This is a genomic window from Psychrobacillus sp. FSL K6-2836 (genome assembly GCF_038003085.1).
In the GTDB taxonomy this organism is placed as follows: Bacteria; Bacillota; Bacilli; order Bacillales_A; family Planococcaceae; genus Psychrobacillus.
In genome coordinates this window covers 865,070-980,412 of the sequence record NZ_JBBOOM010000001.1, presented here as the reverse complement: position 1 = coordinate 980,412, position 115,343 = coordinate 865,070, and the positions used below count along the sequence as shown (strand labels likewise).

Sequence of the window (115,343 nt, the reverse complement as noted above, 5' to 3'; positions counted from 1 at the left end):
TTATCGGTTCCTGTACAAATGCACGTCTAAGTGATCTTCGCACAGCAGCAAACGTAATTGCAGGTCGCAAAGTACATCCAAACGTAACCGCAATTGTCGTTCCTGGATCACAAACGGTTAAAAAACAAGCAGAGCAAGAAGGTATCGACCAAGTATTCCTTGAAGCTGGATTTGAATGGCGCGAATCAGGCTGCAGTATGTGCCTAGCGATGAATGATGATATCGTTCCAGCAGGAGAGCACTGCGCATCTACTTCCAACAGAAACTTTGAAGGTCGTCAAGGAGCTGGTTCCAGAACGCATCTGATGAGCCCAGCAATGGCAGCAGCTGCCGCAATTGAAGGTCACATTGTAGATATTCGAAAATTTGGACTAGTAAATGCATAAGGAGGAAATCCAGTGGAGCCTATCAATGAAATCAAAAGTATCATAACCCCTTTAAATCAAAAAAATGTCGACACAGATCAAATTATCTCAAAAGAATTTTTAAAACGTATTGAACGCACTGGATTCGGTAAATACCTATTTTACCACTGGCGCTTCGATGCAAATGATGAGCCTATTAAAGACTTCGTATTAAACGATGAACGCTATAAAGATTCTACTATTTTAGTAGCACATGACAATTTTGGCTGTGGTTCCTCTCGTGAGCATGCACCTTGGTCCATTTTGGATTATGGCTTCCGAGTAGTCATTGCACCAAGCTTTGCGGATATCTTCTATAATAACTGCATGAAAAACGGTATTTTGCCGATTAAGCTATCGGTGGATGAAGTGGAAGCATTGCTAAGCAAAGAAGTATATAATGTGGCAGTTAATCTAGAAGCTCAAACGGTAACAGGTGCTGACGGTGTTGTATATTCATTTGACATCGATCCGTACCAAAAGAAAATGCTTTTAAATGGATGGGACGAAATTTCGTTAACCTTCCAATATGAGGATAAAATAAAAGCTTATGAAGACAAAGTAGCTCAAGCATAAACAATTGAGTTTTAAAAAAAATAGCTAATTAGGAGATGGTTTTGTTGGGAATTCATACGACACTGTAGGTTTATATCGTGCATCTGAAAAAGTAGCGGAGTTCGTGCATCGCACACCGTGTAAAAGATCGGCCACATTCAATAAAATGACCGAGAAAAATGTGTTTTTGAAATTAGAAAACCTGCAAAAAACTGGGTCATTTAAAATTAGAGGCGCTATGAATAAAGTATCTCAACTTAGCGAAGCAGAGTGTGCCAAAGGATTAATCGCAGCCTCTGCCGGTAATCATGCGCAAGGTGTTGCTTTTGCTGGAAAAGCACGAAATGTACCAGTCACGATTTTCATGCCGCTTGGAACACCCGTTTCAAAAGTAAATGCTACTAAAGGGTACGGCGCAACCGTCAAACTAGTCGGTCAAAATTTCGATGAAGCTTATATTGCTGCCCGTGAGGAACAACTCCGAACAGGAGCAACATTCATCCATCCTTTTGACGATATAGCGGTTATCGAAGGGCAAGCAACCGTCGCGATGGAAATGCTTCAGCAGCGACCGGAGCTAGATACGATTGTTGTGCCAGCAGGAGGGGGAGGCTTACTAGCTGGAACACTCCTTGCAGTCAAATCAATCCGTCCTGATATCCGCGTTATCGGCGTACAATCCAGCAATGCCTCGGCAATTGCCATAGCATATAAAGGAAAAGGAGACGGACTGCTACCTTTCCAAGGCAAAACAATCGCAGAAGGCATCAACGTGAAAACACCAGGAAATTTGACCATGAAAATTATTCAAGTATTTGTGGACGATGTAATTACTGTGAGCGAGCAAGAAATTGCATCTGCCATTCTCTTCACGCTCGAACGAGAAAAAACGCTTATCGAAGGTGCAGCAGCCGCAGCTGTAGCGGCAGTATTGAATCACCGCATTCCAGGTTCCTCCCAAAATGTCGGCATTATCGTAAGCGGAGGCAACTTCGATGTTAGTAAACTAGTCGAATGCCAACAATTATGTATGAATATGCCGCTAGCTAAATAACACGAAGGACACCACTAGCCATAATGAGCTAGTGGTGTTTTAATGTGTCAAGATAATGGTGGAGAAAGAGCTACAATGTTGCGAGAACAGAGGATAATGTTGCGCATACGGAATAGTAAGTTGCGCAAACCGAAAACGTTGCTTAAACGTGCGGAAATGTTGCGTAAACGCACTCGGATGTTGCGAGAACAGGGGATAATGTTGCGCATACGGAATAGTAAGTTGCGCAAACCGAAAATGTTGCTTAAACGTGCGGAAATGTTGCGTAAACGCACTCGGATGTTGTGAGATCAGGGGATAATGTTGCGCATACGGAATAGTAAGTTGCGCAAACCGAAAACATTGCTTAAACGTGCGGAACCGTTGCGTAAACGAACTCGGATGTTGCGAGATCAGGGGATAATGTTGCGCATACGGAATAGTAAGTCGCGCAAACCAAAAACGTTGCTTAAAAGTGCGGAAATGTTGCGTAAACGCATCCTGATGTTGCGAGAACAGAGGATAATGTTGCGCATACGGAATAGCAAGTTGCGCAAACCGAAAACGTTGCTTAAAAGTGCGAAAATGTTGCGTAAACGAACTCGGATGTTGCGAGAACAGAGGATAATGTTGCGCATACGGAATAGTAAGTTGTGCAAACCGAAAACGTTGCTTAAACGTGCTGAACCGTTGCGTAAACGCACTCGGATGTTGCGAGAACAGAGGATAATGTTGTGCATACGGAATAGCAAGTTGCGCAAATCGAAAATGTTGCTTAAACGTGCAGAAATGTTGAGTAAACGCACTCGGATGTTGCGAGAACAGGGGATAATGTTGCGTATACGGAATAGCAAGTTGCGCAAATCAAAAACGTTGCGCCAACACCCGGAAAGGTTGCGTAAAGGCACCCGGATGTTGCGAGAACAGAGGATAATGTTGCGCATACGGAATAGTAAGTTGCGCAAACCGAAAACGTTGCTTAAAAGTGCGGAAATGTTGCGTAAAGGCACCCGGATGTTGCGAGAACAGGGGATAATGTTGCGTATAAGCCCCAGTAAGTTGCGCAAAATTATATTGCTTCCTCAACGTCCAAAAATGTAGCGATTCTATCCCATCTATTTGCGATTCCACACGAAGACCTTGTGATTCACCATTCCCTCGACATACCTTAAACTCATCACTTGACTTTGTTAGGTAACTAAAATATAATTACTTACGAAAAGTAACCTATAAATCAAATGGAGGAATTCACATGAAATATCATAATAAACCAAACACATTTGTAGAATTAGTAGAGTTAAAAGTAGTAGATCTTAAGCGCTCACTAGAATTTTACGAAAATATCATAGGCTTCAAAATACTAGAGCAGCAAGCGGAAAAAATTTATCTTACTGCCGATGGTGAGACAGCACTTCTTTCTATTGAGCAACCGGCGAACATTTTGCCAACTCAGCAAAAGACAGCTGGCTTATACCATTACGCATTATTATTACCGACACGTGCTGATTTAGGTGCTATTTTAAGACACTTCGCAGAGATTAATATTCGTATTGGAGCAGGAGATCACTTAGTTAGTGAAGCACTATACTTAAATGATCCAGACGGAAATGGAATCGAAATATATAGTGACCGTCCAGATTCTGAGTGGAAATGGGAAAATGAATACGTTGAAATGGCCACGCTACAAATCGATGCGCAAAGTATTTTAGCGGAAGGTGCAAGTACTCCGTGGAATGGACTACCATCAGGGACTGTAATGGGACATATACATTTACATGTCGGAGAACTGGATGCAACGAAGAAATTTTACCAAGCATTAGGTTTTGATGTTATGACTCCTAATTATCCTGGCGCATTATTTATGGGGGCAGGTAAATACCATCACCATATTGGTTTAAATACATGGGCTGGAGTCGGCGCTCCTCCTACACCAGAAAATGTAGTTGGACTAAAGGCATTCACAGTAATTTATCCAACAAACGAAGAGCTACAAACTGCAATTACTAATGTCCAAGAAATCGGATCTGATGTATCAGAAGATAATGGAGTATTTATAGTACAAGATCCTTCACAAAATAAAATAAAATTAACTATAAAATAAAAAGAAGCTGGGACAGAAGTAGAAATTTTATTGGATAAGGAGAAACCTTTACTAAATAATGGATATTTAATAAAATTGATTGAAATGGAAGGGCGACTCCTACGGGAATAGCGTGACGCCTGAGACTACAGGCTCAGGCCACGCCCGTGGAAAGCGTCCCTGGAATGGAGATCAATTTTGTGCACAGCAAAAAAACAGCATTTTTCTCACAGAGAAAAATGCTGTTTTGGGGTTCTGTCCTAGCCTCTTTTTTGTCTTCTCCCTCTATTATAATGCCTTCAGCATACCGCCATCGACTACTAAACTTTGGCCAGTCATATACGTATTTGCTTCGGAACATAGAAATGCGATAATATTTGCAAATTCGGCTGGTTCCCCGTATCTTCCAATAGGAATTAATTGCTTGAATCCTTCTCTAACTTCCTCTATGGATACTTCTTTTCTATTAGCAGCTATTTGGTCTAACTCTGTGATACGATCTGTTTGGATTCGACCTGGACCTACTGTATTGATTAATATGTTGTTTTCTGCGTATTCTCTAGCAATACTTTTCGACAATCCGACCATCCCTAATCTGAATGTATTCGACAGTATTAGACCGTCAAGCACCTCTTTAGTAGATGATGAAGAGATATTGACGATTCTTCCGAAATTTTGTTGTTTCATATGTGGAAGTGCCAGTCGAATTGTGCGAATATAGCTAAGCAGATTTTTTTCAAATGCCACTCCCCAGTCTTCATCAGTCACCTGTGCAAATCCACCAGCTACTGGGCCACCAACATTATTTACTAAAATATCAACGCCACCAAGTTTTTCTATTGCCTCGCTAAATAGTTGTTCAATATCGCTATTTTTTGTCATATCACAAATTGTGTAATACACTTCTTGGTTTCCACTATTTGTTTTTATTTCCTCAAGAGTTGCCTGAAGTTCTTTTTCATTTCTACTAGATATCATTACTTTTGCGCCTTCTTTTGCAAATTGAAGGGCTGTTGCTTTCCCTAATCCTTTACTAGATGCAGTTACAATTACTCGTTTATTTTTTAATCCTAAGTCCATGGTCCGCTTCCTTTCTATATGTACTGCCCTTATCGTACATCGAATTTTCAGATTTGTCTTTGTAAATTTCATGTTAAGTTTCAGAAAACACACTCATTTCCTTTGAGGATTATGCTATATTTCAAAGTGGGAGGTCGGAATACCTATGAAAAAATGGTCTGCAATTCCACTGCGAATGAAGTATTTAATAGCAATTTTTAGTTCCTTTATCTTATTTGGTATGATGACTGTTTTATTGATCATCCAAGTAGTTCACAACCAAGAAATAGCTGATGATATGGAAATTTCATCACAAAATGTCGAAAGTGCAGATATTATGCGATCGGAAGTAGCGAGTTTATACATTGCCATTTCTCATTTCGCAGGAGACCCGTTAGAAGAATTCGACAAAGATTATGAAGCAAAAAAAGATAGTCTAGCAAATCTACTAAATTCGGCAAGTGCGCAAATGCCCTATGCAGATTGGAAAACTTTCTCAGAAACCTTACAATCAATTCAAATTACATACGAGAATAATCTAAAGGAATCGGTTATTAACAAAGAAAATGTCGCAAAACGAAGACAACTAAAGTCGATCAATGATAAATATACTAGCTTGACAATAATGCTAGAAGAAACTAGACAACATGAATCTGAGGAAAGACAGCTTTTAATAGAAGAAATGTCCGAGAGCCAGAAAAATACCATTGTTATTGTAGTTGCTGCTTTTCTAATAGCTGGCTTACTATCACTTGCTTTAGTGTTAATGACAAATCGACAAATTAAGACTCAGTTAGCACAAGTAGTTTTATCTGCAAGAGATATATCTGAAGGGAATTTGAATAGTCAACCTTTACAAATTTCGTCGAATGATGAAATTGGGGAAGTATCACGTGCGATGAATGAGATGCGAGGAAATCTAATAGCCATCGTAAAAACGATTAAACATGCTGCCGAGAACCTAAGTGGAAATAGTGCGGAGCTAAAAGAGTATTCCACTAATACAGTAGATAGCACAAATACTGTCAAACTAGCTATTCATGAAACGAGTGGAAGCATGCTAAAGCAAAAAGAAGCATCTATCGGTATCCGCTCCTTTTTAGATGAATTCTCCCGTACTTTCGGTGAAGTGACAGAAAAGGTAATTGAACTGAACGAGTATTCCACTATTGCTGTACAAATGGCTGATGAAAGTACATTGGCATTGAAAAATGCCGCTGGAGAATCAGCAAAATTACGGTCATTATTTAAAGAAGCGGATCAAGAAAGAAAATTACTCCAAGACCGGACGGAGGAAATTGCACGAATGACAACAATCGTTCAAACGATCTCAAAGCAAACAAACCTATTGGCATTGAATGCTGGTATTGAGGCGGCTAGATCAGGTGAACATGGAAAAGGATTTGCAGTTGTGGCAGAAGAAGTAAAAAAACTAGCAGATGAAGTGTCTCGAACAGCTAATACAATTCACCAAATATCAAATTCCATTACGCAACAAGGTACTCAGATGGCGAATGTATTTGCTGACGGTCTGTCTACATCCAAAAATAATGCAGCAACGTTTGAGATGCTGCATCATAAAATGGATAAAATAGTAACTTATATACGAGATTCCAAAAATCAAAATGATCATATGAAAGATTCCATTTTAACTATTGAAGAAGAAAAGAATACTTCTGAGAGACTCATATTTGCATTGATAGAATCAATTGAATCTAACACAGCGCAAATGGAATATACAGAAGACATGCTTTTATCGAATGTTCAAACAATCGAAATGCTTTCTAAATTGATAAATGATGTAAGTGAAGAAGCAATTATTTTGGAAAAATCAAGCACTAAATTTGTCATATAAACTATACCTAACAAGTAATTTTTTCTATACTTGTTAGGTTTTTTTATGTGTAAACCGTTGATAACATTAAGTTTCCTTTGTAACACAATTGTTACATAACTGTAAAATTAAAAAGGTTTAAAGAGTGGTAATATGGGTTTAGAGAAATATTCAGAAAACTTTAGACCTTGGGGGAACACGATGAATTTAAAATCTATGTCGCAAAAAGTCATGGCTATATTAGTATTATCAGTTCTCTTAGTAACAACATTCGCAGGAAATACGGAAGCAGCAAGCTCTGTAAACTCATCTGAATTAGTAGCAACTGCTAAAGATTTGATTGGAACAAAATATCGTGGTGGCGGGACAACAAAAGCAGGATTTGATTGTTCGGGATTTGTAAATTATGTGTACAATGATGCTGGAGTTAGTCTTCCAAGAACTTCTTCAGGATTGTATGCTTCAGGATCAAAAGTAGATAAAAGTGATTTAGCTTCTGGAGACTTAGTATTCTTCAATACATCTGGTAAAGGTGTATCACATGTTGGTATATACATAGGTGACGGAAAGTTTATCCATTCATCCACTTCAAAAGGTGTGAAAATCGATAAATTAAGTGACCCGTATTATTGGGGAGAGCGCTATGTAGGAGCAAAACGAATTGCTGATGTTACAGTAGCATTAAACAAATAAAACATATACATCTCGGTTCTATCGTATAATTTACGGTAGAACTTTTTTGTACTCAAAATATCTTTAATAGTTCTCATATCGTTTGATAATTGCTAGTTAATTCTGCATAATGAAAAAAGATAAAATAAGTAATCATCGAAAGGAGGAGGAATTTGAAATACAATCGTAATGAATATTTTCGTTATACATTTGAAGAGCCTTGTGATGCAACATTTCGGCTTATCAAACAAAGTGTTGGCAATGCTGAAGTGGAATTGTCTAAAAAAGGTGTATGTAAAATTATCGATATTAGCCCACATGGCTTGAAGATGTTTAGCGAATTATTTATATCCATAGATCAATTACATCATGTGGAATTGAATTTCACATTAGATACAAATCCTATTTCGATGGTTGGCGAATTTGTATGGTCTCACCGAAAAGCATTCGGTCATGAATATGGCGTAAAGCTAGTTGGGGACAGTGAAAGTGAAAGAATGATTATTGGAGAGCTGAAAAACCGTAGGCGTAAAGAGTTGGAGCTCAAAAGGTAAAGATTATTACAATATTCGACAAAAAATAAATAAAAACTTTAAAATAAGAAGGATATTTTAAAGGTGGTGTTGAAATATATATATAGAGTTAAATTAAAGGAGGAGTTTACATGCTAAACTTTAACATTCGTGGAGAAAATATTGAGGTGACTCCTGCAATACGTGAATACGTTGAAGGGAAGATTGAGAAAGTAGACCGTTACTTCAACGAAGAAATTCAAGCAACTGCAAACGTTAACTTAAAGGTGTATAACGACAAGCAAACAAAAGTAGAAGTAACAATTCCTATGAAAAATTTAACACTGAGAGCAGAAGAACGCAATGCAGATATGTATGCTGCAGTCGACTTAATCGTTGATAAACTAGAGCGTCAAATTAGAAAGTATAAAACTAAAGTAAATCGTAAGTTCCGTGAGCGTGAAGGTGTAGCAACATTTTTTGCAACAATCGATTCACCAGATGCTGGGTCTGATCATACGGAAGAAGATGAATATAATATCGTTCGTACAAAACAGTTCGACCTAAAACCGATGGACCAAGAAGAGGCAGTACTACAAATGAACATGCTTGGTCATAATTTCTTCATCTTCACAGATGCAGAATCTAATGGTACAAATATTGTCTACAAACGTAGAGACGGAAGATACGGCTTAATCGAAACAAACTAAGTCCGCAAAAAAATAAAATAACTCAAATAACCAACTCTCCTCGGAATTATGAGGAGAGTTTTTCTCAATTATTTGAGAAGAGTAATAGTAAGTTCAATGGTTGGTCTAAAGTAATTGGAACCATTCTCCTACTTAACAATCTGATTGAAGGTTTCCAAAAGCATTCAAAATATTAGTGTACCTTATTTGCGTGCCTTTAGAACGAATGGTAAAATGGAGAGTAAGACTAAATGGGAAGTGAAAATAGATGCTAGGTGTATTAAATAAAGTGTTCGATTTAAATAAACGTGATCTAAAACGCTTAGAAAAAATTGCGGATAAAGTAGAAGCATTAGAAAGTACTATGGATGCATTGTCTGATGGTGAGCTCCGCGCGAAAACAGATGAGTTCCGTGGTCGTTATACTAAAGGAGAAAACTTAGATAGCCTATTGCCAGAGGCATTTGCCGTAGCACGTGAAGGATCTAAACGTGTACTGGGAATGTTCCCTTTCCGTGTTCAAATCATGGGGGCAGCAGCTCTTCACGAAGGTAATATTGCGGAGATGAAAACAGGGGAAGGTAAAACGCTAACCTCTACCATGTCTATTTATTTAAATGCAATTACAGGTCTTGGTGCGCATGTCGTGACGGTTAACGAATACCTGTCTAGCCGTGATGCTGCTGAGATGGGACAATTATATAATTTCCTAGGTTTAAGTGTTGGATTGAATTTAAATTCATTATCTAAAGAAGAAAAACGTGAAGCTTATGCGGCGGATGTTACGTATTCGACGAACAATGAGCTTGGGTTCGATTATTTACGAGATAATATGGTGCTATACAAGGAAGATAAAGTTCAACGTCCGCTTCACTATGCAGTAATCGATGAAGTTGACTCCATCTTAATCGATGAAGCAAGAACGCCTTTAATCATTTCTGGACAAGCAAACAAAGCGGCTCTTCTTTATAAACAAGCAAATGCATTTGTGCGTACATTAACAAAAGAGGTAGATTATTCTTATGAAGAATCTACAAAAGGTGTAACTCTAACGGATACTGGTGTAGAAAAAGTAGAAAAAGCTTTCAATATCGATAATTTATTTGATTTGACTCATGTTCGTTTAAATCATGCAGTCAATCAATCATTAAAAGCCCATGCTTCTATGCATCTTGATATCGACTATGTCGTTCAAGAAGGTGATGTTGTAATCGTCGATTCGTTTACGGGTCGTCTGATGAAAGGTCGTCGTTACAGTGATGGTCTTCATCAAGCGATTGAAGCAAAAGAAGGCTTAGAAGTCCAAAATGAATCGATGACGATGGCTACGATTACGTTCCAAAACTTTTTCCGTATGTACGATAAGCTGTCTGGAATGACCGGTACAGCAAAAACGGAAGAAGAAGAATTCCGTAATATCTACAATATGAATGTTATTGCCATTCCAACTAACCGTCCAATTGCAAGGGATGACCGTGCAGATTTAATCTATGCTTCCATGAATGGTAAATATGAAGCGGCGGCAGCTGATATTGCTGAACGCAATAAAAATGGGCAACCAGTTCTAATTGGTACTGTTGCCATTGAAACCTCTGAAATTATTTCTAAACTGTTAACCAAACATGGCATTAAGCATAATGTATTAAATGCCAAAAACCATGAACATGAGGCAGAAATTATTGCAACAGCTGGACATTTAGGTTCTGTTACGATTGCAACAAATATGGCTGGTCGTGGAACAGATATTAAATTAGGCGATGGTGTCATTGAAGTCGGCGGTTTAGCAGTAATTGGGACGGAGAGACATGAATCTCGTCGTATCGATAACCAATTACGTGGACGTTCTGGTCGTCAAGGAGATCCAGGGGTCACACAGTTCTATTTATCGATGGAAGATGAATTGATGCGTCGTTTTGGCTCTGACAATATGCGTGCCATGATGTCCAAGCTCGGAATGGATGACTCCCAACCAATTCAATCGAAGATGGTATCTCGAGCAGTGGAATCGGCGCAAAAACGTGTAGAAGGAAATAACTTCGATTCACGTAAGCGTCTATTACAATATGATGATGTACTACGTCAGCAACGTGAAATCATTTACAAAGAACGTAACGAAGTATTAGAAACAGAGAATATGCGTGCACTTGTAGAGTCTATGCTATTCGGCGCAATTGAACGTTTAGTTTCTTCTCATACAAGCTCTGAGAATAAGGCTGATTGGAGTTTGAAAGGGATTGAAGATTACATTCAAGCGAATTTATTGCCTGAAGGGGTAATAACACAATCGGTACTAGAAAATTTATCTTCTGAAGAAATGATAGAAAAAATCAAAGAAGAAGTAATTCGATTCTACGATGCGAAAGAAGAAGAAATGACTGCAGAACGTATGCGTGAGTTTGAAAAAGTAGTATTACTTCGTTCTATTGACTCCAAATGGATCGACCATATCGATGCAATGGATCAACTTCGCCAAGGAATCCATTTGCGCGCATACGGACAAACAGATCCACTTCGTGAATACCAAAGTGAAGGATTTGCCATGTTCGAAGCAATGGTCGATTCCATCCAGGAAGACGTTGCGAAATATGCGATGAAAGCAGAAATTCGTAATAACCTTGAACGTGAAGAAGTAGCAAAAGGGCAAGCTGTAAATCCAAAAGAAGAAAGCGGTCCTGTGAAGAAAAAACCTGTGCGCAAAGAAGTTTCCGTCGGCCGTAACGATCCATGTCCATGCGGAAGCGGCGAAAAATTCAAAAACTGCCACGGTGCTGTGAATTAATAAAGAAAAGCGCAAGACGCCTGTAAGCCTCGACCAGCGCTGGAAAGATTAAGAGGAAAGACGTATTTTGCCTTTACCTTAATCTTGAAGCGACTCGAGAGGCTGGCGTCTGGAGCTGGCCATAAAAAAAAGCGCAGGACGCCTGTAAGCCTCGACCAGCGCTGGAAAGATAAAGAGGAAAGGCGTACTTTGCCTTTACCTTAATCTTGAAGCGACTCGAGAGGCTGGAGTCTGGAGCTGGACATAAAGAAAAGCACAAGGCACCACCCGGAATCTAGTCAAAAGAAAGTCGGAGGAATACAAATGATAGAAATTGCAACTGTACGAAATGAATTAGATAGAACTTCTGGAAAGTTAAAAGACTTTAGGGGGTCTCTTTGACTTAGAAAACAAAGAGGTTCGTATTCAAGAATTAGAAGAGCTGATGACATTTCCTGATTTTTGGGATGATGCACAGGGAGCTCAAAAAGTGATTAATGAAACCAATGCATTAAAAGCGATAGTAGAAGAATATCGTAATCTTGAGTCTACACAAGAAGACCTAGAGATGACTTTGGAATTGATCAAAGAAATGCCAGATGAAGAGCTACAGGAAGATCTTGGTAATGAATTAAAAGAGTTTACAAACAAGCTTAGTGATTTTGAATTGCAAATGCTACTTAGCGAGGAATACGATAAGCATAATGCAATTTTAGAATTACACCCTGGTGCTGGTGGTACCGAGTCCCAAGACTGGGGTTCCATTTTGTTACGTATGTACCAGCGATGGGCAGATAAGCGTGGCTTTAAAGTAGAAACGATTGATTATTTACCTGGAGATGAAGCTGGTATCAAGTCAGTAACTCTACTGATCAAAGGTCATAATGCATATGGCTATTTAAAGGCGGAAAAAGGCGTTCATCGTCTTGTTCGTATTTCACCTTTCGACTCATCAGGACGCCGTCATACTTCATTTGTTTCATGTGAAGTAATGCCTGAGTTTACGGATGAAATTGAAATCGATATTCGCACAGAAGATTTGAAAATTGATACTTACCGTGCAACAGGTGCTGGTGGTCAGCATATTAATACGACTGACTCAGCAGTTCGTATTACACATTTACCTACAAATACAGTTGTTACTTGTCAATCAGAGCGTTCACAGATTAAAAACCGGGAACATGCGATGAAATTATTAAAATCAAAACTTTATCAGCTGAAAATTGAAGAACAAGAAGCACAATTATTGGAAATCCGTGGAGAACAAAAAGAAATCGGATGGGGAAGTCAAATACGTTCTTATGTATTCCATCCATATTCCATGGTAAAAGACCATCGTACAAATGAAGAAAGTGGTAATGTTCATGCAGTTGTAGATGGTGAAATCGATCCGTTTATTCACGCTTACCTACGTTCAAAAATAAATTAATAGACGTTTTACACACCGATGTTATAATTATATAACATCGGTTTTTTTATTTTTCAGAATATAAGGAATAGGGGAAAGAGCAATGAATATCAATGAGTTGAAAAACGAAGATTTAAAAAGGAAAAACTTCATTTTATTTTTAGCTTATGGTTTAGCCGCAGGTCTTGGATTACTAGTACAAATTATTATTCAACAGGCAGCAGTTGTCATTATTTCTATTGGAATTCCTTTTGTTATATCGATTTTTATGTATTTTGTTGCAAGAAAATCAATACAAATCGCACGTATTTATCCTTATTTTGTAATACTAGCAGGAGCGATAACAGCCGTCAGCATGAGTTATTTCAATGAAGTAAGCATCGCTACAATCGTTTTAGCACTTTTCATTCTAATTCTAAGCAGTTTACATTCAAAGCAGAGTATTTTTGTATACGGTTACATTTTATGCCTGTTCGCAATGATATTAACTGTAATGTGGGATGATTCAGGTATATTTGAAGGACGAACTGTGAATATTTTCTTCATCCAGTTCATAATGGCACTAGGTATCTTCTTACAAGTAAGGCAAAGTAAGAATCTATTCACGAAAGTGGAAAAACTTTTAGAAGATGCAAAAGTTAAATCTGATGAAGAAACATTTCTACATCAAAAACTGGAAACTGCAGTGTCTGTCATTACATCCAATTTGGAGCAAATACGTACGAATACATTTAATACAAACAATGCACAGGCAGAAATGCTTGTTGCGGTAGGGGAAGTAAGTATTGGTTCTCAAAAACAAGCAGATCATGTAGTGGATATTGTAAAATCTACTGAGGCAACTTCTGATTCAGTAAAAGAAATGGCTGGACATTTACACGAAATTGTCAAACAAGCGGAATTTGCAGAACAGAATGCTTCGGACGGTTCTATAGTGATGGAAAAGATGAAAAATGAGATTGATGAATTCACCGTTTTTTTTGTGGAACTCAATAAAACATTTAACGGTCTTTCCGAAAAAATTAATGAAACAAATAATTTTGCGAGTGATATTCGCCAAATAACAGCACAAACTAATCTTTTAGCCTTGAATGCATCTATTGAAGCAGCAAGAGCTGGAGAACTCGGAAAAGGGTTTGCCGTTGTGGCAGAAGAAATCCGAAAACTTGCTGGTGTCACTGATCAGTCTCTAGAAAAAATAGATGATAATTTAAACCAATTAAACAAATACAATCAAGAAGCTCTAAAAAAGTTAGAAAATGGAGTAAATCAAATTTATGCGCAAGTTTCAACAGCCGATAAATCAAATAAATCATTTAATAACCTTCATGAAACAATGAAGAAACTGCAAAACGAGTTAGCTAAGTTCTTAAAGGATGTAGATATTATCTCCAATAATACAGAATCTATTAATATTAGTACGAGTGAATTTGCGGCTATTATTGAAGAAAGCACCGCGACTGTAGAAGAATTCAATGCAACACTTGTGCAAATAACAGAAGATCAGCAGGCAATTGCCAAATATATCGATGAAACATACAAAGAGGCTCAAAACATTAATAATAAATAATTGTTACTTGAAAGAGCGTGTCCTGGAGACATGCTCTTTTTCAAAAGATAAGAAACCAATAATACTGCTATAAAATAATCGGTAACAAGTCTGTTCAAAGTACTTCGGAAACGATAGGAACTGGTTTTGACCTTAATCGTACTTGCTTTTTTTCTTCGCTTTTATGTATAGCTTTCGAATGTTGAGAGATAACATTTATATAACTATCCACAACTCTCCAATTCCCTTCACTTTACCTCGTCAACACGCTATCTTGATGAAGTTCACAAATTACTTTTCACTTGTTATACTAGTGCAGGCAAACACAAGTATTTGAATGAAAGAGGAATGAAATGGAAACTAATATTAATCGTAGACAATATAAAGAACCACATCCCATTGTAAAAAACTCGAAGGATTATATTTATGTAATTATTGGCGCAGCCATTATTGCTATTGCATTTAACGTCTTTTTATTGCCAAACCAAATAGCTTCTGGTGGAGTTAGCGGAATTAGTACAATTTTAAAAGGAGTCTTTGGTTGGGAGCCGGGACTCGTGCAGTATGCTTTTAATATTCCATTGTTTATATCGGGACTTATCTTTTTAGGAGCGAAATTTGGTATTAAATCCTTAGTAGGAACATTAGTGCTTCCAGCGGTAGTGCTAGTGTCTGCTAACTGGGAACCGTGGACGATGAACCCATTGCTTGGGGCTTTATTTGGCGGAATTTCTGTTGGTTTAGGCTTAGGTCTCGTTTTTAGAGGTGGGGCGTCCACAGGTGGAACAGATTTAGCTGCACAAATTATTACGAAGTATACGGGATTTTCCCTTGGTACAAGCGTGCTCTTAATAGATGGATTGATAGTACTTAGCGCCGCGGTCGTTTTCGATATTGAGAAGGCTCTATATGCGCTAATCGGTTTATTTGTTACGACCAAAACAATTGATCTTGTTCAGTTAGGATTTAGCCAATCTAAAATGATTTACATTATTACGAATAAACAAGATGAAATTAGAGATGCTATATATACCGAGATAGATCGCGGTGTAACTAAACTTCCAGCATATGGTGGGTATACGAATGTAGAACGACCAATTTTGATGGTTGTGGCATATCAGACAGAGTTCACAAAGTTGAAACATATCATCAAAACTATTGACCCTGCTGCTTTTGTCATAGTTTCGGATGCCTATGAGGTACTGGGAGAAGGTTTCAAAAGATCTTAAGTTAGGTATAATAATTATGCAAACTAAATTCTATTTAGGGAGGTAGTAACGTGAACAAAAAACTATTAGCTTTAATATTTGGAGCAGGGTTAATGCTAGCTGCATGTGGTGGCGGTGATGATAATGCCGATAAAGATACGGATACATCAACTGACTCTGGTACTACCACTGAAACAGCCTCAGTGGATGCAGAAAAGATCGTTAGTGCAAAATGTATTAGCTGTCATGGACAAAATTTAGAAGGGCAAGGGAACTTCCCAGCTCTAAACGATGTAGGCTCACGCTTATCAGAAGATGAAATTCTAAATGTTATTGAAAACGGTAGAGGGGCAATGCCTCCAGGAATTATTTCTGGTGATGACGCTCAAGCTGTAGCAGAGTGGTTAGCTGCTAAGAAATAATTTTAGAAAAGTAAAAACCTTCATATTAAATCAGCTGCTCTATTTGAGTAGCTGATTTTTTTGTTGGAAAAAAGAAGGAATCTCCTCGTAAAATGTAGAATGTTTGGTGAATAGGTATAAGGTAGTTAAGTGAAATTGACTAGTTAGGATAAAACGTAGATTTGCTTTTAAAAAATCTACCCTTATTTACCTATAAATTGAAATCTAATTGTAACAAATAAAAGCGCTTCTAATGTTATAATAGGCGTGTTGCATTTTATGACGAATCTAATTAGGTGGTTTATAAATGATAGAAATGATAAATGTCTACAAAAAGTATCCAAACGGCATTGTTGCCGCAAACGGTATTGATGTAAAGATTGAACAAGGTGATTTTGTCTATGTAGTAGGACCAAGTGGAGCAGGGAAATCTACGTTCATCAAAATGATGTATCGAGAAGAACGTCCAACCACTGGAGATATTTTGATAAATGGTGTCAATTTAGCGACTCTCAAAAACAATAAAGTACCATATTTAAGACGCCAAATAGGTGTAGTATTCCAAGACTTTAAATTATTACCACGCTTAAATGTATATGAAAATGTGGCGTTTGCATTAGAAGTTATAGAAGAAACACCTAAAGTAATACGCAAGAAAGTTATGGATGTATTAGAGCTAGTTGGACTGAAACACAAAGCAAGAATGTTCCCAACAGAGCTTTCAGGGGGGGAACAGCAACGTGTGTCTATTGCTAGGTCTATCGTTAATACACCAAAGCTTGTTATAGCGGATGAGCCGACGGGAAACTTGGATCCAGAAACTTCATGGGAAATTATGAATATATTCGAAGAAATCAATGCTCGAGGAACAACGATTATTATGGCAACTCATAATAGAGAAATTGTTAATACTATTAGACACCGTGTTATAGCAGTTGAGGGTGGATTAATCACTCGAGACGAGTACGGAGGAGAATACGGTTATGAAGGGTAGAACATTAGGAAGACACTTCAGAGAAAGCATTAAGAGCATCAGTCGTAACGGGTGGATGACATTTGCTTCGGTAAGTGCAGTAACAGTTACATTGTTACTGGTCGGAGTGTTCGTTATGATCATGATGAACTTAAACAAGGTAGCAGATGACTTGGAGAAAGACGTAGAGATTAAAGTCTATGTCGAGTTAACATCAGATGAAGCGGCTATTACAAAACTAGAACAAGAGATTAAAGAGACAAAAGGTGTAGCAGAAGTTAAATATTCTCCAAAAGGAGAAGAATTAAATAAATTGGTAGTTGATTTTGGAGAGGATTTACGATTATTTGAACAACAAAATCCATTACATAATGTATTTTATGCTAAAGCTACCAATCCTCAAGAAACTGAAGCAGTGGCTGAGAAATTAGATCGTCTCGATAATACGTTTGAGGTAAAGTATGGAGAAGGTAAAATAGAAAAGCTATTCTCGGTCTTGAATACTGGTAGAAACGTTGGAGTAGTATTGATTTTGGCGTTATTATTTACGGCAATGTTCCTTATCTCTAACACGATTCGTATTACAATTGTTGCAAGAAGAAGAGATATTGAAATTATGAAGCTAGTCGGAGCAACGAATTGGTTTATTCGTATTCCATTCATCTTAGAAGGTATGTGGCTTGGAATTTTAGGCGCCATCGTTCCTATAACGTTAGTAACAGTACTCTACTATAATATTTATAATATGCTAGCTCCAAAGCTAGAACAAGGAAAATTATTTGAGCTACTTGAGTTCTCACCATTTATATATCAAGTAAACGGCTTGATCTTATTAATGGGCATACTTATAGGCGTTTGGGGAAGTTTCATGTCAGTTCGTAAATTTCTACGTGTGTAGTTGGTAAATTGAAGGGAGAAAGAAATTTTGAGAAAACAGTCTAAATGGATGCTACGAATTATGGCAATAGCAACTACAGGGGCACTTTTAATAACTACTCCAAGTGCTTTTGCGAATACCTTAGATGATTTAAAAAAAGAGCAAAAACAATTAGAGCAAAAGAAAAACACTATAGACTCAACCATTAAAGATACAGAAGGTAAGATTGATCAAAACGTATCAAAAATTGATCAAATTATGGCACAAATTAAAGAGTTAGATACTAAAATTATTAATACCGAAGCACAGATTTCTGAAGTGTTAAATCAAATAAAATTAACTACAACTGAAATTGAAAAGTTACGTGCTTCTATTAAAGAGCTTGAAAGAAAAATTGAAGAACGTGATGAACTATTAAAAGAACGTATCCGTGCGGTTCAAGTAAGTGGAGGTTCTGTTAATTACTTAGATGTAATATTAGGGGCAAATAGCTTTATCGATTTCATCGACCGCTTTTCTGCTGTCAATACATTGATGGAGGCAGACCGTACCATCTTAAAAGAACAAGCTGATGATAAAGAAAAATTAGAAGAGCAACAGGCGAGCCTAGAGAAAAAACTACAACAGCAAGAAGATAGTAAAGATGAGCTTGTCAGTTTAAAAACATCTTTAGATACTCAAAAGGCTTCAAAAGGTAATTTAGTAGATCAGTTAGAGGTAGAACAAGCAAAATTGATCAATCAAAAAGAAGTGTTAGAAACGGAATATGATGAGATTCTAAACTTAAGTCAAGAAACGCAAAATAAAATTGTCGCTGAACAAAAAAGATTAGCAGAGGTTGCAAGAAAAGCAGCAGAAGAGAAGAAACGTAAAGAAGAGGAAGAAAGAAAACGTCAGCAAGCAGCGAGTGGTGGTTCTTCTTCAGCCATTCCAAACGTCTCTGCTGGTTCTTGGACAAAGCCTGCATCTGGACGATTCACTTCTGGATACGGTAGTAGAACTCACCCGATTCATGGGGTAGTAAAAACACATTATGGTATTGATATAGCTAATAGTACTGGTACACCAGTTTTATCAGCTGCTGATGGAGTAATTTCTTATGCGGCTCCACTTAGCACATATGGAAATGTAATTATGGTGACACATTCTATTGATGGTAAAATCTTCACTTCTTTATATGCGCATTTAAGCAGTATTAAAGTAAGTGTTGGACAAGTTGTATCGAAAGGGCAGATAATCGGTGCAATTGGTACTACCGGTAATTCGACTGGACCTCATTTACATTTTGAGATACATGTTGGAAACTGGGAAGGTATGGCCAAAAACTCTGTTAACCCATTGAGATATATTTCCTTATAACTTTTATACAACGCTTTTCCATTCGTGGAGAAGCGTTGTTTTTTTGGGTATAAATAAAAATTTTCGAAAAGCAGCTAGATTTTGATACATATTAAAACCTAAATAACAGTAAATGGGTAATACTATGATTTCCGTTTCATGCGGACGCTTTTTTGCGGGCGGTCCGTGAGCCTCCTCTCTTTTCTTCGGGTCTCAACTTTCCTCTTCCCGTAGGAGTCGCCGCGTTACACTCCAATCAATGAGTGAGCAGATCTTAAGTTTATAATTGAACTGGTTTAGTATTTAAAAAAACGATGATTAAAAAGAGTTAATCAAAGTGAAAGGTAATTAAAGAGTGACAGTAATACTATGATTTCCGTTTCACGCCGACGCTTTCCGCGGGCGAGGCCGAGCCTCCTCGCTTTGCTGCGGGGTCTCGACTTTCTCGCTGCTCCCGCTGGAGTCGCCGCGTTACACTCTAATCAATGAGTAAGTAGATCTTAACTTTGTAATTGGACTGGTTTAGTATTTTAAAAACGATAATTAAAATAGAGTTAATAAAGATTGAAGCAACACACTCTATTAACTAATCTGTAGGGTGCAGCAAGGACATATTCGTATGATAGTACCTTCGGTGGAGAAATCTTTACCTTCATTACTAGTTTCTTGCTTTGATACGGACGATACTTGCGCTTGCTGGTCGTTTACTTTCGGAGCCAAAAAAATTGTCCATTAATTTTTGGCATCCTATCTACTACCTATGTAATGACACATAATTTTAAAAATTCAATTCTGTGTCATCGGTGGTAAATAGGATGTGCGCCTTCCAAGCCGCAGGAGCGCGAAGTATGAGACTTCATAAAGGATGAAGGAGCACCAGTGACCATCCTTGAAGACTCATGCGTGGCGTGCGGCAGTGCACATTCGTTTAGAGGGTTTCTATATGGAGGATGCAGATTAACTTGCACGAAAGAATCGGTAAAGTGATATCAACTTCGAAGTTGTTTCAAGTCACTACATAGTCACATTTCAGCTCATTTAATTCGTATTTAATACCGTAGATAACATATAATAAGGGCAGTGAAATATTATCGTATCAGTAGGAGGTATAATATGAAGAAAAAAATTATTGGGCTATTAGTTATAGCAGCATTGGTAGCAATTGCAACAATATCCTTTGTAAGAGATAATATTGATGAGCAGGAAGCATTTGCGGGTGAGCAGATGGGAACAGATTTGGCACAGAATGCCGCAAATGAGGGCTTAGGTCAAGGGAATACTGCACCTAATTTTACATTAACTACATTAGAGGGCGAGGAAGTCACGCTCGCAGATTATAAAGGAAAGAAAGTAGTGTTAAATTTGTGGGCAACCTGGTGTGGCCCTTGTAAAGCAGAGATGCCACATTTGCAAAATTATTACGAAGATATGGCAGAAAAAGAAAATGTAGAAATTTTAGCTGTCAATTTAACTAGTTCTGATGTTGGTCTGGACAAAGTGAAGGCGTTTCAAGAAGATTATGCACTTAGTTTTCCGATTCCTTTAGATGAAGATGGTGTTGTTGGGGATACCTATCAAGCAATTACGATACCTACAACTTATATGATAGATACGACAGGAACCATTCAAAATAAGATTGTTGGACCGATGGACGAGCAAATGTTAACAGACTATATAAGCAATTTAAAATAAGAATCGATTTTTGGGCAAGTATTAAACTCCTCTTTTCACACATATATTAGTGGAAAAGTAGGAGGTTGAACTTGCGCAAAAGTCGGTTTTTTCTTTATGGGTTGTTAGTTGTTATTGTTTTAGGCATCGGGTATATGTGGTTGATGAAGCCTTCAGCTACAGAACAAAAAAACGTAAGCAATAGTCAAGTAATTGATGAAGCGTTTCAATTGATCAAAAAAGAGGCGGTATTTACTAAAAATGAGAGTTTACTTGTTGAAGGTGCAATTCGTGGTATGGCAGAAGCATTAGAGGATCCTCATAGTACGTATTTGACAAAGGAAGAAGCTGCTAACCAGGAGGCATCTCTTGCCGAAGAACGAGTTGGAATTGGGGCGGAGATTATGCTCTCGGCAGGGAAATTTGTCGTGGTAGCACCTTTAAAGGATTCTCCTGCGTTTAAAGCGGGTTTAAAGTCTCAGGATGAAATTGTTCGAGTGAACGAAGAGAGAGTAGAAGGCAAGTCGATGACTGAGTTAATGCAGTTGTTAAGTGGTAAAAAAGGTACTAGTTTAAAAATGACTGTATATCGGTCTAGTGATAATCGCCATGTCGAATTACATATGAAACGTGACACGATTGCGATGCATACGGTTTCCAGTGATATTTATGAAGTAGATGACTATTCAATCGGAATTGTGAATATCACATTATTTGGTGAGAAGACTGGAGAAGAGTGGGAGAAACAAACGAAAGCTCTGGTGGAACGAGGGATAGATGGACTTTTAATTGATGTAAGAGGAAATCCAGGCGGGTATTTATATAGTGTTTCTACTATTATCGGTACTTTATTGCCGAATGGCTCTACTTTCGCTTATATGCAAGACGCAAAAGGTGTATTGGAAATGTTAAATACCGAAACAAAGGACAATCAGTATTTAAACAAGCTTCCTGTTGTGCTGTTACAAAATGGCGGTAGTGCTTCTGCAAGTGAAGTGCTAGCTGGGGCACTAAAGGACAATAAGCGTGCGATGATCGTCGGTGAAACTAGTTTTGGTAAGGGGACAGTTCAAGAAACACATCCACTGAAAAATGGAGGCAAGCTTAAAATCTCTACTCATAAATGGCTTACTCCTAAACAAGAGTGGATCCATCATAAAGGAATCCAAGCAGATTTACAGGTTGAACCTGATGAATTATATACGATGGATATAAAATATTATCAAGGTAATTTTCGTGTTGGCGACTTTGCGGAAGAGGTAAAGCATGTTCAGCAAGTATTAGGTGCACTTGGTTACAGTATAAGTCGTCAAGATGGGTACTTTGATGAAGACACGGAAGATGCTATTGAAAAATATCGACAAGAGAGAAGCTTAGATGAATTTAACGAGATCGATGATGTACTCTTTCAGTCATTAACAAAAACTATTCTCGATTATAAAGCTAGTAGAGAAAACGATAAACAGTTCCAAATGGGAATTAGTTTTCTACTTCATGATATGAAATAGCAAAGTAAATACGAAAATCCTATACGCAAAGGCCTCTCCGTTTGTTACAATAATAGGAAGTATAGTTGTAAGTGAGGGGGATGCGTATGGTGCAAGAAGTATTAATCGAATTGGTTAAAGGAATTGGACGTTTCTTCCTTCATCCAGCAGTATATATTACGCTTCTCTTCTCGATATTGATCGGATATTTTCGAGTGAAAAGAGAAAGAAGACAGTTTCGCACAAGACTACAATGGGGATGGACCGAAACTAAGCGATTCTTGTTGGATGGTTTAATTTGGGCACTTATTTTATCTGTTATAAGTGTAGCTATCGGATTAGTTATTCCTAATTCTTGGCTATGGATATATAGCGTGTGGATGATATTATTTATATTAGTATTTACGTACCAATTTGGTTCTGCGGTTTATGCAATTGCATTAGGTACTGCAACAGTATATGCCATGTATAAATTTAGTTGGTCATTTGATTTATTTTCATGGACTTTGTCTGGACTGGATATTCTGCAAAATGGAATTGTTCCTATAGCTATAATAGCAGGACTTTTACTTATCGTAGAAGGTGTTCTTATTCAAAAACATGGTGCTACGCAAGCGACTCCAAAACTTGTGACCACATCTAGAGGTATGGAAGCGATCGTTTATGATGTGAAAAGATTATGGCTATTGCCTTTATTACTTATAATTCCCGGGGATGTTATTCCGACCTATTTACCTTATTGGCCACAGTTTTCGCTTGGAGAAACTGCCTTTTCTTTGGTTTTATTTCCATTTGTAATTGGCTTCCAACAAAAATCTCAACATTCTCTACCTATTCATTTTTTCTCAGGATACGGAAAAATTGTTTGGCAACTTGGGATTGTAATTACGATAATTGCTGCTATCGGTTATTTTGAGCCACTTGTAAGTGCAATTGCTCTACTAGTTGTTGTAATAGCAAGGTTGCTTATTACGATCATAAAATATCAACAAGAGAAAACAGGGAATTATGCTGTCTCCCCACAATCGAATGGTGTGATGATTGCTGGTGTTCTGTCCGGTTCTCCAGCCGAGAAAATGGGTCTATTAATAGGAGAGCGTATTGTAAAAGTGAACGGACAGAAAGTTGAAAACGAACAGGAATTATATGAAGCAGTACAAATAAATGCCGCTCATTGTCGGCTAGAAGTGCTGGATTCAAATGGAGAATTACGTCTTCGTCAGCATATATTATTTAGACATGATCATTATCGACTAGGTTTAATCTTAGTTAGATAGGAGAAACTATGGAATCACTATCACTCACAACTCAAATAATATTGGCTATCTTTGCTCCTGCATTACTAGTCATATTATTTACACGTATCACATTCAATCATTATGTTGCGTTAATATTGACCGTCGCCTTATTTGCCGCATCGGTCTACGCAGGCTACACACATCGATGGTGGATTTATATGATCGACGCTGCATCACTTACATTTGGCTTCTGGTATAGTACCCATATGAAAACTAGTAATAATAAAAAAAATCCGCCTCTGTGAACTGAAGAGAGCGGATTTTTTGTTCTAAAAATTATGTGCGATTAAAATATTAAAATTAGTCAATTTCCAAATGGTAATTAATAGAAAAACCCAAACAAAGTTGATTTCCGCTCCAGGCGGACGCTTTCCGCGGGCACGGCTTCAATCTCCTCGTCACTGCGTTAATACGGGGCTTTCAGCTCTCGCTGATCCCGCTGGAGTCGCCGCCTTGCGCTCCAATCAATATAACGTGTAGTACTACACACTAAGATTTAGCATAGCCTATCACTTAGAAATTAAGATTGGTAAGTTTTAGTAAGTAATCGAATTATTTGAAATCGCTTTTTAGTTAAAAATGCTACTATCCATTGATAGTGGATGAAATCAGATTTCTTTATACCAGTGGAAATAAAGAGAAATAGTAAATGTTTACTAAATTAAGAAGCGAAATAGCGAACGAAATTGTATCTTCGTGAGCTTCCTCTATCAATAGGGTAGTATCTTTTCTCTAGTTATCCAAAACCGCACTTACCTGTTTCTGAGAGTTGTAGGAGGGCAGCGGACAGGCAAAAGCCATAAGATTACCGAAGAAAAAGTGATATTGGTTGTGACGGAGGTCACAACCAATATCACTAAAAATTTAGTCGGTAATAATATAGCAAAAGTCTGTCCTAAGCAATTCGAAAATGATAGAAACAGGTTTTGAACATAAATGCCAGGATCCCTTTATTGCCCAACTTTTCTTATTATGTATAAATAAACTACGATTAAAATATCAAACTATAAACAGCTAAAACTCCAATTGTACCAAGTACAACAACCATCACATTTGAAAATAGAAAAGCCAAACTAAACGCAACAACCGTTCCTATTAAACCGAATAGAAGATTATCTTGTTGTACATATAAAATTGCCGGGAAGATTAAAGCGCCCAAGACTGCGTAAGGAATATTGCGTAATACACCCGAGACAACTGGAGGCAGTTCTTTTCCCTCTAAAAAGGTGAGAGGAAATGCTCTTGGAATATATGTAACAAGAGCCATTCCAAGTAATGTCCACCAATACCACGAACCCATTTAGTTAGCCCCTTTCGGTAAATTTTTGCCGCGTTTTGCGTAAATTATTTCGATAAAAATAGAAGAAGCCAATGTAGCGACTAAAATAGACCATCCAGTTGATAATAGCTCGGTCCAATAAAAGAATCCGTTAATCATAGCTGCTATAAGAGCGAGCATTACTACCTTTCTATTACCACGCATAGATGGTACTAGCAGGCCAACAAACATCGCATATAAAGCAATAGACATCGCTGCTTGTAAAAATGCTGGAAGATTTGCGCCAATGACATGTCCAACCGCAGTAAAAACAACCCAGCTACTATACGCTATTAAGGCTACACCAAAAGCAAAAGGTGTAGCTATTTTTTTTTCTTTTTGGGTAGCTAGTACCGAAAAACTCTCATCTGTGATCCCAAAAGCATAGATTCCTTTGATCCATCTTTTTTCACTTTGCATCTTTTCATTCAGTGCAGCCGTCATTAAGAAGTGACGAATATTAACGACAAACGTATTTAAAACGATTAAAATAGGGTCAACACCCTTTGAAATAAGTGTAAGGGACATATATTGTGCTGCTCCCGCATAAACGAAAATACTCATAGCTGTTGCTTCCCAAATCGAGAGTCCAGTCGTTTTAGCAAGCAAGCCAAAAGTCAATGCAACTGGAAAGTAACCGATAGCAATACTGATCCCAGCTTTCAATCCTAAAAAAAATGAATTATTATTCACAAAACGTTCACCACCTAAATACATAATCAACAAATTATACTATAAGTAGAGCGTTTTATGTACAGTAATATTGGGAATAGTATAAATATACATATTTGGAGGAGAGCCAAATGCCTGAATGGTTTTCAATAGAAACATTAACAAATTTAACACATGATTATCGAGCACTTGGACCACTAATTGGAATCCTATTGCCCTTTATGGAGGCCTTTCTCCCATTTTTGCCATTAGTCGTTTTTATCGTAGCCAACGTCAATGCATATGGTCTACTGATTGGTTTTCTTATATCCTGGATAGGTTCGGTTGCCGGTTCCTACGCAGTGTTTTTAGTCATCCGAAAATATGGACGAGCACGAGCATTAGGATTTATTACGAGGCATGCCAAAATCCAAAAACTAATTACATGGGTAGAGCGAAATGGATTTGGACCACTCTTTTTACTCGTTTGTTTCCCTTTTACACCTTCTGCTTTAGTCAATATTGTTGCAGGTCTTTCAGATATGAAAAAAAATACATATTTCTGGACTCTAGCATTAGGAAAGCTCATTATGATTTTCGTTGTTAGTTTTATCGGATCTGACATTAAGGCATTGATCACTCAACCAATTAGAACCGCTATTGTCGTTTTACTTATTGCTATTCTATGGTTTGTTGGTAAAGCAATTGAAAAAAGGATAAATAAAAGAGTAGAAGCAGATTTTAGATTAATCAGCGGCGAAAGAAAAAACAAAAGAGGAGAAAGTATTGAATAATCTAAAAAAAGAAATGTTGGAATGGTTGACAGCATTAGTAATTGGTATTTTAATCGTGATGTTTGTAAGAATGTTTCTTGTGACAAATTATGAAGTAGTTGGACAGTCAATGACGCCTACATTGCATAACGAAGATAGAGTAATTGTTAATAAGCTTTCTAAAATTGATCGGATGGATATAGTGATTTTCCATGGTGATCAACGTGAAGATTATGTGAAGCGTGTAATTGGTCTACCAGGTGATATGATTAGCTATGAGAACGATGAGTTATTTATTAATAATAAAAAAGTAGAAGAGCCTTATCTAAAATCTTTTAGTGCATACGGAAATCCAAATGATAACTTCACTGGAGATTTTGAATTGGAAGAACTGACCGGAAGTAAACGGGTTCCACCAGATAAGTTGTTTGTTTTAGGAGATAATCGTATTTCCAGTATGGATAGTCGATATTTTCACTTTGTAGATATGAAAGAAATTGTTGGTGAGGTGCAGGTGCGCTACTGGCCCATCTCGAAGGCAACAATCCAATTCTATTCCGAATAATTTCCCTCTTTCGTAGTTTGTTTTGTACAATAGAGATAGGAGATTATTCGGTTTTTTTTATACTATTAAATTCTTATTACTAGTTGAATCAATTTCATAAAGCATATTAAATTGTGAAATCCGAACAATGTTGATTTCCGTTCCAGGCGGACGCTTTCCGCGGGCACGGCTTCAATCTCCTCGTCACTACGAAAACAATGCTCCTGCGGTTACTCGTCGCAAAGACATTGGTCAAAAAAAGTTGACCAATGTCTTTCCTGCGGGGCTTTCAGCTCGCGCTGTTCCCGCTGGAGTCGCCGCCTTCCACTTCAATCAACTAGATCGACTTTTAAAAAACGAATAAAAAATTGTGGTATCACGCAAATATTTGTAATTTTAATTGAAACAGTTAATTATGAAATTGACTTAGTTGGAGTTTAATTGAGCAATCATCCATAATAGATATCTAAAGGCTTTGTACGCATTACCGAAAGCATGCATGAGTTGATAATTATTAGATAAATTTTCCGTTTCGCAAGTAAATTAGCATCGAGAGCAAGTAAACGAACAGTAAGCGCAAATATCTTATAAAGCAGTGCAAGTAAATATCTTACGTACACAAGTAATTAACGTGCCTCCGCAAGTAACTGATGAAAATGTAGAGAATTTCTTCATTCAGGTACTTCTAAAAGTTATTTACTGCCGCTCTAAAGGTTAGGTTTTGATGTTTGTCAATTTATTTAATTTTTTTCAATCATCGTTTTTATAATACTAATTCTGCTCAATCTTATAGTTTAAACCTACCCACTTATTGATTGGAGTGTAGCGCAGCGACTCCAGCGGGAAAAGCGAGAAAGTCGAGACCCCACAGGGAGCTTAGCGACCGAGGAGGCTCGGCCTCGCCCGCGGAAAGCGTCTGCGCGAAACGGAAATCACAGTGTTAATTCTCTACTGTTATTTTTAGAACTTATATATAACAATTTCATCACCAGAAAGGAGACTAAAACCATTGTCGTTACGAATAATTAGTGGCCGATCAGGCTATGGAAAAACAACTTTTATCCACAAAGAAATTATTACAGAACTACAAAAAGCTCCTATAGGAGATCCAATATTCTACATAGTACCTGACCAAATGTCATTTTCCAGTGAGTATGACCTTGCAGCAGAATCGGGACTTCCTGGACTAATTCGAGCACAGGTAACGACGTTTAAACGATTAGCATGGCGTGTTCTTCAAGAAACTGGTGGAATTGCCAAAGAAGAAATAAGTGGGTTCGGCTACCGTATGCTCATTCGTAGTCTACTAGAAAACCACAAAGATGAATTTACGCTTTTTAAACGAGCAGCAACTAAAAGAGGATTTACCGATCAAATCGAAGTATTACTGAAAGAGTTTAGTAGATACTGTATGGATTACTCTACAATGGCAAATGCTCTTAGCAATTTAGAAAATGTGAATGCTCCAAAAACGCTTATTGATAAATCCTCTGATATAATGCTGATGCTTGAAAAGATGGAGCAAAAACTAGGGGTTAGTTACATTGATGGAGAAGGGTATTTAACGTTATTAGCAACTAAAATAAAAGACTCCACACTACTTGCAAAAACAAATTTATACATTGATGGTTTCACATCATTTACGACGAGAGAATTAGAGATTATCGAGGAACTAATGAAACAGGTGAAGCGTATTACAATTGCCCTTCCAATGGAAACATTGCAGGATGCTATAGATGAACAATCACTGTTTTATCAGCCTGCAAATACATGTGTAAGATTATTAGAAATAGCCCAAACCGAAAAAGTTGAGATAGAAGAAACGGTACATCAACATGAACAGAAGCGGTTTACGTCACAAGAAATCGCTCATATTGAGGCTAATATGGATCAGCTTCCTCCCCTGCAAACAAAGTCAGAGGGGAATATTCGCATAACAGAAGCTGCCAATCGTCGTGCGGAAATGCATGCAGTAGCAAGGCAAATACGAGAACTTGCGCAACAGAAAAATGTTCGTTATAACGAAATGGCTATTTTGCATAGAGATGCGGACGCATATGAAGGGCTAATCGAAACTATTTTTCCGCAATATGATATTCCCGTTTTCATTAGTAAAAAGAAACCGATGTTACACCATCCATTAATCGAACTTAGTCGAACCATTTTAGAAATAATTCGAACAGACTGGAAATACGAACCAGTTTTTCGTGCGGTGAAGACAGATCTATTTTTTCCGCTAGATGCCCCTAAAAAAACATGGAGAGAGCGTGCCGACCGTCTGGAGAATTTTGTGCTGGCATTCGGAATTTATGGGGATAGATGGCTAGATGAAAGACGCTGGGTTTATAAAAAATATCGTGGCTTAGAGTTTTATTCAAAAGTGCAAACTGATGAAGAGTTGAGTATTCAAGCAGATATTCATACAGTAAGAGATTTGATTGTCGAACCTATTAAAGTCCTTTCCGATCAGCTGAAACAAAGTAAAACAGGAAAGGATTATGCGATAGCTATTTATACATTTATTGAAGGGCTAAATATATATGAAAAACTGCAAAGCTTGAAACAAGCCGAAGAGGAAAACGGTCAATTACTTCTAGCTTCCGAGCATGAGCAAGTTTGGAACGAGTGGGTAAATGTAATCGACCAATTTGTCTTGATGTTTGGTGAGAAGGAAATGTCCTTAGAAGAAGTAGCAAAAATTTTAGAAGAAGGATACGATCAACTTGCTTTTTCAAGCATTCCGCCTACGATTGATCAAGTGATTGTTGGGAACGTTGATATCATTCGTTTAACGAATATAAAAGCAGCATTTGTGCTTGGCGTAAATGATGGAGCTTATCCAAAACGGATGGATCATGAGGGACTGCTAACGGATACAGAGCGTGAATGGTTTACTCAAATTGGATTTGAACTTGCGCCAACGTCGAAAATGCGTTTGATGGATGAAAATTATTTAATATATAAAGCACTCGTAACAGCATCTCATTTCTTATACGTATCTTATCCAATGGCAGATAATGAGGGGAAAGCATTGTTGCCTTCTATGTATATTAAAAAGCTTCATCAAATGGTAAGCGATATACCTGTTGAAGTAGCTGTAGTGGATCCAAGAGATATGTTAACGGAAGAATTTGATTTGACTTCCATAAGTCACCCGCGTCCTACATTGCCATATGTGATTATGCAGCTTCGAGGTGCGCTAGAAACAGGAGAACTATCGCAAGTTTGGCAGTCTGTCTATCAATATTATTTAGAGGATCCATATTGGTCCAAATTATTGAAGAGAATCACAAAGCCTTTAATTCATGGCAATCAAACCGAAAGATTAAATGAACAGATGACTGCTGCCCTATACGGGGAAACGATGCTATCCAGTGTGTCCCGTGTAGAGAAATATTATAGCTGCCCGTTTGCACATTACGCATCATACGGCCTAAAGCTAGAAGAACGTGCAGAGTATAAATTAGAAGCACCGCAAATGGGAGACTTATTTCATGCGGCGTTAAAATGGATTGCGGATGAAACGAAGCGGTTAGATTTACTTTGGTCTCAGTTAACTAGACAACAATGCTACCAGCTTGCTAGACAAGCAGTCGATTATATCGTGCCAGTCTTTGTACACCAATTATTATTAAGTACAAATCGCTATCGGTATATCCAACGAAAATTGGAGCAAATCGTTGCTAATACATTGATCGCCTTAAGTAGGCATTCTAAAGGCTCAGGCTTTGTTCCAATTGCTATAGAAGCAGGATTTGGTCCTGGAGAAGCGTTGCCAGCACTAGAAATTCCCCTAAAGCGTAATCGGAAAATGCAATTACGTGGTCGAATCGATAGAGTGGATGCAGCTAATATTAACGGCAATATGTTTGTTCGGATTGTCGATTATAAATCATCTAAAAAAGGGATTGATTTGAACGAGGTTTACCATGGTATTTCTCTTCAAATGTTAACTTATTTAGACGTTGCTGTAGAAAATGCCGATATATGGCTACACGAGGACGCTGATCCAGCAGGAGTTTTATATGTGCATATGCATAATCCGTTTATCCAATCTCAAAAAGAAATGGAAGATGCGGAACTTGAGGATGCCGTTTATAAATCATATAAAATGAATGGTCTACTCGTTGATGATTCAGAAGTTATTATGGAGATGGACGATCAGATTTCGGGATTTTCTAAAGTTATTCCGGTACGTATGAACAAAGACGGAAACTTGTCTAAATCATCCTCTAAGGTAGTAGAGCCAGAGCAAATGAGATTGCTGCAGTCCTTTGTTCGGAAAAAGCATGAACAAGCCGGAAACGGGATGAATGCTGGAGATACTCGCGTTTTACCTTATCGAATTAAAGATAAAATGCCATGTAATTACTGCTCGTATCGCAGTGTTTGCCAATTCGATCCTCAGGATCCTGCTCAACAAGTACGTGTATTGAAAGTGGAGCAGCCGGAAATAGTAGCAGAAAAAATTAGAGAGGAGATGAGTCCAAATGAACATTCCTAATATGCCAGCAGAGCTAACATGGACACCTGCACAATGGAAGGCAATCTGGGCTGCGGGTTCAGATGTACTTGTTTCCGCTGCTGCAGGCTCTGGGAAAACAGCTGTCCTCATCGACCGACTCATTCAAAAAGTCATAGCCAAAGAACAACCTATCAATGTCGATGAGCTATTAGTCGTTACCTTTACGAATGCATCTGCTGCAGAAATGCGTCATCGTATGGGAGAGGCGCTAGAGAAGGCTATAGCGAAAGATCCAACATCGAATCATTTACGAAAACAACTAAGTCTGTTAAACAAAGCTCAAATTTCTACACTACATTCTTTTTGCTTAAATATTGTTCGGCAATATGCGTATATGTTAACGATAGATCCAGGTTTCCGTATTGCAAATGAAACAGAAGCTGCAATCATGCGTGATGATATGTTAGCAGAAGTACTAGAAGAGGCTTATCATGTCGACAATCCAGAGGCGATGTACCGACTATCGGATAGTTTCACATCCGATCGTGACGACCAATCTATTGAAGTGATGATTGAAAAACTATATTCTTATTCGCGTGTACATCCAGAGCCGAGGAAGTGGTTGCTGGCAATTCCGGAAGCCTATAACCTGTCCGAAGAAGTGACCATAGATGAATTGTCATTTATTGGTCCATTGAAACTTGCCATTATTCATCATTTAGAAGAGGCGATCGCCGTAACAGAGGAGATTCGTAGACTCGCAAATGAACCAAATGGGCCAGCACCTCTTGCAGAAACTGCTATGATCGATCAGCAAATGATTCAAGAAGCAGTGGATTTGATGAAGAATAGCTCGTGGCAAAGCGTTTTTCATTACTTCCAGGGCATTAAATGGGGAAGAGCAGCAGCGATAAAAAAAGATTCCTGTGATGAAGGATTGAAAAATCAAGCAACAAATAAACGGACGAAAGTGAAGAAAATCGTTAATGACTTAAAGGATAATTATTTTACTCGAACACCAGAACGATTACTAGAGGAAATGCGATTAATGGCACCTCAGCTGCAAAAGCTAGTGGAGCTGACTCTAGCGTACGGAGAACGGTATACAGCAGCTAAAAATGAAAAGGGGCTCGTCGACTTTTCAGATTTGGAGCATCATGCATTGGACATTCTATCTGAACAGGATGAAAATGGATCACTTATCCCCTCAGATATAGCGAAGGAATACAAGGCTCGTTTTAAAGAAGTGCTTGTTGATGAATATCAGGATACCAATTTACTACAAGAGACTATTTTACAGTTTGTGAAAAGCGGCGATGAAAACAAAGGTAATATGTTCATGGTAGGAGATGTAAAACAATCTATCTATCGATTCCGTTTAGCGGAGCCAATGCTTTTCTTAGGAAAATATCTAGCATTCAATGATCTCCCAATTGATTCAGGCATCAAAATAGATTTGAATGCAAACTTCCGTAGCAGAAAAGAAGTATTACATGCAACGAACTATATTTTCAGTCAAATTATGGGCGAGCAGGTAGGAGAAATTGAATACGATGAAGCAGCTTCGTTAAAGCCCGGTGCACCTTATGAAGAAACCGAAACACCTGTCGAGATTGCGTTATTATATGAAGTAGAAGATGGCAGTGCAGAACCGGCAGAGGAAGAGGAAGAAACTGTAGAAGCTATGGCGGAAGAAGAGTTAAAGAAATCGCAGGCAGAAGCACGTTATATTATTTCGAAAATAAACGAGATGATTCAATCAGAAACGACTGTCTATGATCCATGGAAAAAAGCTCATCGTCCTGTTCGATATAGTGATATGGTTATATTAATGCGCTCGATGACTTGGTCCGGAGAGGTTACAGAGCAATTTAAAGTAGCTGGTATTCCTTTGTATGCGGAGCTTTCAAAGGGATATTTTGAAGCAATTGAAGTGCTAATCATGCTACATACACTTCGTACAATAGATAATCCTTATCAGGATATATCACTTGCTTCTGTTCTCCGATCACCTTTTGTAGGGTTAACCGAATCAGAGCTCGCGCTTATCCGTTTATCTGCTCCAAAAGATTCTTTCTATGATGCATTGAAGACATTTGTATCTAGTGGAGGAGCTGGGCTATCGCCAGACACTGCTGAGAAACTACAAAGGTTCCTACTTCAATATGAAGATTGGCGCGATTTAAGTAGAAGAGGCTCGCTCGCAGATTTAATATGGCAAATTTACTTAGATACCCATTACTACGAAATAGTAGGAGCAATGCCAAATGGTAAACAAAGACAAGCAAATCTTCGTATTCTTCATGACCGCGCTATCGATTATGAAAAGACTTCATTCCGAGGACTGTTCCGCTTCTTACGATTTATCGATCGGATGCGTAAAAGAGGCGATGATTTAGGAGCAGCACGCGCTATAGGGGAAAAGGAAAATGTCGTTCGTTTAATGACCATTCATTCATCCAAAGGACTCGAATTTCCAGTTGTATTCTTAGCTGGTATGGGTAGACCATTTAACCAAATGGATTTTAATGAGTCATACCTTTTTGACCAATCGTTTGGGCTTGCAGTAAAAGCAATTGATCCTGAAAAACGAATTTCATTTACTTCATTGCCATTTTTGTCTATGAAGGAAAAAAAACAAATGGAATTGAAGGCTGAGGAAATGCGTGTTTTGTATGTAGCAATGACGCGTGCCAAAGAGCATCTATTCCTCATTGGATCAATAAAAGATTTAGCAAAATCGTTAGAAAAATGGGAGGATGCCCAGAACGTTTTGAGTGATGAAATGTTGCCAGGCTATATACGTGCGAAAGCAAAAGGTTATTTAGACTGGATTGGACCAGCTTTAGCAAGGCATACAAATTTCCGTCAGTTATCGGATGTGAATGAAGCAAATATAGTAGATAGTGAATCCAAATGGAAGATTGTCGCTAAATGTGTAGATGACTTAAAACATATTGCACTAGAGGAAGAAAAAGAAGCTGTTGTATTGGACCAGCTAATAGATCCTGCAAAAAGTACTTATTTAAAGGAAGTTCAGTTGCGTTTCGATACACCCTATTCTTATGAAATAGCTACACATAAACGTTCAAAACAAACAGTCAGCGAGATGAAGAAAATTCAGCAGCTTATGGAGCGATCAGACGATGACTATTTTCAAATGTCTGGACCTACTAGCCTGAAAAAGATTGCGAAGCGTCCTTTTTTCCTTCAGCAGGAAACAATATTGACAGGTGCAGAAGCTGGTACTGCGGTCCATGCTTTTATGCAAAACGTCGATCTCCAGGAGGAAAAAGATGAAGAGCAGATTCTACTTTTTGCAGAAAGACTTGCAGAACGTGAAATTTTAACGAAAGCTGAACAGGCTGCTATAGATCCTAACAAAATGGTTCCTTTTTTCCGTTCAGATATTGCTATGCGATTGCGAAATGCAAAAGAAGTGATGAGAGAATTTCCCTTTACGTATGCCCTAGAGGATGATGATGGCGACAAACAAATTATCCAAGGGGTCGTCGATTGTTTATTTTTAGAGGATGATGGGCATTGGGTTTTATTGGATTATAAAACGGACAAAGTAAAACATCTAGTCAACAACGAATCGTTATTACAGCAAGAAATGCAAAAACGCTACGAACTTCAATTGTCACTTTATACACAGGCAATCGAGGCGATTTTACAAGTAGAGATAAAAGAAAAAGTACTATACTTATTTGACATTAATAGAACAGTGTCATTTTAGGGGGAGAAAGCTTGCAAATCAAACCAACGGGAGTAAGTGAACGCATTATTTCAATAGATGTTATGAGAGGGTTCGCCCTACTCGGGATATTTGTCGTGAATATGTTGTTTTTCCATACTCCATATATTTATATTAATCCATATACTTGGTATCAAAATCCAAGTGATTATGAGACGTTTAAAATGATTGACATTTTTGTACAAGGAAGTGTGTATCCGCTATTCTCTATGTTATTTGGATACGGTTTGGCTATGCAATTTATGAAATCTGAAGCAAATGGCGGTGCTTTTTCTAAATTTGCTGTTCGACGATTGTCCGTTTTACTATTAATCGGATGTATTCATGCTTTTCTTATTTGGGCAGGAGACATTTTGATAACGTATGCATTAGCAGGATTTGTTTTAATACTCATGATTAGATTGAAGCCAATTTGGTTACTTCTTATTAGTATTTTCTTATTTTTAGTACCAAATGGTTTACTTAATGGCTTAATTTACTTGGCCTACAAACTTAGCCCTGATGACATGATTATTTATACTGGAATTCAGGCAATTGAAGAATCTGTTCTTGCATATGGTCAAGGATCATGGTTGGATATTTTCTGGCAACGATTAGAAGATTGGCTTTATATGAATGGGAGTGGGGCAGTACTTTTAGTTATGTTCATTACAATTGTACCATTCCTATTATTAGGTGCAGCAGCAGCAAAATGGAAGCTTATCGAAAGAGCGAGAGAGTTAAAAGTCTTTTGGATTATTACGATCGTTGTTGCTTTTGCAATTGGTACAGTGATTAAGCTGATTCCATATCAAAATGAAGCAAATATGTTCACGATGAATGTTCAAGACACTTTTGGTGGCCCACTCCAAGCGATTGCTTATGCAGGTGTTATTGCGATGATTTGTTTGATTCCGATGGGTGCTAAAATACTTTCGCCAATCGGGAAGGTCGGTAGAATGTCCATGACAATATATTTAATGCAATCAATTATTGCAACCACTATTTTTTATGCTTACGGATTTGGGTTGTACGGAAAGATTGATATAAGCACAGGTACATGGATGGCTGTCGGTATTTACGTTTTGCAAATAGTATTTGCAGAGATTTGGTTTATGAAATTTAAGCAAGGTCCTGTAGAAATAGTGTGGAGAAAACTGACTTATTCGAATAGTTTATCGAAAAAGGATGAAAAGGAACTCAATTTGTAATAGACTAAGAGATAGATTAAAACAATTAAGGGAGTGTCCATTAGATGAAACTATTATCATACCGTTTAAATGACAAAAATTACTTCGGACCAAAAGTCAAAAAAGAAGAGGCAGTATGGGATATTTTACACATTCAGGAGACGCTCCAAGTATTACCCGACTTTCCAACTACCATTTTAGAAGGTGTGCGTTTAGGGATGGATTTTGTCGAACAAATTCGTAAATTAGTAGAAGCTGCTCTAAAGGCTGAAAATCCAAATAATTTTAAACGTTCTTTTACAGAAATCGAGTGGTTGTCACCAATTCCACGTACCCCAAAAAATATTATGGCAGTCGGTAAAAACTACGCTGACCATGCGAAAGAAATGGGTGGCATAGCAAGTGATTTTGTTGTATTTACGAAGTCTCCAACTTCTATTGCAGCAGATGAACAAACTCTTTCACTTCATGCAGATATAACAAACTCCTATGATTACGAAGGCGAGCTAGCGATCGTTATTGGTAAACAAGGGAAAAATATTCCGGCAAAGTTAGCATACGATTATATTTTTGGATATACAATTGCTAACGATTTAACGGCACGTGATTTACAAACGAAACATCAGCAATATTTCTTAGGGAAAAGTCTAGATGGATCTTGTCCAATGGGGCCATACTTAGTGACTAAAGATGAGTTGCCGAATCCACAGGAACTCGCAGTCGTGACAAAAGTGAATGATGAAATTCGTCAAAACGGAAAAACTTCCGATATGGTATTTTCAGTTGAACAAATTATTGCAGAAATTTCGAAATCGGTTACCCTAGAACCAGGTGATGTTATATTAACAGGGACCCCTGCAGGTGTAGGCAAAGGATTTAATCCGCCACGCTTCCTTAAATCAGGAGATATAGTCAAAATTTCGATTGAAGGAATAGGTACATTAGTGAACAAATTCGAGTAACATGGTACACTAAATAGGATAGTAGTAAACTACAAGTATAATTGAGGTGGAAAAATGGATTTCTTAGCATCAACACATTTACACATTACCACTTGGGTAGTCGCACTAATCCTATTTTTTGTAGCATTAGCGATTGCAAAACCGAAAGTAGTTCATATGATTTTACGTTTGTTCTACATCCTGATCATTATTACGGGAGTTGCTTTGTTCATCAAAGGTATGGACTTCGGTGAAGGAATGCTTTACGGATTAAAATTCCTAGCAGGTATATTAGTAATTGGTATGATGGAAATGACTTTAGTGAAAAAGGCAAAAGGAAAACCATACACAACTTTTTTAGTGTTAATGTTTGTTTTCTTCTTCATCGCCCTATTCCTAGGTTTCAAACTACCAATGGGCGAAAATTTCTTAGCATAAGTACGGGGAAGCTTTCACATAGTGGAAGCTTCTTTTCAATCTATTGATATTATGCTATTTGAAAGAGGTAAGAAGAGAGGGGGAGCAGGAAATGGGAATATCATTGCTAATATTAGTAATTGTCCTAATGATTGCATTTGTAGCCACATCATTTATCATTGCTAACCTACAAAAAAACAACACCGATTCTCCAGGTGAACTCCAATCACATATCCTTCAAGAATTCCATAAAACTGAGAAGCCACCAAAATGATTGGTGGTTTTTGTTTTTAAATAAGAAAGTTTTTAAAATGGTATCGGGAATAGTGGGATCATGATATTTTAAAGAATGAAAATTTCTGGTGATTTCCATTACAGGTGGTGACAAAGGAATGAAGGCTAAGTGCGCCACCTCGCGATCGCAACACCTTCGTGACCAACATCCTGTTGGCCTCCGCGGGGTGAGCGATGAACCATCACCGTCGCTAAAATACAACTAAAGTTTGTCATGAAATGGATAATTTTTCCCTAAAGCAAGTAAATACAAGATGAGAGCAAGTAAACAAAGTCAGAGGGCAAGTAAATCCTTAGGAGAGCGAGTAACCAACGACAAAGAGCAAGTACTCACTAAGGAAGAGCAAGTAACCACTTAAATAACACATTTATAACAACTTTGCGACCTGTCACAGTTTGGACGAATTATTATAGATATTTATTGCTTTAATTGCGAAACGATAGCGATTAAAACATAGCTTTGATAAAATGAAATGTATATGCGTCAAAGGAGGATTTACCTTGAAGTTAACAAAATGGATTATAACTGGATTGCTTATGAGTAGTCTTTGCCTATCGACAACTCTAGTGAGCAATGCAGAAACGAATAACTCTATACATAACGAAAGTATTTATGATCTATATGTAGATCGCTACTTTAATAAAATAGGAACGAACGATTATGATGTCAATCCAAAAGATCCTAATGCATTCTCAGGTGGAGATTTTCTCGGTGTTATGGAAAAAATGACACATATTAGCGATATGGGATTCACTACTATCTCGATAGGACCTGTTTTTGCAACAGAATCCTATGATGGTAAGCGAATTTTAGATTTCGAACAATTGGAAAGACACTTTGGGACAACTGAAGAATTTAACGAGTTATTAGACAAATCTCATGAAAAAGATTTAAAGATCATGGTTGAATTCCCTCTAAACAATTATAGTGAGAACCATATCTGGGCTGATGATAACGAAAAGAGTGATTGGATACTTTCAAAAGAAGATGGTCAAATGCATCTAGATTTGAATAATCCTGATGTACAACAAGCTCTAATTGATACACTTGTTAATTTTGCAGAAACGTACAAAATTGATGGTGTTAAATTGTCTGAGTTGGAGGGAGCACCAACTCCATTTATAAATGAGTTAATTTTGGCAGTAAAAGAAGTACGAGAACCGATGTATGTCATAGCCCTCGAAGAGTCAGAGGCTGATTTTGATCTGGACTATTCAGAACAGCTAATGTTAGATTTCCGAGACACTTTCAAAAATACAGATTTACCTTCGGATTCTATTTCTTCAGCAAACGAAAATAGTCTTTTAATGGTGGATCATTTATTGACGGAGAGAATTACATATCATAGTGCCTTAGAGAATATGTTCCCACCTACTCGTATTAAAATGGCGATCGGTACACTACTTACGTTACCAGGTGTGCCTTATATGACATATGGCACGGAAATAGCGATGAATGGTCAAAATCCACAAGATAGCCACCAAATTATGAATTTCCGTGTAGATGAAGAGCTAATTGAATATTTAAAAGATATGGCCTCCATTCGAACAAAATCAGAAGCGATGCGAACTGGTAAAATGGAATTGCTAGAAAATAAAGATGGATATGCCGTCTACAAACGATATTCTGATGAAGAAACTTTTATAGTTGTCGTTAACAATACAAGTGGCACAAAAAGAATCGACATTTCTAGCGAGGTAATAGGGAAAGATAAAGAACTGCGTGGTTTATTTGAATCAGATACAGTCCGTGCTTCAGATGATGGTTCATATCCGTTAGTACTAGATAGAGAAATAGTCGAAGTGTACCAGGTTAACGAAGACAATGGGCTTAATAGCGCCTATATCGCGGCAATGGCCGTTGCTTATTTATTGTTTATGTTATTCCTGATCATTGTTTGGAAAAAAGGCAAGCAACGCAGATTAGATGAAGAGAAAAAAGCAAAGAACTAAAAAAAGATTGGTCACTGTTATAAGGTGACCAATCTATTTTTTTAGAGAAAGTATATAAAAAATTTCCTGTAAATACTGAGTTAAACGCACTTTTATAAATGAATAATACGACTGATTTCCGTTTCAGGTGGAGTACAAAGGCTAAGTGCGCCACGTCGCGATCGCAACGCCTTCGTGACCAACATCCTGTTGGCCTCCGCAGGGGGAGCAATGAACCATCCAGGGGAAGAAAGCAGATTTTCTTTTATTCTAGTGGAAATAAAGAGAAATAGTAAGTGTTTGACTCATAAAGAAGCGATATAGCGAACGAAATTGCATCTTCGTAAGCTTGTTCTATCGATAGGAAAGTATCTTATCTTTAGTTACCCAAAAACGCACTTACCTGTTTCTAAGAGTTGTAGGAGGGCGACGGACAGACAAACGTTATAAGATTACCGAAAAAAGATACTGGTAATAATATAGCAAAAAGTCTGTTCAAAGCCCTTGGAAAACGATAGAAACAGGTTTTGATCTTAAAGGACTGGGCGTCTTTTGTCAGGTCTTTCTTAATGCCGCATAATTGGCAATGAGCAGCATCGGAAGGATCCACCTGATTTTATGATTTCTGAGAAATCGACTTCCAACACTTGATATCCATGCTCTCTCAGCTGACGATTAACGTCCTGATTTATTGGCAAACTAAATACTCGATTATGCCCAATAGATAATACATTCGTACCCATTGAGAACTGCTCACTTTCGCTTACTTCGATTAAATGATACATGCTCGACAAACGATCTACGATTTTTGGTTCTAGCGCATCAGGAAAAATCAAAGCATCACTGGAAGAAAGAATATTGAACACACAGTCTAAATGCAAATATTTTGGGTTAAAAGGAATAGGTATAATCTCAAAATCTGGTAAATCTCTTTGCAAAGATTGAATAGCATTTTTACATGTACGATCGCTAACTCCAACAAAAACACGATTGCCATCAATGATTACATCGCCACCTTCAATGGAATGTGTTGAGACTTTTTTATAAGAAATGTCGTGTTCATTCATCCAATGAGCTAATATTTTTTCTTCGCCTTGACGAATAGGATTCGCCATTTTGGATATAAATAAGCAATTGCCTAAAGTGAAACCAATATCTCTAGTGAAAACTTGTTCTGGGTGTTCTTTACTTGGTCGCAGTTTAATCACTTCCACACCTGCATTCCGTAAAGTTTGTTCAAATATCTGATGCTGCGAAATAGCAAGTGAACGGTCAATATTATTATTTACATACTTTTTTTGAACATCATTAATCACTTCTTTAATTTCCATGTATTGAGGTTCACATAAGAAGACTTTTTGAAGTGTTCCATATTCACTTTGACAATGTATTTGAGATTGATCTTGAATTATTTTCACCATAAGTAATCCTCCAATTTCTTTATTCATTCTTTTATATTCCCTTGATTTTTAATTTCATAACCTATTTGTGAAAAATATTTACATTCGAACATTGCTGTTTCAGTAAATTCAGGTTGGGGTAAAGAATAGATATAAAGAGAATGTGAATTAAGTTAATGGAGGCGATTGTATGATTACGAAGGAACAAGCTTTATTATCAAAAGAAGATTTTCATACTAGAACTGACTTGCCTAGTTGGCTCTATAAAGAATACGAAACTTTTCATAACACGGTAACGGATAAAACGTTTCCATGTTTTTTTGGAATGAGTGGCGAACTAAAAGGTGAGCTCCGCTATGCTTATATCAATCAAGATGACTGGAGTAATCTACCGTCCGCAGTAAAAGGCTTTCTAGATTTATTTAAATTACCAAAATACAAAAGACACGGTCTTTTTGTGTTTGTTGAGCCTTTTGAGCAAGAGGGTTCGATCGACGATTACCGAAAGCAATTTTGGGAAATCCTACAATACTTACATGAAGTAGATGAAGTTGAATGGCCAGAAGATAGTCCTCGGGATCCTGAACACTATTTATGGGATTTCCGATTCAATGGAGAGCCAATCTTCGTGTTTGGAAATGCTCCTGCATATAAGAAACGAAAGACACGTCATCTAGGAAATGCGATGGTTCTGGGGTTCCAACCTCGCAAAATATTTGAAGGATTAGAAGGAACTGAAAAAGGTGGTATTATGTCACGTGAAAAGGTTCGTAAACGTGTAGAAGCGTGGGATCAGCTACCTAAGCATCCAGATATCGGCCACTTTGGCGACCCAACACATAATGAATGGAAGCAATCCTTTATAGGTGATGATATTGAGCCAATTCAAGGCAAATGTCCATTCCACCATAAATCACAAGTGTAAAACTATTCTATACTTTTATCTAGGATTACTTGTGGAAAATAACATGAGGATAGAGGTAATGTAGTTTAAGATAGTATTATAGATAATTCCATCTGTCATAACTGCTGATGAACGAGAGCAAATAGATAATATGTAATTCTTCAAGTAAATTTAATGAGTAAATAGTCTTTACCCAATAAAGAAGCAGGAATGAAGATCGGAATTGTATTTTCGAGCTTCCACTTTGAGAGGGAAAAATCTTCTTTAATTATCCCAAAAGGTACTAACCTTTTTCGTAAAGTTTTTGGAGGGCAAAGGAAAAACATAGGTCCCTAGATTATTGAAAATAGAGAAGCGGGTTGACAAATCATAACCCGCCTTTCGATATCCACGGCAATGGTGTAGTAAAGCACTACGGGAACAGTAAAAAAATTTATCCTTAGAATATACTTCCAATGAAACCTTTCAAAATTCCAACTCGGAACTCAATGTAATATATAAAGAACTAGCAACTTATATATTCCTACCCTTTACTTGGGAAATGATGAAGAGGAGGTGGTACTAACCAGCCCTTACTTTTGTTTAAGCGAAGTATTTTGGCGCCAATTTGTACTTTAGCAGTATGGAATTGGCCGTAGAGCATAGCGATATCTTCACGTATACTTTCACCCATGACTTTACTACAAGCTACTAAACCAGCTGCTGAATCTTTAGCCAATGCTGCGCCGATTTCAGGGTCATTAAATCGTGCCCCAACTCGAATATCCTCAAGACGAGCATCCGGTCGAGCAGGAGGGGCAGGTGGTAACCCAACGGCATTTACCTTAAGTATTTTCTCAATTTGTTTATTTTCTTCTTCCATTGATTTAACGCACTCTTCAATTAACCCCTTTAACTCGTCATCACCAGCATGATTATAAAAGGTTTGATATGCAGCTATGAGCCCGTTATTCATTATTAAATTTGTCCAAATAGCAAATACTTCACCATAATGCAAAGGATCTTCCTTAGGATTTCCACTTAAGATTCCCATTATTTCACTCCTTATTTTCATTTTCACAGAGATTATCCATGTAAATGGTAGTATGTGGAGCCAATGAGAAAGTATTCACCCAATAAAAAAGAGGATCTACATATAATATAGACCCAAATTCCATCATTAAGAGTTAAGAAAGTATATGCTTTTCTATTAATTATCTGTCTAGTTCCAGCGTAGTCGGGGCTACATAGGCGCTTTCGCATTTCTTATGACAATTTATTTAAAAAGAATAAACCCATTGTTCCGGGACCGACATGTGCTCCGACAGTAGAGCCAATGGAGTGTATTTCAATACTCTTCGGATGAAATCTTTCCTCAATCATTTGTTTTAAATCTAGAGCTGTTGGTTCATCATCACTATGGCAAAGGGCGATGGACTGCTCACTAATCGAATCACCACGTTCGTCCATCATATCAATCATTCGCTTCAAAACTTTTTTGCGTCCGCGAATTTTTTCTAGAGGGACTAGCTTGCCATCCTCCACATGAAGAAGTGGCTTAATATTAAGTAATCCACCAACAAATGCACTTGCTTTAGAAACTCTCCCACCGCGTGCTAGGTAATCTAAATCTTCTACGGTGAATAAATGCTCCATATGCTCTGCATGAAAACGTACTTTTTCAATAATTTGAGCATTGTCCATTCCTGCATCACGTAATTTAACTGCTTCTTTTAATACTAAACCATATCCGAGTGATGCACATTGTGAATCGATGATTGTTAATTTCAGATCTGGGTACGTTTCTAATAATTGCTCACGCATCATCATAGCCGTGCTGTAGGTTCCAGAAAGAGCTGATGAAAATGCGATATATAATCCTTCTTCACCAGATTTTGCAAGATCCTCAAACAAGCGTAAAAATAACTCTGGTGAAACTTGTGAAGTTTTTGGATGCTTACCTGCACGGATTGCTGCGTAAACTTCAGAAGAATCAATACCGATAATGTCCTCATATTCATCCTCATCAATATGAACTCTAAGTGGCGCTAAAAGAACATTGTTATCTTCAAAAAAAGCTTTAGGTAAATCTGTTGCACTGTCAGCAAATATTCTCATTTCCCATCCTCCTGTATCTCTATTATTTAGTTAAGTTTAATCTTTCTATTAAGAATTCTGCAATACCATCTTCGTTATTTGATAAAGTAACTTCGTTGGCAATAGTTTGAAGAGGACTTATAGCATTTCCCATCGCTACCCCAACACCAGCATAATCGATCATTTCTAAATCATTATCTTCATCACCAAATGCAATAATACGTTCCTGTGGAATATTCAAAAACTCGGATACATGTGATAATCCAACGGCTTTATTTAAACCATGCTTTACAATCTCAATGACATCCCATGGGGCACCCCAACGACGATGATCAATTACTTCTGCGTGTACATCTCTTAAATGCTGACGAACTAAATCGACTGAATCTTCTTCGGCATGGATTAGTAAACTAGTAGGGTCAGTTTTCAAAAGAGACTTTAAGTCTCCAGTTGTAACCTGTGGATTTCCTAATGAAAATGCAGAAAGTATTTTTTCATCGTGATAATGTAAATACACATCATCAAGTACCTCAGCTAGCATATTTTTGATGGAGTAACTTTCAACAGCCTCTACTACTTGTTTTACAACTTTTAAATCAATCGGAGTATGTAAAGTTTTCCATGAAGAATTTCTAGGATGATGAACAAATGCTCCATTAAAGTTTACAATTGGTGTACTTAAACCAAGCTCTTTATAATACATTTCACTGGATCTATATGGTCTACCAGTGGCAATCATAACTTCATGTCCCTCATTTTTTGCCTGTTGAAGTATGTTTTTAGTTTTTGCTGAAATTACTTTTTCATCGGTCAATAAAGTCCCATCTAAATCTAACACGATTAAATGCGGTTTCATAAAAAAACTCCCTTCTATCTTACTTTAAAGTGTATCGTTTTCAATGAGTAACGTCAAAATGAAAAAACAGTGGGGTTATCTTGCCCCCATCGGTAGAAAATAGAACTCAGCCAAATAACGCTGCCGTCCTGCAGCAGCCTGAGTGACCAACATCCTGTTGGTCCGTTAATGCGGGGGAAATCAGTCTCTTTGTGCTCGTGAAATTACTTTGGTAGAATAATAATAGAAGAAAGGCGGGATATCAATGATAGTCACTAATGAAGCATGGGGAAGCATTCCGTTATTACATATTTATAAAGAAGAAATAAAAGAGGATGCTCCAATTGTCATCTTTTTACACGGATTTGAAAGTGCGAAAGAACATAACCTACATTACGCATATCAGCTTGTTCAACAAGGATGCCGCGTCATTTTACCAGATGCACATTTACATGGAGAACGAGATGAAAAATTAGATGAAGTGGAAATAAGTTTACGCTTTTGGGAAATTGTTTTAACTTCCATTGAAGAAGTTGGTCTTATTCAACATGAATTAGAAAAACGCGGCTATTTAAACGGTCAAAAAATTGGTATAGGTGGAACGTCTATGGGTGGGATTACTACTTTAGGTTGTTTAACGGCATATCCTTGGTTTGATGCTGCTGCCATTATGATGGGAACACCTGGTTATGTAAAGCTTGCGAAAGCACAAATTGCTTCCGTAGAGCAAAAAGGATTTAAAGTCCCATTAAATGCAGACGAGAGAAAAAATATGTTCGACACCCTATCTACTTTTGACGCATCAAACCACCCGGACAACCTTATTGAAACACCATTGTTTTTCTGGCATGGAGAAAAGGATCCTGTAGTACCATATGAACCAACTGCCCAATTTATCGCTTCTCTTAGAAAACAATATAATAAACAGAATATAGTACTGATGAATGAAAAATCGGCAGGACACGCAGTATCACGAAAAGGATTGCTTGCTTCTATGAAGTGGCTTGCAAACAGTTTGGCATAAACGGATGAGTTTGTTATGATTGAGATATAAAGTGAAACTTCCATCAGCGGGGATTTTTTTCATCCTCACTGATGGAAAAAGGAACTCAGGCAAATACGCCGCATTGTGCGGCAATGCCTGAGTGACCAACATCTTGTTGGTCCAAACTAATCGGGGATTTACAGGCTGTTCATCCCTACCTATTTCCCTTGATTTTTACTTTAAAAGTTGAGTGGGTGTTATTACAGCCTGTTAAACCGGGACAAAATAGAGGAGGTTTTCAAAATGAGTCAAGATGCAGAACAAGATATGAAGGACAGTATGATGGCCGCTCTTGAGAACGTTATCGACCCTGAACTAGGCATTGATATTGTCAATTTAGGTTTAGTATATGATGTACAATTGGCAGATGAAGATATCGCAAAAGTTACGATGACATTAACATCAATGGGTTGCCCGATGGGTCCACAAATTGTCGATCAAGTAAAAACAGCACTTGGTGAACTACCGGAAGTAAAAGATACAGATGTAAATATTGTCTTTAATCCACCATGGTCAAAAGATAATATGTCCCGCTATGCTAAAATAGCACTTGGTGTAAGATAATAGCAATATATGTAAGAATAAAAAGTCGAATCCATAATAGGTTCGACTTTTTTTTTAGAAAGTATATAAATATTTAGGTTGAGCACTACTGGGTTCATGGGACTTTCAAGAATGAGTAATACTGGTAATTTCCGTTTCAGGCGGACGCGTTCCGCGAGGTGAGCGATAAGCCATCACCGCCGCTAACGCGTTCGTTGTGATGTTTATCAGCGTCACTCATCTCGCTGGAGTCGCCGCCTTTCACTACAACTAATTATGTGAGTAGTAACAAATTAAAAAAATTTAGCATAGCTTATCGCCAAGGTGATTAGATTATTCAAAGTAAATCTAAGGATAATATCGACATGTAATCTGTGTTACCAAACAGACTAGTTTACATTAGCTTCGGCGTCGATTTATGCTTAAAATAACACATGAGCGGATTGCGCTTAGGAACGTAGTAACGAGAAGATTGAAGCCATGCTGCGCGAATAGCGTTCGCCGTAACGGAAATCGCCGGAGTTTCTAGGTTCCTTTTCTTAATGCACTGGGCATTTTTTTCAAAGTTTTTCTTATTAGATAAGAATACTAGAAATGTTGATATTCAAATAATTGAAGAGAGAATATATATTTAGAGTGATACAAACCAAGTATTCATGCTGTTTAGCATTCTATTGTTAGTCGTTTTTATTAAAATAATAGAGCCTTACTACATTTTCGAGTGTAGTAAGGCTCTTTTTGTATAAAAAGTTAAGCAAAATTAATTTTTAAAAAATATCTTGACTTTTCTAAATATTTTAAATTATTATAATAATTAATATAACGTCATATGACGTTATAAAAAAACGGAGGTGTTTGTATGACGCAAGAGCAACTTACATTGGATGAGAATTTGAATAAGGTAGGTGAAGGAAAGAAAGTAGAAATGAGTGGAGAGCACTCTAGTCAAATAAAAAAAATAATTTCGGCTGTTAAAGAAAGGAATATTCAAAATATTTTCTTTGTAGCATGTGGTGGCTCAATGGCTTCGCTTTCATTTGGGGAGTATTTTATTAGTAAAGAAACAAATGTGCCTAGTTATGTTTTTACTTCAAATGAATTTATTCATCGGAATCCCAAAGGACTTAATGAAAATAGTCTTGTAGTAGTTCGATCTCATTCTGGTAATACACCTGAAACTGTTGAGGCAGCAAGTTTTGCAAGAGGTAAAGGTGCATTAACAGTCGCAATTTCGTTGCTTGTAGATTCACCTTTATGTAAAGAAGCAGAATATACAATGCATTATAATTATAAAGATGATTCAAACGCAATTGATTGTGAAGTTGGAATGTTTTATACATTCATTTTTGAATTATTACAAGTGCTCTCTCCTAATGAAAAATATTCTCGTGTTTTAAATCAGTTATCTAATTTAGATGAATTGTTGGCTAAAAATATTAAATTATTCTCTATAGCTGGGGATGAATTTGGAAAAAAATATAAGAGAGAAAACATAATTTATACGATGGCTAGTGGTGCTTATATTCATCATGCTTATTCTTTCACAAGTTGTTTGTTGATGGAAATGCTATGGATACATTCTAATGCTATTCATTCAGGAGAATTCTTCCATGGACCATTTGAGATAACAGACTACGACGTTCCTTTCCTAGTGATATTAGGGGATGGACCTAGTCGACCACTTGACCAAAGAGCTTTGGACTTCGTGAGAAAGTTTAGTGATAAAGTAGAAGTAGTAGATATTGAAACTTTAAACTACGAGGGAATCGATGAAGATTTGAAAGAATATTTTGGTCCTGCACTAACTGGAGCTGTATTACGTGTTTACGCTGATGGACTTGCTGAACATACAGGTCATCCTTTGTCTGTACGTCGATATATGTGGAAAATGGAATACTAATCTATTAACTAATCTTAGCTTTAAAATTATGGATCTATTTAACGAAGGGAGAGGAGTTTTATATTGAAGAAAATTCTTAGTCTTTTAACTTTATTAGTACTTGTTACATTAGTTTTAACTGCTTGTAGTTCTGATAAAGGGGCTACTACTCCTGCTAATGCTAGTGTGAATAATAAAGATGTAGTTGAAATTGACTTTTTTCATCGTTGGCCAAATGAACCAAGAAAATCATTTTATGATCAAAAAATTGCTGAATTCCAAGAAGCGCATCCTAATGTAAAGATAAATGTTGACTCAGTTTTAAACGATTCATATAAAGAGAAGATACGCGTATTGGTTTCAAATGATGGTCTACCAGATATCTTTTCTTCTTGGTCTCATAGTTTTGCTGAGAACCTTGTCAGCTCCGATCGTATCATGTCTTTGAATGATGTTATAAGTGAAGATACGGCATGGTCTTCCAATATTATGGAATCACAATTTGATGGATTCACTTTTAATGATGCAACTTATGGAGTTCCGTTCACGGTTGATGGTAAAGCCTTTTTCTATAATAAGTCTATTTTTGAGGAAAATAATATTCAGGTTCCTAAAACTTATGATGACTTAATTGATGCTCTTGATTCTTTACAAAAAGCTGGTTATGAAACACCTTTAGTGGAGGGGCTTACGAATACTTGGGCGATCTCTCACTATCTTGGTACTATTTTCCAACGTATAGTAGATCCAGAAATTCTTGCACAGGATTATACTACTCCGACTGCTAAATTTACTGATGAAGGTTACATTAAGGGATTAGAAATTTTCCAAGAACTTACTTCTTACATGGGCGAAGTTTCAACCGCAATCGATCATGAAGCAGCCAGAAACATGTTTGCCGCAGGAGAGGTGCCGATTCTTTATATGCAATTTGCTGAAGTTAAAATGGTACAGGATATTGGTGATGTAAATATTGGTTTCTTTAACTTCCCATCAATTGATGGAGGTAAAGGAGATCAAACTGCATTAACAGGTGCGCCAGAAGGCTGGATGCTCAGTAAAAATGCTCCACCAGAAGCTGTGGAATTCTTGAAATTTCTAACTTCACCTGAAACTGCTATGGAATTCACAAAAGCAGATGGTCAATTAAATGCGATTAAAGGGGGAATAACTGAAGAAAACGCAAATCCAACTAGTTTAGAAGCATATGATATCTTACTAGATTCTTCATCTACTGCAGTTTGGTTTGATAATGCTGTTGATATTAATGTGGCAGATATATTTATGCGTGGAGGTCAAAGTTTAGCTACGAAACAAATTACTCCTGCAGAGATTTTAAAAGAGGTTCAACAAGCAGTTCAGAAGCTTCAATAACATTTATTATTAATTTTAGGCCCTAATGTTCATGGAATATTAGGGCTTATTAAAAAGAAGGAAGGTTGCTTGTATGATTCTTAAAAGAATAAAACTAGTTCCTATGCTTTTTTTACTTCCTACCCTACTTTTTTTGGGCGTATTTGTATATATCCCAATAGTTCAAAACTTTTTTAACAGTTTTTTTGATTTTAGTGTTTTTTCTCAAACTAAAGAATTTATAGGATTTAGATATTTCAAAGAACTTTTCGAAGATAAAATTCTTATGACATCATTTGCAAATAATATTAAATACGCAGTGATTTCAGTAATTTTTCAAGTTTTTTTTGCTTTGATTTTAGCCACTATATTAGAAGATAAACTATTTAGAAGAATAGCTCCTACATTAAGAGTAATATATTTTATACCCGTTATGATTTCCATCTCAGTTATTGCTTTGTTATTTAGCTTTATCTATAACCCACAGATGGGATTATTAAATAGTTTCTTAGAATTAATTGGACTTGAAAGTCTGGCGAAGCCGTGGTTAGGGAATGCAACTACAGCGATTTATGCTGTGATCGCAATGTCACAGTGGCAAAGTGTTGGGTTCATTACAATGCTATTCATTGTGGCTATACAAAAAATTCCGAAAGACTTATATGAGGCCGCTGATATAGATGGTGCAGGTAGAATTCGAATGTTTTTTAATATTACAGTACCTCAAGTAAAAGAAACAATGTTTGTAAATGTTTTGATAACGGTTACAGGTTCAATGCTCGTCTTTAATGAACCGTACATTCTTACTAATGGTGGACCGGGTATTAGTTCAATGACATTATCTGTGCATATGTATCAACTTGGATTTATAAAAGACAATATGGGATATGCTTCAGCTGTAGCTACCCTTATCTTTGTAGTGACCGCTATATTTGCTTTAATCCAAATAAAAGTGTCTGGCACTGGAAAGGACGAATAAAATGACATTACTTAATACGAAAGAAGATGTTTTGAAGAGCTCTCCTGTTGCTCGGTATCAGAAAATACGCTCTAAGATAGATTTACGCAGCAAAATTTCTAAAAATATCTTTTTATTAGGTCTATTGTTTTTTGCTTTTATTGTTCTATATCCGCTTTATTGGATGTTCATCTCCTCTTTTAAAAGTTACGATGAGATTTACAATAATGTCTGGAGTTTACCATCTGTTTGGCATTTTGAAAATTATATTACTGCATGGTCACAAGGTATTTCAAGTTATTTTTTTAATAGCCTATTTGTAACAATCCTTACAATATTACTGGTTGTTTTAATTGGATCTATGGCGGCTTATTCATTGTCTCGATATAAAACTAAATGGATCAATGTTGCACTTATTTTTATCATTGGGGGTTTAATGATGAATCCTCAAGTAGCATTGATACCACTCTTTGAAATCCTAACATGGATGAATTTAATTAATACTCATTGGGCTCTGATTCTTACATATGTAGCGTATCGGCTTCCTTTAAGTATTATCTTAATACGTGCATTTTTCTTGAGTATCCCAAAAGAATTAGAGGAATCTGCAATCATCGATGGTTGTAGTGAGTTTGGAATTTATTATAGAATCTATCTTCCGTTATCTATACCGATTTTAATAACGACAGTTGTTCTAACTGCATATTTTGCATGGAACGAGTTTTTATTTTCTACTGTGTTTATTGATTCAAGTGCCTTAAAAACGATACCTTCAGGTTTAATGGGATTCCGGGACGCTCTTAGAACTGATTGGGGAGTGCTATTGGCTGGAATGGTAATAGCTTCAATCCCAATGATTATTTTATTGATTTTACTTCAAAAATATTTAGTTCGTGGCCTTTCTGAAGGCTCTGTGAAAGGATAGGGGTGAATAATATATGAAAATGATAGCTATAGGTGATAATGTTGCAGATTGTTACTTAGATCAACAGAAGTATTATCCAGGTGGAAACTGTGTAAATGTTGCTGTAAGTGCAAAGAAAAATGGGGCAGAACATGTATCTTATATTGGGATTTTTGGATCTGATGAGATAGCAAAACATATTGAATATGCGCTAGACCAAGAAGGAGTGGATCATTTACATTGCAGGTATGCATTAGGAATGAGTGGGCAGCCACAGGTTTCATTAACTGAGGAAGGGGAACGCATTTTTGTAGGGGGACCTAAAAACACGGTTCAACACATTTTCAAAATACAGCTTACGATGGAAGAGCTTAAATTTATAGCAGATTTTGATTTATGTCATGTTAGTGTTTATTCATCTATGGAGAGCGAGCTTGAAAAATTGTCAGATGTGATTGAAATTTCATATGATTTTTCAAATCAACTTGATTTGAACTATATTAGAAAAGTAGCTCCCTACATTTCATATGCCTTCTTTTCAGCATCCGAGTTGTCTACATTAGAATTAGAAGAGTTTGTAGATAGTTTGAAAGAATTTAGTTTCAAGGTAGTTGGTGTGACTAGAGGAGGGCATCCAGCTATGTTTATTTACAACGGTAAAATTTATTATCAAATATTAAGACCCATTTCTGTCAATGACACTATGGGAGCTGGAGATAGTTTAATAGGTGGCTTTTTAGTGAGTTTTTTATCCAATCATTCAATCGAAGAAGCGATTTCTATAGGAACCTTATCAGCTGAGAAAACATGTCAAATAGACGGTGGATTTGGTTATCCGCATAGTCTTTAAAGGATATTAATATAATCTCTCTCAATATTTATGTAAAATAACAATAAGTACATTTAATAGGAGAGATTTACATGAAAAAAAATACAACAGATATTACGAGTAATTCTAACTTTTTATATGATGAGATTAAGGCAAGTATTAAAGAAATGATTAAATCTAAAGGGATGCATGCTGGAGCGAAGATTCCTAATGAGTCTGAGCTCTGTGAAATGTTCGATGTTAGTAGAATAACAATTCGAAGAGCTATAAAAGAATTAATAGAAGAAAATGTGATAGAAGTGGTTCGGGGAAAGGGAACTTTTGTGAAGGCTAGCATAACTGAATTGCATATTTTAAATTTGAAGGGATTTACGGAAGGACTTTCTACAGAAGATAGAAATATAGAAAAACAAATTCTTTCTAAAAAAATAATTATAGATGAGGATAAAATTTCAAAAAAATTCATGCATATGTACACAAAATTTGTAGAACTTGTCAGACTGGTTAGCGATGAAGACGGACAACTAAGTTTAGATTATGCCTATCTTCCCACAGAATTATACCCAGACATAGAGAAGAAAATTGAAAATGAGACATCTACTTTTCAACTAATTAGGGAAGAGTATCATGTTCGATTTGCTAAAGTAAAAAAAGAGGTAGAATACCTTCATCCGACTCCAACTGTGTGTGAGCATTTAGGAATAAGTAGAGTTTCACCTGTCATTCTTGTGGAGAAAATTATTTGCGACAAATTAAATAAACCTCTTCACTATTCCAAGTACTATTTAGTTGCGGAGAGAGTAAAACTATTAATTGAAGCAGAGTATACAGATTAAATGAAGGAATCCCCTCAGTATAGGAGAGATTAAATGATTAAAGGTGTTATTTTTGATTTTGATGGACTCATATTAGATACCGAAACATATCAATATGAAATGTTTAAAGAAATTTTCAATACACATAGTGTAGAACTACCTTTTGAAAGATGGGTCAAGGGAATTGGTACTAAATCTAATTTTTCACTATTTGACTATCTAACGGAACACTCACTCACGAAATTCAATCTTGATGAAATAAAAGAAAAATTTAGAAAAGACTTTATCGAGGGACTTAAAAATGTAGATTGTCGCGATGGTATAAGAGATTATCTTGAAGAGGCAAGTAATCTAGGACTTAGCATCGGTTTAGCATCTAGTTCTAATTTTGAGTGGGTGAGTATGCACTTGAAAAACCTAGAACTCTTTGACTATTTCTCATGCATTAAAACATCGGATGATGTGGAAAAAGTTAAGCCTTCCCCTGAGTTATATATTAATACTGCAAAATGCTTAGGGTTGGACCCTAAAGAATGTATAGTATTTGAAGACTCTGCCAATGGAGCTATCGCTGCGAAAAGTGCAGAAATGAAGTGTGTTATCGTTCCGAATAGCATCACAAACAATATGAATTTTTGTGCTGTAGACCTTCGTTTAAAATCAATGAGTGATATATCGTTAAATGAATTGATTAAAGGTTTATAATATTTAATAACCATTTTAGTTATTAAAATGATACTTCCTTCTGTTATTTAAATTTTGCATTCCTTATTTAGGGAGTGCTTTTTTACTTATAAAATTGAACTAAAAGATCGACAGAATCTATTTCATTTAATTTTCTCTTCGGTATCATTATTCGAGACATAGGTCATAACCTCAAAAAGGGCTCGGGTTCCATATAAAACTATCCAATTTCCACTTAACAGATGCTATCACAATCTCCAATACATCAAAAAAAGCCACTGAAAATAGCTCAGCAGCTTCCCATACTAGTCAATTCGACAAATATAAAGTGGACAGTTATCACACTCTACTTCCGTGCGTAAAAATTGTAAATCATGAATCGTAATCATTCCTTTATCTAATGAAAGTATATCTTTTTTCTTTAGATCATTTAGAATTCGGTTTACGACCTCTCTACTCGTTGCGCAGAAGTTGGCGAGCTCCTGATTGGTCATTGCATAATCAATGAGAATGCTACCATCCTCCTGTTTTACCCCGTAAGTATTAGTTAATCGTATCAATGTGGACAATAATGCTCCTTTTTTTCCATGGAGCAACAAATCTCTAAAGCGAGTCTCATTTTTCAAATTATGCATTTGCATAACCTGAATCCATTCCATCATAAGAGACGAACAATCTGATAAATACTTTTCTAGCGTAGCACGTGGTAATACTAATAATTGAGTAGGTTCTATCGCATTAGCCGAAACAGAATGATACACAGTTTCGCAAAAAATAGAAGTTTCTCCGATAAATGAATCATTTCCTGTAATTCGTAAAGTCAATATTTTGCCGCTTTCTGTATCCTTACTAATGCGAACAGTACCTGTCTTGATGAGGTAGACGTCTTCTGCACTTTCCCCTTCTAAGAAAACAGGGCGATCCTTATCTACTTTTAAGTTAGCTCCAAATTGTTCGAACAGTGCATGTATACCTTGTGAATTGGAACTTTGTTCATTCATAATTATTACTTCCTTTCCTTCATTCACATTTGTTTTCATTTGTGCACTTTCTTTTATAATAGCATATTTTAATGCTTTATTTATTGAAAAATCAATAGTCATATTTCTTTACAAAGTTATTAGGAAGGACGTATACTTGGATTAGTCAAAGAAGGTCAAAGTATTTCATAAGGAGAGGTTTGCATATGCAAATGAAACAACAAGATGAAAAAAGTCCTTTAGAAACGTACGGTAGAAACCTAGTAACTGCAGTGAAAGAAGGGAAAATGGACCCTGTAATTGGTCGCGATCAAGAAATTAGAGATGTTATTCGTATTCTTTCAAGAAAAACGAAAAATAATCCAGTACTTATTGGAGAACCTGGGGTAGGAAAAACTGCCATTGTAGAGGGTTTGGCACAGCGTATTGTGCGTAAGGATGTACCAGAAGGTCTGAAAGAGAAGGAAATTTTTGAGCTTGATATGAGTTCCTTAATCGCGGGTGCAAAATATCGAGGAGAATTTGAAGAGCGCCTTCAAGCGGTTTTAAAGCAAGTGAAAGATAGTGAAGGACAAATTATTCTGTTTATCGATGAAATTCACACGATAGTCGGTGCTGGAAAATCGGATGGTGCAATGGATGCTGGTAATATGTTGAAACCAATGCTAGCGCGCGGTGAGCTCCACTGCATTGGAGCCACCACACTCGATGAGTATCGCATGTATATTGAGAAAGATCCGGCACTTGAAAGACGCTTTCAACAAGTGATGGTAAGAGAGCCTTCTATTGAAGATACCGTATCTATTTTGCGTGGACTTAAAGAGAGATTTGAGCTACATCATGGTGTGCGGATACATGATCGAGCAATTGTTGCAGCAGCCGAGCTTTCTAATCGCTATATTACAGAAAGATTTTTGCCAGACAAAGCAATCGATTTGGTCGACGAGGCTTGTGCGATGATCCGGACAGAAATCGATTCAATGCCTCAGGAGCTCGATGAAGTTACAAGAAAAATGATGCAGCTTCAAATTGAAGAACAAGCATTAATGAAAGAAAAAGATGCGGCAAGTCAAAAAAGATTAGAGCAGCTGCGTAAAGACTTGAAAGAACTAGAGGCATCTATTAGTGAAATGAGAAACAAATGGCAACAAGAAAAAGAGGCTATTCAAGTAATTCAGCAAAAACGAGAAGTATTGGATCGCTATCGTCGAGAATTAGAAGAAGCTGAAAATCAGTATGACTTAAACAAAGCAGCTGAACTTCGACACGGGAAAATTCCAACATTAGAAAAGGAACTCCAAGTGTATGAAAACCAAGTGAATGAAGATCCAGAAACTCGTCTATTACGCGAAGAAGTAACAGCAGAAGAAATTGCCTCCATCGTATCAAGATGGACCGGTATTCCTGTAACTAAACTGGTTGAAGGGGAAAGGGAAAAACTATTACGCTTAAAGGAAACATTAGGAGAGCGTGTAGTTGGACAAGATCAAGCAGTCCAGTTAGTTACAGAAGCTGTTTGGCGAGCAAGAGCAGGTATTAAAGATCCAAATAAACCAATTGGCTCTTTCTTATTTTTAGGACCTACCGGTGTCGGAAAAACAGAGCTAGCTAAATCTTTAGCAGCTAATTTATTTGACACTGAGGAGCATTTTATTCGTATCGATATGTCTGAGTATATGGAGAAACATAGTGTTTCTCGTTTAGTCGGTGCACCTCCAGGATATATCGGGTATGAAGAAGGTGGCCAGTTAACGGAGGCGGTTCGCAGAAATCCATATTCAGTTGTGTTGTTAGATGAAATAGAAAAGGCACATCCAGATGTAGCAAATATTTTATTGCAATTGATGGATGATGGGCGAATTACAGATAGTCAAGGTAGAATCGTAAACTTCACGAATACAATTGTTATTTTGACTTCAAATATTGGCTCAGGATATTTGGCGAATACAACGGGGAAAGTCACTGAACAAGAAGAGAGCCTCGTCATGAGTGCATTACATGAACATTTTAAACCGGAATTATTGAATCGTTTAGATGACATTATTATGTTCCACTCATTAACAACGGAACATTTTGTTAAGATTACAGAAAAATACGTGAAACAGCTTCAAAAACGATTACATGGACAAGAAATTGAGTTACAAGTAGATGAGTCGGTAATCCAGTGGATTGTTGAAGAAGGTACAGATGCCGCATTTGGTGCCAGACCATTGAAACGTTATATCCAGCGTTATTTAGAAACGGCAGTGGCCAAACTTCTAATCGGCGGCACCGTTCTACCAGGCAGTAAGGTAGTGGCTAAAATGGAAGAGGATGAACTGAAAGTATTGAGTGAAATTTAATCTAGTTTAGTGAAAATTTAGCCATAGATAAATCACACATAAACCGTGGTTTATCTATGGTTTTTTTTACGAATGAAAGTAAAAGGTTAACTTTAAACACAAGAAATCGCGTAAAGTCAGTGATGTCTCTCGTATATGTATGATTCTCTCTCGGATAACCTGTAATCACTCTCGTATACGACCAGCAATCTCGTATAGCCAGTGATGTCTCGCGTATATGTATGATTCTCTCTCGGATAACTATCAATCACTCTCGTATACGACAAGCACTCTCGTATAGTCAGTGATGTCTCTCGTATATGTATGATTCTCTCTCGGATAACCTGTAATCGCTCTCGTATACGGCAAGCACTCTCGTATAGCCAGTGATGTCTCTCGTATATGTATGATTCTCTCTCGGATAACCTGTAATCACTCTCGTATGCGGCAAGCACTCTCGTAAAGTCAGTGATGTCTCTCGTATATGCACGATTCTCTCTCGGATAACCTGTAATCACTCTCGTATACGACAAGCACTCTCCTATAAAAACTAACCCTACAAAATCCATAGGAATCTCAACAACATAAAAACAGCCCTCCAGTTGGAAGGCTGTTTTTTAGTGATGTGCTTTAGCTGCTGGTTCATTAGGAATGATTGCAGCGATAATCATAACCAAAATTGCAACTGGAATGGACATGTAGATACCATCCATGAATACAAACTCAACGTTTTGAACAGAGCTCACTACGTAATTTAACATAGAAACCAAAAGTACTGACCAAAATACAGTCATAATATAGTGCATGTAATTTCACCTCGGGCGCAAATTTTTTCTATATTTATCATACCATAGCATAGCATATTACAAAAGAATATTTAGTGAAACAAACTCTGTTGTTGAAAAATATACATATATTCGTTATTATTAATACCAGGTACTAATAATAGATTATAAGAAAAGAGGAACATTCATGAATGCAGGAATAATTGGTTTAGGTACATATGCACCTGAACATGTATTGACAAATGAAGACCTTGAAAAAAGAATGGATACATCTGACGAATGGATTAGAACGATGACTGGTATAGAAGAACGAAGAATTGCGGGAGAAGATGAAAATACATCTCATATGGCTGTGAAAGCTGCAAAAGAAGCAATAAAAGATGCAGGAATTACTGCCGATCAAATTGGGTTGATAATTGTAGCAACAGTAACTCCAGATCGCCCATTTCCAAGTGTTTCAACTATGCTACAAGAACAACTTGGTGCAACAAATGCAGCGGCAATGGATTTATCGGCAGCATGTGCAGGATTTATATACGGACTAGTAACAGCGAAGCAATTTGTTGAGACAGATACTTACTCACACGTACTTGTAGTGGGAGTAGAAAAACTATCTAAAATTACTAATTGGGAAGATAGAAACACGGCAGTTCTATTTGGAGATGGTGCTGGTGCTGCAGTAGTAAGCAAAGTTTCTGCAGGACGGGGAATTTTATCATTCGAACTTGGTGCTGACGGTAGTGGTGGTAAGCATTTATCGCAAGAAGGTCCACATCTTCAAATGAACGGACGAGAAGTTTTTAAATTTGCTGTAAGGCAAATGGGTGAATCTGCGGTAAATGTAATAGAAAAAGCTGGATTAGACAAAGAAGAAATTGATATGCTAATTCCACACCAAGCAAATATTCGTATAATGGAATCGTCAAGAGAAAGACTAGGGTTACCTATTGAGAAAATGTCTAAAACCATTCACAAGTATGGTAATACATCCTCTGCTTCCATACCTCTTTCTTTAAATGAAGAAGTAAAAAATGGCAAAGTAAAAGATGATGATACAATTGTAATGGTTGGTTTTGGTGGAGGTTTAACATGGGGTGCAATTGCATTAAAATGGGGAAAATAAACGTACAATTTGGAAGGATGAATAATTCATGACAAAACGCAGAGTAGTAGTAACAGGCTTAGGTGCTGTTACACCACTAGGTAATGATATTGAAACAACGTGGTCGGGTATTAAAGAAGGTAAATCTGGTGTAGGTATGCTGACAAGACTAGATGCATCACAGTTTGCGGCTAAGGTTGCAGCTGAAGTAAAAGATTTTGATATTGAAAAGTATATTGAAAGAAAAGAAGCACGTAAAATGGATCGCTTTACCCATTATGCATTAGCTGCTTCAATCATGGCCGTGGAAGATGCAAATCTTACAATTACAGAAGAAGTTGGCCTTCGTACGGGTGTGTGGATTGGTTCTGGTATAGGTGGGATGGAGACGTATGAGGCTCAATTCCGTGTCTTTTTAGAAAAAGGGGCAAGACGAGTAAGTCCATTTTTTGTTCCAATGATGATTCCAGATATGGCAGCAGGTCAAGTATCTATTCATTTTGGTGCCAAGGCTATTAATTCATGTTCAGTAACAGCTTGTGCTTCTGGCACAAACTCAATTGGAGATGCATTTAAGGTGATTGAACGTGGGGATGCAGACGTAATGATTACAGGTGGAGCAGAATCTCCAATTACTCATATGTCAGTAGCAGGATTTGTATCAAATACTGCCCTTACGTTAAATACAGATCCTGAAAAAGCTTCTCGCCCATTCGATGCAAATCGTGATGGATTTGTAATTGGAGAAGGTGCAGGGATTATTATTTTAGAGGAATATGAACATGCCATAGCTCGTGGTGCGAAAATTTATGCAGAAATTATCGGATATGGTTCCACAGGTGATGCGCATCATATTACTGCTCCAGCTCCAGGAGGAGAAGGTGCCGCGCGTGCGATGAAACAAGCACTAGACGATGCTACAATTTCACCAGAGCAAGTCGATTATATTAATGCACATGGAACAAGCACACCGTATAATGATCATTTTGAAACAATGGCTGTGAAAACTGTATTTGGAGAACATGCATATAAACTTGCGATGAGTTCTACAAAGTCAATGACGGGTCATCTTTTAGGAGCTGCAGGTGGAGTGGAAGCAATCTTCACTGTATTGGCATTAAAAGAAGGAATCTTACCGCCAACGATGAATTTAGAGACGCCTGATCCTGAATGTGATTTGGATTATGTGCCAAATGCTGCAAGAAATGCCGATATCGAATTCGCTATGAGTAATTCATTAGGTTTTGGTGGACATAATGCAAGTATTTTATTCAAAAAAATATAAAGCTTTTCTGATTAAGCATTTCCAAGTTAAAATTTGGAAATGCTTTTTTTTTGCTTAAAAATTCATTGCTTTAAAGTGTTGAAACACTAGTGTTTTAGAGAGTAACATAACATTTTCTTGATATATTTTTTAAAAAAATAACAAATAATCATTAATCAGAAAAATATTTCTAATTATCTAAAAATGTCAAAATGACTTGGTATTACAAGACTTAAAACATATCCTAATTTTCAAAAAAGAGTAAATTAAGGGAATAATAAAAAAATAATATTGCGATTGTAACAGAACTGTAATAGAATTTAACAATAAGATAACAATACACAGAAAAGTATAAAAATTTATAATCTATTATCCTTCTAATAATATTGATGAGCGATGACTGAAAGGAGTAATACTTTGAACAACCTAGATCAGCTTTTAACGATAAAAGACTTACATACTGGTTTTCGCATAAAGGATACATATTATGATGCGGTGGATGGTGTATCCGTAACCTTAAGAAAAAATGAAATACTTGCGGTGGTTGGTGAGTCTGGCTGTGGAAAATCTACTTTAGCAACTTCTATTATCGGATTGTACGATCATAACAAGACAAGAGTTCAAGGAGAAATTTTATATAAAGGGCAAAACCTTGCACTATTGGAAGAGGAAAAGTTAAATAATGTTCGTGGAGAAGAAATAGGAATGATTTTCCAAGACCCATTATCAGCTTTAAATCCATTAATGAGGATTGGGGAGCAGATTGAAGAAGGTCTTGTGTATCATACTAAAATGACAAAACAAGAGCGAAGTAACCGTGTAATAGAACTGTTAAAACAAGTAGGAATACCAAACCCTGAACGAATTTCTAGACAGTTTCCTCATCAGCTTTCAGGTGGGATGAGACAACGTGTTATTATCGCGATTGCCATTTCTTGTAAACCAAATATCATTATTGCTGATGAACCGACAACTGCACTTGATGTTACTATTCAGGCTCAGATTCTGGATCTGCTAAAAGAACTTCAAAAAGAAACAGGAGCAGGTATCGTATTAATCACACATGATTTAGGTGTAGTAGCTGAAACGGCAGACCGTGTTGCGGTAATGTATGCTGGTCAAATTATTGAAGAGGCCCCTGTGGAAGAATTGTTTGCAAATCCGAGACATCCATATACACGTTCTCTACTAAATTCTATTCCTCAAATGAATAGTGAGAATGAGAAACTTCAAGTAATACAGGGGATGGTTCCGTCGTTAGTAAAATTACCGAGAGTAGGATGTAGATTCGCGGAACGTATACCGTGGATTCCGGCTAAGGCACATGAGGAAAATCCAACATTGCACGAAGTATCTCCCGGACATCTTGTTAGATGTACTTGCTGGCAACATTTTCACTTTGAAAGTGAAAAAGGAGGTAATTCCCTATGAGTTTCATGCAAATTAATGACTTAAAAGTGCATTACCCGATTCGTGGGGGATTTTTTAATACAGTAGTAGACAATGTGCATGCTGTAGATGGTATAAACCTAGAGTTTGAAAAAGGGAAAGCTTATGGGTTAGTAGGTGAATCAGGTTGTGGGAAATCCACAACTGGAAAATCTATAATTGGATTAGAAAAAATTACATCTGGAAGCATTATTTATGAAGGTGAGAATGTTACAAACAAAGCGAGAGGGCGAAATTCAGCCTATAATCGAGACATTCAAATGATATTCCAGGATGCACATTCGAGTCTAAACCCTCGTAAACGAGTGCAGGATATCATCGCAGAACCTATAAGGAATTTCTTAAAACTTTCTCCTGGTGAAGAAAGAAAAAGAATTAATGAATTACTAGCGATTGTAGGTATGAGCGAAGAAGCAAGACTTAAATATCCACATGAATTTTCAGGTGGGCAAAAGCAGCGTATCGGTATTGCAAGAGCTATAGCTAGTAATCCAAAGCTAATCATTGCGGATGAACCGGTATCGGCACTCGATTTATCGGTTCAAGCACAGGTTCTTAATTTCTTAAAAGATATCCAAGACGAATTTGGCTTAAGTTATTTATTTATATCCCATGATCTTGGAGTAGTTAAACATATGTGTGATAATATCTCGATTATGTATAAAGGTCGCTTTGTAGAGACTGGTAATAGAAAAGACATTTATACAAATCCTCAACATATATATACAAAGAGATTACTTTCAGCAATACCAGAAGTAAACCCAATGGATCGAGAAGAGCGAAAGAAAATTCGAAGAGCAGTAGAAGTAGATTATTTAACAAATCACCATAATTATTATGATGAAAATGGAAGAGTATATGATTTACAAACTATTTCCGAAACCCACCAAGTAGCAACAAGTGCTCAGAATAAAGGGGGCATATAATATGTGGAAAACGATTGTTAGACGTGTTCTTGTAATGATTCCACAATTATTTGTACTTAGTCTTTTAATATTCATTATGGCAAAGTTTATGCCTGGGGATCCTTTTACTGGACTGATTACTCCAGAAACAGATCCTGCCAGAGTAGAAGAACTTCGTATTAAAGCAGGTTTCTACGATCCCTGGTATGTGCAGTATGTGAACTGGATTGGAAATGCTTTTCAAGGTGATTTTGGTCGTAGTTACACATTTAACGTGCCCGTATCGAATCTAATAGCAGGTCGTGCCATAAATACATTGTGGTTATCTTTGCTAAGTGTCTTTTTACTATACTTACTCGCTATTCCTTTAGGGGTTTTAGCAGGTAGATTTCAAGATTCTTTCCTAGATAAATCAATTGTATTTTATAGCTTTATAGTTTTTGCAATACCAACATTTGTATTAGGACTTATCAATCTGTTCTTCTTTGGTTATGAACTAGGCTGGTTCCCTACAAGTGGGACGGTGGATATTAAATACGAGTCCGGAAGTGCTGGGTTCGTATGGAGTAAGTTTTATCATATTTTATTGCCAGCAATTACGTATGCCTTGCTTGCTACTACTGGAATTATCCAGTATTTACGTTCAGAAATTATCGATTCTAAGTCGATGGATTATGTACGAACCGCTAAAAGTAAGGGAATTCCGATTAACAAAGTATACTCTCGTCATATATTCCGTAACTCGTTGTTACCCATTGCAGCATTTTTAGGTTTCACGATTACAGGACTTTTAGGTGGTTCTATCTTTATTGAAACCATTTTTGGGTATCCGGGTATGGGAAAATTGTTCGTTGAGGCTATAAACGGGCGTGATTATAGTGTAATTACAGCACTTGTTATGCTTTATGGATTCTTAACATTATTAGGAAGTCTATTATCCGATATCATCATGAGCATTGTTGACCCTCGAATTAGGATTGACTAACAAAAATAATGGATAAGGAGAGTCCGAATAATGAAAAATACTGAAGCTATTGAACCAAAAGAGATAAAAGTAAGCTCTCCGCCGACAGGTTTTCAAGTAATCGCGCGGGAGTTTATGAAAGATAAATTAGCTATGTTTTCACTGATATCGTTAATCATCGTAATTGGAGGCATCTATTATTGGGCATGGCAAATCGACCAAACCCAATTGATGCGAATAAGTCTCCGAGATAAGTTAGCAGAACCAGGAGAAAAATTCTTTTTAGGTGCCGATAAAGGTGGGCGTGATATCCTTGGGCAACTAATTGTAGGTGCACGAAACTCTTTAACAATTGCGATAGTAGTAACGCTCATTACAGGTTTTGTTGGAGTTGTTATCGGACTAGTTTGTGGTTATTTTGGAGGATGGATTGATAATATCTTTATGCGAATTATTGATTTCTTCATTACAATTCCATCATTGATGATCATTATTGTATTTGTAACTATTATTCCTAAATATTCTATTGTCGAGTTTATCCTAATCATGAGTTTATTTCTCTGGGTTGGTACAGCAAGGCTGATAAGGAGTAAAGCACTCTCCGAAAGTAGAAGAGATTATATTAGTGCTTCGAAAACCTTAGGTACAAGAAATATTGTCATAATTTTTAAAGAAATGATGCCGAATTTAAGTTCTATATTAATAGTAGACATGACTTTAAACTTTGCAGGAAATGTGGGACTAGAAACTGGACTATCGTTTTTAGGATTTGGTTTACCACCTTCGACACCGAGTTTGGGGACACTTGTAAGTTATGCTACAGATCCATTCATTATGGAAAATGCATGGTGGAATTGGTTGCCGGCAGCATTATTAATCTTATTTCTTATGTTAGCGATCAATTATGTTGGTCAGGCCATTCGACGATCTGCCGATGCACGTCAACGTCTTGGTTAAATTCGTTATTAAACGCAAGAGCGTTTGATATATAAAAAGAGATAAAAAGGAGGAAAAAGAATGAATAAAAAGCTATTAGCTCTATTGGCATTGCTGTTGACACTAATGTTAGTTCTTGCCGCGTGTAATTCCGATGATGATTCAGCAACACCTGCTGATGAGCCGGAAAAAACTGAAGAAGAAGGTACAGGAGAAGAAGAAGCCGCAGAGGAAACAGAAGAAGAAGCCGAACAACCAGCTTCCGAAGAATTATTCCCGGTAGTACTTGATAATGAAGGAGAAGCTATTGACGGTGGAACTCTACAAGTAGCATTAGTAAATGATTCTCCATTCCAAGGTATTTTCTCTTATACACTATATGAGGATGCATATGATGCAGATATTATGGGCTTCTCAAGCAATGTACTATTTGACACTGACGGAGATTTCTTAATTTCTGATGGTGGTATAGCAACATTGACAGTTGATGATGCTAACAATAAAGCAACTGTTAAAATTCAAGAAGGAATTAAATGGTCTGATGGAGAGCCTCTTAAAGTGGAGGATTTAATTCAACCTTATCTAATTATCGGTCATCCAGATTATGCAGGAGTTCGTTATGATTCTGACTTCCAAAACATCGTTGGTGCTGTGGAATATCATGACGGAAAAGCAGATACAATTTCAGGTCTGAAAAAAGTGGATGAAACAACTTTAGAAATTTCATTCAATAAAATTTCACCAGCAATCTATTCAGGTGGAGACGGACTTTGGTTTTACGCTGAACCAAGTCATATTGTAAAAGATATCCCTGTTACTGAATTACTTCAAAGTGATGCAGTACGTAAAAACCCAGTTACCTTAGGGGCATTCAAATTTGATAAAATCGTTCCAGGTGAATCAGTACAATTTGTACGCAATGAGAACTACTGGAAAGGCCAATCAAAACTTGATGGTGTAGTTGTTAAAACTGTACCTAGTACATCTGCAGCAAAAGCTTTGGAAACAGGAGAATATGATATGGCTCTTGGATTCCCGACTAGTGCATATGAAAACGTAAAAGATCTTGAAAATATTACACTTCTTGGTCGTCAAGAATTGTACTACTCTTATCTAGGATTTAAACTTGGTAAGTATGACTATGATGCAAGTGTTGCAATTACAAATGAAGCAGAAGCTAAAATGGGTGACAAAGTGTTACGTCAAGCAATGGGCTATGCTTTAGATGTTGAACAGGTAAATGAAGTATTCTACTTTGATTTACGTGAACGTGCTAACTCTCTAATTCCACCAGTATTTAAATCGTTCCATGATTCATCTATCGAAGGATATAACTATGATGCAGAAAAAGCTATCCAACTTTTAGACGAAGCTGGTTATAAGGATACAGATGGCGATGGTCTTCGTGAAAACCCTAAAGGGGAAAAATTAACAATCAATCTTGCTGCAATGTCTGGTGATGAAACACAAGAACAAGTAATCTCTTACTACCTACAAAACTGGAATGAAGTTGGTTTAGATGTTCAATTAGCTACAGGCCGTCTAATCGAGTTCAACACATTCTACGATAAAGTACAAGCGGATGATCCAGAAATCGACATCTTCATGGGTGCATGGGGTACAGGTACAAACCCATCTCCAGCTGGATTATACTCTAAAACAGCAGTATATAACTTCAGCCGTTACACTTCTGAAGAGCTAGAAGGATTATTAACTGCAATCGATTCTCCAGAAGCTATTGACGGAGAGTTCCGTGGTAATAAGTTCCGTGAATGGCAAGAATATATGGTAGATGTTTCTGCAGTAATTCCATTGCAATTCCGTTACGAATTATTCCCGGTTAACGATCGTGTGAAAAACTATGACTTCGGCTATGATACAGACTTCGATTATATCGATATCGAATTAATAGCTGATACACCAGTAAAATAATATTTAAAAAAACCGCTCTTAGACGAAAGTTTAGGAGCGGTTTTTCATATGGTCTTATAAGGATGTGATACTAATAAGATTGTTAATATTTTTAATTAGTTATGGAATTGCTGTCATTTGCTGCTCCCACTTAGTACTTTATTTAAACTTTTTATCATTAGGATATTCCTGGAGATCAGTCCTCGTATATATGATGGAGTCTACTGATTTTGTTCTCTTATGTGCTTCCATAATATCTATTACTGCGGTCGTTTTCTTCCGAGGCCCATTGCGGCTTCCATCTTAGCTAAAGTTTCATTCGCTAGAGCTTGTGCTTTTGCAGCCCCTAAATCTAGAATTTCATCCAGCTCAGAAGAGTTTAGCAGCTGCTCATATCTTTCTTGAATAGGCGTAAGATGATCGATAATAACTCTTGCAACGGAAGCTTTGAAGTCTCCATATCCTTTTCCTTCATACTTTTGTACAAGTGAAGGAATTGAAACATCACTTAACGCGGATTCAATCGTTAGTAAATTGGAAACTCCAGGTTTATTTTCAGGATCAAAAGCGACGATACCTTCTGAATCTGTAACTGAGCTTTTAATTTTCTTTTCAATTTCCTTTGGACTGTCCAAAAGACGTATCGTAGCCTTCAGATTTGGATCTGATTTACTCATTTTCTTTAGTGGATCTTGTAGGGATTTAATACGAGCTCCATTTTTAGGTAATTGGATTTCAGGCATTGTTAATACCTCGCCGTAGCGTTTATTGAATCGTTCAGCTAAGTCTCTTGTTAATTCCACATGCTGTGTTTGATCATCACCAACCGGTACGATATCTGTTTGGTATAGGAGTATATCCGCAGCCATCAATGGGGGATATGTTAATAATGCAGCAGAAACAGCATCTTTACCAGTCGACTTATCTTTGAATTGCGTCATTCTTTCTAATTCACCGATATACGAAATACACTGCATAATCCATCCAGCTTGTGCATGAGCAGGAACCTCTGACTGTATAAATAATGTAGATTTCTTCGGATCGATACCTACGGCAATATATAATGCCGCTAAAGAACGTATATGATTGCTCAATTCTTTAGGATCCTGTGCAATTGTAATAGCATGTTGGTCTACAATACAAAACACGCAGTCAAAATCATTTTGTAATGCAGTGAACTGTCTGAAGGCACCAATGTAATTCCCTAGGGTGATAATCCCTGTTGGTTGTACGCCTGAAAAAATTTTCTTCATTTTTCGTATCTCCTTTTCCTATTGAGAATATAAAAAAACATCATGCATCCCTATAAAAGGGACGAATGATGTTAAATCCGTGGTACCACCCAGCTTGCTAAAAATAATTAGCCACTCTTCTTCGTAACGGGAAGGGGACGGTATACGCTACTCACTTTCACATATACTGCTCAGAAGCCCATTCCATTTACAGTATGATCTGTTTACAGCGCCACAGACTCTCTTAACATACGATAGTAAATGTACTTATCTTCATCAAAGCTCAAGTTATTTAGTTTTGATTATTATATATAGAAGAAACACAAAAATCAAGTACTCTTAGTAACTATAATAGATGAACAAAGCAATACACATACAAAATAAATTGGATAGCCCTAATGCAATAATCGGTTTATGTGGAAAAGAAAATATTTCAGACGGTAATCGCATCTTTTCTGCCTCTTTTTTCATATGTTTAGGCGTAAATACTTTACGTGTACTTTCAGTAAAAAAGTCAAAAAAACCACCTGAAACGACATATGTCATCAAACCAACAAACGTGACTGTTCCGCCAACAAAAAAGGACATGTTTATGTAAGGTACGAGTTGGATATTTTTATAAACTAAAAGCATTAGTACAAAAATAACTATCTGACAGCCAAGAAAGTAAATTAATCTATTTTTCATATTTCACCTCTATCAATTGTAAATTATAAAATAGACACAGAAAATATGCAAAATATTGATTAATTAATTTAACAAAAAAAAGCAATTTTGTTTCCAAACATTCACAATTGTTAGGACAATGTAATGATTTTGTTACACTATTGTAAAAATATTTAAAAAAAACCTGTACAAGCGTAAAAGAAAATGTATAATAAATATTGTAATGAATTTTTCTGAATATTTAAGGAGGTTATTTTTTTGAAGAATAGCAAGCTTGTATGGCTTTTAAGCCTACTGTTAGTTGTTGCTTTATTCCTAGCTGCTTGTGGTGGCGATGATGAAGGTAAAGAAACAACTACAGACACAGACGAAAAAGAAGGTACAACAGAAGAAACAGAAGAAGTAGCAGACGAAGATCAAGTTCTTAACCTGATCATGACTGCAGAAATTCCAACAATGGACTCAGCTCTAGTAACTGATGCAGTTGGTTTTGATCTACTTAACAACGTAAACGAAGGTTTATACCGTTTGAGTCAAGAAAATATTGCTGTTCCAGCACTTTCTGATGGTGAACCAAAAGTTTCTGAAGATGGATTAGTTTATACATTCACTTTACGTGATTCTAACTGGTCTGATGGTACTCCAGTAACTGCAAATGACTTTGAATTTGCTTGGAAACGTGCTATGAACCCAGATACTGCATCTGAATACGGTCCATACATGATGTCTGGCGTTATCAAAAATGCAACAGCAATTTCTAATGGTGAAGCTGAATACACTGAATTAGGTATTAAAGCGCTTGACGAAAAAACATTAGAAGTAACGCTTGAAAAACCAATTCCTTACTTCCTATCACTTATGTCATTTGGAACATTCTTACCACAAAAAGAAGAATTCGTTACAGCGCAAGGTGAAAACTACGCGAAAAATTCTGAATCACTTTTATACAACGGACCATTTACTTTAGCTAACTGGGACGGTACAGGTTTATCTTGGCAACTACTTAAAAATGAGCAGTACTGGGATAAAGAAACTGTAAAACTTACTGAAATTAACTATGATGTAGTAAAAGAAACTGCAACTGCAGTAAACTTATATACAAATGGTGAAAAAGATCGTGCTGGACTATCAGGAGAATATGCAATGCAATATGCTGCTGATCCAGAATTATTAACTGAATTAGAAACTTCAGTATTCTATTTCAAATATAATCAAGAACGTCTTGGAGAAAAAACTCCACTTGCTAACGTAAATATTCGTGAAGCAATTTCTAAAGCATTCAACAAAGAAGATTTAGCTTCTGTAGTATTAGCAAATGGTTCTACAGCTGCATATTCATTCATTCCAAAAGATTTCGTTTTTGATGAAGATGGAAATGACTTCCGTGACGCTAACGGAGACATGGCTGTGTTCAATGTAGATGAAGCAAAAGCTGCATGGGAAAAAGGTTTAGCAGAGCTAGGTGTTACTGAACTTTCTATAGAAATTCTTGGTGGAGACACTGAACTTTCTAAAAAAATGGATGAATACTTCAAAGCTCAATTAGAAGGTAACTTACCTGGTTTAACTATTACTCTTAAAGAAGTTCCATTTAATGTTCGTTTAGATCTTGATACAAACCAAGACTATGACATTCAAGTTGCAGGATGGGGACCAGATTACCAAGATCCATTCACATTCTTAAGCCTATGGGAAACTGACGGTGGTAACAACCAAATGTCATACTCAAATCCTGAGTACGATCAATTGTTACAAGATATTAATGGTTCTTTAGCTCAAGACATTCCAGCTCGTTGGGAAGCAATGGCTAAAGCCGAAAAAATGATCGTTGACCAAGATTTCGCAGTTGGACCAATCTACCAACGTGGATTAATGTTCCTTCAAAAACCTTATGTTAAAGGTGTAATTGCTCATCCATTCGGTGGAGATTACAGCTATAAATGGGCTTATATCGAAGGTAAGTAAGATAGTTAAAAAGATTTAAAATCTCATAGTTAGAGAGTATATGGTATCCAAATGGATCATGTACTCTCTTTTTAAATGAATCTGAATTCACAAAATATTTAATATTAATAATTTGATTTTGACAATTACCCTTGTTATCTGTTTATATATATTAGTAACATATTAATCTTAAAAAATATTTTTGTAGGAGGTGCAAAGATGGCAAAATACATTACTCGTCGTGTTTTTTATATGTTTATAACATTTTTCCTGATTGCGACGGCAACATTTTTCTTAATGAAGGCGCTTCCAGGATCCCCGATTAGCTCTGCTTCAAAACTATCCCCTACACAACTTGCGGTAGTTGAAGCGAAATATGGACTAGATCAACCGATTCCAGTACAATACGCGAAGTACATGTTGAATTTGGCGCAAGGCGACTTAGGTAACTCATTTCAATTTAAGAATGCTAGCGTAACAGATTTAATCATAGATCGTTTAGGACCATCTATGTTACTTGGAACTCAAGGTTTAGTGCTTGGTGTAGCGTTAGGAATACTATTAGGTATGATTGCAGCACTAAGACAAAATACTATTTGGGATTACGGTAGTACATTTGTGGCTATCATCGGTATTTCTATTCCATCTTTCGTTTTTGCCACTTTTCTTCAATATTGGTTGGCTGTTGAATGGAAAATATTCCCTGTCGGTTTGTGGAAGGATGGCTGGATGTCCAGCGTACTCCCATCTATTGCTTTAGCAATGGGACCACTTGCAACGGCTTCTCGATTTATACGTACGGAAATGATTGAAGTTTTAAGTTCAGATTATATTACTTTGGCAAAGTCTAAAGGAGCCAATGGTTTCGAAGTAGCATTTAAGCATGCTTTCCGAAATGCATTAATCCCACTAGTTACTGTTTTAGGACCACTAGCAGCTGGATTATTAACAGGATCTCTTGTTATTGAAAAAATCTTTGCAATACCAGGTATTGGAGAGCAATTTGTTAAATCCATTATGTCTAATGACTTCTCTATCATTATGGGAACAACATTATTCTTCTCTGCATTCTTAATTGTCGTAATATTCTTAGTAGATGTACTTTATGGTATCATCGATCCACGTATTCGTTTGTCAGGAGGTAAAGATTAATGAAACACGACTTACAAAAACCACCTGCAGATTCATTTGAAAGAATTGAATTAGATGCTAGTCATGCGGAGCGTATTGCAAAACCAAGTTTAAGTTTCTGGCAGGATGCTTGGCTTCGAATTCGTAAAAATAAAGCCGCGATAGTGAGTATGTTCATTTTGGCTTTCATTATCATTATGGCCTTTGTCGGACCAATGATTAGCCCGCATGATGCGGAGACACAAACAATCACTCATGCTAATTTACCTCCAAAGGTTCCCGGTATTGAAAAGCTTGGAATAATGGATGGTGTTGGTACTCTAGCTGGTAAAGAAGTAGACTTATATGAAATGAAAAAAGTAGATACGTATTATTGGTTTGGTACAGACGGTTTAGGCCGCGACATGTTCTCACGAGTTTGGGAAGGTACACAAATCTCTTTACTCATCGCTTTCGTGGCAGCTATAATCGATATGGTTATCGGAGTTGCTTACGGTGGAATCTCTGGTTACTATGGCGGTCGTGCCGATGATATTATGCAACGTATTGTAGAGATTCTATATGGTATACCAACACTTGTAATAGTTATACTCATGCTTAGCTTTATGGATCCAGGTATTACCGCGATTATTATCGCAATTACCATTACTGGATGGATTGGAATGTCCCGTATTGTACGTGGCCAAGTATTAAAATTCAAAAACCAAGAATTTGTATTAGCTTCACGTACATTAGGTGCAACAAATAGTCGAATTATTACAAAACATATTTTACCTAATATTTTAGGTATTATTATTATTAATACAATGTTCACTATTCCAACTGCAATTTTCTTTGAAGCATTTTTAAGCTTCATTGGTTTAGGTTTACAACCACCTGACGCATCTTTAGGGACTCTTATTAATGACGGGTACAAATTGGTTCAATTCCAACCACATATTCTCTTGTTCCCATCTATTATTATTAGTTTACTAATGATTGCATTCAACTTACTTGGTGATGGATTACGTGACGCACTTGATCCAAAAATGAAAGACTAATAGGGGGAAAGCATAATGGAAAACATATTAGAAGTTAATGACCTAGAGCTTTCCTTCCATACATTTGCTGGTGAAGTAAAAGCCATTCGTGGTGTTAACTTCGACTTAAAAAAAGGAGAAACACTTGCAATTGTTGGAGAGTCTGGTTCTGGTAAGTCAGTTACAACGAAGGCAATTATGCGTTTATTGCCTGAATCAAGTTCAGAATTTAAAAATGGTCAAATATTATTTAACGGAAAAGATTTGACTAAGCTATCGGATAAAGAGATGCAAAAGATTCGTGGGAAAGATATATCGATGATTTTCCAAGATCCAATGACTTCTTTAAATCCAACGATGACAATTGGGAACCAAATCATGGAACCGATTTTAAAGCACCAGAAAGTTAGTAAATCAGAAGCACGTAAAGTGGCAGTTGATCTTTTACGTTTAGTAGGTATGCCTAAACCAGAAGCTCGTATTAAACAATATCCTCACCAATTCTCTGGTGGTCAACGTCAACGTATTGTAATCGCTATTGCATTGGCATGTAATCCACAGATTCTTATCGCGGATGAGCCTACTACTGCGTTAGATGTAACAATACAAGCACAAATTTTAGAATTAATGAAGGACCTACAAAAGAAAATAGATACATCTATCATTTTCATTACACATGACCTTGGGGTTGTTGCTAATGTTGCAGATAGAGTGGCAGTAATGTATGGTGGTAAAATTGTGGAGATTGGGACAGTAGATGAAATATTCTACAATCCGCAACATCCATATACATGGGGCTTACTAAGCTCAATGCCATCATTAGATACAGCAGAAGAAAAATTATATGCAATTCCAGGAACTCCTCCTGATTTATTGTATCCTCCAAAAGGAGATGCATTTGCTCTACGTAGTGATTATGCATTGAAAATAGATTTAGAGGAAGCACCGCCGTTCTTTAAGGTAAGTGACACTCACTCTGCAGCAACATGGTTGTTACATCCAGATGCGCCAGAAGTAGAACCACCGCTAGCAATTGTAGAGCGCATGAAAAAATTCCCTGGCAGTCGTTATTATGAAGGAACGGAAGGAGGTACTTACTGATGGCTGAAAAATTATTAGAAATTAAAAATCTTAAACAGTATTTCAATCAAGGTAAGCCTAATGAAGTTCGCGCTGTTGACGATATCAGCTTTGATATTTATAAAGGGGAAACACTTGGACTAGTTGGAGAATCGGGTTGTGGTAAATCTACAACAGGTCGTACAATTATCCGTCTTTACGATGCAACAGATGGACAAGTTATTTATGATGGTATAGATGTACATGATAAAAAATCTAAAAAAGATTTAAAAACATTTAACCGTAAAATGCAAATGATTTTCCAAGATCCATATGCATCTTTGAATCCACGTATGAAAGTACTGGATATCATTGCAGAAGGTCTTGATATTCATGGACTTGTGAAAAACCCAAAAGAACGTAAAGAACGTGTGGTTGAATTATTAGAAACGGTAGGTTTGAATCGTGAGCATGCAGATCGATATGCACATGAGTTTTCTGGTGGCCAACGTCAACGTCTAGGTATTGCGAGAGCATTAGCAGTTAACCCAGAATTCATCATTGCTGATGAGCCGATCTCCGCATTAGATGTTTCTATTCAAGCACAAGTAGTTAACCTATTAAAAGAGTTACAGGAAGAAAAAGGATTAACTTACTTGTTTATTGCCCATGATTTATCGATGGTTAAATACATTTCCGATCGTATAGGTGTAATGTATTTTGGTAAGCTAGTAGAACTAGCCCCAGCAGAAGATTTATACAATAATCCTATGCATCCATATACACAGTCATTATTATCTGCTATACCGCTTCCTGATCCAAATTATGAGCGTAATCGTGTGCGTAAATCATACGATCCAGCTTCTCATAATTACCAGGACGGGGAAGAGATAGCGATGCGTGAAGTAACCCCTGGACATTTCGTATATTGTTCAGCAAAAGAGCTTGCAACTTTACAAGCTATATCAAATTCGTAAGTTTAATAATTCAACGAGGCTGGGACAGAACCCCAAAACAGCATTTTTCTCTGTGAGAAAAATGCTGTTTTTTTGCTGTGCACAAAATTGATTTCCATTCCAGGGACGCTTACCACGGGCGTAGCCTGAGCCTGTAGTCTCAGGCGTTATGCTATTCCCGTAGGAGTCGCCCCTCCAAACCGCTTGCGCGTCGATGTGAGGTCTCATCTGTCTCACTCATCCCGCCGAAGCCGCCACCTTGCACTACAATCAATATAGCTAGCGAGTAGTACTTCACTAAAAGATTTAGCAAAGCATATCACTTAGATGATAAGATTAGCCAAATATTGTTTAGGGATAAATCAATTTGTGATCGTGGATGAATTAGAAATGCTATTCTTGGTTGACGAAGGTATTAGACTTTCTTTTTACTAGTGGAAATAAAGAGAAATAGTAAGTGTTTGACTCATACAGAAGTGGAATAGCGAATGAAATTGCATCTTCGAGAGCTTACTCTATGAATAGGACAATAGCTTTTCTCTAGTTATCCAAAAACGTACTTACCTGTTTCTAAGAGTTATAGAAGGGCGACGAACAGACGAAAGCCATAAAATTACCGAGAAAATAGATGCTGGTCGTGATGTCAGTCACGACCAGCATCTTAAAAAATCAATCGGAAATAATATAGCAACAAGTCTGTCCAAAGCACTTCGAAAACGATGGAAACAGGTTTTGACCTTAATTGACCGGGCATGTCTTTTGCCTGATTTTTCTTAATATCAATTTAACAATGGAAACAAATAGCCATAATGGATTACCGAAAAGATTTAAAACATGTATTTATGGGTACATAAAGAGTGGACTTTATATTTCTAGTTATCTAACTTATTTTGGCCTAATGGCACTATTATTCATATGCATGAATTGTTAGAATAAAAGGACTTAGAGGAAAGGAATTTTTAATATATGAAAAAACAACTTAGAGTAATAGCTTCAGCATCTATTGCGATGACTATATTACTCCCGGGTACGGGTAAGGCGGAAACCACTTTGTTTTCAAAGGACTTTTCCACTAAAGAATTTAGCTTTCAAGCAATAGATGAAACAATAGTGTCTTCCTCCAAATTATTTGTATATGACTCTGGATTTACATTTGAATATCCAGATGCCGTAAGAGGTGTATATGTAACCGGACATTCTGCAGGAGGAGAACGGTTTAATGACTTGTTGAATTTAATGGATAACACAGACTTAAACGCGATGGTTATTGATCTTAAAGATGATTTTGGAAATCTTACTTACATCCCCAAAGAGGATTCTTCATTGGCAAAATATAATATTGGAAAGCCATACATAAAAGACACGCAAGCAATGTTAAAGACAATGGAAGAAAAGAAGATTTATCCAATAGCTCGTATCGTTGTCTTCAAGGATACTGAGCTTGCAGAAACAAAGCCAGAATGGTCATTTGTAGAAGGTACATCGGTATGGAAAAATGGACGAGGTGAAGCATTCGTCAATCCATTTATGCAAGAGGTATGGGACTATAATGTAGAAATTGCTATCGAGGCTGCTAAAATGGGCTTTAAAGAAATTCAATTTGACTATGTTCGTTTCCCCGAAGGCTTTGAAAAAAGAGAAAACACTCTAAAATACTCAATGGGTGAATATAAAACGTCAGAGTTAGATTTCGTTCAACGTAGGGTTTCAGCGGTTACGGATTTTGTAGCTTATGCCAAGGAAAAACTTAAACCATATGGTGCGAAGGTTTCGGTTGATATTTTTGGTTATTCAGCTACATTGCCTGAAGCACCAGGAATTGGACAAAACTTCAGTAAAATCTCTGAAAATGTAGATGTTATTTCCTCCATGATCTACCCAAGTCACTGGACTTCTTACTTTGGAATTTCTAAGCCAGATTTAGAACCATATAGATTAGTTCAGGAATACGCAAAAGTTGAAAATGCAAAACTAGCAGAGCTTGAAAATCCTCCTGTGTCTAGACCATGGCTACAAGATTTTACTGCTTCATATTTAGGAGCAGGCAATTATCAACAATACGGGAAAGAGGAAGTAGAGGCTCAGATTAAGGCATTAAATGAAGCGGGTATAAAAGAATATTTATTATGGAATGCTGGAAATAAATATTCAAAAGGAGTAGACTATACACCTTAAGCATAGATTAATTGAGAAGTATTTTTAAAGAAAACGTAAAGATTAATGAAGTAGGATGAAATTTAATCCTACTTTTTTTTCTTTTTTGAAACCTTTTTGCATTCAGAACGTACTATTATATATAACAGATATTTTCATTAAGTATTACTAATTGAGAACGCATTTTTTTTATGATGGAGATGTTTAAGTTTTTTAAATGATGGGTATTAATTAATATATCTAATTTGTATTAATAAAATATAAGGATTTCTTTATAAGTAACACGAAATTGTGACAGTAATTTTTATGAGGTAAATTTTTCATTAAAACATATTTAAAATGAATTAAAAGTGGTGTATACTTAGAATGTACATTACTACATTAAATTAATTATAATCTACTTTATATAACACAGACATTTGAAAGGAAGTGTTTTTTAAAATGATGGTAACCTTATTCACTTCACCAAGTTGTACGTCTTGTAGAAAAGCGAAAGCTTGGTTAGAAGAACATGAAATAGCATATAAAGAGCGCAATATTTTTTCTGAACCTCTTAGTATAAGTGAAATAAAAGAAATCTTACGAATGACAGAAGACGGAACAGATGAAATCATTTCAACTCGTTCAAAGATATTCCAAAAACTAAATGTGGATTTAGAAAGTCTTCCGTTACAACGTCTCTACGAATTAATTCAAGAGCATCCTGGATTATTACGTAGACCAATTATTCTAGATGAAAAACGTTTACAAGTTGGATACAATGAAGATGAAATTCGAAGATTCTTACCTAGAAAAGTACGTGCTTATCAACTACTTGAAGCACAACGTCTAGTTAACTAGTATTATACTAAGCTAATTGTTTTTCAAAGTTCATTTTGAAAAATAATTGGCTTTTCTTTTTTCCTTCTACTTGCATTAAGTATGAAAATTTTCTACAATGCATATAGTTTGGTTAATAATTTAAAAAGTGAAGCAGGAATCCTTTTCTTTTTTTCACAAACAACATACAATAGTAATAGACACTACACAATTGAAACGGTAAGAAGCGAAAGGAGATGTGTTAAATGGATATCGAGCGTATCAATGATAACACTTTCAAAGTATACATTTCATACATCGACATTGAAGAAAGAGGCTTCAGCCGAGATGAAATCTGGTTTAACAAGGATAAGAGCGAGCAGCTTTTTTGGGAAATGATGGATGAGGTTCATGATGATGATCATTTTGAGGAATTAGATGGTCCATTATGGATACAAGTTCATGCGATGGAAAAAGGTTTGGAAGTGATTGTTACAAGAACGGAAATAACAAAACAAGATGAGCGTTTAGGAAATAATTCGGATGTAGATGATATATCCAGTAAAATATTTAAAAATGGGGTATCAAGCTCAATCGGCCAACATGAATTTGATGACTTTTCAAGTTATATGGATGATTTAGAAGAAATTCCATCGGATTATACATTTGTTTTTGAGAGCTTCGATGATGTAATTGGTCTTGCGAAAAAGTTAGATGAAACTGATTTACAGACCTCTTTGTATTATTATGAAGATAAATACTATTTGCTTATTGTTTTTGATTTTGATATTACAGAATTTGAATCAGTGCTTAATACATTAAGTATTGTTTCGGAGTTTGCAAATAATTCAAAAACGACTATTCATATTATTCAAGAGTATGGAAAACAGATAATCGAAAGTGGAGTTCTAGATGAATTAAATAAACATTTTTAAAACCTTCTATTTATAGAAGGTTTTTTTTATTTCAGATAACAATCTAAGATGTTGCTTTATTTTCAGAAAATTTGTATATTAGTAGAAGGAGGTGATACAAATATTATCAGCAGTAACAGCAGATGGAGAAATTATAATACCTGCACAACATCCAAAAACCTTATTAGACGAAATAAAATCCAGCAGCAAATTCTCCTGCATACAATGTAATGAACAAGTCATATTAAAAAACGGTATAATAAAAACCCCGCATTTCGCTCATACTCGTAATGCTTCTTGTACTCAGACTTTTTCGGAAGGTGAAAGTGAAGACCATTTAAAAGGAAAATTGCATTTATATGAATTTTTGCAAAATCATTCTTCACCAGTCCAACTGGAAGCCTATCTTCCCTCCCTTCATCAAAGACCGGATCTATTTGTCCGAAGTGAACCCTATCCTATTGCAATAGAATTTCAGTGTAGCCAAATATCAGCTACTGTAATTCAGCAGCGAACAGCAGGCTATATAGAAAACCAGATATTTCCGATTTGGATATTACGAACACCGACAATTTCTGATTTCCCGCTCCAAGAGATAGGGCCTATGCAGTTCTCCGCATATCGACAGCAATTTTTTTACACAACCCCAAATGGGAAAATACTACTCACTTACTGCCCTCAATCTAAATATTTTCATTATATTTCAAATCCAATGCATATAAAGGCAAATAATTATATAGTAAAGGTCAAAAAGCTTTCTATTGAAAGGCAGTCTTGGCCTTTCGCAATTATCAAAAGAAACTCCTGGGAAGAATTTCAAAAGTATTTCACCATATATAAGCATCATCGTTTCAAACAGTTAGACAATCTGTACTTTTTTAATAGAAAAGGAATTCAATCGCCATTTCTGCAAATATGTTATCGATGGAGAATTCATCCAAAAAAAATTCCTTTATTTATAGGTATTCCGACCAAGCAAGCTTCTATTTTTTCTGTACATGCTATCGAATGGCAAATTCAGTTTATTGATTATTTGCATAAACAGGGACTATCTCTTCAACAAGCTGAATCCCAACATTGCGAAACATTTTTGTTATATAGAAAACTAACTACCAATCCTTCAGCTGAACATTTAAAAGCAGTAGAATCCTATCTTTATTTATTGCAACGCTGTCTAATTTCATCAGATAAAGTAATATACGCAAGTAAAATAAATTATTTTTTGATGGAGCAATTGCTGTACAGTGAATTCCTTGCAAATTGATTTGAAAATTGAGAAAATAGTAAGTGATTCGAAATTCGAAACAATAAGAGGGGGAACCTAGTTTGACTACAGATACAAAGAACAAAATATTGACACGTGATGAAGTAGAAGAAAACTTAACATGGAAATTAGAAGATATTTTCGCCTCTAATGATGAATGGGAAATAGAATACCAAGAGGTTGCAGCGTTGTCAGAGAAAGCAAATTCTTATCAAGGAACAATCAGTGGTGGAGCAAACGCTTTACTGGAAGTGTTGACTTATCGTGATGAAATTACTTCCAGATTACGTAAACTGTATACGTTTGCACATATGCGCACTGACCAAGATACAGCTAATAGCACGTACCAGGCTATGGATAGCCGGATAAAATCATTATATGTGAAAGTTTCCACCGTATTATCTTTCTTAGTTCCAGAGATTCTTTCGCTAGATGAGTCTGTAATTGCCAGTTACTTAGTAGAGAATAAAGGACTACAAGTTTACAGACAACTACTTGAAGAGGTCAATAAAGAGCGTCCCCATGTGCTTCCAAAAGAACAAGAAGCATTACTAGCACAATTATCGGAGGTTGCTGGAGCCTCAGCAGACACATTTGGCAAATTAAATAATGCAGATTTAGAGTTCCCATCTATTAAAGATGAAGATGGCAATGAGGTGCAACTAACACATGGTAGATATTCACGTTTCTTAGAAAGTGAGGATCCACGTGTGCGTGAGGATGCATTTAAAGCAATATATGATACGTATGGTAAATTCCGTAACACATTTGCATCAACTCTAACAGGGAATATTAAAGGAGACAATGTCAACGCGAAAATTCGAAACTATGAATCCGCGCGTGAAGCAGCAATGTCTAACAATCATATTCCTGAAAGTGTATATGACAATTTAGTAAATACAATCAATAAAAACGTCCATTTACTTCATCGATATGTGGCTCTGCGTAAAAAAGTGTTAGGCTTAGATGAATTGCATATGTGGGATCTTTATACGCCATTAGTGAAAGAGTTGAATATGGAATACACGTATGAAGAGGCCTGTGACGCAATGATTAAGAGCTTCGAGCCATTAGGTGAAGAATATGTGTCTATCGTCAAGCAGGGGCTTGAAAATCGCTGGGTTGATGTAGTGGAGACGAAAGGTAAACGATCTGGTGCTTATTCGTCAGGAACATATGGTACGAACCCATATATACTGATGAACTGGCAAAATAACGTAAATAATCTTTTTACATTGGCACATGAATTTGGGCATAGTATTCATAGTTACTATACTAGAGCAAATCAACCTTATGTTTACGGAGATTATTCCATTTTTGTGGCAGAGGTGGCTTCGACTTGCAATGAAGCATTACTAAACGATTACTTACTGAAAACAATTGACGACCCTAAGAAACGTATTTACTTATTAAATCATTGGCTAGAGGGCTTCCGTGGAACTGTTTTCCGTCAAACTATGTTTGCGGAATTTGAGCATATTATTCACCAATTAGATCAAAATGGGGAAGCATTAACCGCTGATAAGCTAACGGAAGAATATTATAAGTTGAATCAAAAATACTTTGGCGATGAAATTGTTATTGATGAACAAATTGGATTGGAATGGGCGAGAATTCCCCATTTCTATTACAACTACTATGTATACCAATATGCGACTGGTTTAAGCGCAGCAACTGCCCTTAGCAATCAAATTCTAACAGAAGGTAAACCGGCTGTGGATCGTTATATTAATGAGTTCCTAAAAGCAGGTTGTTCGGATTACCCAATTGAAGTATTGAAAAAAGCGGGAGTAGATATGAATACTGCTGCTCCTATCGAAGAAGCATGTCGCGTTTTTGAAGAAAAGCTAAATGAATTAGAGCAATTACTTTTAGGAGAATAACGAAAAGCCTGGCTATATGGCCGGGCTTTTTTTAAGAATAAGTATATAAAAAAGTCCCGTGAACACTTGGTTCATGGGACTTTGTCATGAAAGATAAAGAAAGTAGATTTCCTTCTTATTAGTGGAAATAAAAAGAAATAGTAAGTGTTCACTGAATAAAGTAGCGAAATAGCGAGCGAAATTGCATCTTCGAGAGCTTGCAATAGGAATAGTTAGTATCTTTATCTCTAGTTATCCAAAAACGCACTTACCTATTTCTAAGAGTTGTAGGAGGGCGACGGACAGGTAAAAGCCATAAAATTACCGAAAAAAGAGTGGCTAGTCGAGACGTCAGTCACGACCAGCCACTCAAAAATCAATCGGTAATCCTATAGCAAAACGCCTGACCAAAGCACTTCGAAAACGATAGAAACAGGTTTTTGACCTTAACGGACCGGGCATGTCTTTTGTCTGGTTTTTCTTAAAAACATCACAATGTAATAGGTTTACCATTCTAATAATTCTATTTTTCCTGGTATTTGGAAGAATGGGATGTAACCAATAATACTGCTTATTTTCGTTTCAGACTGATGCTTTTCCATGGGGATGAGAGATAAGCCCTCAGCAGAGCTCACGTATCTTTCCAAGAGTAGGAAATAGGAGGTAGGACGTCCTATGATGTATGACGAATTTGTGAAAAGAGGAGCTAATATATTGTATTATATAAAATGACGTGTTAAAGTAAGAGTGTGAAATAAATCACAAGAAAACATACACCCCTTTGTTTGAACGTGAACATTTCTCCCATCCCCTTTGTAAATGAAAATGCCCTTTCCTCGGTAGGAGGAAATGGGCATTTTCTGTTTTTTTACATAATATGAAGTCTTAACTATAATTTGAAAAATAGCAGCCTATCTTTTTTTAGATAGGCTGCTGTTTATTTATTTTAATCGCCATAATACGGTGTTTGGTAAGAGAAGTCTTTCAACTTTTTGCAATAATAGAAGCTTTTTAAGTTCACGTTCCGCTAATTGATCAGAAATATTATAATAGCTTGCAATTTCATTTGTAGTTAAAGAATGGAATCGATCAAAAAGTTTTTCCAGTGATGGAGGATCTTGAATTTCTGGCTTCTCGTATAGCATTTCTTGAAGGATTTGTACATATATCTCGTAAGGATAATTTCCAGCTACTTTTATACCTTCATCTTCAATATTTTCATTGAAGAATACGATGCTTGGAAAAGAGTCCACTTCCATTTCACAAGTAATGGATAAATCGCTTTGGAAGGACCTAGCACATTCATTAGAAAGAAAATCACGTGTAAATTCATCCACATCAAGTCTAACTTCTTCTGCTATCTCCTGTAATATGGAAAAGGATGTAACGTTTTTAGTTTTCAAAAACAAGTACTCTTGAATTTTTATAAAAAAACGTAAAGCAGCTTTCTTTCCTTGAAATTCTGCAGCTTTCACAGCGATAGAAGGGAAAACGGAATGTTCTACTTTGGAAATATTAAATGATTCACTACTCAAATTGGCATTGGGAAAGTTACAAACTGTATTCAAATTATTCAATTGAGTACTAAGTACAGTGCGTACAGTAAAATACTGTCCGTACTCTACTTGCAATTTCCGAAGGGTAGGTTGCATATCCCAACAAGTTGGACATAATGGGTCCAAAAAAACGTACATTTCAAGCGGCTTGTTTAGTAATGGGGATGTGAACGTCTCAGACGGAATTTGTATTCTTGTCACATTTCTTCCTCCTCATGACTCATTTGATTGACCATGTGGTTTGCTGTAAGCTCTAGTCGTCTATAAAATGTATCGCGAATCTTGCCTTCTAATCCTACCTTATCCATAGCATCTCTCATGCAGGAGAGCCAAGCTTGTGCTCGTTCTGGAGTTATCGGAAATGGGTTATGACGCATTTTCATCATCGGATGTCCGTGTTCTTCTGTATATAAATTAGGTCCACCTAAATATTGAGTTAGAAACTGTTTTTGTTTTCTAGCTGTTTCCGATAAATCATTTGGAAAAATCGGTATAAGCAGCGGATGCTTTGCTACATTGCCATAAAACGTATCGACAAGCAGATGTAGTTTTTCTGCTCCAATTTCATCGTAAGGAAGTATTGGCTTTTGTGTCATTTTCTTTACCCCTTTGCTCTAGCACTATACTTATTCTATCAACGAAACCCAAATATCTCAAACAATTAGATTATCTCATAGAAAAGCATAAGCACTTTGCTAGCATCGACAACGTTTACAAATCCTTATAAAAATCATACTTCTAAGTATGATTTGTTGTTACAAGAATATTATTTTACATTTTTAAAGGAAAGTAAAGCAGCAAAGAATGGAAAAATTTCCTTGTCAGCAAGAAAAACCCTCTTTTTAACGCAAGTAAATAAAATGCGAGCTCAAGTAAGTTGTAAAGTAATGAAAATAAATGCTAATTTAGTGCAAGCAACTAACCTATCAAAAAAAGTAAATCGTTATAAACATGGATTTTCTTCCTGTACATGCGTCATCGCAGGCTTTCTATTATTTCAGCATCCGCTTGAAAAGAAAAAAAGAGGTATCAGTTAATAGAAGTTACACTAAAAAAACGAGGCTGGGACAGAAGTAGAAATTTTATTGGATAAGGAGAAGCCTTTACCAAATAATGGATATTTAACAAAATTGATTGAAATGGAGGGGCGACTCCTACGGGAATAGCGTGACGCCTGAGACTACAGGCTCAGGCCACGCCCGTGGAAAGCGTCCTTGGAATGGGAATCAATTTTGTACACAGCAAAAAAACAGCATTTTTCTCACAGAGAAAAATGCTGTTTTGGGGTTCTGTCCCAGCCTTGTCCGTAATGGTTATGCTTGGAAGTAATTCATCACTTTTTGTACGTAATTTTGTGTTTCTTTATATGGTGGGATACCATCATATTTTTTTACTGCACCAGGTCCGGCGTTGTATGCAGCAAGAGCTGTTTCAATATTACCGTCAAATTGGGAAAGCATCTGGCTTATATATTTTGCTCCGCCCATTATATTTTGTTCAGGGTCTAACGAATTAGTAACACCTAAATACTTAGCGGTGCCAGGCATTAATTGCATTAGTCCGGATGCTCCAGCAGAACTAGTAGCTAATGGGTTGAAATTAGATTCTTGTTTGATGATGGAAGAAATAAGCTTTTCTGGAACGTTGTACGTTACTGCGGCTTTCCTAATAATTTCATCAAAATCTGTCTTATTATTTGTAGAAGTAGATGATGAATAAGAAGAGATAGCTTCCGTTAAGCTACTCTGCTCGGAGTTTAAATATGATGGTACAAATACAGGAGTGTCGCCACTATATAGTAAAGAAGTTATATTTTCAGTGGCCAAGTCTCCAGTACTTGCTTGTAAAACTTGTCCTAACATATCTGAAAACATGGAAGAAGTGGAAGAGTTTGTTTGAGAGCTTTGCACACTTCCTAATGATTGCATTGCATTTATGTCCATTAAAACTTTGAGGGCTTGAATATCCAAAGGGATCAACCTTTCAACTTGTTGTTATATTTCACAAGGCGAGCAATTTTTTTATCTGTGTGTCGAATAGGGATATTATGTGAAACTAACAAATCATTAAACACTTTTTCTCCATATTTTACATCACTACTCTCATATTCTATCTCAAAATCCTCTATTTGACTATAAATGGAATGATCTAAAAATAACGTTCCACTTTTAAAAGGTATCTGTACACGATTTGTTTGCAGGATACCGATGCATTTTAAAGGAGAAAGAAGATTAAATTGCTCAAGAAAGGGAATAGAAGGAAAAGCGGTTTGGTTGATAATAGCGTCCCTTTCTTGATCAGACACATGTACTGTATTCTCTTCCATTACATGTTTTTCAATCGGCTGTTTAAGCGTAAGCTCATTTTGATCTCTTAATACGCGTAGACGGAATCCCATCCCATTGTCCTTAAAAAAGTTATCTTGCGTGTCAAAGTAGTAATTTGTTTGGGAGCGAAAGTCCTTTTGATCTACTTGAAAAAAGGATACTAAAAGCTCAAATTCTTGCTTTGTTAATAAATTTTTAAACTCTATTTCTTTTTCGATTTGCATAATACACGACCTTTCCTATTATTTCTATTATAGCGCTTTTCAACGAGTTTCAATATGTTAAAATAGTGGAAGAATGGACAGAAAGGAACGATTTATTTTGCCTATTACTTATAATGTGCATAGTGGTATTCAATTAGAAAATGATATACGTTTTACACTAGAGGTATTACCTAACAATCATCATATAAAACCGGCTGGTCAAATGATTACTGATTCGGATTCAATTGCTTTTATCTACTTATTAGAGGATGAGACTGGTTATCATTATTTAAAGTTTGGTCAAGAGGTTTGGCCATTGCTCGTCAATACTTTAAAAGCGGTAGAAGACCCATTGTTGCAAATTGGTGAAAAAGAGCTGACTCTACATGGCTTTAAAGAAGAGCTAGACATGCTTATTTTCAATATTGAAGGTAATGACAACTATGGTGCTGATTTCTCCAAAGCAGTGGAAGAGGCATTTAGAGAGATTTTACAAGCATAGTACTAAGGTCAAGGGAAGTGGAGGTCAAGCTTATGGGGCAATGGGATCGCTTTTTAGAGCCGTACAAGCAGGCAGTTTCAGAGTTAAAAGTAAAACTAAAAGGAATGCGAGCGCAGTTTGAGAGAGATAATACAAATTCACCTATAGAATTTGTGACAGGTCGTGTCAAACCTTTGGCAAGTATTTATGATAAATCACTAGAAAAAGGAATAGTATTTGAGCCTTCCGATACGTTGGCACAGGAAATTCCTGATATTGCAGGCTTACGAATGATGTGTCAATTTGTAGACGATATTGAAACAGTCGTAGGATTATTACGTGATAGAAATGATATAAGAATCGTCGAGGAGCGAGATTATATTTCACACAAAAAACAAAGTGGGTATAGATCCTACCATGTGATTATTGAATATCCAGTTCAAACAATTCACGGGGAGATTAATATTCTTGCTGAAATACAAATACGTACATTAGCTATGAATTTCTGGGCATCCATTGAGCATTCATTGAATTACAAATATAAAGGAATCTTCCCAGAAGAGATAAAAAAAAGACTTCAATATGCAGCAGAAGCAGCATTTCGTCTTGATGAAGAAATGTCTCTAATTCGAGGGGAAATTCAAGAAGCACAAAAATACTTTAGTGAAAATAAGGAACTTTCTCATCCAAGTCTCCGTGAATCGACAAACGAAAGAGAGGGCACATAAATCATGAAATTTTTTATATTGTCTCGAAATGATGATTTATCCAATCAATTAATGGAAAGTGCAAAAACATATCTAGTAGATTTTGGACTTATAATAGATGAAGAAAATCCGGATATTGTCTTATCAATTGGTGGCGACGGTACATTATTACATGCCTTTCATAAGTATAAACATTTAACCACTTCGGTTGCTTTTGTCGGGCTTCACACTGGGCATCTTGGATTTTATGCAGACTGGAAACCGGAAGAAATTGAAAAGCTAGTCATTAGTATAGCGAAAAAAGAATTTGAAGTAATAGAATACCCTTTACTTGAGGTAACGATCAATTATAGACATGGCGAAGATAGTTCCGTCTATTTGGCGTTAAATGAATCTACTGTAAAATCACCGGACGTTACTTTAGTAATGGATGTAGAGCTGAACGGGGATCATTTTGAACGTTTTAGAGGAGATGGATTATGTATGTCTACTCCTTCCGGAAGTACCGCTTATAACAAAGCACTTGGTGGTGCGATTGTGCATCCTTCGTTAGAAGCTATTCAGCTTGCAGAAATTGCATCTATTAACAATAGGGTTTTCCGTACAGTTGGTTCATCACTCGTCTTACCAAAACATCACTCTTGTTTGCTAAAACCCGTGAAAGGACCAGATTTCATGGTAACTGTGGATCATCTTCAGTTATTGCATAAAGATGTTCAATCCATTAAGTACCGAGTTGCTGATGAAAAAGTTCGCTTCGCTAGGTTTAGAGCATTTCCATTTTGGCATAGAGTACATTCCTCATTTATCGATAGTGATTTGGAAATATGAAAGAAGAGTTAATCCAATTGACATTTCAAATAAATGAACCGCAACAATTACTTCGAGATGCAATTAGACAATATGGTATATCAAAAAAAGCATTGACTAGTATTAAATACGAAGGCGGTAAAATTACTGTCAACGGTGAAGAGAAGACAGTGCGGCATAGATTAGATGTTGGGGATACAGTCATGATTACATTTCCACCAGAGAAAAAAAGTGGCGGATTAATCCCCCAGCAAGTAGAGTTCCCTATTTTAATGGAGGATGATGATCTCCTCATTCTTACAAAGGTTGCTGGAATTAGCACTATTCCTTCTCGAGAGCATCCTACCGGGACACTAGCAAATTTTATAGCTGGCTATATGGAGAAAAGTGGGCTATCGTCTACGGTACATATTGTGACTAGGTTAGATAAGGACACTTCAGGTATCATTTGTGTAGCAAAGCATCGGCATGCTCATCATTTATTAAGTGAAATGCAAAAGTTAGGACAAATTTCAAGAACTTACGAAGCATTCGTTCATGGCCATATAAGGCAAGATGATTTTCTTATTGACGCGCCCATTGGTAGAAAAAATGGCAGCATTATTGAACGAGTTATCGATTCTGAGGGTAAACAGGCTAAAACTTCTGTCCAAGTGTTGACCCGTTTTGAAAAACTCGGAAAAAAGCTTACACATGTGCGATTACACTTACACACTGGCCGAACCCATCAGATTCGTGTACATATGATGTCTATTGGTCATCCGTTAATTGGGGATGATTTATATGGTGGCGATTTACAGCTAATAGATAGACAAGCACTCCATGCAAGAGAACTAACCCTGATACATCCTTTTACAAAAGAGGATATTCATTTAGTTGCTCCTTTTCCACAAGATATGAAAGCACTAATTCCCACTAATTATTCCTAAGTGACAGGATGAATGGTGGGATTTCATATTAAAAAAGTATTATGATAGATTATTTCCTAGGGAATATTTTTATTGCTTATTTATTATATACTCCATACAATAAGTAAGGAAAAATAGAACTCAGGCAAAAAACGCCGCGTCCTGCGGCAATACCTGAGTGACCAACCATAGTATTGGCCCGAGGCTCGCAGGAAGCGAGTCACATAGACGAAGCCACATGACGTGGTGCTTTTTCGTCTATGTTCTACGTTGGACTTTTTGTTATCTCCCACTTATGCTTTGTTGTTTAAGCCAAGCATTGAAGTGGGTGTCTAACGACGTACAGGACGTACTAGTGCCGATGTTGCCACAGGACGTGGCGATTTTTTAATCGTCCTGTCCGTTAATGCGGGACAAACGCTCAAGAGGAGGGGAAAGTGTGAAAGATGAAATGACTCAACAACCTTTAGAGGAGTCCATTTTAATTGATTTTTTATTAAATGATTCAATGGACGATTTTAGAGAAGAATTTATGCAACTTCATCCGTATGATCAATCCATATTTTTTGAAAAGGTGGGACCTGATTTAAGGAAGAAAATTTATCATTACCTTTCTCCTAAAGAAATATCTGAGCTATTCGAAGCGACGAAATTTGATGATGAACAATATAATTTATTTATGCAGGAAATGGATATTACTTACGCTGCCGATATGCTTTCTTATATGTATACGGATAATGCGGTAGATGTATTAAATGAGTTAGGGAAAGACCAAGTCGCAAGTTATTTAAACATAATGGATAAGGAGTCCGCACAGGAAATTAAGGATCTTTTACATTATGAAGAATATACCGCTGGTTCCATTATGACTACGGAATATGTAGCAATTCCTGAAAATTCAACATGTCGCTCGGCAATGACTATTTTGCGTAGTGCTGCACCAGAAGCAGAGACCATCTATTATTTATTTGTTGTGGATGATGATCATAAACTTTCTGGAGTTATTTCACTTCGTGATCTAATCATTGCAGATGAAGATACATTGATAAAAGATGTTATGAATGATCGGGTAGTCAGTGTTTTAGTGAGTGTTGATCAAGAAGAAGTAGCTCGAATGATAAAAGATTATGATTTTCTAGCCGTTCCAGTAGTAGATTTTAAAAATCACTTACTTGGGATTGTTACGGTAGATGATATTTTAGACGTATTAGACGAAGAAGCATCGGATGATTACTCGAAACTTGCAGGGGTTTCCAACATGGACACCTTCGATAAAGGATCATTACAGGCTGCAAGAAAAAGATTGCCATGGCTAATCATTTTATTGTTCCTTGGAATGTTTACCGCAAATTTAATGAGTATTTTTGAGCAAACTCTAGATAAAGTTGCACTACTTGCTGTTTTTATTCCTTTAATTGCTGGTATGGCTGGTAATAGTGGTACACAAGCACTCGCTGTAGCTGTTCGGGGTATCGCCACTGGAGACATTGAAGAACAAAGTAAGACGAAATTACTTTTTAGAGAAGCTGGTACTGGTCTTATAACAGGACTCATTTGTGGTTTACTAGTTGTTGGAGTAGTATATTTTTGGAAACATGATTTACTAATTGGCTTATTGGTAGGTTCATCTATTTTTGGATCTATTTTTATTGCTACTTTAGGGGGATCTTTCATACCGTTATTGATTCATCGAATGAAAATAGACCCGGCAGTTGCATCAGGACCATTTATCACAACGGTTAATGATGTAGTAAGTATTTTAATTTACCTTGGACTGGCTACCATATTTATCTCATCTTTGTAATTTGTATCATATTTTTTGATAGTTGCATAAAGTAAAGGAAAAAGGATGTGCTAATGAACTCATTTAATGATCCTTTAATCTTTATAAAAGGTCCTCCTGTCTTTCATCTACCACCAAATGAACGAATTGAAGCTCCTTACGAATTACAAGATGAAAGTACATCGATTTATGAAATACAAAAAAGTTACTCTGTGAAGACACTAGCGATTAGAGATAAATTGAACTTTTTAGCAAAACCATTTCAGCGAAAAGTGTACCGACCATTAGTATTTCATCTAAAAGATGGAGTATCTGTACAAGGTGAAGTGGAAAAAGTGGAAGAAGATGCCGTTACTTTACTAGTCGGTACAGAAGAATTGTTGACGTATCCCGTAGAAGAAATCGAAAGAATTGTTTGGCGGGGAAGTATATTAAATTGAAAGTGAGCTATCCTATTGTAGGATAGCTTTTTTTGTTGGAAATGTATTAGACGCCGTAAAATTACCAAGAAAAGAGATGCTACTTTTGACGGGCCTCACAACCAGCTTTTGATCTCAAAGGACCAGGAGTGCTTTTATCTGATTTTTCTTATCCAGCTTTCACCAATAAAAAAACCGCTCGGGTTCGGCCCGAACGGAATAGACACTACAATGATGAAACGATCAGTCACATACACCTAAAAATACATCGGCGATACATTCAATTGCACAGAAACAATCCAAGTCTACAGTAACACAACTACCAGTTGATCTGAAATTTCGAACTTTACAAAGCTTTCTTAAATCGACTTTTGTTCCACAATCGTTCAATAAATCAACTTCGTGACGTTCTCTGTCAAGTGGCTCTAATACTCGTAAAGTTGCACAGCAACCGTCAAAGATATCTTCTACACGGAAGAAAACAGAAATGCAATCACAATCAAATCTATCATTATCACGGAAAAATGCTTTAAATGGATCTCCGTCTTTTGTTAATAACATAAATACTCGTGTGTCAGCTTGGCGTCTAGAAGCAGGACTCACAAGACCTCCAAGTGGTTCTAGAAAACAATTTGTCGGACATTGGGGGCAATCGTCATTTGTTGCTTGATCTTGAATGTCTTTAATTGCGCGGACAACATCACAAACACAATTTCTAGAACGTTTTTCGTCAGTAACATCACCTATATTTCCACAACCCATTAAATTCACCTCCTCTTCATCTCTTACTAACGTATGTAGGAAGATCACCTTGATAAGGGCAAATATCTCGTAACCCAATTGCATATTTCATCTGACAGCGTACATACTACACGAAAAAGGAGCAAGTAAATCGTATGAAAAAAAGCGTAACTGTTTTTCTAATGGTTCTATTGTTGGGCGCTTGTTCGAGCGAGAAGGAAAAAGTGATATTTCCTGCAGATAATTCCACTTCACTAAAGCCGATCATGCAAAAACAAGATTCGATTCACGGATATAAAGGTGTGATGAACGAGGAAGATATTTTAGTGGCCATTCAAATAAACCGATTTGATCGTTTTAATAAAACAAAAATTGAAAACAAAATTACCAAACAAATTGAAAAACAATTTCCAGAAAAACAAGTATTAGTCACAGCAGACCAAAAACTTATGTGGGAAGTAGAATCCATCATCGAGAAAAAGCTGAAAGAGGAAGATCTTAAAAAGTCTATTGAAAAAATAAAATCATTATCAAAGGAAGAGACATAATGGACCAACAACAATTTCAAAAAATAGTTGATGAAAAAAATCCTAAAGTGCCATTTTTTATGAACATACTAAAAGCATTCATCGTCGGGGGAATAATTTGTACTATTGGACAACTCATCACTTTTTTTTATATGCGGTTTTTCCCTTTTACAGAAGGAACTGCAGCTAATCCAACAGTTGCAACGTTAGTATTTATCGCGATGATCCTAACTGGAACTGGTTTATACAAAAAAATTGCGCAGATTGGCGGTGCTGGTTCAGCAGTACCTGTCACAGGATTTGGTAACGCAGTAATATCAGCCGCTATAGAGCATAAATCAGAAGGATATGTATTAGGGGTTGGAGGTAATATGTTCAAGCTTGCAGGGTCGGTAATACTATTCGGTGTTCTATCTGCATTTGTCGTTGCACTCATTAAAACAATATTAGTGAATATAGGTGTGGTTTCATGGTAAATACATTTGGAACTCTACAGTTTACCAATAAAATTTGCATAGCGAGTACCGGAATAGTAGTGGGACCAGTAGAAAAGGATAGTACTTTTGCTGACTCTTTTGATGAAGTTCTTCCATTAGAAACGGAAAAAAGTGAAACGAATGAGCAGGCAAATTCTCGTATGATTGAAAAAACATGTCAATGGGCTGTTAAAAAAGCGCATACTCAGATAGACAAAGTGGATTTTTTAATAGGAGGCGACCTCATCAATCAACTTTCTCCGACAAATTTTGCAGCTCGAAGCTTAGCTATCCCATTCTTAGGTGTTTTTTCTGCATGTGCTAGTTCGATGGAATCTGTTATTCTTGGCAGTCTTTTACTGGACTCGGGAAATGCGAAAACAGTACTAGCCGGAGCTTCTAGTCATCATCAGGCAGTGGAGCGACAATTTAGATACCCACTTGAGTATGGATCGCAAAAACCTAAAACAGCCCAATGGACTGTGACTGGAGCAGGTTTTGCATTATTAGAAAAAGATACAAAAAACGCCCCAGTTGTCACTCATGCTACGATCGGTAGAGTAGTGGACAGTCATCAGACAAACCCATTGCATATGGGAGCTGCCATGGCATCTGCTGCGAGGGATACAATTGAGCGTCATTTAACGAATACGAACAGTAAAATGGCGGACTTCGATGTAATCATGACAGGTGATTTAGGCAATATAGGAATTTCTATATTAAAGGAAATGTTTGAAGATGAAAATACTGGAGTTGTCCTTCAAGATGCGGGAGCGCAGTTCTATGGAAATGATACGTTTTTCAATGCAGGTGCAAGTGGAGCGGGATGTTCCGCAACTGTTTTCTTTGGTCAAATATATGACCAGTTAAAAAAAGGCTTTTTTAAACGTGTTTTGCTAGTAGCTACAGGGGCATTACTGTCTCCTTTAACATTTCAACAAGGGGAAACAATCCCTTGTATTGCTCATGCCATTGAATGCCGTATGGAAAAGAGGGGTTAGGATGATTTCTTCATTAGTTACTGCATTTGTTGTTGGCGGATTAATATGTGTAATTGGTCAAATCTTCATGGATGTGTTTAAACTAACGCCAGCACATACATTAAGTACTTTAGTTGTATTAGGTTCTATATTAGATGGTTTTGGTCTGTATGAGCCATTGATTGACTTTGCAGGAGCTGGAGCTACAGTTCCCATTACCTCCTTTGGTAACTCTTTGACGCATGGTGCATTAGCAGAGGCAGAGAAGCATGGGTTGATAGGTGTTTTGACTGGAATGTTCGAGGTAACAAGCTCTGGTATTAGTGCAGCTATTTTGTTTGGCGTAATTGGTGCATTCATTTTTCAAAAGCGGAAAACAAGATACTAGTTAAATCGCCCTTTTTTCTATTCACCTCTTGCATACAATAAGTTGAAGAGGAGAGGAGGGAAAGGTATGTACGGCTACTGTGGCGGAGGTTATCCTGGATATTACGGAGGAAACGAGTACGGAGGTAACAAAAGTTCTACATTTGTACTAATCGTAGTATTATTTATATTATTAATCATTGTTGGTAGAAGCTTTTTCCCTTAATCCAAAATTATAAAGATGTGAGGGGGAAAATTTATGCAAAATTCATTTTTTAAATCAATAGAAAATAAAACTGGTGTATCAATGGATGAACTATTTACGCTTGCCAATGCCATCTCATATGCTGATTTTACGGATGAAAAACAGGTTCGTAAAATTGTACGTAAAGTTGGCAAGCTAGCAAATAAACCTGTTTCTCAAGAGTTAGAAGATGAACTTACACGCTCTATTTTACAGAGCGGTAGTTCATTGAGTATGGCGGATATTCAAAAATTATTATAATTTAATAGAATATTTAGATTATAATTGAATGAAAGGTTTAAGTCATATTAAAATGGGGTAAAGCTAAATAGAATAATATTATGGGGGTGGAGAAAATGGGATATATTCTTCCAATGCAACCGATTCAATCGCAAGTTTATGCTAATCGAATGATTGGGAACGATCATAATTTTGCTTATATTGATAATATCCAACATGTAAAATTTAAATCTGGTTTTGATGATCACTTAGAAGAGCAGGAACAACTTCTTGAAGAGGAAGAAGAGCAATTACTGGAAAAAGAAAGACCATCAATCCAACCATTATTTAAAGGCTTTATTCATCCAAATCCAGTAAACTTATCTCCAAAAATTGCTGAAATAAATGGCAAAGGAAACAGTGTTAATTTGTATGTATAGTTCAAAGTATTTGAAAATCGCCTATCGGGTTATACCGATAAGCGATTTTTCTTTTCTCACATTTTAAAAGTAGACTAATTTGAATTATCTCATTGTAAAGCAACCTTGTCGCTAATATCTTTCTATGATATAAAAGAGCATTAAATAAAAGTCTAGCTATTTCCACGATGGAATAGCTAGACCTTTATTTACATTGTGAGCTTGGCATGTGTGATTTTTCAATTATTCAAACCGAATTTACACTTCGAAGCTTGACATGAGAATATCATTAACCATTTAAGGATGGATGTCAAATGTCCAAAGTGCAATCTATTTTGGCAAATAAAAACCAACTATTTCTTATGTCCTTTTTTCTTATCACTAGAGTCTTTCTTATGATCAGACTCTTTTTTATTTGATTCTTTGGAATCTGCTTTCTCCTGTTTTTCCTTTTTATCTTTCCTATCTTCCTCATTTTTATCAGAATCAGAGGACTCTTTTTTTTCCTTTTTTTCTTTTTTATTAGTATTACTATCTTCTTTTTTCTCAGAATCCCTAGAGCCCTTTTTCTCCTTTTTTTCCTTATCTTCTGTAGTATCTTTTTCTTTTTTATGGTCCTTTTCTTTTTTGTTCTTGGAACCTTCGCTTTGTTCTACCTTTTCTTCTACGGTTTCCTCTACAGCTTCGCTTCCATTAGTATCGGTAAGTTCTTTTGATGTATCTTCCGATTTATGATGAGGCATTTTTTTCTTTTTATGGTCTTTCAAATTTACTCACTACTTTCTATTATTTAATGTTACTAATACAGAGTATGTAGGGAAGAGCAAATTTGTTCGGGAACCAAATTATATTGAGTGCTTGTATAATTATTCGTAAATGGGCGTTTAACCAATACTCATGCACCCCAAAATACATATAGATACTAGGATACTAAAAAAGGAGGTTAGAAAGATGAATAAAAAAATGATACTTTCTCTAGTAGACAAAGTAATTAAAGTAGATAGAGGCGGTCCAGAATCGCGGGTTGGTGTTCTCTTATCAGCAGCGGATGATCACTTTACTCTACTAACAGAAGACGATGGCATTATTTATTATAATACACAGCATATTAAAAGTATGACTTATAATTCAAAAAACCAAGTAGAATTCAATCTTGAAATACCTAAGGATTTTAAGTATATACAAGCAGATGATTTTAGAGGTGTTTTGGATTGTCTAACACTACAGTGGGTAAAGATTAACCGCGGTGGACCAGAGACACTTGAAGGTGTAATGGACGTAGTTACAGATGATTTTGTAACCATTGTGGCGAACGAAGAAATAATTCGCGTTGCTTTATTCCATATCCGTAATATCAGCTATGGGGTAAAGATCGAAAAAACTAAAGAAGATAAAGGTAATAATGACAAAGAAGAAAATAAAGATGATTCAAATAATCAAGAAAAAGAAAAGTAAAGCTGGTAAATAAATAGAGGATGCATTCGTCGCTTTTTTTACTTGAAGCGACGAATATTCTATAAGGGAGGCGCCCTCCAAATGCAGAAAAAAAACTTCGAAAAAGTATTATATGCTAATGAAAATAGGAATATAGGATTATATTTAACAAAAAATCATTTTGTAGAAGGAATTTTATTAGACGTTCAAAAAAATCATATTGTTTTAGAGGTGAATCAAAAAATTGTCTATTTCGCAATTCACCAAATCCAAGCACTTTCTAAGAGTGCTAAAGATCAAAGTATAGCAAAGGAATCCAGTCCGCATCTTGTTAGAAATGATTTGATGGATGTGTTAATTGCATTAAGATACCACTGGGTTACGTTAAATAATTTTAGTAATCCTACTCTTTTTGGTATATTAAGCAGTATCTTCGAGGATCATATTATTCTAATCAATAACAAAGATTTACTTTATATACCTATTTCACATATTACAGATATTTCTAGCAAAATATCTAAAAGTGACCACTACTTTTTAAATAAGAAGGAACAACTTACTATCCAAAAATTATATAGGATGGGTATTAGCAAAGGATCTTTCGAAGTTAAAGATGATAACCTGATTGTAGAACAGGACAGGATTACACTAGAGGATATTGAAATTATTGCAGACGTGACAGATTCTAAAAATAAGGTAAAAGTAGGTCAAAATGCAGTTTTTCCTCTATTAACAGAGAAAGCCGATAATTTAGTTAGTGACCAAGAAATAGTGGCAATAGATATTGGTATTTCTAAGGAAGTATCTGAACCTATAAATACGAATGCATTAGAAGAAAACGCATTTTCTTCTCAATTGGAAGAGACGCTAGAAAGTAAAAGCTTAGATTTAACAGCAGAGAAAGCCGGTATTTTAGTTAGTGATCAGGAAGTAGCTAAAATAGACGTTAGTATTCCGAATGAAGTAGCGGAACCGATAAATACGGATACATTAGAAGAAAACGTATTTTCTCTTAAATTAGAAGAGAAGCTAGAAAGTAAAAGCTTGGATCTAGCAGAAGCGGGTGCCAATAATTTAGTTAGTGAAGAGGAATTATCTCCAATAGGTGAGGGTGTTCCTACAGAAGAAACGGAACTGTTGAATAGAGATACATTAGATGAAAATGCGATTTCACCTCAATTAGAAGATCGGGTAATAGAAGAACAAGATAATATGCTTTCCGATGAACAGCTTAACCTTCTCCAAAATAGTTTGAAGTTGAAGGGAAAAGATAAACTTTTAACGGCTTGGAGTACTATGAACAACGATCAATCTACAGTTGCATTACCAAAGAAAGCCGATTCTAAAAGGAAACTAGCAACACCAATGGAAGATACAATGATGACTAGTCGGAACACGGAGATAAATAAACAAACATCTCCTTCAAATCAACCAAATGAAAATTCTGATCGCCAGGACAAACAGGGTGGCTTAGAAAAAATATCGGAGACATCAGAAAAAAAAAAAACAGTATTAAATGCAAATGTTCTGAGTAGAAAAGAAATAAATGAAATGTTGGAGCAGCAATACTTTGCTTTGATGAATTACGCTGCAGCTCAAATTTCAAATACGATAAATTTTAAACAAACAGATAACAAATCTTACTTTCACCCAAGAATTCAAGGCAGTGAGATTGGTACAGATAAAATTAGAAGAGATGAAATGATTAGTGGTTATTCAGTTTATGATTCAAAGCAAGAGACAGCTGGATTAAAAATACAGTATATTTCGTTAATGAGGCATGCAACAACAATGTACCGAAAATTAAGGCAGTATTAGTTCGAGGACGAATAAATGCTAAAAGGAGTTGCGACCTTGAATAAAATTATTCAAAGTCTAATCAAGGAGTTTGTCCAAATTGAGGTTTCAGGAAAAAAGATAATCAAGGGTACTCTAATTGATCTGGGAACGGACTTAATGGTTATTTTTAACGGAACAGATTATATGTACATTCCTTTCAATCATATCCATAGCTTCTGTTCTATCCCAAAAAATGAATTTGATACGATTTCCCCTACGGAGTCATATAGTATGCAAACTGGAGAAAATAGCGAGAATTTAACCTTGCTATTAACACTTCACCAAGCAAAGGGTAAGAATTCTGAAATTTATTTAACAGATGATCAGCCTCTACATGGTTGTATTACTCAGATAATGGATGACTACTTTGAGTTTTATTCACCCATCTATAAAACTATGTATATATCAACAAAACACTTAAAGTGGCTAATTCCTTATATTTCTAATGAAGGTCCCTACGGGTTTAATAACAACTACTCCAAACCTTTACTTAATGAACCCCTGGTTAATACCTTTAAATCTCAAATAGAAAAGTTTAAAGATAAAATAATTGTGTTCAATATTGGTGGAAGTAAGAGTCATATAGGAAAAATAAAAAATGTAGAGGAACAAGTTGTTGAGATGGAGAAAGCAAGAGCAGCTAAGGATTATTTAAATATCGAACATATAAAAACAATCCATGAAGTATAAGAAAGATATGGATAAGGTCATGAGTAAGCCTTTCATCGAGAAAAAAATAAACAAAAATTAGAAGCATGAAATGTTTCATGCTTCTTGAAGTTGGATATACATAAAGTTTTTTCTTTAGGAATAGTGAATTATTTATATTGGAATATGGACATACACCTCCTGTCTCTTTGTAGAAAGAGAATATACATATAAAGAAGCGGACAATCTCAACAAGGAGAGGAAATGGTATATGTATGAGTTGGCAAATTGGAATCACCATTTTGGTGTTCCTAGCTACTATGTTAGTAATTTTTGTAAGACCTAGAGAAGTAAATGAAGCTTGGCCAGCAACAATTGGTGCCGTAATATTAATACTAGCAGGAATTGTATCATTAGATGATATTTTAGATATTATCAATAAAATTGGAGGGGCGTCCATTACTATAATATCGACAGTTGTCATGGCTGTCATATTAGAAAGCTTCGGTTTTTTCAACTGGGCAGCTACTCGAATTGTAAGTTTATCAAAAGGGTCGGGTTATCGATTGTATTGGTATATTCAGTTATTATGTTTTGGGATGACACTATTGTTTAATAATGACGGTAGTATTTTAATAACAACCCCTATTTTAATACTACTACTTAAGAACATGCGACTAAAATCTCCTCAACAAATCCCCTATTTAATCAGTGGAGCATTAATTGCAACTGCCTCCAGCGCCCCTATAGGAGTAAGTAATTTAGTTAATCTAATAGCTTTAAAAATTGTTGATATGTCTTTATGGATGCATACGTTAATGATGTTTGTCCCAGCAACTTTAGGGTTATTGTTTATGTCATATTTGATGTTCGTCATTGTGAAAAAAAAGCTGCCAGTAACTTTACCAACATCTCTCATTAATATTGAAGAATCATTTTTCACTAAAAACTTCCATCCACTGAAAGCAAGTATTTCCTTAGAAACAAAACAAAAGCGTACTAAATTTATGTTAAAGGTCCTATTCTTTGTTTTAATTGTACGAGGCATGTTATTTGTCGCTTCTTATGTAAATATTCCTATTGAAATCGTAGCAGTAATTAGTTCACTCATTCTTTTGATTTGGAGAGGCTACTATTTAAAATCTAATCCAGTAGATATACTGAAAAAGACGCCATGGCATATTCTAATATTTGCATTTTCTATGTATGTAATAATTTATGGACTGCACAATATCGGACTAACTGCATTATTAGTCCAGTGGTGTGAACCGATAGTTCAGCAAGGTTTATTTCAAGCAAGTTTCATCATGGGGGGATTAGTGTCCGTACTCTCTAACCTTTTTAACAATCACCCTGCATTAATGATTGGGACGATAACATTAACAGAGATGGGCTTAGACCCAGTTACATTAAAAACAATCTATCTTGCCAATATCATTGGAAGTGACATGGGATCTCTTTTATTGCCAATTGGAACACTAGCGTCCCTTATTTGGATGGATATTTTAAGAAAAAATAAAATTAAAATTACGTGGAAAGACTATTTAAGCATCACGATAAAAGTTATTCCGATAACAACGATTGTAACGCTAACACTCTTATATTTTTGGGTGCAAATAGTTTTTAATAACTAAGAAAAATATTATTTATGAAAAGGTTAAAGGTTAGTAGGAACTTTCCAAAAAAAATGGAGATTTCCTACTTTACTATATAAATCTAATTTCTCTTTGGTAAAAACAAAAATAATCCATTTAAAAAAATCTTATCGCCAACTAGAAGATCAAAAAAGTTTGGAATGGTAAGATGAATTTAATATGGAAACATATATTGTCTGAATTATTCTACTTTTATTAGAGTAACTGCAAAAAAATAAACAGTAATTATTAACAAGTACAGTGTGGTTCCAGGACCTATATAAAAACTCTACAAGTATTCGAATTACATTCGTTCTTAGTATGTATATGTTATTGAAGTGAAGAATGACACAATTGCAAAGTAATGAAAAAAATCGTATCTTCTTATAAATATTACTCTAATTACTATTTTAAGTATGTACATAACATGCGATATTGTACAACAGGATAGAAAGTGCATTATCAATAAAATCCTTTTGCTTTAGTTGTTTTTTCAATAGCAAAAGGAGGGTATGACGTAAGCCATCACCCTCCATAAAAGTTTACTATATTAAATTTGTTTCTCCATTGCTCGGTGAGGAATTCCCGCCTCTAAAAACTCAGGAGAGCTTATTGTATAATTTCTTTTTTCATAAAAAAGAATAGCGTGACTTTGTGCATTTAGTTTTAACTTGGTAATTCCTGCTGAAGTCGAGTAGTCCTCCATGCATTGCATCATGAGATTTCCCAAATTCTTTCCACGATAATCTGGAAGAATACAAACGCGTTCTACTTTTCCTATGCCTGGCTCAATTACTCTTATTCGGCCGGCACCAAAAGGTGTGTCTCCATCGTATGCTACAAAATGCACGGCATCCGCATCATACTCATCGAGTTCAAGGTGAAGTGGGACATCCTGTTCCTCTACGAAGACTTTTCTTCTAATTTTAATTGCATCTTCATATTCTTTTTCAATTTCAACTTTCTTTGCGTACACCAATACTTACTCAGCTCCAGACAATCTAAATGTTTCGTAAACAGTCCATGATCCATCTTCTAGTTGGTATAAAAGATGAAGACGATCAATTTCTTCTTCAAACTCTGCACCAATCATTTTTAGTTGAGGAAGAACATCGTCATGTTCACTTGCACTCATCTTTTGAGCGATAGTAATATGAGGAACAAAAGAATAACTTTCCTCATCATTATATTGAATAGCATTTAAATCCTCATGCAGTTTAACTAGCTCAGCTGTTGGTTGCACATTAAAATATATCGCATTAGTAACAGGGGCAAATGAACTAACCTTTGCTGTTTTTAAAGTAAACGGCTTATGATTCTTAACTACTTCGTTAACTTTTTCAGCAATTGTTTTAATCTCATTTTCGTCCGCTTCAAATACTCCTTTAACTGTCATATGTGGAGTAATTAAAGCATAGTGAGGGTCATAACGCTTTCTATAGGAGTTGGCAAAGTCCTGTACCTTTTTAGATGGAAAAGCAACAATTCCGTATTTCATTTTCATAACCTCCTCGAATTTTTATACAAATCACATTACTATTATAACAAATATTTCTCTATAGGCTAAAATTTTGCAATAGTGATCTTTTCATATCTGGTTGCCAAAGCTTCCAAGTATGATTTCCTTTTAATTCGTCATAAAAGGTCAAAAACCCTTTATTTTTTATTAAATTGTGTAACTCTCTGTTTGGAGTGATAAAATCCGTTAATAAGCCATCACCCGTTTTAACTGCTGTTTCTTCGTTTCCAATCACATGGTAAAGAGAAAAAGCATGAACGTCTTCGTGGTTTTTCACTTTTTCTAGAACGTATTCATTTACGAGTGGGGAGTGCATAATTACTTTTCCAAATGTATTTGGATAAGCTAAAGCTGTCATAAGTGAAACGGTCGCAGCCAAGGAGTCGCCTATAAGTGATCTTCCCATACCAACCTGATAAGTAGGATAGTTTTCATCTATATAAGGAACCAATTCTTGAGCTAAAAACCGTATATATGCGGCATGCTGAGAACCATCTGGATGGTATTTATCTCTTCGATCTTTTACGTTTTTATAAGGCACTCCAACGATGATTAAGTTTTCAATCGCTTCTTCTTCATATAAATCGTCAGCTACTCGAGAGATTCTACCCAGTTGAAAATAATCTTTTCCATCGGATGCGATTAGAACCGAATATTTATATAGAGCAGAATAATTTGGTGGCAAGTAAATTAGTAGTTGCATTTCTTCCTGTAAAGCCTCGCTAAAAAGCGTTATATCCTGTATAGTACCTTTGTTCATAAGTTCCTCCTAATGTCATTCATGTAGTACAGAAATTGTATCATATACTAGCAAAGAGGTATAATAAACCAAATGCTAAAACAACAAAGGGGATACTAATATGGATAGACAGACATCAAGAGTTCATTCACGTGAAGTGGAGCAGGCTACAAAGGATGCGTTAAAAAGACGCGGAGTTACTATTGAAGAAATTGCAAAAATCGTATTTGAAATGCAGTTTCCTTACAATAAAGGGCTTACTATAGAGCATTGTATAGAATCTGTAAAAAGCGTATTGAAAAAAAGAGAAATGCAGCATGCGATATTAGTTGGTATCGAACTTGACGAGTTAGCAGAGAAAAAAATGTTATCTGCACCATTACAACAAATAGTTGAAGCGGACGAAGGTTTGTTTGGGGTAGACGAAACGATAGCTCTAGGAGCAGTATTTACTTACGGAAGTATTGCAGTAACTACATTTGGTCATTTAGATAAAAATAAAATTGGACTTATTTCAAAATTAGATACAAAAGTCGGTGGAGCTGTTCATACATTTCTAGATGATTTAGTAGCAAGCATCGCTTCAAGTGCCGCCTCGCGTTTAGCACATCGTACTAGGGATTTAGAAGAACAAAATGAAACATTTGCAGATATTCCACCAGAAGAAACAATACCAGAAGCTAAAGTAAAAGGTGCTAGAACATAAACTGCGTAGCCTCTCAAAAGGAGGCTACACAGTTTTTTTAATAATAAGCATATAAAAATGGCCTGTGAACACAGGGTTCATGATAATTTTACAAATGAATTTGCAAGTAAATGGTGATGTACCGCAAGTAAATGAAGACTTAGAGAAAGTAAATCCTTTAAGGCCGCAAGAAAGCTCCAAATGGAGGTAAGTAAGCAATAGGTGAGAGCAAGTAAAGATAAAATAGGATCAAATCGAACATAAAAGATAAGGAGGCACATGCTTCTTGAGTGCACAAAGTCGCCTGGCAAATGCATATGATTACCGAAAAAAGGATACTAGTTGGTTATGACGTCCGTCACAACCGACTAGCATCCCTAAAAATTCACTTGGTAATAATATAACAAAATGTCTGTCCAAAGCCCTTCGAAAACGATATAAACAGTTTTTGAACTTAAAGGAGCGGATGCTTTTTTTACTCCCCAGATTTTTTAAATCCTGCTTTTATAGCTTCCTGCTCGGTACAGAACCATTCTTCGGGATTTGTTTGCTCATAATATTTCCCACTAGATATATGGTAAATCTTCTTGCCTTGACGATTAATATTGCCCTTGATATCACACTTTCCGGATTTTTGAATTTCTTCCTTTGCGTTATTGCTAGACATAACTGCAGCATTGAAACCACGATCGGTGACGTAATCTTCTGTCTTCCATACGCCTATATTTTTCGTTTCAGCAATTTGGGAAGCTTTCTCGAAATCGTCTAAATACCGAGTGTTCGGAGGGAAAATATAGGCAACACGTGCTAGGCCTTCTTCTAGTAACATTTCTTGGACGCTCACTCCACCCACATAAATATACGCGAGCATTCTGCCATAGTCGTCTAATCGATTCCCCACATCAAACTCAATTGTTACATCCCCACTATTTAATAATTCTTTGTTACGTTGTTTTGCTTCTTCCCCAAGTGGCTGCTTTCCTAATGTGTGATGATTTGTTTCTGGTGTGTCTATTAGCAAGTATCGAACTTTTTCTATGTTTCCGTTATACTTAACTTTAATAGTATCGCCGTCAGTTACCTCTACAACTTCTACTGGAATTTGTTCAGTATTACTGCTCGTTTGAATGACTCCGTTAGTGGAATTTTCTTCACAACCATACAGGAAGCAAAAAAATAGACCAATACATACAAAAAACTTTTTCATTTATATCACCTATTGTAGTTTAGCATAAAACCGAAAGGGGATAAAATCATGACACAAACCGTGGAACTAGCATTTACCTATCGTATGGAGGATGTATTAAAAAGACTAGCATTAGATCCGTTAAATTCTGTAGATCTCTCCAATCAAACAGTCAAAATCCCGATAGATGAAACAATTATAACGGTTCAAAGTATCGGAACATTGCATGAACCAAAATTTATACTAACTGGGTTAGAAACAGAAGAACAATATGAGAGAGTCTTGTCCATATTTCATTTCAATAGAAGTCTTTTGCCTATTCACGAGCATTTTTTAGAAACAAATTTACATTCGTTGTTTGTAAAATTTGAGGGCACCCCTATTATTACCGACTTTTCGTTGTATGGGAATATTATTAAAAGTATTATTCATCAGCAACTAAATCTTACTTTTGCAAGAACACTAACAGAGCGATTTGTTCATACATTTAGTAATAGTAAGGAGGGGGTCTGGTTGTATCCATCTCCTGAGATTATTGCCGAGCTTAATGTTGATACGCTACGCCAAATGCAGTTTAGTACAAGAAAAGCAGAGTATATAATAGGGATATCTAAAGCCATTGCGGAAGGGGCTTTGAACCTAGAATCACTTGCAACTGGCTCGGATGATTTCGTACTTTCTGAACTGATAAAATACAGAGGAATTGGTCCTTGGACAGCGGAGAGCTTCCTGCTATTTGGCTTAGGAAGAGAGAACTTATTTCCTTTGGCGGATATAGGTCTTCAAAATTCGCTCAAACAGCAATGGCATCTAGATAGAAAGCCTATGAAAAGTGAAATTATCCCTCACTTAGCATCTTGGGCACCCTATAATAGCTACGCTGCCTTGTATCTTTGGAGAAATATAGAATAAAAAATCAGCTTTTCCTTTTATAGAAGGGAAAAGCTGATCCTATATACATTATTCAATTAGTTGTCTCCATTTCACCTTGATCCTCTTTAAAATATAAAAATGATTCTTCCTCTATTTCATTCATACGTTCTTTATTAAGCCCTAATTCAAAAGCTCCAGTAAAAATGGGCTCCCACCAAGTTTCTGTTTCAGTCATTATTATTTCCTCCCATTAATCGTTTTTTTTTCTATACCAAGTCTATACCCTGCCAAGTTTAATACATAAACCAGTTAACTGAAAAATGAATCATTTAGCATAGGTATTCTGAAGTCTTATAGACTTATAGTTACAGTCTATAGTTGGGAATGACTTCTTGAAAATAGTATTCCACGAAAGACACACTTCATGTATTCCAATATAAATGTTTGTTCTTTCTTCTATTTGAAATAAATAGTATGATTCCCTTAAGATAAAATGGAATAAAAAGGAGCGATTAAATGAAACTTACAGAGCAACAACTAAATCATATGTTAGATGAACATCAAGCATATTTTTATGCTGGAATGACTAGAACTGTAGCATTTCGAGTAGAACAATTGGGAATACTAAAAACTGCGATTAAAAAGTATGAAAAAGAAGTGATTGAAGCATTATATAAGGATTTAAGAAAAAGTGAATTTGAAGCTTATGTGACGGAAATAGGGTTAGTTTATGATAATATTTCGTATATGATTAAAAATATCGAGCAGTGGATGGAACCAAAGTATGTAAAAACTCCAGTTGCGCTAATGCCATCTAAAAGTTTTATCGTAAATGATCCTTATGGCACGGTTTTGATCATTGCACCATTCAATTATCCATTCCAGCTTATTATGGAACCACTTATAGGAGCTATTGCTGGAGGGAATTGCGCTGTTATTAAACCGTCTGAAGCAACGCCACATACATCTAAAATAGTAAAAAAAATTATTTCGGAAGCATATGACCCAAGGTACATTCGTGTTGTAGAGGGAGAAAAGGAAGAGACTTCGTTGTTAATTCATGCACCTTTTGATTTTATTTTCTTTACGGGAAGCGTCCAAGTAGGAAAGATAGTGATGAAAGCAGCTGCGGAAAGATTGACTCCAATTGCTTTAGAATTAGGAGGGAAAAGTCCAGCTATTGTCGACCATACTGCAAATTTAGCTGTTGCAGCTAAACGTATTGTGTGGGGGAAATTTGTTAATGCTGGACAAACTTGTATAGCACCGGATTATGTATTAGTTGAAGAAAATGTAAAAGATAAGTTTATCGAACAGTTGAAGAAAGCTATTGCTCAGTTTTATGGTAAGAATTTGCAAAAAAGTCCTGACTTTGGAAGAATTGTGAATGGCAATCATTTTGATCGACTTATGCGAATTTTAGAAGCGGAGAGTAATCAGATTATTTTTGGTGGTAAAACGGATAGAGATGATTTATTTATCGAACCAACGCTGTTAAATGGGGTAGATTTTAATAGTCCATCTATGACAGATGAATTGTTTGGACCATTATTACCTATAATTGGTTACAAAGATTTACGGAGCATCATCCATCGAATTCGCCAATTACCAAAACCTTTGGCTGCTTATATGTTTAGCGAACACGAAAAAGCGCAGACATTTTTCCTTCAAGAGCTACCTTTTGGTGGCGGTTGTATAAATGACACGATTACTCATGCTGGTAGTCCGTATTTACCATTTGGTGGAGTAGGAAACTCCGGGGTTCAATCTTATCATGGAGAAGCAAGTTTTACTTTATTTACCCATCAAAAATCCATCGTGAAGAAAAATACTACCTTACCAATTAATATTGTTTTCCCACCGTATAAAAATAAGGTGAAGTTAGTAAGAGGCTTGCTAAAGTAATTTAATATAAATTCTTCCATCATAATTTTATTAAGTTATGATGGCTTTTTTAACTGCTAAAATTGTAGAGAAAACAAATAAATGCTTTATTCTAAATCTTAATTAAATGACTTAAATTATCCATATTTACGTATAGTTATCACATTGACAAATAGAGACTATTTTACTAATATAATATATAATATTGATACTTATTAATCATTTTATTGGGGTGGGGAAGCAGGATGAAGTCAGTATTTAACACGAACACTGATGAACTAATATATAAAGTTAAAACTGCAATTGCCAATGAGTCATTGGCAAGTGATATTGCACTTCAAGAGAAGCTAGACGATGCCTTTTTTAAAATGGAACTTATGGATTATGCAGTGAACGAAACAATGATAATAGCAGTTACAAATAAGGCTGGTCAAATATTATTTGTAAATAATCGCTTTTCTGATATTACGGGGTATTCAAAAGAAGAATTATTAGGAAATACACATAAAATTATTAATTCGAAAACCCATCCTAAATCTTTCTTTAAAGAAATGTGGTCAACCATTCTTAAAGGGCATACATGGACAGGTGAAATATGTAATAGACGTAAGAATGGTGAATTTTATTGGGTAAAAACATATATAATTCCTGTTGAAACATATGGTAATGATACCTATTTTCTAAGTATCCGCACTGATATTACACTGGAAAAAGAAAAGGAAATATTATTACAATCCAAACTAATATCATCTTTTGAAACAGTAGTACATCATATTAACAATTTAGTCTTCAAAGTGGAAAAAGATACTCATAACAATTATGGTTTTTCATTATTGACAGGAAAAGTGGCTTCGGATTATTTAGCGAAAAAAGGGTTACAAACAATTCAACCATGCAGTGATTCTCTTAAAACAAAAATATTAAGTCCTACTCATAGTATAAATACATATTTTTCAGAAGAGATGACGGACCGATTATTATTTAATCTAAACAAAGTTAATATTGGTGAGGAAGTCTCCTATAAGGAATGGTTAGGCGATAGATGTGTACATATTACAATCTCTCCTTTAGAACAAAATGGGACAATTAATGGTGCGATTGGAATTGGAAATGATATAACGGAACTCGAATCCGCGAGAACTGAACTCGCAGAGCTTGCGTATCGTGACCATTTGACAAATACTTATAACACCGCTGCCCTAGAGAGAGATATCGTACAAATGATTCAAAATAACTCGCCTTTTAGTTTTGTGTATATTGATTTGGACCGATTTAAAAACATTAATGATTCCTTAGGACATGTTACCGGTGATTCCTTATTAAAGTTAGTTGCGACGAGAATTAAGAATTTCTATAAGCATACAGGAGAGTTATATCGTATTGGTGGGGATGAATTTGTTGTGCTGATTGCGGAACAACAAAAAGATACTACAACGTTGGAAAATGCAAAGCTAGTAATACAAATGATAGAAGAGCCATTTAGTATTGAAGAAATGGAAATACATATATCGTGTTCGATAGGTATAGCTTGCTTTCCACTTCATGGATCCAATTATAAGGAAATGCATCGAGCAGCTGACTTAGCGCTAAATATTTCAAAGGAGTATGGCAAACGAAATGCTGTGTTATTCGAGCGAGAACATATGGAAGGGTATGTCAACAAAGTAGGTTTAGAAAGTGATATCCGATCAGGTCTAGATAATCATGAGTTTTACCTCGTTTATCAGCCTAAAGTCAATTTGAAAAGTGAAGCTGTTCATGGCTTTGAAGCATTGATTCGTTGGAATAAAAAAGGCAAAGAAATTATTCCTCCAAACGACTTCATACCTTTCGCGGAAGAAACTGGTCTCATTATTTCAATTGGAAAATACGTATTAGAGGAAGCCTGTAGACAGGGTGCATTGTGGATTCGACAAGGGGTTCCTTTTCAAACTATTTCCGTCAATATAAGTCCTGTAGAGCTAGAGCAATCTGACTTTTTAGTAAATCTACATGCAATTTTAGAGAAAACGGGGTTGCCTCCAGAGTATTTGGAAATTGAAATGACAGAAAATATATTAATGAAAAATATGGATAGTTTATTGAAGCTACTATATGAATTAGAGAAACTTGGGATTAAGCTAGCACTGGATGATTTTGGTTCAGGTTTTTCTAATTTCCGTTATTTAAGTGAGCTGCCGATTCATACATTAAAAATTGACCGCAGTCTTATGGATCGAGTATTAATAGGCCGAGATGAAATGATTGTATCCTCTATAATTAGGATCGGTCACAGTTTAGGACTCGAGGTAGTTGCAGAGGGAGTAGAAACTTTAGAGGTCATTAAGTTTTTGAGGAATCATGATTGTCACACTGTTCAAGGTTATTACTACTCAAAACCAATAGATGCGAATCAAATACCAAATTTTGTATTAAAAAATATATAATACTCTGATAAGATAATAGCAAGGAATTGAAGGAGGATAAATCGATGACATTTATATTTCATGCAAAAGAAACGGTTTCATTATTAAAGCAATTGGTAGAAATTCCAAGTCCGTCTGGTTATACAACAGAAATTATGGACTTTATGGAAAATATTTTAAAGCAACTGCAAGTGGATTATCTTCGGACAAATAAAGGTGCGTTAATCGCTACTATAAAAGGAACAGATGAAACCAAGCATCGTCTTTTAACTGCGCATACAGATACTTTAGGTGCGATGGTAAAAGAAGTTAAAGGAAGCGGTAGATTAAAGCTTACTATGGTAGGAGGCTTTAATTGGAATGCTGTTGAAGGTGAATATTGTACTATTCATACAGCGGATGGCAAAAAAATTAGAGGTACTATTTTAATGCATCAAACAACTGTGCATGTATATAAAAACGCTAGTGGTTTACCTCGTGATGAACAAAATATCGAAGTCCGTATAGATGAAAAAGTATTAACTGCAGAAGATACACGCAAGTTAGGTGTAGAGGTGGGAGATTTTGTGTCATTCGATCCTCGATTTGAAGAAACTGAAACTGGTTTTATCAAATCCCGTCATCTTGATGATAAAGCGAGTACAGCATTACTACTTCAATTAATCAAAACAATTCAAGATACTAATGTGACTTTACCACATACAACACATTTCTATATTTCCAATAATGAGGAGATTGGATATGGGGGTAATTCCAACGTACCTGCTGAAACAGTAGAATATTTGGCTGTTGATATGGGTGCTATTGGAGACGGACAATCGTCGGATGAGTATACAGTGTCTATTTGTGCAAAAGATTCTTCTGGACCCTACCATTATGAATTAACTCGCCAATTAGTAGAGTTAGCCAAAAAAGAAAATATCGAATATAAATTAGATATTTATCCTTACTATGGATCAGATGCTTCCGCAGCTATTCGTGCTGGGTATGATGTGAAGCATGCTCTATTGGGACCAGGAATTGAAGCCTCTCACGCATATGAACGTACACATATTGATTCGTTGGAAAACACAGCTAAACTTTTGTATAGTTATGTATTTGCAAAAATGTCTTAAGAATCGGGTAAAACCGATTCTTTTTTTTAATGAAATAAAATAAAAATATTCAGTAAACACTGGTTACGTGGGACTTTAGTAAAGTGAGTACTGCTGATTCCCGTTTCGGGTGGACGCGTTTTAGGAGGGGAAGCGATGAACCATCACCCACGTATCACTAAGAAGATAGGATTGAATGTCGGAAAATAGAAAAGTATGGTGTAGCTACGTTCTTCCAACATTTTTCGGGGTAAACTTATGTATTTGTGCTTTTTTTACTTGTTTTTTTGTCTCTAAATCCATATGATTAGTAAGTGAATAAGAAGGAGATATAACAGAATGGATATAAAATTACAAGATGAAATATTAAAGCGAAGAACTTTTGCAATTATTTCCCACCCGGATGCTGGTAAAACAACTATTACGGAAAAGCTTTTATATTTTGGTGGAGCTATTCGTGATGCAGGTACAGTTAAAGGAAAAAAATCAGGGAAATTTGCAACATCAGACTGGATGGAAATTGAAAAGCAACGTGGAATTTCGGTAACTTCCTCCGTTATGCAATTTGACTATAATAATTGTCGTATAAATATATTGGATACACCTGGACATCAGGATTTTAGTGAGGATACGTATCGTACATTGATGGCAGTTGATAGTGCAGTTATGATTGTCGACGCTGCAAAAGGTATTGAAGCGCAAACGTTGAAACTATTTAAAGTTTGTCGTATGAGAGGCATTCCTATTTTTACTTTTATAAACAAGCTTGACCGTCAAGGGAAAGAACCACTTGAACTAATGGAAGAGCTAGAAGAGGTTCTCGGTATTCAATCTTATGCAATGAACTGGCCAATTGGTATGGGTAAAGAGTTCTTAGGTATCTATGATCGTTATAATGGACGAATTGAGCAATTCCGTACAGAAGAATCGGAGAGATTTCTTCCTTTAGACGATGAGGGAGAACTTGCAGTAGATCATTCGATGAAAAAAACTTCCTACTACACACAGGCAATAGAAGATATTATGTTGCTAAACGAAGCTGGGAATGATTTTGATAAGGAAAAAGTATTGTCTGGCGATTTGACTCCAGTATTCTTCGGTAGTGCATTAACTAATTTCGGGGTCCAAACATTTTTAGAAACGTATTTACAGTTTGCACCTACTCCTCAGCCTCGCGTGACAGAAAAGGAAGAAGAAATAAATCCGTTAAACGAAGACTTCTCTGGTTTTATCTTTAAAATTCAAGCGAATATGAATCCAGCTCACCGTGACCGTATTGCATTTGTTCGTATCGTTTCCGGTAGGTTTGAGAGAGGTATGACGGTTACTTTGGCTCGTACAGGAAAAACGTTTAAAGTGACGCAGTCAACACAATTCTTAGCCGATGATCGTGAAACAGTAGAAACGGCAGTTGCAGGAGATATTATCGGACTTTACGATGTAGGGAATTATCAAATAGGAGACACGGTTGTCGGGGGTAAGAAAGCTTTTACTTATGAAAAGCTTCCACAATTTACACCTGAGCTATTTGTTAAAGTTACTGCTAAAAACGTGCTGAAGTCGAAGCATTTCCACAAGGGAATTTTACAATTAGTGCAAGAAGGAGCTATTCAGTACTATAAAACACTTCACACGGAGGAAATTATTTTAGGTGCTGTTGGACAGCTTCAATTTGAAGTGTTTGAGCATCGTATGAATAATGAATATAATGTGGAGGTCCGAATGGAACCTATCGGATCTAAAGTAGCTCGATGGATTGAGAACGAAGAAGAAGTGAAGGAATCGATGACAGGTCCGCGTTCTATGCTTGTAAGAGATCGTTATGACAATTATGTATTCTTATTTGAAAATGAGTTCGCCACTCGTTGGTTCCAGGACAAATACGAGCATATTAAGCTTTATAATTTACTTTAATGCAGAAGACCACCTATTAAAAGGTGGTCATTTTTAAAAAGAAAGTATATAAAAATGTCCCGTGAACACTGGATTCGCTAGGTTTTAAAGAACGAATAATCCTGTAATTTCCGTTTCTTGTGGACGCTTTCCGCTTATCCCGCTGGAGTCGCCACATTCAACTACAATCAATTAGTGTCTAGTACTTCATCATAAGATTTGACAAAGTGTATCGCTAAGATGATAATATTGGTCAAATTTTATTTAGAGAAAAAATCATCTGTGATCGCTTTTAAATTAGAAATGCGATTATCCACTCGTAGATGAACACAGTAAAATTTCTTTGTACTAGTATCCATTCCAACTTGTTTATTAAAAGTGGACATTGTTGATTGGAGCGCAGGGTGACGACTCCTGCCGGAATGCATGAGCTGAAGACCCTGGACTGAGCAAGGGAAGCGGCTGAAGCCATGCCGGGGGTGAGCGTCCGCCCGGAGCGGAAATCAACAGCATTTCTAGGTTTCATACCAAATCGCAAGTCCCATACTCTGAATCGCAAATCCCTCACCCAAAATCCTGTATTACCTTTCACTTTTTAGCAATAATTAATTTGAACTCTTCTTCTGTAGGGCATATGATAGAAAGAGCAAATAAGAAGGTGGTCCCCCTAAATGAAAATTAGTGACTTTTCCATAAAAAGACCCGTATTTACAACTGTTATTATGTTCTTAATCATAATTCTAGGTGGGGTTTCATTTTTTAAAATACCTGTTACCTTAATACCTGATTTAAATCCTCCTATTGCAGTCGTTGTCACAAATTATCAAGGTGCAAGTCCTGTTGAGGTTGATGAGAAAATTACGAAGCCTTTAGAAGCTTCACTTAGCACATTACCAGGTATTAAATCTGTTAACAGTACCTCTCAAGAAGGGGCTAATTTCATTTTATTAGAATTCGATTGGTCGACGGATATGGATGCGATTCAGTTAGATGTCATGCAACGCATCGATATTACACCTCTTCCTGAAGGGGCAGATAAACCAAGATTTCTGAAGTTTGATCCTGCACAATTCCCAGTTATCCAGCTATCATTGAACACGAAGAATTCAAACAACGATATTCAGCTGATAGCAAAGCAATTAGAGAAAGAATTGTTAAGGACAGAGGGAGTTGCAAGTGTTAATATCTCTGGTTCTTTAGTTGAAGAAGTACAGATTTTACTGGACCAAGAGAAATTAAAAAGCAAAGGACTTACACAAACGGATATTGTACAAGTCATTCAAGCGAATAATATTTCCCTCCCAGGCAATCCCATTGAAACAGATGAAGATAAATCACTAACTACTAGAATAATTAGCATTTTAACATCTGTCGAAGATATAAAAAAATTGGTAGTGACAGTTAATCCGTTGGATGGAACTACTGTCACAATTGCAGATGTGGCTACTGTCGATTTAACGAAGCAAGAACAATTTTCTGAAACTAGAGCGAATGATGAACCGGCTGTTTTACTATCCGTTTTCCAAGAATCTAATGCCAATACAGCGAATGTCTCTACAGCTTTTCAAAAAGCATTAGATAAGCAACTGGAAAAAGAAACGTTTCAGGATGTCAACGCAAATATACTTTTTGATCAAGGGGACTATGTAAAAGTTGCCATAAATAATATAGGAACTACCCTAATTACGGGTGGATTATTGGCCATGATTATTTTGTTTATATTCTTAAAAGGCATAAGAAGCCCAATTATTGTTGGTGTGGCGATCCCTTATTCTGTTATTGTAACGTTTGTTCTTATGTATTTTGCTGGGTTTTCGTTAAATATTATGACGTTAGGGGCACTAGCACTTGGCATTGGGATGCTTGTTGATAACTCCATCGTTGTTATAGAGAATATAGAGAGGCATTTAGGATTAGGAAAGACACCTAAAGAAGCAGCAAGTATTGGTACGAAGGAGGTAGCTGGTGCAATTACGGCCTCTACTTTGACTACAATAGCTGTTTTTGTGCCTGTTCTGTTTCTCTCTGGTTTAATAGGGCAGATATTCACCGAATTTGCACTTACGATTTCATTTAGTTTGATTGCGTCATTGGTAGTTGCTATTACTGTTATTCCAATGATGGCAAGTAAGCTACTGAAAAAGCCAAAAGGAGATCTAGAAGCTAAACGAAGAAGATCGAAAGCGTATAATAATTTTGAACGATCGATTAAGTGGACATTAGGTCATCGTGCAATGATACTAATGATTACTGGTATTTTGTTGATTGTTTCTGTAATCGGTTTGTTCCGCGTTGGAACAGAATTTTTGCCAGCAACGGACGAAGGATTTGTCACTATTTCGATAAATCTTGAAAAGGGCTCCTCTTTTACAGCCACAGATACTGTGGTGAACAAAGTGGAAGAGATCCTACAAAAAGAAGAGGATATAGAAGTTT

Annotated in this window: 104 protein-coding genes and 1 other annotated feature (2 of these 105 running past the window's edge); of the genes, 82 read left to right on the top strand and 22 right to left on the bottom strand. The window is 36.3% G+C overall.

Annotation, left to right across the window (positions count from 1 at the left end):
- The 4 genes from leuC to MKY37_RS04750 all read left to right on the top strand — a co-directional run.
- Positions 1-386 carry the 3' end of a 3-isopropylmalate dehydratase large subunit gene (gene leuC / locus MKY37_RS04765; protein WP_340774334.1) on the top strand. The gene continues 1,024 nt to the left of window position 1, outside the view, so 386 of the gene's 1,410 nt are visible here — the last part of the coding sequence; its start codon lies off the left edge, out of view; it ends in the stop codon at positions 384-386.
- 12 nt (positions 387-398) lie between these two features.
- Positions 399-980 (top strand): 3-isopropylmalate dehydratase small subunit, encoded by a 582-nt coding sequence (gene leuD / locus MKY37_RS04760; RefSeq protein WP_340774332.1) that lies wholly within the window; start codon positions 399-401, stop codon positions 978-980.
- A 103-nt stretch (positions 981-1,083) separates the two neighbouring features.
- A complete protein-coding gene (locus MKY37_RS04755) occupies positions 1,084-2,013 on the top strand; it encodes a threonine/serine dehydratase (protein ID WP_340774330.1) in 930 nt (309 codons plus the stop codon).
- A gap of 1,231 nt (positions 2,014-3,244) precedes the next feature.
- Positions 3,245-4,093 (top strand): VOC family protein, encoded by an 849-nt coding sequence (locus MKY37_RS04750; RefSeq protein ID WP_340774328.1) that lies wholly within the window; start codon positions 3,245-3,247, stop codon positions 4,091-4,093.
- Positions 4,094-4,360: 267 nt separating this feature from the next.
- Here the strand turns inward: MKY37_RS04750 and MKY37_RS04745 are convergent, their stop codons facing one another.
- Complete coding sequence (locus MKY37_RS04745; RefSeq protein WP_340774325.1) at positions 4,361-5,152, bottom strand: SDR family oxidoreductase; 792 nt, start codon at positions 5,150-5,152, stop codon at positions 4,361-4,363.
- Positions 5,153-5,297: 145 nt separating this feature from the next.
- Here MKY37_RS04745 and MKY37_RS04740 point away from each other — a divergent pair, with 145 nt between their 5' ends.
- The 16 genes from MKY37_RS04740 to MKY37_RS04665 all read left to right on the top strand — a co-directional run bounded on the left by MKY37_RS04740 (position 5,298) and on the right by MKY37_RS04665 (position 24,051).
- Positions 5,298-6,986, top strand: coding sequence for a methyl-accepting chemotaxis protein (locus MKY37_RS04740; protein WP_340774323.1), 1,689 nt, complete (start codon positions 5,298-5,300; stop codon positions 6,984-6,986).
- Positions 6,987-7,166: 180 nt separating this feature from the next.
- Positions 7,167-7,658, top strand: a complete 492-nt coding sequence (locus tag MKY37_RS04735) for a C40 family peptidase (RefSeq protein ID WP_340774321.1) — start codon at positions 7,167-7,169, stop codon at positions 7,656-7,658.
- Positions 7,659-7,810: 152 nt separating this feature from the next.
- Positions 7,811-8,191, top strand: coding sequence for a PilZ domain-containing protein (locus MKY37_RS04730; protein ID WP_340774319.1), 381 nt, complete (start codon positions 7,811-7,813; stop codon positions 8,189-8,191).
- 110 nt (positions 8,192-8,301) lie between these two features.
- The gene (gene hpf, locus MKY37_RS04725) at positions 8,302-8,859 is read left to right on the top strand and encodes a ribosome hibernation-promoting factor, HPF/YfiA family (RefSeq protein ID WP_340774315.1); all 558 of its coding nucleotides are present in this window, start codon (positions 8,302-8,304) and stop codon (positions 8,857-8,859) included.
- 247 nt (positions 8,860-9,106) lie between these two features.
- Positions 9,107-11,617 carry a preprotein translocase subunit SecA gene (gene secA / locus MKY37_RS04720; protein WP_340774313.1) on the top strand — a complete coding sequence of 837 codons (2,511 nt, stop codon included), beginning with the start codon at positions 9,107-9,109 and terminating at the stop codon, positions 11,615-11,617.
- A gap of 303 nt (positions 11,618-11,920) precedes the next feature.
- Positions 11,921-13,025, top strand: a protein-coding gene (gene prfB, locus MKY37_RS04715; RefSeq protein ID WP_370627109.1) for a peptide chain release factor 2 whose coding sequence is annotated in 2 segments (ribosomal slippage) — positions 11,921-11,986 and positions 11,988-13,025 — 1,104 coding nt in all. Because the reading frame shifts where the segments join, the coding sequence is not laid out codon by codon here.
- A gap of 82 nt (positions 13,026-13,107) precedes the next feature.
- Positions 13,108-14,574 carry a methyl-accepting chemotaxis protein gene (locus tag MKY37_RS04710; RefSeq protein ID WP_340774311.1) on the top strand — a complete coding sequence of 489 codons (1,467 nt, stop codon included), beginning with the start codon at positions 13,108-13,110 and terminating at the stop codon, positions 14,572-14,574.
- A 332-nt stretch (positions 14,575-14,906) separates the two neighbouring features.
- Positions 14,907-15,782 (top strand): YitT family protein, encoded by an 876-nt coding sequence (locus MKY37_RS04705; RefSeq protein WP_340774310.1) that lies wholly within the window; start codon positions 14,907-14,909, stop codon positions 15,780-15,782.
- Between the two features lie 50 nt (positions 15,783-15,832).
- Positions 15,833-16,183: a cytochrome c551 gene (gene cccB, locus MKY37_RS04700; RefSeq protein ID WP_340774309.1), complete on the top strand. Its 351-nt coding sequence runs from the start codon at positions 15,833-15,835 to the stop codon at positions 16,181-16,183.
- Between the two features lie 286 nt (positions 16,184-16,469).
- Positions 16,470-17,156, top strand: coding sequence for a cell division ATP-binding protein FtsE (gene ftsE, locus MKY37_RS04695; protein WP_211893370.1), 687 nt, complete (start codon positions 16,470-16,472; stop codon positions 17,154-17,156).
- Positions 17,146-18,033, top strand: coding sequence for a permease-like cell division protein FtsX (gene ftsX, locus MKY37_RS04690; RefSeq protein ID WP_340774308.1), 888 nt, complete (start codon positions 17,146-17,148; stop codon positions 18,031-18,033). The genes ftsE and ftsX overlap by 11 nt, the downstream gene beginning before the upstream one ends.
- Positions 18,034-18,060: 27 nt before the next feature.
- Positions 18,061-19,371, top strand: a complete 1,311-nt coding sequence (locus tag MKY37_RS04685; protein ID WP_340774307.1) for a murein hydrolase activator EnvC family protein — start codon at positions 18,061-18,063, stop codon at positions 19,369-19,371.
- 1,092 nt (positions 19,372-20,463) lie between these two features.
- Positions 20,464-21,042, top strand: coding sequence for a redoxin domain-containing protein (locus tag MKY37_RS04680; protein WP_340774305.1), 579 nt, complete (start codon positions 20,464-20,466; stop codon positions 21,040-21,042).
- A gap of 71 nt (positions 21,043-21,113) precedes the next feature.
- Positions 21,114-22,529, top strand: coding sequence for a S41 family peptidase (locus tag MKY37_RS04675; RefSeq protein ID WP_340774302.1), 1,416 nt, complete (start codon positions 21,114-21,116; stop codon positions 22,527-22,529).
- Positions 22,530-22,615: 86 nt separating this feature from the next.
- On the top strand, positions 22,616-23,785 hold the full coding sequence (locus MKY37_RS04670) for a PDZ domain-containing protein (RefSeq protein ID WP_340774299.1): 1,170 nt from the start codon (positions 22,616-22,618) through the stop codon (positions 23,783-23,785).
- Between the two features lie 8 nt (positions 23,786-23,793).
- Complete coding sequence (locus MKY37_RS04665; protein WP_340774296.1) at positions 23,794-24,051, top strand: CsbA family protein; 258 nt, start codon at positions 23,794-23,796, stop codon at positions 24,049-24,051.
- 746 nt (positions 24,052-24,797) lie between these two features.
- Here MKY37_RS04665 and MKY37_RS04660 read toward each other — a convergent pair.
- The gene (locus MKY37_RS04660; protein WP_340774293.1) at positions 24,798-25,106 is read right to left on the bottom strand and encodes an AzlD domain-containing protein; all 309 of its coding nucleotides are present in this window, start codon (positions 25,104-25,106) and stop codon (positions 24,798-24,800) included.
- Complete coding sequence (locus MKY37_RS04655) at positions 25,107-25,817, bottom strand: AzlC family ABC transporter permease (RefSeq protein WP_340774291.1); 711 nt, start codon at positions 25,815-25,817, stop codon at positions 25,107-25,109. It lies immediately after the preceding gene.
- A 110-nt stretch (positions 25,818-25,927) separates the two neighbouring features.
- Here MKY37_RS04655 and MKY37_RS04650 point away from each other — a divergent pair, with 110 nt between their 5' ends.
- The 9 genes from MKY37_RS04650 (at position 25,928) to MKY37_RS04610 (ending at position 40,088) form a co-directional block, all read left to right on the top strand.
- Entirely contained in the window at positions 25,928-26,569 is a 642-nt protein-coding gene (locus MKY37_RS04650; protein WP_340774288.1) for a TVP38/TMEM64 family protein, read from the top strand.
- Positions 26,562-27,113 (top strand): signal peptidase I, encoded by a 552-nt coding sequence (gene lepB, locus MKY37_RS04645; RefSeq protein ID WP_340774286.1) that lies wholly within the window; start codon positions 26,562-26,564, stop codon positions 27,111-27,113. Before MKY37_RS04650 ends, lepB begins: the two co-directional genes overlap by 8 nt.
- Positions 27,114-28,101: 988 nt before the next feature.
- Positions 28,102-31,596, top strand: a complete 3,495-nt coding sequence (gene addB / locus MKY37_RS04640; protein WP_340774284.1) for a helicase-exonuclease AddAB subunit AddB — start codon at positions 28,102-28,104, stop codon at positions 31,594-31,596.
- Positions 31,583-35,296 (top strand): helicase-exonuclease AddAB subunit AddA, encoded by a 3,714-nt coding sequence (gene addA / locus MKY37_RS04635; RefSeq protein WP_340774282.1) that lies wholly within the window; start codon positions 31,583-31,585, stop codon positions 35,294-35,296. Before addB ends, addA begins: the two co-directional genes overlap by 14 nt.
- An 11-nt stretch (positions 35,297-35,307) precedes the next feature.
- Positions 35,308-36,504 carry a DUF418 domain-containing protein gene (locus tag MKY37_RS04630; protein WP_340774280.1) on the top strand — a complete coding sequence of 399 codons (1,197 nt, stop codon included), beginning with the start codon at positions 35,308-35,310 and terminating at the stop codon, positions 36,502-36,504.
- Between the two features lie 44 nt (positions 36,505-36,548).
- The gene (locus MKY37_RS04625; protein WP_340774278.1) at positions 36,549-37,445 is read left to right on the top strand and encodes a fumarylacetoacetate hydrolase family protein; all 897 of its coding nucleotides are present in this window, start codon (positions 36,549-36,551) and stop codon (positions 37,443-37,445) included.
- Positions 37,446-37,499: 54 nt separating this feature from the next.
- Positions 37,500-37,862, top strand: coding sequence for a YisL family protein (locus tag MKY37_RS04620; protein ID WP_340774276.1), 363 nt, complete (start codon positions 37,500-37,502; stop codon positions 37,860-37,862).
- 91 nt (positions 37,863-37,953) lie between these two features.
- Positions 37,954-38,115, top strand: coding sequence for a hypothetical protein (locus tag MKY37_RS04615; RefSeq protein ID WP_340774273.1), 162 nt, complete (start codon positions 37,954-37,956; stop codon positions 38,113-38,115).
- A 521-nt stretch (positions 38,116-38,636) separates the two neighbouring features.
- On the top strand, positions 38,637-40,088 hold the full coding sequence (locus tag MKY37_RS04610; RefSeq protein WP_340774271.1) for an alpha-amylase family glycosyl hydrolase: 1,452 nt from the start codon (positions 38,637-38,639) through the stop codon (positions 40,086-40,088).
- Positions 40,089-40,633: 545 nt separating this feature from the next.
- Here MKY37_RS04610 and MKY37_RS04605 read toward each other — a convergent pair.
- The gene (locus tag MKY37_RS04605) at positions 40,634-41,488 is read right to left on the bottom strand and encodes a dimethylarginine dimethylaminohydrolase family protein (RefSeq protein ID WP_340774269.1); all 855 of its coding nucleotides are present in this window, start codon (positions 41,486-41,488) and stop codon (positions 40,634-40,636) included.
- 169 nt (positions 41,489-41,657) lie between these two features.
- Here MKY37_RS04605 and MKY37_RS04600 point away from each other — a divergent pair, with 169 nt between their 5' ends.
- Positions 41,658-42,392, top strand: a complete 735-nt coding sequence (locus MKY37_RS04600; RefSeq protein WP_340774267.1) for a YqcI/YcgG family protein — start codon at positions 41,658-41,660, stop codon at positions 42,390-42,392.
- 502 nt (positions 42,393-42,894) lie between these two features.
- Here MKY37_RS04600 and MKY37_RS04595 read toward each other — a convergent pair.
- The 3 genes from MKY37_RS04595 to MKY37_RS04585 form a co-directional block, all read right to left on the bottom strand.
- Positions 42,895-43,404: a DUF3231 family protein gene (locus tag MKY37_RS04595; protein WP_340774266.1), complete on the bottom strand. Its 510-nt coding sequence runs from the start codon at positions 43,402-43,404 to the stop codon at positions 42,895-42,897.
- Positions 43,405-43,616: 212 nt separating this feature from the next.
- Positions 43,617-44,468: a DegV family protein gene (locus tag MKY37_RS04590; RefSeq protein WP_340774264.1), complete on the bottom strand. Its 852-nt coding sequence runs from the start codon at positions 44,466-44,468 to the stop codon at positions 43,617-43,619.
- A gap of 22 nt (positions 44,469-44,490) precedes the next feature.
- A complete protein-coding gene (locus MKY37_RS04585; protein WP_340774261.1) occupies positions 44,491-45,303 on the bottom strand; it encodes a Cof-type HAD-IIB family hydrolase in 813 nt (270 codons plus the stop codon).
- 244 nt (positions 45,304-45,547) lie between these two features.
- Here MKY37_RS04585 and MKY37_RS04580 point away from each other — a divergent pair, with 244 nt between their 5' ends.
- The 9 genes from MKY37_RS04580 to MKY37_RS04540 all read left to right on the top strand — a co-directional run bounded on the left by MKY37_RS04580 (position 45,548) and on the right by MKY37_RS04540 (position 54,313).
- Positions 45,548-46,306 carry a prolyl oligopeptidase family serine peptidase gene (locus tag MKY37_RS04580; protein WP_340774259.1) on the top strand — a complete coding sequence of 253 codons (759 nt, stop codon included), beginning with the start codon at positions 45,548-45,550 and terminating at the stop codon, positions 46,304-46,306.
- A 264-nt stretch (positions 46,307-46,570) separates the two neighbouring features.
- Positions 46,571-46,891 (top strand): metal-sulfur cluster assembly factor, encoded by a 321-nt coding sequence (locus MKY37_RS04575; protein WP_211893390.1) that lies wholly within the window; start codon positions 46,571-46,573, stop codon positions 46,889-46,891.
- A gap of 838 nt (positions 46,892-47,729) precedes the next feature.
- On the top strand, positions 47,730-48,770 hold the full coding sequence (locus MKY37_RS04570; protein ID WP_340774254.1) for an SIS domain-containing protein: 1,041 nt from the start codon (positions 47,730-47,732) through the stop codon (positions 48,768-48,770).
- 63 nt (positions 48,771-48,833) lie between these two features.
- The gene (locus tag MKY37_RS04565; RefSeq protein WP_340774252.1) at positions 48,834-50,123 is read left to right on the top strand and encodes an ABC transporter substrate-binding protein; all 1,290 of its coding nucleotides are present in this window, start codon (positions 48,834-48,836) and stop codon (positions 50,121-50,123) included.
- Between the two features lie 76 nt (positions 50,124-50,199).
- Positions 50,200-51,081, top strand: coding sequence for a carbohydrate ABC transporter permease (locus MKY37_RS04560; protein WP_340779842.1), 882 nt, complete (start codon positions 50,200-50,202; stop codon positions 51,079-51,081).
- Position 51,082: 1 nt separating this feature from the next.
- Entirely contained in the window at positions 51,083-51,985 is a 903-nt protein-coding gene (locus MKY37_RS04555) for a carbohydrate ABC transporter permease (RefSeq protein ID WP_340774249.1), read from the top strand.
- 13 nt (positions 51,986-51,998) lie between these two features.
- A complete protein-coding gene (locus tag MKY37_RS04550; protein WP_340774247.1) occupies positions 51,999-52,814 on the top strand; it encodes a PfkB family carbohydrate kinase in 816 nt (271 codons plus the stop codon).
- Positions 52,815-52,885: 71 nt separating this feature from the next.
- On the top strand, positions 52,886-53,629 hold the full coding sequence (locus tag MKY37_RS04545) for a GntR family transcriptional regulator (protein ID WP_340774245.1): 744 nt from the start codon (positions 52,886-52,888) through the stop codon (positions 53,627-53,629).
- A 33-nt stretch (positions 53,630-53,662) separates the two neighbouring features.
- Positions 53,663-54,313 carry an HAD family hydrolase gene (locus MKY37_RS04540; protein WP_340774243.1) on the top strand — a complete coding sequence of 217 codons (651 nt, stop codon included), beginning with the start codon at positions 53,663-53,665 and terminating at the stop codon, positions 54,311-54,313.
- Positions 54,314-54,597: 284 nt separating this feature from the next.
- Here the strand turns inward: MKY37_RS04540 and MKY37_RS04535 are convergent, their stop codons facing one another.
- On the bottom strand, positions 54,598-55,395 hold the full coding sequence (locus tag MKY37_RS04535) for a Crp/Fnr family transcriptional regulator (protein WP_340774241.1): 798 nt from the start codon (positions 55,393-55,395) through the stop codon (positions 54,598-54,600).
- Positions 55,396-55,478: 83 nt separating this feature from the next.
- Here MKY37_RS04535 and MKY37_RS04530 point away from each other — a divergent pair, with 83 nt between their 5' ends.
- Positions 55,479-57,614 carry an ATP-dependent Clp protease ATP-binding subunit gene (locus MKY37_RS04530; protein WP_340774239.1) on the top strand — a complete coding sequence of 712 codons (2,136 nt, stop codon included), beginning with the start codon at positions 55,479-55,481 and terminating at the stop codon, positions 57,612-57,614.
- Positions 57,615-58,210: 596 nt separating this feature from the next.
- On the opposite strand, the gene MKY37_RS04525 is transcribed toward MKY37_RS04530, so the two are convergent.
- Positions 58,211-58,399: a YjzD family protein gene (locus tag MKY37_RS04525; RefSeq protein ID WP_340774237.1), complete on the bottom strand. Its 189-nt coding sequence runs from the start codon at positions 58,397-58,399 to the stop codon at positions 58,211-58,213.
- Between the two features lie 166 nt (positions 58,400-58,565).
- On the opposite strand from MKY37_RS04525, the gene MKY37_RS04520 reads away from it, so the two are divergent.
- The 7 genes from MKY37_RS04520 (at position 58,566) to MKY37_RS04490 (ending at position 66,930) form a co-directional block, all read left to right on the top strand.
- The gene (locus tag MKY37_RS04520; protein ID WP_340774234.1) at positions 58,566-59,501 is read left to right on the top strand and encodes a beta-ketoacyl-ACP synthase III; all 936 of its coding nucleotides are present in this window, start codon (positions 58,566-58,568) and stop codon (positions 59,499-59,501) included.
- A gap of 28 nt (positions 59,502-59,529) precedes the next feature.
- Positions 59,530-60,765 (top strand): beta-ketoacyl-ACP synthase II, encoded by a 1,236-nt coding sequence (gene fabF / locus MKY37_RS04515; protein WP_340774231.1) that lies wholly within the window; start codon positions 59,530-59,532, stop codon positions 60,763-60,765.
- A gap of 396 nt (positions 60,766-61,161) precedes the next feature.
- A complete protein-coding gene (locus tag MKY37_RS04510; protein WP_340774229.1) occupies positions 61,162-62,175 on the top strand; it encodes an ABC transporter ATP-binding protein in 1,014 nt (337 codons plus the stop codon).
- Complete coding sequence (locus MKY37_RS04505; RefSeq protein ID WP_340774227.1) at positions 62,172-63,119, top strand: ABC transporter ATP-binding protein; 948 nt, start codon at positions 62,172-62,174, stop codon at positions 63,117-63,119. The genes MKY37_RS04510 and MKY37_RS04505 overlap by 4 nt, the downstream gene beginning before the upstream one ends.
- A gap of 1 nt (position 63,120) precedes the next feature.
- Positions 63,121-64,083 (top strand): oligopeptide ABC transporter permease, encoded by a 963-nt coding sequence (opp4B, locus tag MKY37_RS04500; protein WP_340774224.1) that lies wholly within the window; start codon positions 63,121-63,123, stop codon positions 64,081-64,083.
- A 30-nt stretch (positions 64,084-64,113) separates the two neighbouring features.
- On the top strand, positions 64,114-65,019 hold the full coding sequence (locus tag MKY37_RS04495; RefSeq protein WP_340774222.1) for an ABC transporter permease: 906 nt from the start codon (positions 64,114-64,116) through the stop codon (positions 65,017-65,019).
- A gap of 60 nt (positions 65,020-65,079) precedes the next feature.
- Complete coding sequence (locus MKY37_RS04490; protein ID WP_340774220.1) at positions 65,080-66,930, top strand: oligopeptide ABC transporter substrate-binding protein; 1,851 nt, start codon at positions 65,080-65,082, stop codon at positions 66,928-66,930.
- A gap of 239 nt (positions 66,931-67,169) precedes the next feature.
- On the opposite strand, the gene trpS is transcribed toward MKY37_RS04490, so the two are convergent.
- The gene (gene trpS / locus MKY37_RS04485) at positions 67,170-68,162 is read right to left on the bottom strand and encodes a tryptophan--tRNA ligase (protein WP_340774218.1); all 993 of its coding nucleotides are present in this window, start codon (positions 68,160-68,162) and stop codon (positions 67,170-67,172) included.
- A gap of 54 nt (positions 68,163-68,216) precedes the next feature.
- Positions 68,217-68,430, bottom strand: a binding site (T-box leader).
- 50 nt (positions 68,431-68,480) lie between these two features.
- Positions 68,481-68,828: a DUF3899 domain-containing protein gene (locus MKY37_RS04480; RefSeq protein ID WP_340774216.1), complete on the bottom strand. Its 348-nt coding sequence runs from the start codon at positions 68,826-68,828 to the stop codon at positions 68,481-68,483.
- A gap of 237 nt (positions 68,829-69,065) precedes the next feature.
- Between MKY37_RS04480 and MKY37_RS04475 the strand changes: the two genes are divergently transcribed.
- From MKY37_RS04475 to pepF, 10 genes are all read left to right on the top strand, one after another.
- Positions 69,066-70,772, top strand: coding sequence for a peptide ABC transporter substrate-binding protein (locus MKY37_RS04475; protein ID WP_340774214.1), 1,707 nt, complete (start codon positions 69,066-69,068; stop codon positions 70,770-70,772).
- Positions 70,773-70,970: 198 nt separating this feature from the next.
- Positions 70,971-71,903, top strand: coding sequence for an oligopeptide ABC transporter permease (gene opp3b, locus MKY37_RS04470; RefSeq protein ID WP_340774212.1), 933 nt, complete (start codon positions 70,971-70,973; stop codon positions 71,901-71,903).
- A complete protein-coding gene (gene opp3C / locus MKY37_RS04465; RefSeq protein WP_340774209.1) occupies positions 71,903-72,922 on the top strand; it encodes an oligopeptide ABC transporter permease in 1,020 nt (339 codons plus the stop codon). Before opp3b ends, opp3C begins: the two co-directional genes overlap by 1 nt.
- A gap of 15 nt (positions 72,923-72,937) precedes the next feature.
- Positions 72,938-74,002, top strand: coding sequence for an ABC transporter ATP-binding protein (locus MKY37_RS04460; protein ID WP_340774208.1), 1,065 nt, complete (start codon positions 72,938-72,940; stop codon positions 74,000-74,002).
- Positions 74,002-74,937, top strand: a complete 936-nt coding sequence (locus MKY37_RS04455) for an ABC transporter ATP-binding protein (RefSeq protein WP_340774205.1) — start codon at positions 74,002-74,004, stop codon at positions 74,935-74,937. Before MKY37_RS04460 ends, MKY37_RS04455 begins: the two co-directional genes overlap by 1 nt.
- A 945-nt stretch (positions 74,938-75,882) precedes the next feature.
- Positions 75,883-77,091, top strand: a complete 1,209-nt coding sequence (locus MKY37_RS04450; protein ID WP_340774203.1) for a putative glycoside hydrolase — start codon at positions 75,883-75,885, stop codon at positions 77,089-77,091.
- Between the two features lie 423 nt (positions 77,092-77,514).
- Positions 77,515-77,910, top strand: coding sequence for a transcriptional regulator SpxA (gene spxA, locus MKY37_RS04445; RefSeq protein ID WP_175453953.1), 396 nt, complete (start codon positions 77,515-77,517; stop codon positions 77,908-77,910).
- Between the two features lie 224 nt (positions 77,911-78,134).
- On the top strand, positions 78,135-78,803 hold the full coding sequence (gene mecA / locus MKY37_RS04440; protein ID WP_340774200.1) for an adaptor protein MecA: 669 nt from the start codon (positions 78,135-78,137) through the stop codon (positions 78,801-78,803).
- Positions 78,804-78,894: 91 nt separating this feature from the next.
- Positions 78,895-80,046: a competence protein CoiA gene (locus MKY37_RS04435; protein ID WP_340774198.1), complete on the top strand. Its 1,152-nt coding sequence runs from the start codon at positions 78,895-78,897 to the stop codon at positions 80,044-80,046.
- A 62-nt stretch (positions 80,047-80,108) separates the two neighbouring features.
- Positions 80,109-81,929 carry an oligoendopeptidase F gene (pepF, locus tag MKY37_RS04430; protein WP_340774196.1) on the top strand — a complete coding sequence of 607 codons (1,821 nt, stop codon included), beginning with the start codon at positions 80,109-80,111 and terminating at the stop codon, positions 81,927-81,929.
- Between the two features lie 920 nt (positions 81,930-82,849).
- On the opposite strand, the gene MKY37_RS04425 is transcribed toward pepF, so the two are convergent.
- Together MKY37_RS04425 and MKY37_RS04420 are read right to left on the bottom strand one after the other, a co-directional pair.
- Entirely contained in the window at positions 82,850-83,665 is an 816-nt protein-coding gene (locus tag MKY37_RS04425; protein ID WP_340774194.1) for a ClpXP adapter SpxH family protein, read from the bottom strand.
- A complete protein-coding gene (locus MKY37_RS04420) occupies positions 83,662-84,060 on the bottom strand; it encodes a globin domain-containing protein (protein WP_340774193.1) in 399 nt (132 codons plus the stop codon). The genes MKY37_RS04425 and MKY37_RS04420 overlap by 4 nt, the downstream gene beginning before the upstream one ends.
- Positions 84,061-84,156: 96 nt before the next feature.
- Between MKY37_RS04420 and MKY37_RS04415 the strand changes: the two genes are divergently transcribed.
- Positions 84,157-84,501: a hypothetical protein gene (locus MKY37_RS04415; RefSeq protein ID WP_340774191.1), complete on the top strand. Its 345-nt coding sequence runs from the start codon at positions 84,157-84,159 to the stop codon at positions 84,499-84,501.
- A gap of 276 nt (positions 84,502-84,777) precedes the next feature.
- Here the strand turns inward: MKY37_RS04415 and MKY37_RS04410 are convergent, their stop codons facing one another.
- Together MKY37_RS04410 and MKY37_RS04405 are read right to left on the bottom strand one after the other, a co-directional pair.
- Positions 84,778-85,407: a lytic transglycosylase domain-containing protein gene (locus MKY37_RS04410; protein WP_340774189.1), complete on the bottom strand. Its 630-nt coding sequence runs from the start codon at positions 85,405-85,407 to the stop codon at positions 84,778-84,780.
- A gap of 32 nt (positions 85,408-85,439) precedes the next feature.
- The gene (locus MKY37_RS04405; protein WP_340774186.1) at positions 85,440-86,015 is read right to left on the bottom strand and encodes a CYTH domain-containing protein; all 576 of its coding nucleotides are present in this window, start codon (positions 86,013-86,015) and stop codon (positions 85,440-85,442) included.
- 73 nt (positions 86,016-86,088) lie between these two features.
- Here MKY37_RS04405 and MKY37_RS04400 point away from each other — a divergent pair, with 73 nt between their 5' ends.
- From MKY37_RS04400 to MKY37_RS04375, 6 genes are all read left to right on the top strand, one after another.
- A complete protein-coding gene (locus tag MKY37_RS04400; protein ID WP_340774184.1) occupies positions 86,089-86,496 on the top strand; it encodes a UPF0738 family protein in 408 nt (135 codons plus the stop codon).
- A gap of 32 nt (positions 86,497-86,528) precedes the next feature.
- On the top strand, positions 86,529-87,203 hold the full coding sequence (locus MKY37_RS04395; protein WP_340774182.1) for a GTP pyrophosphokinase: 675 nt from the start codon (positions 86,529-86,531) through the stop codon (positions 87,201-87,203).
- A 3-nt stretch (positions 87,204-87,206) separates the two neighbouring features.
- Positions 87,207-88,013, top strand: coding sequence for an NAD kinase (locus tag MKY37_RS04390; protein WP_211893415.1), 807 nt, complete (start codon positions 87,207-87,209; stop codon positions 88,011-88,013).
- Positions 88,010-88,921 (top strand): RluA family pseudouridine synthase, encoded by a 912-nt coding sequence (locus MKY37_RS04385; RefSeq protein ID WP_340774179.1) that lies wholly within the window; start codon positions 88,010-88,012, stop codon positions 88,919-88,921. The genes MKY37_RS04390 and MKY37_RS04385 overlap by 4 nt, the downstream gene beginning before the upstream one ends.
- Before the next feature lie 430 nt (positions 88,922-89,351).
- Positions 89,352-90,704 carry a magnesium transporter gene (gene mgtE / locus MKY37_RS04380; RefSeq protein ID WP_340779841.1) on the top strand — a complete coding sequence of 451 codons (1,353 nt, stop codon included), beginning with the start codon at positions 89,352-89,354 and terminating at the stop codon, positions 90,702-90,704.
- Positions 90,705-90,757: 53 nt separating this feature from the next.
- Positions 90,758-91,123 (top strand): hypothetical protein, encoded by a 366-nt coding sequence (locus tag MKY37_RS04375; protein WP_340774177.1) that lies wholly within the window; start codon positions 90,758-90,760, stop codon positions 91,121-91,123.
- A 222-nt stretch (positions 91,124-91,345) separates the two neighbouring features.
- Here the strand turns inward: MKY37_RS04375 and MKY37_RS04370 are convergent, their stop codons facing one another.
- Complete coding sequence (locus tag MKY37_RS04370; RefSeq protein WP_340774175.1) at positions 91,346-91,864, bottom strand: CotY/CotZ family spore coat protein; 519 nt, start codon at positions 91,862-91,864, stop codon at positions 91,346-91,348.
- Between the two features lie 134 nt (positions 91,865-91,998).
- On the opposite strand from MKY37_RS04370, the gene MKY37_RS04365 reads away from it, so the two are divergent.
- The 7 genes from MKY37_RS04365 (at position 91,999) to MKY37_RS04335 (ending at position 95,095) form a co-directional block, all read left to right on the top strand.
- Positions 91,999-92,391, top strand: a complete 393-nt coding sequence (locus MKY37_RS04365) for a hypothetical protein (protein ID WP_340774173.1) — start codon at positions 91,999-92,001, stop codon at positions 92,389-92,391.
- A complete protein-coding gene (spoVAC, locus tag MKY37_RS04360) occupies positions 92,391-92,846 on the top strand; it encodes a stage V sporulation protein AC (RefSeq protein WP_340774171.1) in 456 nt (151 codons plus the stop codon). Before MKY37_RS04365 ends, spoVAC begins: the two co-directional genes overlap by 1 nt.
- Positions 92,840-93,847, top strand: coding sequence for a stage V sporulation protein AD (locus MKY37_RS04355; RefSeq protein WP_340774169.1), 1,008 nt, complete (start codon positions 92,840-92,842; stop codon positions 93,845-93,847). The genes spoVAC and MKY37_RS04355 overlap by 7 nt, the downstream gene beginning before the upstream one ends.
- Position 93,848: 1 nt before the next feature.
- Positions 93,849-94,214 carry a stage V sporulation protein AE gene (gene spoVAE, locus MKY37_RS04350; protein ID WP_090563156.1) on the top strand — a complete coding sequence of 122 codons (366 nt, stop codon included), beginning with the start codon at positions 93,849-93,851 and terminating at the stop codon, positions 94,212-94,214.
- 66 nt (positions 94,215-94,280) lie between these two features.
- Entirely contained in the window at positions 94,281-94,418 is a 138-nt protein-coding gene (locus MKY37_RS04345; protein WP_340774165.1) for a YjcZ family sporulation protein, read from the top strand.
- A gap of 33 nt (positions 94,419-94,451) precedes the next feature.
- Complete coding sequence (locus MKY37_RS04340) at positions 94,452-94,697, top strand: stage VI sporulation protein F (RefSeq protein WP_340774162.1); 246 nt, start codon at positions 94,452-94,454, stop codon at positions 94,695-94,697.
- A 95-nt stretch (positions 94,698-94,792) separates the two neighbouring features.
- A complete protein-coding gene (locus MKY37_RS04335; protein WP_340774160.1) occupies positions 94,793-95,095 on the top strand; it encodes a hypothetical protein in 303 nt (100 codons plus the stop codon).
- 332 nt (positions 95,096-95,427) lie between these two features.
- Here MKY37_RS04335 and MKY37_RS04330 read toward each other — a convergent pair whose 3' ends face one another.
- Positions 95,428-95,841: a hypothetical protein gene (locus tag MKY37_RS04330; protein ID WP_340774158.1), complete on the bottom strand. Its 414-nt coding sequence runs from the start codon at positions 95,839-95,841 to the stop codon at positions 95,428-95,430.
- 184 nt (positions 95,842-96,025) lie between these two features.
- Here MKY37_RS04330 and MKY37_RS04325 point away from each other — a divergent pair, with 184 nt between their 5' ends.
- The 4 genes from MKY37_RS04325 (at position 96,026) to MKY37_RS04310 (ending at position 100,629) form a co-directional block, all read left to right on the top strand.
- The gene (locus MKY37_RS04325; protein WP_340774155.1) at positions 96,026-96,529 is read left to right on the top strand and encodes a hypothetical protein; all 504 of its coding nucleotides are present in this window, start codon (positions 96,026-96,028) and stop codon (positions 96,527-96,529) included.
- Between the two features lie 81 nt (positions 96,530-96,610).
- Complete coding sequence (locus MKY37_RS04320; RefSeq protein ID WP_340774154.1) at positions 96,611-98,326, top strand: hypothetical protein; 1,716 nt, start codon at positions 96,611-96,613, stop codon at positions 98,324-98,326.
- A gap of 36 nt (positions 98,327-98,362) precedes the next feature.
- Entirely contained in the window at positions 98,363-99,037 is a 675-nt protein-coding gene (locus MKY37_RS04315) for a DUF2642 domain-containing protein (protein WP_340774152.1), read from the top strand.
- A gap of 233 nt (positions 99,038-99,270) precedes the next feature.
- Entirely contained in the window at positions 99,271-100,629 is a 1,359-nt protein-coding gene (locus tag MKY37_RS04310; protein WP_340774150.1) for an arsenic transporter, read from the top strand.
- Positions 100,630-101,179: 550 nt separating this feature from the next.
- Here the strand turns inward: MKY37_RS04310 and MKY37_RS04305 are convergent.
- From MKY37_RS04305 to MKY37_RS04295, 3 genes are read right to left on the bottom strand one after another with little or no spacing between them, the layout of a single operon-like run.
- Entirely contained in the window at positions 101,180-101,608 is a 429-nt protein-coding gene (locus tag MKY37_RS04305; RefSeq protein WP_340774148.1) for a GNAT family N-acetyltransferase, read from the bottom strand.
- 3 nt (positions 101,609-101,611) lie between these two features.
- Positions 101,612-102,127: a YjcG family protein gene (locus MKY37_RS04300; protein ID WP_340774145.1), complete on the bottom strand. Its 516-nt coding sequence runs from the start codon at positions 102,125-102,127 to the stop codon at positions 101,612-101,614.
- A 58-nt stretch (positions 102,128-102,185) separates the two neighbouring features.
- Entirely contained in the window at positions 102,186-102,908 is a 723-nt protein-coding gene (locus tag MKY37_RS04295; protein ID WP_340774143.1) for an alpha/beta hydrolase, read from the bottom strand.
- A gap of 100 nt (positions 102,909-103,008) precedes the next feature.
- Here MKY37_RS04295 and MKY37_RS04290 point away from each other — a divergent pair, with 100 nt between their 5' ends.
- Positions 103,009-103,593: a phosphatidylglycerophosphatase A family protein gene (locus MKY37_RS04290; RefSeq protein WP_340774140.1), complete on the top strand. Its 585-nt coding sequence runs from the start codon at positions 103,009-103,011 to the stop codon at positions 103,591-103,593.
- Positions 103,594-104,047: 454 nt separating this feature from the next.
- Here the strand turns inward: MKY37_RS04290 and MKY37_RS04285 are convergent, their stop codons facing one another.
- Positions 104,048-104,779, bottom strand: a complete 732-nt coding sequence (locus tag MKY37_RS04285; protein ID WP_340774138.1) for a thermonuclease family protein — start codon at positions 104,777-104,779, stop codon at positions 104,048-104,050.
- A gap of 45 nt (positions 104,780-104,824) precedes the next feature.
- Here MKY37_RS04285 and MKY37_RS04280 point away from each other — a divergent pair, with 45 nt between their 5' ends.
- Positions 104,825-105,670, top strand: a complete 846-nt coding sequence (locus MKY37_RS04280) for a DNA-3-methyladenine glycosylase family protein (protein ID WP_445323060.1) — start codon at positions 104,825-104,827, stop codon at positions 105,668-105,670.
- Positions 105,671-105,722: 52 nt separating this feature from the next.
- Here MKY37_RS04280 and MKY37_RS04275 read toward each other — a convergent pair whose 3' ends face one another.
- On the bottom strand, positions 105,723-105,866 hold the full coding sequence (locus tag MKY37_RS04275) for a hypothetical protein (protein WP_340774134.1): 144 nt from the start codon (positions 105,864-105,866) through the stop codon (positions 105,723-105,725).
- A 281-nt stretch (positions 105,867-106,147) separates the two neighbouring features.
- Between MKY37_RS04275 and MKY37_RS04270 the strand changes: the two genes are divergently transcribed.
- From MKY37_RS04270 to MKY37_RS04250, 5 genes are all read left to right on the top strand, one after another.
- Entirely contained in the window at positions 106,148-107,536 is a 1,389-nt protein-coding gene (locus MKY37_RS04270; protein ID WP_340774132.1) for an aldehyde dehydrogenase, read from the top strand.
- Between the two features lie 224 nt (positions 107,537-107,760).
- Positions 107,761-109,941: a sensor domain-containing protein gene (locus MKY37_RS04265; protein ID WP_340774129.1), complete on the top strand. Its 2,181-nt coding sequence runs from the start codon at positions 107,761-107,763 to the stop codon at positions 109,939-109,941.
- A gap of 44 nt (positions 109,942-109,985) precedes the next feature.
- Complete coding sequence (locus MKY37_RS04260; protein ID WP_340774125.1) at positions 109,986-111,035, top strand: M42 family metallopeptidase; 1,050 nt, start codon at positions 109,986-109,988, stop codon at positions 111,033-111,035.
- A gap of 318 nt (positions 111,036-111,353) precedes the next feature.
- Complete coding sequence (locus MKY37_RS04255) at positions 111,354-112,928, top strand: peptide chain release factor 3 (protein ID WP_340774123.1); 1,575 nt, start codon at positions 111,354-111,356, stop codon at positions 112,926-112,928.
- A 650-nt stretch (positions 112,929-113,578) separates the two neighbouring features.
- Positions 113,579-115,343 carry the 5' portion of an efflux RND transporter permease subunit gene (locus tag MKY37_RS04250; RefSeq protein ID WP_340774122.1) on the top strand. It continues 1,289 nt past the right edge of the window, so the window shows 1,765 of its 3,054 coding nt (coding positions 1-1,765); it begins with the start codon at positions 113,579-113,581; the stop codon falls past the right edge of the window.

Bases quoted from the DNA above. Each gene is read 5' to 3' on its own strand.
- MKY37_RS04340 (WP_340774162.1), top strand. From the start codon at position 94,452: ATGCAAAATTCATTTTTTAAATCAATAGAAAATAAAACTGGTGTATCA.
- MKY37_RS04325 (WP_340774155.1), top strand. From the start codon at position 96,026: ATGAATAAAAAAATGATACTTTCTCTAGTAGACAAAGTAATTAAAGTA.
- opp4B (WP_340774224.1), top strand. From the start codon at position 63,121: ATGTGGAAAACGATTGTTAGACGTGTTCTTGTAATGATTCCACAATTA.
- MKY37_RS04660 (WP_340774293.1), bottom strand. From the start codon at position 25,106: ATGGGTTCGTGGTATTGGTGGACATTACTTGGAATGGCTCTTGTTACA.
- hpf (WP_340774315.1), top strand. From the start codon at position 8,302: ATGCTAAACTTTAACATTCGTGGAGAAAATATTGAGGTGACTCCTGCA.
- mgtE (WP_340779841.1), top strand. From the start codon at position 89,352: ATGACTCAACAACCTTTAGAGGAGTCCATTTTAATTGATTTTTTATTA.
- MKY37_RS04620 (WP_340774276.1), top strand. From the start codon at position 37,500: ATGGATTTCTTAGCATCAACACATTTACACATTACCACTTGGGTAGTC.
- MKY37_RS04370 (WP_340774175.1), bottom strand. From the start codon at position 91,864: ATGGGTTGTGGAAATATAGGTGATGTTACTGACGAAAAACGTTCTAGA.
- MKY37_RS04625 (WP_340774278.1), top strand. From the start codon at position 36,549: ATGAAACTATTATCATACCGTTTAAATGACAAAAATTACTTCGGACCA.
- MKY37_RS04550 (WP_340774247.1), top strand. From the start codon at position 51,999: ATGAAAATGATAGCTATAGGTGATAATGTTGCAGATTGTTACTTAGAT.
- MKY37_RS04740 (WP_340774323.1), top strand. From the start codon at position 5,298: ATGAAAAAATGGTCTGCAATTCCACTGCGAATGAAGTATTTAATAGCA.
- MKY37_RS04390 (WP_211893415.1), top strand. From the start codon at position 87,207: ATGAAATTTTTTATATTGTCTCGAAATGATGATTTATCCAATCAATTA.
- MKY37_RS04395 (WP_340774182.1), top strand. From the start codon at position 86,529: ATGGGGCAATGGGATCGCTTTTTAGAGCCGTACAAGCAGGCAGTTTCA.
- MKY37_RS04260 (WP_340774125.1), top strand. From the start codon at position 109,986: ATGACATTTATATTTCATGCAAAAGAAACGGTTTCATTATTAAAGCAA.
- MKY37_RS04705 (WP_340774310.1), top strand. From the start codon at position 14,907: ATGGAAACTAATATTAATCGTAGACAATATAAAGAACCACATCCCATT.
- MKY37_RS04495 (WP_340774222.1), top strand. From the start codon at position 64,114: ATGAAAAATACTGAAGCTATTGAACCAAAAGAGATAAAAGTAAGCTCT.
- addA (WP_340774282.1), top strand. From the start codon at position 31,583: ATGAACATTCCTAATATGCCAGCAGAGCTAACATGGACACCTGCACAA.
- ftsX (WP_340774308.1), top strand. From the start codon at position 17,146: ATGAAGGGTAGAACATTAGGAAGACACTTCAGAGAAAGCATTAAGAGC.
- MKY37_RS04670 (WP_340774299.1), top strand. From the start codon at position 22,616: ATGGTGCAAGAAGTATTAATCGAATTGGTTAAAGGAATTGGACGTTTC.
- spoVAE (WP_090563156.1), top strand. From the start codon at position 93,849: ATGATTTCTTCATTAGTTACTGCATTTGTTGTTGGCGGATTAATATGT.
- MKY37_RS04750 (WP_340774328.1), top strand. From the start codon at position 3,245: ATGAAATATCATAATAAACCAAACACATTTGTAGAATTAGTAGAGTTA.
- MKY37_RS04735 (WP_340774321.1), top strand. From the start codon at position 7,167: ATGAATTTAAAATCTATGTCGCAAAAAGTCATGGCTATATTAGTATTA.
- MKY37_RS04555 (WP_340774249.1), top strand. From the start codon at position 51,083: ATGACATTACTTAATACGAAAGAAGATGTTTTGAAGAGCTCTCCTGTT.
- MKY37_RS04345 (WP_340774165.1), top strand. From the start codon at position 94,281: ATGTACGGCTACTGTGGCGGAGGTTATCCTGGATATTACGGAGGAAAC.
- MKY37_RS04270 (WP_340774132.1), top strand. From the start codon at position 106,148: ATGAAACTTACAGAGCAACAACTAAATCATATGTTAGATGAACATCAA.
- ftsE (WP_211893370.1), top strand. From the start codon at position 16,470: ATGATAGAAATGATAAATGTCTACAAAAAGTATCCAAACGGCATTGTT.
- MKY37_RS04375 (WP_340774177.1), top strand. From the start codon at position 90,758: ATGAACTCATTTAATGATCCTTTAATCTTTATAAAAGGTCCTCCTGTC.
- MKY37_RS04450 (WP_340774203.1), top strand. From the start codon at position 75,883: ATGAAAAAACAACTTAGAGTAATAGCTTCAGCATCTATTGCGATGACT.
- MKY37_RS04295 (WP_340774143.1), bottom strand. From the start codon at position 102,908: ATGAACAAAGGTACTATACAGGATATAACGCTTTTTAGCGAGGCTTTA.
- MKY37_RS04585 (WP_340774261.1), bottom strand. From the start codon at position 45,303: ATGAAACCGCATTTAATCGTGTTAGATTTAGATGGGACTTTATTGACC.
- MKY37_RS04530 (WP_340774239.1), top strand. From the start codon at position 55,479: ATGCAAATGAAACAACAAGATGAAAAAAGTCCTTTAGAAACGTACGGT.
- fabF (WP_340774231.1), top strand. From the start codon at position 59,530: ATGACAAAACGCAGAGTAGTAGTAACAGGCTTAGGTGCTGTTACACCA.
- MKY37_RS04310 (WP_340774150.1), top strand. From the start codon at position 99,271: ATGAGTTGGCAAATTGGAATCACCATTTTGGTGTTCCTAGCTACTATG.
- MKY37_RS04570 (WP_340774254.1), top strand. From the start codon at position 47,730: ATGACGCAAGAGCAACTTACATTGGATGAGAATTTGAATAAGGTAGGT.
- MKY37_RS04455 (WP_340774205.1), top strand. From the start codon at position 74,002: ATGGCTGAAAAATTATTAGAAATTAAAAATCTTAAACAGTATTTCAAT.
- MKY37_RS04650 (WP_340774288.1), top strand. From the start codon at position 25,928: ATGCCTGAATGGTTTTCAATAGAAACATTAACAAATTTAACACATGAT.
- MKY37_RS04545 (WP_340774245.1), top strand. From the start codon at position 52,886: ATGAAAAAAAATACAACAGATATTACGAGTAATTCTAACTTTTTATAT.
- MKY37_RS04275 (WP_340774134.1), bottom strand. From the start codon at position 105,866: ATGACTGAAACAGAAACTTGGTGGGAGCCCATTTTTACTGGAGCTTTT.
- MKY37_RS04680 (WP_340774305.1), top strand. From the start codon at position 20,464: ATGAAGAAAAAAATTATTGGGCTATTAGTTATAGCAGCATTGGTAGCA.
- MKY37_RS04420 (WP_340774193.1), bottom strand. From the start codon at position 84,060: ATGACACAAAAGCCAATACTTCCTTACGATGAAATTGGAGCAGAAAAA.
- MKY37_RS04335 (WP_340774160.1), top strand. From the start codon at position 94,793: ATGGGATATATTCTTCCAATGCAACCGATTCAATCGCAAGTTTATGCT.
- spoVAC (WP_340774171.1), top strand. From the start codon at position 92,391: ATGGACCAACAACAATTTCAAAAAATAGTTGATGAAAAAAATCCTAAA.
- MKY37_RS04265 (WP_340774129.1), top strand. From the start codon at position 107,761: ATGAAGTCAGTATTTAACACGAACACTGATGAACTAATATATAAAGTT.
- opp3b (WP_340774212.1), top strand. From the start codon at position 70,971: ATGGCAAAATACATTACTCGTCGTGTTTTTTATATGTTTATAACATTT.
- MKY37_RS04365 (WP_340774173.1), top strand. From the start codon at position 91,999: ATGAAAAAAAGCGTAACTGTTTTTCTAATGGTTCTATTGTTGGGCGCT.
- MKY37_RS04320 (WP_340774154.1), top strand. From the start codon at position 96,611: ATGCAGAAAAAAAACTTCGAAAAAGTATTATATGCTAATGAAAATAGG.
- MKY37_RS04285 (WP_340774138.1), bottom strand. From the start codon at position 104,779: ATGAAAAAGTTTTTTGTATGTATTGGTCTATTTTTTTGCTTCCTGTAT.
- MKY37_RS04590 (WP_340774264.1), bottom strand. From the start codon at position 44,468: ATGAGAATATTTGCTGACAGTGCAACAGATTTACCTAAAGCTTTTTTT.
- MKY37_RS04575 (WP_211893390.1), top strand. From the start codon at position 46,571: ATGAGTCAAGATGCAGAACAAGATATGAAGGACAGTATGATGGCCGCT.
- MKY37_RS04400 (WP_340774184.1), top strand. From the start codon at position 86,089: ATGGACAGAAAGGAACGATTTATTTTGCCTATTACTTATAATGTGCAT.
- MKY37_RS04255 (WP_340774123.1), top strand. From the start codon at position 111,354: ATGGATATAAAATTACAAGATGAAATATTAAAGCGAAGAACTTTTGCA.
- MKY37_RS04600 (WP_340774267.1), top strand. From the start codon at position 41,658: ATGATTACGAAGGAACAAGCTTTATTATCAAAAGAAGATTTTCATACT.
- opp3C (WP_340774209.1), top strand. From the start codon at position 71,903: ATGAAACACGACTTACAAAAACCACCTGCAGATTCATTTGAAAGAATT.
- MKY37_RS04505 (WP_340774227.1), top strand. From the start codon at position 62,172: ATGAGTTTCATGCAAATTAATGACTTAAAAGTGCATTACCCGATTCGT.
- MKY37_RS04410 (WP_340774189.1), bottom strand. From the start codon at position 85,407: ATGGACATAAATGCAATGCAATCATTAGGAAGTGTGCAAAGCTCTCAA.
- MKY37_RS04355 (WP_340774169.1), top strand. From the start codon at position 92,840: ATGGTAAATACATTTGGAACTCTACAGTTTACCAATAAAATTTGCATA.
- MKY37_RS04580 (WP_340774259.1), top strand. From the start codon at position 45,548: ATGATAGTCACTAATGAAGCATGGGGAAGCATTCCGTTATTACATATT.
- MKY37_RS04290 (WP_340774140.1), top strand. From the start codon at position 103,009: ATGGATAGACAGACATCAAGAGTTCATTCACGTGAAGTGGAGCAGGCT.
- MKY37_RS04665 (WP_340774296.1), top strand. From the start codon at position 23,794: ATGGAATCACTATCACTCACAACTCAAATAATATTGGCTATCTTTGCT.
- MKY37_RS04535 (WP_340774241.1), bottom strand. From the start codon at position 55,395: ATGACTATTGATTTTTCAATAAATAAAGCATTAAAATATGCTATTATA.
- MKY37_RS04385 (WP_340774179.1), top strand. From the start codon at position 88,010: ATGAAAGAAGAGTTAATCCAATTGACATTTCAAATAAATGAACCGCAA.
- MKY37_RS04615 (WP_340774273.1), top strand. From the start codon at position 37,954: ATGGGAATATCATTGCTAATATTAGTAATTGTCCTAATGATTGCATTT.
- MKY37_RS04525 (WP_340774237.1), bottom strand. From the start codon at position 58,399: ATGCACTATATTATGACTGTATTTTGGTCAGTACTTTTGGTTTCTATG.
- MKY37_RS04300 (WP_340774145.1), bottom strand. From the start codon at position 102,127: ATGAAATACGGAATTGTTGCTTTTCCATCTAAAAAGGTACAGGACTTT.
- MKY37_RS04605 (WP_340774269.1), bottom strand. From the start codon at position 41,488: ATGGTGAAAATAATTCAAGATCAATCTCAAATACATTGTCAAAGTGAA.
- MKY37_RS04520 (WP_340774234.1), top strand. From the start codon at position 58,566: ATGAATGCAGGAATAATTGGTTTAGGTACATATGCACCTGAACATGTA.
- secA (WP_340774313.1), top strand. From the start codon at position 9,107: ATGCTAGGTGTATTAAATAAAGTGTTCGATTTAAATAAACGTGATCTA.
- mecA (WP_340774200.1), top strand. From the start codon at position 78,135: ATGGATATCGAGCGTATCAATGATAACACTTTCAAAGTATACATTTCA.
- MKY37_RS04595 (WP_340774266.1), bottom strand. From the start codon at position 43,404: ATGGGAATCTTAAGTGGAAATCCTAAGGAAGATCCTTTGCATTATGGT.
- MKY37_RS04460 (WP_340774208.1), top strand. From the start codon at position 72,938: ATGGAAAACATATTAGAAGTTAATGACCTAGAGCTTTCCTTCCATACA.
- trpS (WP_340774218.1), bottom strand. From the start codon at position 68,162: ATGAAGAAAATTTTTTCAGGCGTACAACCAACAGGGATTATCACCCTA.
- spxA (WP_175453953.1), top strand. From the start codon at position 77,515: ATGGTAACCTTATTCACTTCACCAAGTTGTACGTCTTGTAGAAAAGCG.
- MKY37_RS04490 (WP_340774220.1), top strand. From the start codon at position 65,080: ATGAATAAAAAGCTATTAGCTCTATTGGCATTGCTGTTGACACTAATG.
- MKY37_RS04745 (WP_340774325.1), bottom strand. From the start codon at position 5,152: ATGGACTTAGGATTAAAAAATAAACGAGTAATTGTAACTGCATCTAGT.
- MKY37_RS04480 (WP_340774216.1), bottom strand. From the start codon at position 68,828: ATGAAAAATAGATTAATTTACTTTCTTGGCTGTCAGATAGTTATTTTT.
- MKY37_RS04405 (WP_340774186.1), bottom strand. From the start codon at position 86,015: ATGCAAATCGAAAAAGAAATAGAGTTTAAAAATTTATTAACAAAGCAA.
- MKY37_RS04540 (WP_340774243.1), top strand. From the start codon at position 53,663: ATGATTAAAGGTGTTATTTTTGATTTTGATGGACTCATATTAGATACC.
- MKY37_RS04710 (WP_340774311.1), top strand. From the start codon at position 13,108: ATGAATATCAATGAGTTGAAAAACGAAGATTTAAAAAGGAAAAACTTC.